A 115343-nucleotide genomic window follows, 5' to 3' on the forward strand; every position below is an offset into this window, starting at 1 on the left:
CATTGTTACTCCTTATTTCGTTGGTGGTATTCTTTTTAGCGAAAATGATGCCAGGAGATGCATTTGCTGGTGAAATTGATCCTTCTAATACGAATCCACAATACATCGAAGAAATGAGAGAAAAATTAGGTTATAACGATCCTATTATCCAGCAATATGGTAGATGGATTGTTAATTTTATGCAAGGGGATTTTGGTAAATCAACTGTTTATAAAAAACCAGCAGTAGAAATTATTGCGCAGCGTATACCTAATACCATATTTTTAGCTCTAACATCGTTAATTTTTACCTACATATTTGCATTTATTATGGGCATGTATGCTGGTAGAAAACCCTATACACTTGGGGACAATTTGATTGCAACGTATAATTATCTAGCTTTAGCCATTCCATCATTTGTTGCGGGAATTGTAGCTATTTACTTTTTCTCGTTCAAGTTAGGTTGGTTCCCATTTAACGGTTCTGTGGGCGTTGGGCTAGAGCCTGGAAATTTGGACTACTATATAAGTAGATTTCACCATGTTTTACTACCTGCGCTTATATTAGGATTAATGGGAACAGCATCCTATACACAATTTTTGCGAAATGACATTATTGAAAATAGTAGAAAAGATTTTGTAAGAACTGCAAGAGCAAAGGGAACAAAAGAATCGAAAATTTATAACAAACATATTTTACGAAATTCTATTATTCCTCTTATTACATTCCTTGGGTTTGATATTGCGACATTAATTAGTGGTGCGGTAATAACAGAAACAATCTTTACTTATCCTGGAATAGGTGCTCTCTTCCTTGAATCTGTTGGAAGAAGGGATTATGCAGTCATGATGTCGATCACAATGTTACTTTCGTTTTTAACACTTTTTGGGAATTTAGTAGCGGATTTATTATATGGTGTAGTAGATCCACGTATTAGATTGGATTAAGGAGGGGGAAATATGACATTGGTAACAGATCAAGAAGTTTTAACGCCAAAATCGCCAAAGAAAAGCCCCTCGCCATGGGTAATTGCGAGACGAAAGTTCTTTAAAAATAAACTAGCCTTGATTAGCCTTATATTTCTACTGTTCGTTATTATCTTATCGTTTTTAGCACCATATATTACAACGAAAGATATTGTTCGAGTTGATTTTACCCAAATAAGTAAACCACCATCTAGTGAAAACTGGTTAGGAACAGATACAAATGGTCGAGATGTGTTTACAAGAATGCTCTATGCTGGTCGATCGTCCTTAACAGTAGGATTAAGCTGTATGTTCTTTATTGTTTTAATTGGAACTACAGTCGGTGCCATTTCAGGGTACTTTGGCGGAAAAATAGATCAAATACTCATGAGATTTACAGATTTTATCTTAATGTTTCCATTTATGATTTTTGTCATTGTTTTAAATCAAATTCTAATTGGAAAAGTATCTGGTCTATGGACTTTGATTTTTGTTATCTCGCTGTTAATGTGGGGATCTGTTGCAAGGATTGTACGAAGTAGGGTGCTTGCTGAAAAGGAAAATGAGTATATATTAGCAGCTCAATCAATTGGCTGTAAATCATCAAAGATCATTATCAGGCATTTACTACCTAATGTTGCTTCGACGATTATTGTACAAGCAACGTTGCTGATGGCTGTAACAATCGTTGCTGAATCGGGTTTAAGCTTTTTAGGGTTGGGTGTACCAGCAGATACACCAAGTTGGGGAAATATGCTGTCCGAAGCTAGAAACTCAGAGGTATTAAAGGAGAAGCTTTGGATGTGGGTGCCTCCTGCGACAGCTATTACACTAGTAATTTTGTCCATTAATTTTATCGGAGAAGGATTAAAGGATGCATTAAATCCAAAATCTAGAAGGTAATCATAAAATGGATATCTAATATGTAACAAGAAAATAGGGCACCTTTAAATGTAAAAGTAATCACATTTAAAGGTGCCGAATTTTATAAAGGATAATCGTTTAATACATAGTAATATTGATTGTCATTACAAAATAGAGACTTGAAAAGAATGTTTTGAGAGCAACTATTATGGTCTAATCACACAAGGCTTTGGACTGTGGCATGGACCTGGATAGGCAGATGCTGTAGAAGAACCAACACTAATTAATAAGATTGTAAAACAACATGTAGCAAGAAGAAGTTTCATACTTTTTTTCATTGGAATACACTCCTTTATTTGTGTTAACTCAATCATAATATATTCCCTAAATTATTTAAACTAATTTTACAAAAATGGTATTTATTAACTATATTTGAAAGAGTGAGGGGAATTATAGTCGTAAGTTTAGTTAGGTTTACACTGATGGGGATATTGGGTAATAAAGAAGTAAATTAAAAAACTCCCATCACAGTAGTTATACTGTCGACAGGAGTTATAGGCTTTATCGATTAGCAACCCAAGTTTTTACTAGATCAGCAGTACCATAAACATAATGCTGGTCACCAACTTCATGGTAAGTTGCACTTTCGTCAACCTCTGTATGCTTGTACTGAATACGTTGACGGCGCTTCTCTGACATTGGATCAGGAAGTGGGATAGCTGATAGTAAAGATTTTGTATACGGATGAACAGGGTGATTGTAGATATCATCTGCCTTACCGATTTCCATGATTTTACCACGGTACATTACAGCAATACGGTCACTGATGTATTTTACCATAGATAAGTCATGGGCAATGAAAAGATAGGTTAAGCCACGTTCTTTTTGTAGTTGTTTTAGTAAGTTAACAACTTGGGCTTGAATGGATACGTCTAGCGCAGAGATTGGCTCATCGGCAATGATAAACTTAGGATCTAAGCTTAATGCACGGGCAATCCCAATACGTTGACGTTGACCACCTGAGAATTCGTGTGCGTAACGATTCGCGTGCTCTTTGTTTAAACCAACAGCTTCAAGTAACTCTTGGATTTTCGCACGACGTTCCTTTTTATCCTTGTATAGGCCATGAATATCAAAGGCTTCACCAATGATCTCCCCAGCTGTCATACGAGGGTTTAAAGAAGCATAAGGATCTTGGAAAATCATTTGCATTTGACGGTTAAATTTCTTTAACTCATTTTTTGATTTTTTTCCATGGACATTTTCACCATCGAAAACAATCTCACCGCCTGTAATATCATATAATCGAATGATTGAACGACCAGTTGTTGACTTACCACAACCAGATTCACCCACAAGACCAAGTGTTTCACCTTCGTAAACATCGAAGCTGATACCATCTACAGCTTTGATAGGATTACTTGGCGAACCAAAATGCTGCTTTAAATTTTTGATTTCAAGAATTTTTTTCGCACCAGTTTTAGTCATTTTCTTGTGCCTCCTTTGCTAAATACCCTTCAATACGTTTAGCAACCGCATCTGGAAGAGGAATCTTTGGTGCATCAGGATGCAACAACCAAGTCTTTGCAAAATGAGTTTCACTTACTTGGAACATTGGTGGCTCTTGTTCATAATCAATCGCCATAGCATACTCGTTACGAGCTGCAAATGCATCACCCTTAGGTGGATTCGTAAGATCCGGCGGTGAGCCTGGAATCGTACGTAATAGCTCATCAGTATCATTATCTAAATCAGGCATTGAACCAAGTAGACCCCATGTGTAAGGATGCTTTGGATTATAGAAAATATCATTTACAGTACCGTATTCTACGATTTGGCCAGCGTACATTACTGCTACACGGTCAGCGATATTCGCCACTACACCTAAATCGTGTGTAATGAAAATGATAGATGTTTTCGAGTTTTTCTGAATTTCTTTCATTAATTCTAAAATTTGCGCTTGAATTGTTACGTCTAGAGCTGTTGTTGGCTCATCGGCAATTAGTAGCTTAGGATCAGCTGCAAGGGCAATGGCAATAACAACACGTTGACGCATACCACCTGAAAACTCATGTGGGTATTGGTTATAGCGTTTTTCAGGGAAGGGGATACCTACCTGTGTTAAAAGCTCAATCGCACGTTTTTTTGCTTCGTCTTTAGAAACTTTTTTGTGTTGCAAAATTACTTCAGTTATTTGACGTCCGACCTTCATCGTTGGATTCAAACTTGTCATTGGATCTTGGAAAATCATAGCAATTTCATTTCCGCGTACTTTAGACATTTCTTTATCAGTTAATGGAACTAAATCACGGCCATTGAATAAAATTTGTCCTGACTCATAAATACCAGGTGGCTGGGGAATTAGTTTCATTAGCGCATTACTCGTAACACTTTTACCAGAACCAGATTCACCTACTATAGCGAGTGTTTCACCCTCCTTTAAATCAAAGTTAACACCACGTACAGCACGGACAAGCCCTGCATAAGTTTTAAAATTAATTCTTAAATCTTTTACTTCTAGAATTTTTTTACTCATTTCGGCCACCTCCTTATTTACGTAGTTTTGGATCTAGAGCATCACGTAAGCCGTCACCAACTGCGTTAAACGCAAAGATTGTTAGTGAAATAAATACTGCTGGGAAAATCAAACGCCATGGAGCATTGGCAATGGCTTTATTTCCTTCAGAGGCCATTGTACCCCAAGAAGCTGTTGGAGCAGGAACCCCAAGACCTAGGTAACTTAGGAATGATTCAGTGAAAATAGCAGATGGAATTGTTAACGTCATCGTTACTAAAATTGCACCAAGAGCATTCGGAACTAAATGTTTAATGATTAAATGGCCTGTACTAGCACCTAATGTACGAGCAGCAAGAACATATTCTTGGTTTTTAATAGATAATACTTCCCCACGAACGATACGTGCCATGTTTATCCATCCAGTGATAGAAAGGGCAATAATCATTGGGATTAAACCAGGTTGCATAACAACTAATAGTACGATTACAACTAATAGATAAGGTACTGCTGTTAAAACGTCTGCAATACGCATCATGATGTTATCGACACGACCACCTGCTAAACCAGAAATACTTCCCCAAATAACACCGATAATTAAGTCAATAATCGCTGCAGCAATTCCGATAAATAGGGAAATACGAGCGCCTTCCCAAATACGAACGAAAATATCACGACCAAGATCATCCGTTCCAAACCAAAATTGAGCAGATGGTGGTGCATTGTAAACACCTAGCTGATCACTTGCTTTGTATTGAGAAAAAATTGGTACAAACGTAGCCATTAAAATAACAATGATTAAAATAATTATCCCAATGATGGCCATTTTGTTATGAGAGAAACGGAGAAATACTTCTTTCCAAAAGGAGACTGATTTATCAGCTAATTTTTCCGTTGCTTCATGATTTCCACCAACAATTTTAAACTTATCTTTTTCAATTTGTTGCTGTGTCATTATTTTTTCGCTCCTTTCAGTTTAATACGCGGATCAATCACACTATAAAGAATATCAACGATTAATACCGCAAATAAAAGGATGATAGAGTAGAACACTGTCGTACCCATAATGACTGTATAGTCACGGTTTGTAATACTTTGAACGAAGTGTTTACCAAGTCCAGGAATAGCGAAAATTTGCTCAACAATGAAACTACCTGTTACAACACCAGCTGTTAATGGACCAAGGTATGTTACGACTGGTAGAAGGGCATTTCGTAAAGTATGTCGGAATACGATCGTCCATTTTCCTATCCCTTTTGCACGAGCCATTTTTACATAGTCACTATTGTTTTGCTCAAGCATACTTGAACGTGTTAACTTTGCGATAAAGCCCATGTGTGAGAAAGCGATTGCAAAGGCAGGTAATATACTATAAACAAAGCCTTTCCATCCACTAATTGGGAACCAACCTAACTTATAGGCTAAGAAATACTGCATTAAACCAGCTAAGATAAATGAAGGTACTGATATAAATAGCACCGCAAAGGACGTTGCCAAATAATCCGGGAACTTATTATGATATAGCGCGGAAACTACGCCAATTAAAATACCCAATCCAACTGCAAGTAGCATAGCCTCAATCCCTAATGTTAAAGAAACAGGGAAACTTTCAGAAATCATATCATTTGTAGAACGCGCTTTATATTTCATTGACTCACCGAAATTGAAAGTGGCCGTATCGATTAAATAATCTTTATATTGTATATACCAAGGGTTATTTAATCCATACGTTTCGTTTAACTTCTCCTCGATTTGAGGTGGGAAATTACGTTCACTCGCGAAAGGACTACCAGGAGCGAGACGCATTAAGAAAAACGTAACCGTTACGATGACGAAAAGCGCGAGAAGTATATACATCAGCCTTTTCAAAATATATTTAATCACATAAAACTCCTCCTTCTATTTGTCAATTTTCAGACAAATAAATGCCTTCGTATTTTAAAAAGAGCTGACTCGCGCCGTAGTGGCTACGAGGCAGCTCTTGCTGTAGAGCTAAAAAAGCAAGATAAAATAATATAAATAATTATTTTTCTTCTACTACAACCTCTTTAAGTGGAATGTTACCAAGAACATCTGCATGCATGTTTTTCACGTTATCTTGTACTACAGAAAGGTTAGTGTAGTAGTAGATAGGTGCAACAGGTAAATCAGTCATGATAACTGACTCTGCTTGTTTTAAAAGCTCAAGACGTTTAGCAGGATCAGTTTCTAGGTTAGATTGATCTAATAACTTTTTATATTCTGGGTTTTCCCAACCAGTATCGTTGTTACCGTTTGCAGCAGTATCATAGATTTCTAAGAATGTATAAGCATCATTATAGTCACCAGTCCAGCCTAGACGTCCAGCTTGGTAGTCTAATTGATTAAGTTTCTCTAGGTAAACTTGCCATTCAGAGTTATCAAGACCTACCTTAATACCAAGGTTTTTCGTCCAGCCCTCTTGAATAAATTGAGCGATAGCAGCATGTGCTTCACTAGTATTGAATGAAATGTTTACAGTGATTTCAGATGGATCTTTAATACCAAGTTCTTTCATACCAGCTTCAAGTGCAGCTTTTGCACCTTCAATATCGTTATCTTTGAAGTAACCACGGTCTTCTTCAAAACCACTAACTGCGATTGGCACCATACCTAATGCAGGTTTTTGCTCACCTTTAGTAATATTGTCAATTAAACCTTGACGATCGATTGCTAGAGTTAACGCTTTACGAATGTTAGCGTTTCCAGTAAATTTATCTTTTGTATTTAGTTTATAGACATATACAGAAGCTTGGTCAGCAATATTTAATGAACCATCAGCTTTAAATCCTTCAATTGAATCAAGTGCAACAGATTGGTATGGAGCACCAAGATAGTCAATTTCGCCAGCTTTAAACATTGTAGCAGCAGTTGTTTCAGATTCAACCATACCGATATTAATTGTCTCTAAAGAAACTTTATCTGCATCCCAGTATTCTGGGTTTTTCTTTAATACGATTGCGTCGTTGTGTCTCCATTCATTTAAAGTGAATGGTCCGTTTGTTACATAGTCATCACCAGCATCAGTGTACCACTCATCATTACCTTCAATTGCTTTTTGATTTAACGGAGCATATGTTTTGAATGCTGTTAATTCTAAGAAGTAAGGTGTTGGGTTTTCTAACGTTACGACTAATGTTTTGTCATCTTCTGCTTTAACACCTACGTCATCAGCAGAACCTTCACCGTTGTTATACGCTGCAGCACCTTTAATTGGGTAAAAAATAGAAGCATACTCTGAAAGATTATCTGGGTTTAGTGCCCATTTCCATGCATATTCAAAGTCCTTTGCCGTTACTGGATCTCCATTTGACCATTTATTATCACGGATTGTGAATGTGTAAGTTTTTTGGTCTTCGCTAATTGTCCAGTCAGAAGCAGCAGCAGCAACTGGTTTTGAATCTGCATCTAGCGTTGTTAAATTTTCAAATATGTTTGTAAGAATAGCACTAGAAGTTGTATCAGTTGCTAATCCTGGATGTAATGATGGTGGCTCAGAAGTTACTACTAAGTTTAGTTCACCACCTGATGAAGCAGTTTCAGATGAACCTGAATCTTTTCCATCGTCTTTTGATTTTTCAGACGAATCTCCGCCGAAGCCACATGCAGCAAGTACTAAAGAAAATACTGCAAGGACAGTTAGTAATAAAAACTTTTTGTTTTTATTCATGTGAATCCCCCTTATACAATTTTTAAGCCTTTTGTGAAGCTCCTATTTAATATACCAAAAAAATCATTGTGTACAAAATAAAAAAGATTCGAATTTATATAGTATTATCTGACATTTAGGAGAATAATAAATTTTTCCGATTTATCACACTAAAGAGGCAAAGTGTATATATAATAAGAATTTGATATTTACTTATTCTGAATATCAAAAATAAAGTAAAAATAAAAAAATGATTTACTATACGGAAAATTCCTATTTTTTTGATAATATTATCGATATTTGAAAAATGAATCTAAAGTCATAGATGTAATACCTTGAGGAATTTGTATAGATTTGTAGAAAATCTATGTAAAACTCAGTGAATTAGTTTCTTTTACAGGTAATTTCTTGTAATTTATGATCGCGAAACATGAATATTTTTATCTATTAATGATATATAAGAAACTTGTTTTGTATTTTTCTAAGATTATCCATTTGTAGGGAAGAAAAAGAAAAAAATGAGCATTTGTATGAAAAAAGGTACCCATACTAAGAAAAAAATGGATTTAGTGAGAAGCTAGTTTACGAGATTAAGTTTTATTGAAATAATTTTTGACCTAGATGTGTATACATGCATATATGCAGCTAGTCACTGTTTTATTCATCAGTCAAAAAATAAACGGAATGCTTCGTTTTGTCCTGTATTCTTCCAAAGAGAACCGTTTTAATAATATTGTTTTTTTGAGGATGTCATTTGTCTTACTGAAGAGGATTGATAATGCAAATAATTACTAAAAATCTGTTTATTCATCAAATGAAACCGTTATCAATAGCTATTCAGAAGGAAATTCTTCCACTATTCAAATGTGTTACATGAAAAAATATAAAAAAACAGTGCATCCACATGTGAACTGAACCCCGAATAGTGGACACTTAAAAAAAGTGGACCTATTCGGGGTTTTTCTATTTTCATCACCGAAAAATCCCGTTATACTGACCATACGATTGAAGAACAGGAGAACATCATGAGTAAAATTATTTTTAATGACCATCAACGTAGACAAATTGAAGAGAATCCAAACGTGGCGTCTGTTTCGGATCGCTCTATTCAATATACAGCGGACTTTAAATTAAAGGCTGTTCAAGAAAATCTAGCTGGAAAAGGTCCTGTCCAAATTTTTCAGGAGGCGGGTTTTGATTTAGAAATGATCGGAATTAAAAAAGCTCAAAGTTCATTGGGGCGTTGGAAGGCTACCTATAAAACACAAGGTGAACAAGGATTTCTAGAAGAGCGTCGAGGGAAAGGCAGCACAGGTCGCCCTCGTGCCGAAAAATTAGCAGCGGACAAAAAATTAGAGAAAGCCGAAGCACGTATTCGACTACTAGAAGCAGAATTAACGCTCCTAAAAAAGCTCGACGAAATGGAAAGGCAGGCGAAGAAGAAACGTTTCTAAAACCTCGAGAAAAATACCAAGCAATCAACGAAACGATTCGTATGTATCAACTCAAAAACATGACACGCTATTTATGTCAAGTAGCGAATGTCAGCCCAAGTGGTTACTATAAATGGCTTCAAAATACGCAAAAGGATGCACTACGTGAAGAATCGGATTATCAAGATTACTTACTATTAAAATCGATTTATGATCAAGCGAAAGGAAAGATTGGCTATCGTGGATTTTATATGGCGTTAGTGGATATATTAGACCAACCAATAAATCACAAAAAGATTCTTCGTCTGATGCGTAAATTCAATTTATACGCTAAAATTCGCCGTGCGAACCCATATCGCCACTTAGAAAAAGCAACAGAGGCACACCGCCGTATTCCGAATCATTTAAACCGTGAGTTCAACCAAGATGAGCCAGGAAAAGTATTCTTAACCGATATTACGTACTTACAATATAGAGGTGGTCAAACGGCCTATTTATCCTGTGTAAAAGATGTCGCGACACGAGAAATCGTTGCCTATGTGTTATCAACAACCCTTAAGATGTCCATTGTTTATGAGACGCTTGAACAATTAAACATTCATTTAGATGGAAACCTCCATCCAGAAGCCATCATTCATTCAGATCAAGGTTTCCATTATACACATCCGGAATTTCAGCAACTTGTGAAAGAAATGGGGCTGAAACAGTCGATGTCACGTCGTGGGAACTGCCTCGATAATGCGCCAATGGAATCGTTCTTTGGGCATTTTAAGGATGAGGTAGATTACAAGGAGGCAGAAAGTTTTGCGGAATTACATACACTTGTCGTAGACTATATGAATCATTACAACCATACAAGAAAGCAATGGACATTAAAAAAGATGACTCCGGCAAATTACCGAAGTCATCTGATCGCAGCTTAAGAACAACTAAATCCCTTTTTATTAAACTGTCTACAAAATAGGGTTCAGTTCAATGTATAAAATGCACTGTTTTTTATTTAAAGTTTAAATTGATTGATTTGATTCTGTAAATCTAAGGACTTTTCGCTTAGATCTGCGGCAACTTGGTTTACTTGCTGTACTGTTATAGACTGTTCTCTTGTTGCTGAAGCTACAATTTTTGTATTATCCGCGCTAGTTGAAGCACCATGAGCAATTTCTGCAACGGAGGCTGCAACCTGTTCAGCGCTAGCTGAAATTTCTTCAGAGGTAGCTGATATATCCTCTATCTGATCTGTCATCGTATTAATTGCTTTCACAATACCTTCAAAGGCTTGTCCTGCATGTCCGATGATTTTGACGCCTTCTGTGACAGAATGAAGTCCATCAAAGACAGCTTTTTCTACATTATGTGTATCCTGTTGAATATCTAGCGTTAAGGCAACGATTTGGTTGGCTGATTGTTTGGATTCCTCGGCTAACTTACGAACTTCATCTGCTACAACCGCAAATCCTTTACCATGCTCTCCAGCTCTAGCTGCTTCAATTGCTGCATTGAGTGCCAATAAATTCGTTTGATCGGTAATGGCAGTAATAACAGCAGTGATCTGACTTATCTCATCCGATTGCTTACTCAATTTTTGAACAAGATTATTAATCATTTGTGTTGATTCATGGATGACATTCATTTGTTGCTGAGCTTCTTCTACAGTCTCATTTCCATTTGTCGCTAATTCAGAAGTTGTTATAGCATTCTGATGGAGTTGTTGAGTTGCTTCAGCTATTCGTTGAACACCTACAGCCGTTTCATCCATTGCGTGTGCGCTTTCGTTAGCTGCTACTGTAGCTGTCACTGCAGCATCAGCTGTTTCATTAATCCGTATTGTTATTTCATCAGCAGTGGCAGTAATTTCTTCAGTTGAGGCAGAAAGTTCCTCTACTGAAGCTGTTAAATGCTCTGCATTGTCCTGTATATGCGTTAATAAACTTTTCAGATTTCCCTTCATGGCATTAAAAGCTACTGAAAGCTGACCAATTTCATCTTTTGATTGATGGGTAATATCTGGATGAATTAATTCACCATTAGCTACATGGTTTGCTGCCAGAACGATAAACTTTAAAGGGCGTGAGATTGTCCGTTGTATATAGAAAATAAGGAAAATACCTAGAGCGATACCAATGATGATTGCGATAATGGAAATAATTTGGGAATTAAATACAGCCTGTTTAGATTCTTTTGTCACAATATTTAGTTGTTCCTTTTGATAGCTTCCAATTTTATCGGATACCTCTTGTATACCTTTATTTGCTTGCTGTACTTCACCATTTACCTTTTGCAAAGCACCTTCTAGATTACCAGCTTCAAATAGAGCTATTGCTTCTGTTGCTGCCTTATTAAAAGTATCATTATAGGATTTTAATGTCTGTGCATATGTTTCCATTTCAGCTGAATTCGATTTTTCAATGATTTCTTCTACATGTGTGTCGAGCATACTTGCATATTTTGAGTAACTCTCTTTGTTAGCAGGTTTGTCTTCGATGATGATGGCACGAATGAAAAGACCTTGCATGGCCATTTCAAATTGAATATTATCTGCTAATTCTACAAGAGCAACATGTCCTTCTAATGCACTTTCAATCTTTTTTTCAATGTTAGAAAATAGCAGGAACATAATGAACAAGGAAATGATTAATGTGAGAATAATTGCAAAGAAACCAAAGCTTAATTTTTTACCTACAGACATATTGATACGCCCTTTCCTAAATGCTCTACAAAAATTTTTATACTTTAATTTAGCTTTTTAGAGTAGTAGAAGTCAATATTCGCTGAAGGAAACAGTGCAGATTATTCATATGTTTTTATAATGTTATTATAATAAGGAAGATTGTCTGTAATAATCAATCAAGATTAGGCTATTTTCATCGTTTTATAGTACGGATTACGTGTTCCCGTTATAAAAAAGAAGAAACCGATACAATTTGTATCGGTTTCTTCCTTTATGACTGTTTCTTTAACTGTAAAATGACTGCCTCATCAGGGTCAATATACAGTGTCTTTTGTTCAAAATAGATGACGAAACCTGGTTTGGCACCATTTGGTTTTTTGACCTGTCGTATTTCAGTATAATCTACTGGCACAGAAGAGGATTCTCGAGCCTTAGAAAAATAGGCGGCTAGTGTGGCAGCTTCTCGCAATGTCGTTTCATCTGGCTCACTTGAATGAATGACAACATGTGATCCAGGAATATCCTTTGTGTGTAACCAAATATCAGTCCGTTTTGCTAGTTTAAATGTTAGCATATCATTTTGTTTATTGTTTTTTCCAACAGAAATTGTTACTCCAGTTGAAGAAACATAGCGCTCAGGTTCAGGTTTTACTTGTTTTTTCTTTTTCTTTGCGTGACGTAGTTTTAGGTAACCTTGCTCTGCTAGCTCTTCACGAATTTCCTCAATATCCCCAGGAGAAGCCTGCTGAACTTGCTGTGCTAGCATTTCGAAGTAAGAAATTTCTTCAGTCGTTTTTTCTAGCTGCTCTTGAACCATAACCAATGCATTTTTTGCTTTTGTATATTTTGTATAATAGCTTTGGGCATTTTCAATCGGTGTTTTACGTTCACTTACTGGAATCGTTATTTCTTCGCCAGTTTCACTATAGTAATTTGTGACGGTAACTTCCTTGACTCCTTTTTCAAAGGCATAGATATTGGCCATTAATAGTTCACCATATAGTTGGAATTGATCGAGCTTAGAGGCACGTTCATAATCTTTTTTTAGCTTTTTGGTTTTTAAAGCTAGTTTGTCAATTTCATTTTGTAGCCAACGCTCTAAATCTCCAGCTTGCTGTTTCACACGATCTCGCTCCGCCCGTGCAAAGAATACACGATCAAGAAGCTCATGGACATTAGGATAATTTGTTATATCCCCATCATGCAAGTGCGTTAATTCGATAGGGGAGAAGTAAGTTTTATGATTGAAGAGTACGTACATAGGCTTCATTCCACCGTTTGCAAAGGATGTCATAAAATCCTTGAAGCATGCCAGGGGATTTGGTGCTGTTGTCATACGATATATTAATTCTTCCGCGTGAAGAGGTGAAAAACCAGCTAATTGTTGCACGATCTCTTTAGAGGTTTTGGCTTCAGCGAAAAATGCTGTTAGCTCTTCATCTGTCACTGTTAAAGGATTCCATTTGTTTTGTGTGGGTGGCACAATATATGGTTGACCTGGTAGCACAGTACGGAAGCTATTGACTGAAGGAGGCAAATGTTTTAGGCTGTCAATAATTTTACCCTGCTCTTGATCAATCAATAGTAGATTACTATGTCTACCCATAATTTCCGCATGTATTTCCCTTACGATAGGATCTCCAATTTCATTTTTACTTTCAATTTCTACTATTATAATGCGATCAAAATCACGCTGTTTTATAGAAGCAATAAAACCACCCTCTAAATGTTTACGCAAAAGCATGCAAAACATTGGGGGCTCTGCTGGATTTTCAATCGTGTGCTCAGTAAGGTGAACACGTGCATAAGAAGAGTGGATTGAAAACAGTAATTTATGATTCTTTCCGTTTGCACGCACATGTAAAATAACCTCTTGTGCATTAGGTTGATGTATTTTTGTAATCCGACCAGTGACCAGCTGTTGTAGGTCGGCAGTTATTGAATAAGTAAATAAGCCATCAAATGCCATATGAATTCCTCTTTCCAACGATATCAAGCATCTTGGTACTTTCGTATTTTTTCTTGTTGCATTTGCATTCACTCTTTTTTAGCTTCAGCTAATACACTTTCTGTATGTTTATCATAGCATTTTTTAGGTGAATATTAAAATATAGCTTCAATTGTGGTAGAATAAGCTTTTACTTTATCCAAATTTTTTTGGAGAGTCGTCATAATCGACAAAGCTTATGTTATAATAATCCCAGTATGCAAAGAAAGGTGTGACGAACCTTGGTGCGTAGTATGACTGGTTTTGGCAGAGGTGTCACAACAACTAGAGACTTTCAATTAACCGTGGAAATGCGCTCGGTCAACCATCGTTTTTTAGAAATTAACGCAAAATTTCCGAAAGAATGGCTTGAAGCAGAAATTTTTGCAAAGAAATTAATTTCTCAAGCTTTGTCACGCGGCAAAATTGATGTGATGGTATATGTGAAGGACTTAGAGAACGTAGAGCAATCTATCGAGATTAATTGGTCATTAATTGAAGCGTATCGTAAGGCAAAAGAGCAATTAGCAAGTAAAGTACCACTTGAAGAAAAATGGACGATGCAAGAGCTTTTATCGTTAGAGCAGGCACTTGTGCAGCAAAAGCCTCAGCTTACACCAGAGGATTTACTCAGCGCTGTTGAACAAGCAATTTCACAAGCGATTGAACAGCTCGTACAAATGCGTGAGCGTGAAGGGCAAGAATTGCAAGAGGTTGTTGTACAATATAAAGAACAGTTAATGGAGCAAGTCAATCAGATTCGTTTGTGTTCTTCTCTTGCTGTTGAAAAATATCGTACACGATTAATAGAGCGAATTACTGAAGTTGCAAATGGCACATTGCTAGAAGATCGTTTACTAGCGGAAGTAGCGATTTTTGCAGAGCGAGTAGACATCTCCGAAGAATTAGACAGATTAGATAGTCACTTCAACCAACTGGAGGAAACATTACTTGAAACAATTTCAGTTGGACGTAAATTGGACTTTTTAATGCAGGAAATACATCGCGAGATTAATACGATTGGTTCAAAAAATCAATCTACAGAAGCAGCGGTTGCTGTTGTTCAGGCGAAAACAATTTTAGAAAAGATGCGTGAGCAAGTGCAAAATATCGAATAACTTGCACGTGTCTGTTATAAATTAAGGGAGATATAGAGAATAAATGATAAAAGAACGTGGATTATTAATTGTTCTGTCTGGCCCCTCTGGTGTAGGTAAAGGGACAGTGCGAAAAGAATTATTTTCTCAGCCGAATACGAATTATGAGTATTCCATCTCGATGACAACACGAAATCCTCGCGAAGGTGAAGTAGATGGTGTAGACTATTTTTTCAAGACACGTCATGAATTTGAAGTGTTAATTGAACAAGGTGGCTTATTAGAGCATGCTGAATTTGTCGGTAACTATTATGGAACACCATTAGCATATGTCAATGAAACACTAGATGCGGGTCGTGATGTATTTTTAGAAATCGAAGTGCAGGGTGCAGCACAAATTCGTAAAAAAGCACCAGATGCCTTATTTATTTTCTTAGCCCCTCCAAGTTTAACGGAATTAAAAGATCGTTTAGTTGGACGTGGGACAGAAACAGAGGATATCATTGCCAAACGAATCGCTACTGCAAGTGAAGAGCTTGAAATGATGAGCTTGTATGATTATGTTGTGGAAAATGATGAAGTGACGAATGCCTGTGATCGTATAAATGCGATTATCAAAGCCGAGCATTGTCGCAGAGAACGTGTTGAAAAAAGATACTTGTCAATGTTGAGAGGAGAATAAAACAATGCTATACCCATCAGTAGACGCTTTAAAAAAAGAAATCGATTCAAAATATTCATTAGTGAGCCTTGCTTCTAAACGTGCTCGCCAAATGCAAGAAGAGCAAGACACGGAACGCTTGCACAAGTATGTTTCCCATAAATATGTAGGGAAAGCGCTTGAAGAAGTAGCGGCAGGTGTACTTACGAAAGTATCACAGGATGAGTCAACTGTGTATGAGGACGAAATCTAACATCATGTAAAGTGCTTTACTCTGTTTACATGCATGCTAGTCTAGTTAGCAGTAGATTTTGATTATACAGAATGCCGAAAGCTCCCAGGGAATCCTTCTTTGGGAGCTTATCATTTGAAAGGACGACACCTAGCATGAATAAAAATATTTTACTATGTGTTTCAGGCGGGATTGCCGTATATAAGGCTGTAGCACTCGTAAGCAAGCTCTCACAAGCAGGAGCTAATGTGAAAGTCATCATGACAGCCTCTGCTAGACGGTTTGTAAATCCATTAAGTTTTCAAGTGATGTCCAAAAATGATGTTTATTTTGACACATTTGATGAAAAAGATTCAAGTGTGATTGCTCATATAGACTTAGCAGACTGGGCTGATTTAATTTTAGTAGCGCCCGCTACGGCAAATATGATAGGCAAAATGGCCAATGGTATAGCAGATGATATGGTCTCAACAACCCTGCTTGCTACAACAGCACCTGTATGGATTGCACCAGCTATGAATGTACACATGTACGACCATCCAGCGGTAAAACGTAATTTGGATAGGCTATCAGCTGATGGCTATAAATTTATTGAGCCTTCAGAGGGATTTTTAGCATGTGGCTATATTGGGAAGGGACGTCTAGAGGAGCCAGAAAAAATCACTGCACTTGTTCAAGATTTTTTTTCGGGAAAAACAAAACGATTAACAGGAAAAACAGTCATAGTGACAGCAGGTGCTTTGCATGTACCGTTGGATGAGCAGCATGTAATTAGCCCAAAGGCGAATGGAGCCATAGGACAAGCTTTAGCACATGAAGCAAGAAAACTAGGCGCACATGTAATTCAAATAGAAAATAGTAATTTGTTTGATGTTATTCAGCAACTTGAAGCTTATAAAATTCAATATCCTGAGGCAATATTGATCCATGCAGCAAATGTACCGACTATGGAGGAAACACCGCTTATTTCGGTAGAAGGAATAAAAGCAATCACTTTTGGACAAAAAGTGCAAGGTACACCAATGCTTAACATACTTTCTGAGAGATGGATTGAATTTAGTGAAAAAGCGGAGCTTAATGGACAGTTTTTGGCTACCATTAACCCACAGTTTTTTGCTCAGACATTATGGTCTTATATTATAAAGGGTGAAGAGCAATGAGCTTTTTGATAGCAGAGGTCATTGTAGATGTCTCTACTTACCATGTAGACCGTCCATTTGACTATCGAGTACCTGGAGAATGGATGAATGTTATCGAATTAGGATGTCGTGTTAAAGTGCCATTTGGTCCAAGAAATGTCTTGGGTTTTGTCGTTGGATTAAAGGAAGAAACAGATGTCCCGTTGAATAAACTAAAGGCAATCACTCAAATTCTAGATATGGAGCCAGTCCTGACAGAAGAGATGCTACAAATGGCGAAGTGGTTGAAGAACGATACGATTTGCTATGAAATAGATGCCTTGCAAGTGATGTTACCATCTGCACTTCGAGCCAAGTATGAAAAAACGATTAAGTTACAACAAGGTCAACAATTGCCACTAGAGGCACAGGCTATATTCGGAAAGCGTCAACGAGCAAGTTTTAAAGAATTTGAGCGAGCTGGCTTACTACCCTTATTAAAGCAATTGGTTGCAGAAAACATTGTTACTATCGAAAATGTTGTGAAGCAGCAGGGGAATGTGAAGGAAATTCGAATGGTTCAAATAACAGCGGACCCACAACTTATTGAACGTGCTTCAGAGCAGTCATCCAGAGCAGTTAAACAACGGCTATTACTACAATGGATGTGCCAACACTTAGGAGAGGTTTTTTCTCCACAACAAATTTGTGACGAGGCAGGGGTCTCTATATCAGTATTAGAGGCAGTGATTGACAAAGGAGCTGCTCAATTTATTCAAGAGGAAGTCTTTCGTGATCCATTTACGAAGGAAGTTTCACGTACACAAGCCTTACAATTAACAGATGAGCAGCAGGTTGCGCTTCAAGCGATTACTACTGCTATGGACCAGCAAATAGCGCAAACCTTTTTATTACATGGTGTAACAGGAAGTGGCAAAACAGAGGTTTATTTGCAGGCCATTCAAAAGGTACTAGAAGAAGGAAAAGAAGCCATTATGCTCGTACCTGAAATCTCTTTAACTCCACAAATGACCGAACGATTCCGCAGTCGCTTTGGTGAGATGGTTGCTGTGATGCATAGTGGATTATCTGTAGGGGAGAAGTATGATGAATGGCGTAAAATCCAACAGGGTAAAGTGAAGGTCGTAGTTGGCGCTCGTTCAGCTATTTTTGCTCCCTTTACGAATATAGGGCTTATCATTTTGGATGAGGAACACGAATCAACTTATAAGCAAGAAGATTCACCGCGTTATCATGCAAGAGATGTAGCCATCTGGCGTAGTGAATATTATAAATGTCCTATTATTTTAGGAAGTGCGACACCAGCATTAGAGTCATTTGCAAGAGCTAAAAAGGGAGTGTATACGCTACTCTCATTAAAACACCGTGCTTTACATCAGGCTTTGCCGACTGTCTTTATTGCAGATATGCGTGAAGAGCTGAGACAAGGTAATCGTTCAATGTTTTCTCAAACACTGATTGAGGCAATCCGTACAAGACTTGAGAAAAATGAGCAAATGGTGCTGTTTTTAAATCGTCGTGGCTATTCTTCGTTTGTACTCTGTCGAGATTGTGGTACAGTCGTTCAATGTCCAAATTGTGATATTTCCTTAACCTATCATCGAACAACTGAAAAATTGAAATGTCATTATTGTGGATACGAGGAACATGTTCCTCAAATATGTCCGCAATGTCAAAGTGATCATATTCGTTATTTTGGTACTGGTACACAAAAGGTGGAAGAGGAACTGTATAAATTGTTTCCTGAGGCAAGAGTAATACGTATGGATGTAGATACTACGAAGCATAAAGGGGCCCACGAAGAAATATTGGAGACTTTTGGGGCAGGGCGAGCGGATATTTTGCTGGGTACTCAAATGATCGCAAAGGGCTTGGATTTTCCAAATATAACACTAGTCGGTGTACTTAGTGCCGATACATCCCTACATTTACCTGATTACCGTGCAGCAGAGCGGACCTTTCAGCTATTAACACAGGTAAGTGGCAGGGCTGGGAGACATGACAAGCCAGGGGAAGTCATCATTCAAACGTATACACCTGAGCATTACGCAATTGAATTAGCTAAAACTCAGGATTATGAGCCATTTTATGAACGAGAAATGTTTTTACGTCGCCGATCCAACTATCCACCTTATTATTTTGTAGCTCTTATTCAATTATCCCATGAAGATGTCATGATGGCTGCTGAATATGCTGGTCGAGTGGCTGATTGGTTACGAGGAAACTTATCGAATCAAGTAGCAATTATAGGACCAACAACTGCGAGTATTGCTCGTCTCCAAAATAGATATCGTTATCAATGTTTGATAAAATATAAAATTGAACCAAATCTAATTCCAGTGTTACAACGTCTACTTGCCATGTATAGAGCAGAGTGGGTTAAACAAGGAATATTAATGACCGTAGATTTAGATCCGTCTACTATATAGTTAGCGTGTAATAATAGCACGATTATTAATAAAAGTATCAATTAGCTAGTGCACTAGCTTTAAAGCAGAAATGAGGAAATCATAATGGCAATAAAAAAAGTAATTGAAAACCCTGCAAAAGTACTATCAACACCGTGTGCTGAAGTGACAGAAATCAATGATGAAATTATTACATTACTTGATGATTTATATGACACAATGGTGGAATATGATGGCGTTGGAATTGCGGCACCACAAATAGACGTAGGGTTACGCGTAGCAATTGTTGAACTAGGTGAAGAACGTGATATTTTAGAAATGATTAATCCAACTGTCGTTGAAACAGACGGAGCAGAAGTAGATATTGAAGGATGCTTGAGCTTTCCAGGATTATATGGAGAAGTGGAACGTCCTAGTTATGTCAAAATTGAAGCATGTGATCGTGAAGGACGTGTTTATGAATTAGAGGCAGGTGGCTTTGATGCTCGTGCGATCTTACATGAAATTGATCATTTAGATGGCGTGCTTTTCGATTCAAAAATCAAGCGTATTGTTACTGCAGAAGAGCTAGAAGAAATGTACGCAGAAGAGGAGGAATAAAATGACATCTATCATTTTTATGGGGACACCTGACTTCTCCGCACCTATTTTGCGTATGCTACATGATGAAGGATATGCTATTAAGGCAGTTGTAACACAACCAGATCGTCCAGTTGGGCGTAAGCGTGTACTAACACCGCCTCCTGTAAAGGCAACGGCATTGGAACTTGGCATACCGATTATACAGCCCGAAAAATTGCGTGGCTCTGAGGAATTACAGCAGATTCTTGCTTTACAGCCCGATTTAGTAATAACTGCTGCGTTTGGTCAAATATTACCAAAAGAGCTATTGGATGCACCATCTCTTGGTTGTATTAATGTCCATGCCTCACTATTACCAAAATATCGTGGAGGTGCTCCAATTCACCAAGCCGTCATGGATGGTGAAAAAGAAACTGGGGTAACAATCATGTATATGGCAGAAAAGCTTGATGCGGGAGATATTATCTCTCAAAAAGCAATCCCTATTGAGGAAGATGATCATACTGGTGGCCTTTTTGATAAGCTAAGTAAGGTTGGGTGTGAATTACTTAAGGAAACACTTCCTTCTATTATAAATGGTACAAATAACCGTACAGTTCAAGATGAAGCACAAGTTACCTTTGCAAGTAATATTTCAAGGGAGCAGGAACGCATCGATTGGACAAACGATGCTGCTACTCTGTACAATCAAGTGCGCGGTCTTCATCCGTGGCCTGTTGCTTATACGACTTTTGAGGATGGGAATTTTAAAGTATGGTGGGCAACGATTGGCAAAAGTAAACATGAGGCTAATCCAGGTACAGTGGTTGCCATTGACAAAGATCATTTTGAGGTAGCAGCTGGCAACGGAACAACTTTAGCATTATATGATGTGCAACCAGCTGGTAAAAAGCGCATGACCGCAGAGGAATATTTACGTGGGACAGGTTCTAAATTACAGATTGGGGACCAATTTAAATGAGTAAAAAAAGTGTAGTGATTTGGGATGGCAATGTACGAGATGCCGCATTGTCAATTCTATTAGCAGTTGATAAAAATCAGGCCTATAGCAACTTATTGCTAAATGAAACAATTAAACGACATAAAATTGAAGCAAAAGATCGTGCTTTATTGACTGAAATAACGTATGGAACTTTACAGCATAAAATGACACTTGATTATTACTTAGAGCCATTTATTCGCGGTTCAATTGATCATTGGGTTCGCTGGCTATTAAGAATCTCATTGTATCAAATCCATTATTTAACACGTATTCCTCCACATGCTGCGGTAAATGAAGCAGTAGAAATTGCCAAGCGTCGAGGACATCGTGGAATCGCCTCTATGGTCAATGGCATATTAAGATCCGTGTTACGCAGTGGAGTCCCTTCAACAGATGACATAGCAGATCCAATTGAGCGTCTTTCTATAGAAACAAGTCATCCAGTGTGGTTAGTTCAACGATTTGTTGATAACTATGGTCTGGCAGTAGCGACTGAGATGTTACATGAAAATAATAGACCGCCTGTGCAGACTGTTCGTGTTAATAAAACAAAAGCAACCGTTGAACAGGCTATTGCCGAGTTAAATTCAGAGGGTTTAACTGCTAAGCAAAGCGATGTTATACCAGAGTGCTTACACATTACAAACGGCCAACCAGCTCGTACGAAAGCCTTTAAAGAAGGTATGATTACTATTCAGGATGAAAGTTCAATGATACCTGCTAATGTGCTAAATCCATCTCCAGGTATGCGTGTCTTGGATATGTGCGCGGCACCTGGTGGAAAAACAACGCATATAGCCGAAATAATGAAAAATGAAGGTTCCATTTTAGCAACAGACCTTCATCCACATAAATTAGATTTAATCGACCATAATACAGAGCGTCTAGGGCTTGATATTGTTGAAACAGCCCCGATTGATGGAAGGAAAGCGCCTGAATTTTTACAAGCAGCGTCTTTTGATGCTATCTTAGTGGATGCACCATGTAGTGGACTAGGGGTTATGCGACGTAAGCCAGATATTAAATATACAAAGCGTGAGGAAGATTTAGAAAGTCTTCAAAAAATCCAATTAGCTTTACTCGATGCAGCCACAAAAGTATTGAAAACTGATGGCAAGCTTGTATACAGTACGTGTACAGTAGACATACAAGAAAACGAAGGTACAGTGCAAGCCTTTTTAACAGCACATCCAGAAATGGAAGCTATACAACTAGAGTCTTTACCAACAAAATTAGCGGAAAAGCAAGCTAATGGCATGCTTCAAGTCTTTCCACAAGACTTTGGCAGTGACGGTTTCTTTGTCGCCGCCTTTCGTAAAAAAGGAGAATCCAACTAATGGTGGATCAAGAGAAATTTAATGAACGTATTAACGATTTAGTCGAAGAAGCAGAAGAAAAGCCCGTTCGACGTGTAAAAAAAGAAAAGCCAAATTTAAAAGAATCCATTTATTCTTTACAACCTCATCAATTAGAAGAATGGCTAAAGGAAAATGGTGAAAAGCCTTTCCGCGCTGCTCAAATTTTTGACTGGTTGTATAATAAACGTGTAAAGACATTTGAAGAAATGTCAAACCTTTCAAAGGGATTACGCGAAAAGCTAACAGCAAATTTTGCATTATCCACACTCTCAACCATTATTAAACAGGAATCTAAAGATGGTACCATTAAATTTTTATTTCAATTACAAGATGGGTATTCAATAGAAACGGTATTAATGCGCCATGAGTATGGAAATTCTGTTTGTGTAACAACACAAGTAGGCTGCCGAATTGGCTGTACGTTTTGCGCATCCACTCTAGGTGGTTTGAAGCGACATTTATTAGCAGGAGAAATCGTTGAGCAAGTTGTCAAAGTGCAGCAAACTTTAGATGAATTAGGTGAGCGAGTATCACATATTGTCATTATGGGTATTGGCGAACCTTTTGATAACTATGATGCAATGATGAACTTCTTAAAAGTGATCAACCATGAAAAAGGTTTAAATATCGGTGCACGTCATATTACAGTATCAACATCTGGTATTGTTCCGAAAATTTATCAATTTGCAGATGAACAATTACAAATTAACTTTGCTGTTTCTCTGCATGCGCCAAACCAGGAAGCACGTCAAAAGCTAATGCCAATTGCTCGTGCTTATAAATTAGAAGAATTAATGGAAGCTGTACGATACTATACTAAAAAAACAGGTCGACGAGTGAGTTTTGAGTATGGATTAATGTCTGGCGAAAATGATTCAGTAGAAATAGCAGAGGAGCTATCTGCATTAATTAAAGGAATTAAATGTCATGTCAACCTAATTCCTGTAAACTATGTACCAGAACGTGATTATGTTCGTACATCTCGTAGTCAAATTTTTGCTTTTGAAAAAACATTAAAGAAAAATGGTATTAACGTAACGATCCGCCGAGAGCAAGGTGCAGATATCGCTGCTGCGTGTGGTCAATTACGTGCACAAGAGAGATCTGAAGAAACGAGGTGACCAGTATTGGAATACACAGTCGAAAGTGATATTGGTTTAAAACGATCCATTAATGAGGACCGTGCTGCATTCTTTAAACGTCCAGATGGGCTTGCACTAGCACTTGTTGCGGATGGCATGGGTGGTCATAATGCTGGTGATGTAGCAAGTGATATGGCAATCCAACAGATGGAATCCTTTTTTTTACAGGCAGACACACATCATTTTGTATCCACAACATCAAAAAAAGAATGGTTATTACAAACAGTTCAGCAATTGAATAAAACAATATATGACTATTCTTTATCACATGAAGACTGTAAAGGAATGGGCACGACATTTATTGCGGTGTTAATCGAAGAACAACATTGCTTCATTGCACATGTGGGGGACAGTCGTGTGTATTATTTCTTTGAAGATGGTGCACAACAAATAACAAGAGATCATTCATATGTGAACGTCTTGGTTGAAAATGGTGAGATAAGCGAAGAAGAGGCTTTGACACATCCAAAGAAAAATTTCATCTTAAAAGCGGTTGGGACAGAGGAAACAATCGAACCAGACTTTTATGAAGTAGATTTAGCATCAGAATCGTATTTACTCATTTGTTCAGATGGACTAAGCAATAAACTAACAGTTTATGAAATGGCATCGATAATTACGTATCCAGATTCTATTGAGGAGAAGGGACGTAAACTTGTGGAATTAGCAAATGCCAGCGGGGGAGAAGATAATATCTCCCTCGTGCTATTAACAAAAAAGGATGAGGAGGTGTAAGAATGCTTGTAGGTAAAAGAATTAGTGACCGTTATAAAATTATAGAACTCATTGGTGGCGGAGGTATGTCCAATGTTTATTTAGCACACGATATGATCTTAAATCGTGATGTAGCCATTAAAATATTACGCTATGATTTTTCCAATGAGGATGAATTACATCGACGTTTTCAACGTGAGGCACTGTCTGCTACAAGTCTTACACATCCGAATATTGTTAGTGTTTATGATGTAGGTGACGATGGGGATCTACATTATATTGTGATGGAATATGTTCAAGGAAAAACATTAAAGCAGTACATACAAGAATTTGCACCAATTTCTCCTGCTAGAAGTGTGCATATTATGAAGCAATTAACGTCTGCCATAGCTAATGCCCATGAAAACCATATTATCCACCGTGATATTAAACCGCAAAATATTTTAATGGATGCAGAAGGTAATGTGAAAATTACGGATTTCGGTATTGCCATGACGTTAAGTGCTACATCGTTTACTCAAACAAACTCTGTGCTTGGTACAGTGCATTATTTATCACCAGAGCAAGCGCGCGGCGGTACAGCTACAAACAAATCAGATATTTACGCACTCGGTATTGTGTTATACGAATTATTAACAGGCGAACTTCCATTTTCTGGAGAATCAGCTGTTTCAATTGCACTTAAGCATTTACAAGCCGAAACGCCTTCTGTCCGTGCTTTTGATGCAACGATTCCTCAAAGCTTGGAAAATGTAGTTTTAAAGGCTACTGCCAAAGATTCATCCCATCGTTATACTACAGTGGAAGAAATGTATGAGGATTTGGAAACCGTACTATCACCGTCTCGAATCAACGATCCCAAATTTGTCATCCCTGTGGATAATGATGTGACGAAGGCTATTCCCATCATTAAAGAGCAGATGCATAAAAAAGACGAAGATTTAACCAAAACAAGAGTTATTGAACCGATTATGGAAGCTAAAGCTCCTTCTCAACCACAGCCTAAAAAGCCTGTAGAAAAGCCAGTTCCCGTTAAGGCAAAGAAGAAAAATTGGCCAAAGTATGTTGCGGGACTATTTATTGCAGCGATTGTCATTTTCCTATTCTTTATTTTTGCAAAAGATTTATTTAGCCCGAAAAAAGTGGCTATACCAGATGTAGCAAATTTAACAATAGAGGAAGCGACAAAAAAATTAGAGGCAGATGGATTTGTTGTTGGTGAAGAGCATCAGGAGCGAAATCACGAGGAAATTGAAAAGGGGAAGGTTATTGAAACAGACCCTGCAAAAAATGCATTACGTGAAAAAGGCTCAGAGGTAGACTTAATCGTTAGTTTAGGTGTAGAGATGACGACTGTTGATAATTATGTAGGACAAAATTATAGTCAAGTTGAAGCTTTAATAAAAGGTAAGTATAAGGATGTCATAAAAGAGGATGTTCCTTCTCGTGAACCAGAAGGAAGAATCATTGAGCAAAGCATACCGCCAAATTCTGAGGTAGTAGCGAAAGAAGAAACAATCACGTTTAAAGTTAGCCAAGGAGTTAGGATGGTAAGGGTTGAAAACGTTGTAAATTATACGAAAGCGGATATGGATGACTATGTGAAAAGAGTAGGTCTCAATTGGCGTATCTCTCGTGAAGAACATCATGAGACCATCCCAGCTGGCAGTGTAATTTCGCAATTGACAAAAGCGGGTACTATGGTAGAGGAAGGTTCTATGATATCTGTTGTCATAAGTAAAGGACCAGCGAAACAGCCTGATAAACTACGTCTCATACCTGTAGTCATTGAGTATAAACCTACAGAAGAGGGAATAGCCCAAAACATTCGAGTTGAAATTCAAGATAAAAATCATACATTGTCTGAACCAGTGGAAGTATTTGAAATTTTAAGTGATACGCCATACAACATTCAGCTTACAATTGAAGATGGCAAAGATGCGAGTTATAGAATAATCCGTGACTCAGAAATAATTTTAGAAGGCAAAGTTAATTATAATGATGTCGATTAAGGAGGAATTGGATGGCGCAAGGCCAAATAAGAAAAGCATTAAGCGGTTATTATTATGTATTTGATGGACATCAACTGATTCAATGTCGAGGACGTGGGGTATTTCGTAACCGTGGCGAATCCCCACTTGTTGGCGATATTGTAGAGTATACAATGGAAACAGAAGGCTCCGATGGGACTATACAAAAGATTTTAGAGCGTCAAAATGAATTGGTACGTCCGCCAATTGCTAATATTGATCAAGGTATTTTGGTATTTTCCGTAAAGGAGCCAAATTTCAATACCATTTTACTGGATCGTTTTTTAGTTGTGTTAGAATCCTTCCATGTACATCCTATTATTTGTTTAACAAAAATGGATCTGCTAGAAAAAGATGAACGTGAGGAATTACAAAATTATATAGCAGATTATGAAAGCATGGGCTATACAGTTTTGCAAACATATAAAGATGAAGAAGAATTAGTTGAACGATTACGTCCTATTTTAAAGGGAAAAACCACTGTTTTAGCTGGCCAATCGGGTGTTGGGAAGTCAACTTTGCTTAATACACTAATTCCAGAGTTGAACTTAAAAACGGGTATTATCTCCCAAAGTTTAGGACGGGGTAAACATACCACTCGTCATGTTGAACTGATAGAGGTCTGTGATGGTTTATTGGCAGATACACCTGGATTTAGTTCCTTTGATTTTGACGAAATTGAGAAAGAAGAATTAGGTGTATGTTTTCCTGAAATGGCTAGAGTGGCGGATGATTGTAAATTCAGAGGTTGCTTACACTTGAAAGAGCCTAAATGTGCAGTAAAGGCAGCAGTCGAATCAGGAGAAATTCGAGACTACCGCTACAAGCATTATGAACAATTTATGCAAGAAATTATGGATCGAAAGCCGAGGTATTAATGATGATACAAATAGCACCATCAATATTAGCAGCGAATTTTGCAAAGTTAGGTGAAGAAGTAAAGGAAGTAGAGCAAGCAGGTGCACAACTTATTCATATTGATGTAATGGATGGTCACTTTGTACCGAATATCTCATTTGGTTCCATTGTATTGGACGCAATCCGTCCTTTAACAAAGTTACCATTAGATGTGCATTTAATGATCGAAAATCCAGATCAGTATATTGAACAGTTCGCAAAAGCTGGAGCAGATTATATTACGGTACATGTAGAAGCATGCCGTCATTTGCATCGCACAATTCAATTAATCCGTTCCTTTGGTGTAAAAGCTGGTGTCGTATTAAATCCACATACACCGATAGAATCAATTCAACACATTTTAGAAGATATTGATATGGTATTATTAATGACTGTTAATCCTGGATTCGGTGGACAAAAGTTTATCCATTCTGTTGTACCTAAAATTGAAGCATTATCAACAATGATTAAGGAGCGAGGCTTAGATATTGCCATTGAAATTGATGGTGGTATTACTGCTGAAACAATTGTGCCATGTGCACAGGCTGGAGCGACAATTTTTGTAGCTGGGTCAGCCATCTATAGTAAAGAAGATCGAACAGCTGCTCTTCAAGAGATTTTACTTGCTGGCGAGGCAGCGATTAAAGGATGACGACAGTCGTTGTTTGTGCAGGTGGTCCAAAAAATGAGCTTTGTTCATTTTCATCGTTTCAGCAGCAACAGGATGTTGTGTTTATCGGGGCAGATCGTGGCGCATTATATTTAATTGAGCAGGGAATTACTCCCCATGCCATTGTTGGTGATTTTGATTCTTTAACAGATGAAGAATATCGACAGGTGATGGCACAAACCAATGATCAACAACGTTTTCAAGAAGAGAAAAATGAAACAGACACGGATTTAGCTTTGCTTAAAGCCTATACGTTTGCACCAAAAGAAATTGTTTTGACAGGTGTGACGGGTGGGCGTTTAGATCATTATGAGGCAGCTGTTCGTTCTATTTATCGGTTACAAAAAGAGCATCCTCAAATTGAACTTAAGATAATCAATCATACTAATATGTTGCAATTTTTACTGCCAGGCACACATACAATTTATGCAGATAATCGATACCGATACTTGTCTTTTTTTGCTCACGAGGAGCCTATTCAAGGTGTAACATTACGACAAGTAAAATATGAAACAACGAATGAGGAAATTTCTTTAGGAACATCTCGATTTACAAGTAATGAAATAATAGGAACTTCAGGGTCTATATCTTTCTCGCAAGGCATATGTTTAATGATAAGAAGCATAGATTAGCGTAAGGGGGAGAGAGTCCTGAAAGTATATACGTTCCAATTGCCGAAATTCGTGAGTAGTATCACGCGTACGTGTATTAACCTATTTAAGAAAGATAAGAAAGTAAAAAAATCCGACTAATGTTAGTCGGATTTTTTACTTTCTTATAGAATACTAATCAAGAAAAAAATCGATTGCGCTCAATGCGAAATCGATTTTTTAGAAGCAGCGATTAAACGCGCTCGATTTTACCTGATTTTAATGCACGAGCAGAAACCCATACACGTTTTGGTTTACCGTCAACTAAGATACGAACTTTTTGAAGGTTAGCACCCCAAGTACGTTTGTTAGCGTTCATAGCGTGGGAACGGTTGTTACCAGTACGAGCTTTACGTCCAGTGATTACACATTGTTTTGGCATGTTGTATTCCCTCCTTACTGTTGATGCTGAAAGATTATTATTTCAGTTCGGTATTTCACATACCATAATAATTTAACATACGATGGCGTTCAGTGCAACAGTTTTCACATAACCTTTCAAGAAAAAAACCTTTACAGACATAAAACGTTTATGAAAAGTAGAGAAGTTATTGGGGAATAGTTCTCCTATCCTTTTCCTCGATAACCAAGTTTCAGCGATACACGTCTACCAGTATCAACTAATCGCTCAATTAATGTATTAATATGATCTTGAGAGACATTAAAGTTTACAAAACCAATACTGACTGCTCCTATCACTTCACCAAAACCATCTAAAACAGAGACGGCAATGGAGGAAGTACCTGCAGTTCGTTCTCCGTGACTTATTGCATAGCCTTGTTGTCGAATTTGGTGAAGCTGTTCCTCTAATTCGGCCATTTCATCTTTAGTTACTAGTTGCTCTAGTATTTCTTTTGATTGTATCGCTGACATTGAGGCAAGTATGGCTTTATTGGCCGCACCAATATGCATAGGTATGCGAATCCCTAGCTGATCATAAATACGAATCGGATTTGCTGCACTGTCTATCCGTTCTATAATAATCGTATCTAATCCAGCTGGTTTACTTAAATAGACGCTTTCTTCAACCTCTCTGGCTAATCGTTCTAACTCAGGTCTAATTTTGCTAATATAATCCATCGTATCATACACCTGTAAGCCAAGTTCCATCCATATGGTTCCAAGCCGATAATGTTTAGTCTGCTCATCTTGCTCAATCATCCCTTGTTTAATCATGGCTTTTAAAATTCTATGTAAAGTACTTAGCGGTAAATCGCATTTTGTAGAAAGCTCTGAAATGGACAAGCTACTGTCGTTTGCATCGGCAGCTAAAACCTTGGCAATGGTCATTGCCCGCTCTAATAATTGCATTTGTCCCACCTCCCTTCATCCTATTTTATTTTTATTCTCCATCTACGTCTAGTTCCAATATTCCCGAACGAATCTGTAGCCTAAACAAAGACTGTATTTTAATTCAAGAAAGCTTCAAAGGGATTCTTTTAATGAATGCGAATACAGCTCTTTTTCCAAGAGTGAATGCAATTTAGATTAAAAGAAAAATAAAAGTTTTCTAAATATATTGACAGTATAGCATAAAACGAATATATTCTTCATATAAACTTTCCTCTTAACGGAAACGTTTTCCACTAAACGGAAATGAGGTGAAAGGAATGCATTATTGTTCATCAATGTATGCACCTTTGAAACACGTTATTGTAAAAGATCCAAAAGATGCTTTTCGAAGCCAAACACATCTTAGTGAGGAATGGAAAACATTTAACTACTTATCAGAGCCTAATTATGAAGAAGCTCTAAGCGAATACGCTGAATTTATTGGGATTCTTGAAAAGTATGTTGAAACCATTGATTATCTGCCAATAGCAGAAGAAGTAGGATTAGATTCTCTCTACGCACATGATCCAGTTAAATTCACACCAAATGGTGCCATTATACTGAAATCGGGCAAAAAATTAAGACAGCCAGAAGCAGGAGTATACAAGGATTTTTTACAGCAAAAGGGTATTCCCGTAATCGGTGAACTAACAGGAGAGGCAGTTTCGGACGGTGGAGATATTGTTTGGCTAGATGATCGAACGCTCGTTGTGGGCAGAGGTTATCGAACAAATGATGAAGCCATTCGTCAGTTAAAGGATATGACAGCCGATTTGGTAGATGAATTTATAGTTGTACAGCTACCACATGATCTTGGTGAAGCTGAGTGTTTACATTTAATGTCTTTCATAAGTATGGTAGACCAAGATTTAGCTGTTGTGCATTCGCGCTTAATGCCAGTATTTTTCAGACAACTGCTAATTGAGCGTGGCATCCAGCTAGTAGAAGTACCTAAAGATGAATACGATTCGTTAGGCTGTAATGTGTTAGCGCTTGCACCAAGGGTCTGTGTAATTCCTCAAGGCAACAAAGAAACAAAGCAACAGCTACTTGATGCTGGAGCAACTGTGTACGAATATAAAGGCGATGAAATTACTGTTAAAGGAACAGGTGGGCCGACTTGCCTAACTTGCCCAGTAGTAAGAGGATAAAGGAGAAGATGAATATGTTTAAAAATGTTATTGTTAAAAATCCAGGAAATAGTTTTGTAAACGGTTTAACGACTAGTGATTTAGGAAAGCCCATTTTAGAAAAATTATTTGAACAACATGAACACTATGTAGAGGCTTTAAAAAAATGTGGTGTTGAAGTAACACAATTACCAGCAAATGAAGCATTTCCAGATTCAACATTTGTAGAGGATACAGCTGTATTAACGGCTGAATTTGCTATTATATCGAATCCTGGAGCAGCGGCTCGTAACCGCGAAATTGAAGAAATCGAACCAGCTGTAAAACAATTCTATGAAAAAATTTACTATATTAAAGGTTCTGGAACACTTGATGGTGGAGATGTATTACAAGCAGAGAAAAAGTTTTACGTAGGGATCTCAGAACGCACAAATGAAGAAGGCGCTCAGCAATTTAAAGAGATTGTTGAACAAGAAGGTTATGAAGCAACTATTATCCCATTAAAAGAATTCTTCCATTTAAAAACTGGAATTGCCTATGTTGGGAACAATCGTATGGTGCTAGCTGGTGAATTTGTCGATCATCCTGCATTTGAATCTTACGAAAAAATCGTGATTCCTAAAGAGGATGAATATTCAGCTAACTGTATTCAAGTAAATGATTATATTATTATTCCAGCTGGCTATCCAGAAACAAATCGTAAATTACTAGACCTGGGCTATCAAACTATTGAACTTGATATGTCTGAATTTAGAAAACACGATGGTGGTTTAAGCTGTTTATCATTACGTTTTTAAGTAAATCTAACAATACCCAATCAATTTAAAAGAGAAAATTGATTGGGTACTTTCATTCTTAAAATATCAGAATATTTAATATTTTTACATTATATGGGAAGTAGGGATGGATGTTGAATAAAGGGGATCAGCTTCACAATAATCAATTAAAGCGTTCGATGAAAAGTCGTCACTTGTTAATGCTTTCACTTGGGGGTGTTATTGGAACAGGCTTATTTTTAAATGTAGGCTATACCATTAACCAGGCAGGACCCGGCGGTGCACTGATTGGTTACTTATTTGGTGGCTTAATTTTGTTTATGGTCATGAATTGTCTTGGGGAATTGGCTGTTTACATGCCTGTTACAGGTTCTTTCCAAACTTATGCAACACGTTTCATTAGTCCTTCAGCCGGTTTTTCATTAGGTTGGATGTATTTTGTCGGATCTGCTGCCACAGCAGGCGTTGAATTTACGGCTGCAGGTATTTTAATGCAGCATTGGTTTCCAAGTGTACCAATTTGGATATGGTGTGCTGTGTTTATGGTTCTTTTATTTGTCTTAAATGCTTTAACAACGAAGGGCTTTGCTGAAGCAGAGTTCTGGTTTGCTAGTATAAAAGTTGTTGCAGTGATTGCATTTATCATTATTGGTGGAGCAGCAATCTTTGGTTTAATTCCATTAGCAGATCGTCCTACTCCACATCTCACAAATTTAGCACCTTCTGGTTTATTCCCAGCAGGTATTACGATTATTTTTGTCACAATGATGAATGTAATTTTTTCTTATCAGGGATCAGAGCTGGTGGGTATTGCAGCAGGGGAGACCGAGAACCCTGAAAAAAATATTCCTAGAGCGATTCGTACAATTCTATTTAGAATCATCGTTTTCTATATTGCTTCCATTATTGTATTATCGGCAATATTCCCAGCATCAGAGCTTGGGCTTATGGAAAGTCCATTTGTCACGTTAATGAATTTAGCTGGTGTACCATATGCAGCTGGTATCATGAACTTTGTTATTTTGACAGCTATTTTATCAGTCGGTAATTCATGTTTATATGCATCAACACGTTTATTATTTTCCATGTCACAAGAGGGGATGGCGCCCAAGTTATTTGGTCGATTAACGAAAAATAAAGTACCTTTAAATGCGCTTATTTTTACGATGGTATTCTCACTCTTATCTTTATTAACTAGTGTAATGGAAGCTGATGCTGTATTTGTATTACTAATGTCGGTAGCAGGTATATCTGTCACAATTTCATGGATGGGGATATGTGCTTCTCAGTTAATGTTCCGTTATCGCTATGTGAAGTCGGGAGGAAATGTGGCTGATCTAAAATTTAAAACACCACTATTCCCGTTGATTCCAGTATTTTGTATAATCTTTTGTGTTTTAATTTTAGTATTTTTAGCGTTTGATCCAACGCAAAGGATTGGTTTACTATACGGGATTGGCTTCTTTATTGCCTGTATGATTTTTTATCAATTTAAATTAAAGAAAGCGGCGACTGCTGCTACAGATAGCAAAAGTGAAGAAACACTAGAAGTTCGTTAATCGTACCTCTAACGAATGGGAGTAAAAGGAGAAAAAATCATGAATACTTTTATGTGGGATACACCCGAAAAACTACGTGCCCTATTATGTGAACTTGTGAGCTGGGAAAGCCGTACATTAACGGAGGGTGAAAATAAATTTGCCTTTCGACTAAAAGATAAATTGTTAACGCTTCCATATTTTGAGAAGCACCCAGACTTGATTGAATTACATGATGCAGGACTTGGCAGAAATGCAGTGACAGCCTTCTATAAGCATCCAACGGCAACAGAAACCGTTGTGTTAATCAGTCACTTTGATACGGTGCATACGGAGGAATATGGTGAACTAGAGCCGTTAGCCTTTTCTCCAGAAGAACTAACGAAAAAGCTCCTAGAACCTAAATACCTAAAAGACTTACCAGAGGCAGCTCGCATTGACCTGGAGTCAGGGAATTACTTATTTGGACGCGGCACAATGGATATGAAAATGGGTCTTGCCTTACACATGCAGCTGATCGAAAAGGCAAGCTTTGAGCAATGGCCGATTAATTTGATTTTAACGACGGTTCCTGATGAGGAAGTCAACTCTGCTGGTATGAGAGCGGCTGTTGTGGAACTGGTGAGACTGCGGGAACAGCATGGCTTAACCTATAAATTATTTTTAAATAGTGAGCCATCGTTTTCACAAGGGCCTTCGGATACGAATGAATATATTTATTCAGGTACAATTGGTAAAATCATGCCTGCTGCTTTGTTCTACGGAAAAGAGACACATGTTGGTGAGCCATTAAAAGGGATGACGGCCCCCTTTATCGCTTCCTATATGACACAGCATATGGAGTGGAATCCCCTTTTCCGTGAAACAGATTTAGGCGAAAGCACACCACTACCCGTCTCTCTACAATTAAAAGATTTAAAAATGGAGTATTCTACACAAACACCATACCGTGCGGCGGCACTTTACAATGTCTTTTTATTAAAACGGACAGCGGCAGAGGTGATGGCTATTTTTGAGGAAGTTGCGTTACAGGCTATGGCTGCTTGCAATGCACACTATCAGGCCATTTGTACACGAGAAAATGTGCAGGGGGTGGGCAAGGTAAAGGTTTTACGCTATGAGGCCTTATTGGAGCATGCGATCCATAAGTTAGGAGCTGAGGAAGTACAAGCGATTAAGCACCAGGTTCAGCAGCATCGTGCATGGGATGATCGTGAAAAATCCATTCGTATTGTGGATCAGCTCATGATTCGCTGTCAGGAATTAGCACCTGCCACAGTTCTGTTATATGCACCACCTTACTATCCAGCCATTAATTCATCCAACCATCCATTAGTGAAACAGTCGATTGAATTAATGAAGCAAACAGCTCAAACATTTGATATTGAGGTGGAGCAGATCCACTACTTTAACGGAATCTGTGATTTAAGCTATGTCAACTATTCAGATGCATCCAATGAGTGGCTAGCATTTGAACGAAACACACCAGTATGGGGCGATACGTATCATATTCCATTCAAAGAAATGACGGCATTACAAGGTCCTGTCTTAAATGTCGGTCCATTTGGGAAGGATGCCCACCAAAAAACAGAACGATTGCATGTGGATAGTGCGTTTAAAGAGATGCCTGTTATGATTGATACGCTTATTAAAAGTCTATTTTAGCTAGATAAATTTTTTGATATTTAATTGAATACAATGTAAAAAGTTGATGCTATAAAGGTATCAACTTTTTTATTTATCAAAAAAATTTAGATTGACTTGTATTTTTCATTATCATGACGATACATATAGGACATTATAATTATTTGAAAGTGGGCATGAGGAGCGAGCATGATGGAAAATCAAGAAAAAATAGCTTTTTTTATTCGCGAAGAAATGGTTCAGTCGAATTTAAAAGGGATGAGAATAGTTGCTTGGACACTCATGTATGTATCAGTCATTATTTCGGTAATACATTATGGAGAGGTATTTTTTGTGAAGGCGGAAAGAGCCATGGTTCCCGTCTATATTGCCATTCATATCGCCATGTTTTATATAGATGTTGCAGTATTATTGTTTATCAGAGAAAAGCGAATTCATATTACTCCTTTAAATATACAGAAGTATGAACGGTTGGTTGTTGTTTATATTTACACAATAATGCTATTGATTACTGCGATATCGGTATTGGATGTTTACTTTTTCCGTCATGCAGCATTGTATGAGGTTATTTTAATCATTATTTGTACAGTATTCGCATTACCTTTACGAAAAATTGTCTGGATTATTTTGCTTTCTGCATCAGCCATTATTGTGAGTGCATATATGAGTGCTGGAATATCGAGTGAAAATATAAAAATTATATTACCCATGTCATTATTAATACCTATTGGTGTAATGATTCAATATCAGACCTATAAGGTTCGTAAACAAATCCATATCCAGCATATTTTATTGAATGAGGAAATGACCAAAACGAAGCGACTATCAGAATTGTTGGCTATTAAAAATAATGAATTAGCAGAGCAAGCATTAAAAGATTCTTTAACGAATCTACCTAATCGACGTGCATTTAATCAAAAATTGAATAAGATAGCACAGCAACTTCATCAAACGCAACCTTTAACAGTCATAATGATTGATATTGATTGCTTTAAAAAATTTAATGATTACTATGGACATTTACAAGGCGATGCAGCAATTGTCAAAGTCGCCTCTCTATTGGAAGAAATTGCAGGGAAGTATGATGCATTTGTTGCCCGTTGGGGAGGCGAGGAATTTGTTATGATAAGCCAGCAGATTCACAAGTTTGCCGAACCTGTGTGTGAAGAAATTTTAGAAGGAATTCGACAACTTCATATTCCACATATACAATCTACTATTGCCCAACAAGTTACGGTCAGTATTGGCATGTGTCAGGCTAAAATCGCAAAAAATGAGCATGTACAAACATGTTGTGAATTAGCTGACCAAGCGTTGTATTTGGCAAAGCAAAACGGACGAAATAACTATTATTGTAAAATGGCCATATTTGATGAAGAAGCAAATGCGTCTATTTAAAGTCAGAAAACGTTGCTATGAAGCCTTTCAATACCCCCTTAGGTTGCTTAAATTATAACGGAAGTGTTACAATATAGTTTAGTCAAAAAGAGCCAAGGGGGCATTTCTATGTCAATTGAATTAAACAATGAATTCGGCCAAATTGATATTTCAACAGATGTACTTGCACAAATTGCTGGTGGAGCTGCTGTAGAATGCTACGGTATTGTTGGCATGGCATCTAAACATCAAATTCGTGATGGTCTAACTGATATTTTACGTAAAGAAAACTTCGCAAAAGGTGTTGTAATTCGACAACAGGACGACGATTTACATATAGATATGTACATTATTGTTAGTTACGGGACAAAAATTTCGGAAGTGGCTTATCAAGTACAATCGAAAGTGAAATATACAGTAGATAAAACATTAGGTATGAGCGTAAAATCTGTCAATATCTTTGTACAGGGCGTTCGTGTAGCGAATTAAGAGGAGGAAGTAAATCGAATGCAGTCTTTAGACGGTATAAAGTTTGCTGAAATGGTACAAATGGGTGCGCATCACCTTTACCAAAATGCAAATTATGTAGATTCATTAAATGTTTTCCCAGTTCCAGATGGTGATACAGGTACAAATATGAACTTATCGATGACATCTGGTGCAAAAGAAACAGAGCATGCTGCTTCAGAGCATATTGGTAAAACAGCACAGGCATTATCAAAGGGCTTGTTAATGGGAGCGCGCGGAAATTCAGGCGTTATTCTATCTCAATTATTCCGTGGCTTTGGGAAGTTTATTGAAAAAGAGTCAACGATTGATGCAAAGAGCTTTGCTGGAGCCTTCCAAGCAGGTGTCGATACGGCATATAAAGCTGTTATGAAACCAGTAGAAGGAACGATATTAACAGTAGCACGTGAAGCTGCGAAAAAAGGTGTAGAAGTAGCAGAAACTGAAAACGATATCATTGCCGTAATGGAAGCTTTTACAGCAGAGGCAAAGGCATCGTTGGATCGTACACCTGACCTACTACCTGTTTTAAAAGAAGTCGGTGTGGTAGATAGTGGTGGTCAAGGCTTATTATTTGTGTATGAAGGATTTTTAGCTTCCTTGAAAGGTGAGGCTCTTCCTGAGAAAAATGATGCGACACTTGATGATTTAATCAATGCAGAACATCATAGAGCGCAAGATTTCATGAACACTGCCGATATTGAATTTGGCTACTGTACAGAAATCATGGTACGCTTAGAAGATGGAAAAGAACCTTTTAATGAGGAACAATTCCGTAATGAGCTAAATCCTTTAGGTGATTCTTTACTTGTGATTTCAGATGAGGAAATTGCGAAGGTTCATATCCATTCCGAGCAACCGGGTTCTGTCCTATCGATTGGACAAAAATACGGTAGTCTTATAAAAATTAAAGTCGATAATATGCGTGAGCAGCATTCAGCAATCGTGGGTGAAGAACATAAAGCGCCAACGCCTACCAAAAAAGTAGAAAAGCATCCGTATGCTATTGTCACGATTGCTATGGGTGAGGGTGTAGCAGATTTATTGCGCTCTATCGGTGCTTCCTATGTCATTGAAGGTGGTCAAACAATGAATCCTTCAACTGAAGATATCGTGAAAGCTGTACAAGAAATCGGGGCAGAAAAAGTATTAATCTTACCGAATAATAAAAATATAGTGATGGCAGCAGAGCAAGCGGTTGAACTATTAGAAATTGATGCAGCAGTTGTTCCTACTAAGACGATTCCTCAAGGAATGGCAGCGATTTTAGCGTTTAATCCAGAGGCGGCTGTTGATGTAAATAAAAAAACAATGTCAGACGCATTTGCAAATGTGAAGACAGGTCAAGTTACCTATGCAGTGCGTGATACATCTATTGATGGTGTTGAAATTCGCAAAGATGATTTTATGGCATTGGCAGAAGGTAAAATTGTCCTTTCTACACCAGCACTAAAGGATGCAGCTGAAAAAGTAATCAAGGATTTAGTCGATGAAGATGCTGAGATTGTTACAGTCATTTATGGTGAAGATACAACTGAACAAGCTGCATCTGAGTTGGTAGCTTTCATAGAAGAGAATTATCCAGATGTAGAAGTTGAATTATTTGATGGCAAACAAGGGTTATATCCATATATTATTTCAGTAGAATAATTACATGCTACTTTGCTATTCCGTAAAGAAAGCAGTGCACAAAACGTGTACTGCTTTTGTTTATGCTACAAAGAGAATGTTGGATTAAATTTATTAAAAACGTACTAAATATGAATAATTCAATGTACGTACCCACAGGATATAAAATTTGGAAATATTGGAATGTCAACGCTTTTATAGTTGTGTATATATGGTGCGGACAATAAAGAAGCATAAATATTTACTATAAATTATAGTAGTGGTAATTTTCTGAAAGTTGATAAATTAAATGCTTTACTTTTATAGTAACTATCAAGCATGATATAAATAAAAATAAATATTATTATACGAATAGAATAGAGGGGTGTTTGTATGAAGTTTACTTCAGTATTTGATATTATTGGACCAGTCATGATTGGGCCTTCCTCCTCTCATACGGCAGGAGCAGCTCGCATCGGGCGTGTTGCAAGGGATTTATTTGGTAGACAACCTAAATGGGCGAAAATTCATTTATATGGATCATTTGCAGAAACGTATAGAGGGCATGGTACAGATGTTGCGATTGTAGGAGGCTTATTAAATTACGATACATTTGATGATCGTATTAAAACGGCATTTGAAGATGCCAAAAAAGCAGGATTAACATACGAATTTATTCCTGAAACAGCTAATACGGAGCATCCAAATACGGCTCGACTTGTCATTGGAGACGATGAAGGGGAAATGTCAGTAGTCGGTATTTCGATTGGTGGCGGAAAAATTGAAGTTAGTGAAGTCAATGGCTTTAAGTTACGTTTAACTGGTGGCATGCCAGCTATTCTTGTTGTTCATGATGATCGTGCAGGCTGTATTGCCAATGTAGCCAATTGCTTGGCAATGCATGAAGTCAACATTGGGCATATGGAGGTTTCACGTATCGAACGTGGTTTAACTGCTTTAATGGTCATTGAAGTTGATCAAAACATTGAGGATAAGGTGCTACAGCAAATATCTTTAATTCCATATATTACAAAGGTCTCAAAAATTAATAACTAAGGAGGTGTCCCGTGATGGACGTTTTATTTCATAATGTTCGTGAACTTGTTGAACGAGCAGAGAAAGAAGAAAAATTAATATCAGAAATTATGATTGAACAGGAAATATTGATCACAGGTAGAACGCGTGAAGAAATCATCCAGCAAATGGATCGAAATCTGACGGTAATGGAAGAAGCAATTGAACGTGGATTACAAGGTGTGCAATCAGTAACAGGTCTAACTGGTGGGGATGCCGTATTGCTTCAAAATTATATTGCGCAAGGAAAGTCACTTTCAGGTGACTTATTATTAGATGCAGTAAGTAAAGCGGTTGCAACTAATGAAGTAAATGCGGCAATGGGCACAATCTGTGCAACACCAACAGCAGGTTCGGCGGGTGTAGTACCAGGAACACTATTTGCTGTAAAAAACAAACTAAATCCAACACGTGAGCAAATGATTCGTTATTTATTTACGTCAGGAGCATTTGGATTTGTGGTAGCCAATAACGCTTCCATTTCTGGAGCTGCTGGCGGATGTCAGGCAGAGGTTGGGTCAGCTGCAGGTATGGCTGCTGCTGCTATTGTCGAAATGGCTGGAGGTACGCCACAGCAATGTTCAGAAGCATTTGCCATTACACTAAAAAACATGCTAGGTCTTGTCTGTGATCCCGTAGCTGGCTTGGTTGAAGTACCTTGTGTTAAACGTAATGCAATGGGTGCATCTAATTCTCTTGTAGCAGCGGATATGGCACTTGCTGGTGTAACAAGTCGTATTCCATGTGATGAAGTAATTGGTGCTATGTATCGCATCGGACAATCTATGAGTCCTAATCTTAAAGAGACGGCACGAGGCGGTCTAGCAGCAACTCCAACAGGTAAGGCGATCAGTAAAGCCATTCTTGAAAATGGTGGCTTACAGAGTATTAAAGCCCTTCAATAAAAACAAGAAACATGCTATCTAAATAGGTAGCATGTTTTTATGTTGATTTCGTTAAGAAAGATTTTAGTATAATGAAATAAGTACAAGGAATAGTAGTGGCAAGTCATCTGCATAGGACCTCAGGGGAATTTTTCTTATGTAGAGCGTTAAAGGAAAATAAAAGGAGTTTTTTTAGTGGAAATAGATTTGCAATATTTAGCAAAACAAGCAATAGAAGATCGACGTTATCTTCATCAATATCCAGAGCTTTCTGGTCAGGAATTTGAAACAAGTCAATTTATTCGCAAAAGATTAGAACATCTTCAAATAGAAATATTAGCGTATGATTCCCCAAACGTAGTAGCTATGGTTCAAGGGACAAAAGGTACAAAGACGATTGCTTTACGGGCCGATATAGATGCATTACCGATAGTTGAAGAAGGTGATAAGCCATATATCTCCCAAAAGCCAGGAGTGGCTCATATGTGTGGACATGATGGTCATACAGCCATCTTATTAGCAGTTGCAGAATGGATAGCTAGAAATAAGAAAGAAATTGAGCCAAATATAATGCTTATTTTTCAATCAGCTGAGGAAATTACACCAAGTGGAGCAGATTACTTAATTCAAAACGGCGTGCTAGAAGGTGTCGATGCTATTTTTGGTATCCATTTATGGCAGGGTTTAAAGAAGGGGAAAATTGGATTAACACATGGACCAATGATGGCTTCTGTTGATGATTTTGAAATTGAGATTCAAGGTCATGGTGGACATGGCTCAATGCCTCATGAAACGATTGATCCAATCTATATTGCAAGCCATTTAATGCAAGCATTTCAAAGTATCATTAGTCGAACTATTAATCCTCTAGATGCTGGCGTTATAACAGTAGGCAATATCCAAGCAGGAACAACGTATAACATTATTCCAGACACAGCAAAATTAATAGGAACGATTAGGGCATTAACACCAGAAACCGTAGCTACGATTCAAACGAAGATGGTGAGTTTAACAGAAGGGATTTGCCGTTCGTTTGGAGCGGAGGGGAAAATCGACTTTATTATAGGGACACCTCCACTTATCAATGATCCTCGGCAATCTCGCTTTGTGGAATCTATCATTTGTGAAGAATTTGGGAAGGATGTATTTGAGCTTGTCGATCCAGTTATGGGTGGTGAGGATTTTTCCTATTATCTAAAGCATAAACCTGGTGCATTTATATTTGTCGGAATGGGCGGTGAGAAAAGCCAATATCCTCATCATCATCCAAGGTTTGATTTAGATGAAGATGTTTTCCCTGATGCCATAAAGCTCTTTATTGATATTATTAGGAAATATAAATGATGTAGTTTAACCCTATCAATCATTGGTAGGGTTTTTGCTTATGTGTAGGGTTAGGGAAATAATTTATGGTACATTAGATAGAGAGGTAATAAACACTACATAAACAATCAATGAAGGGAGTTGTGGGATAAGGTGACTGAATTATATGGACCCGTCAATGAATTAAAAGGCGTCGGGAAAGAAACAGCAGCCCATCTTGAATCACTAGGAATCAATACAATAGCTGATTTATTATGGACGTTCCCACATCGACATGAAGATTTTCGTTTAAAAGATTTAACGCAAACGCCACATAACGAACGGGTTACAGTTGAGTGTAAGGTGGAGCGGGAGCCTACGATTTTATTTTTAGGCCGCAATAAGTCAAGACTCCAAGTAACTGTTTTAGCAGGAAGACATTTAGTGAAAGTCGTATTTTTCAATCAGGGCTATTTAAAGCAAAAGCTTGTACCTGGTTCTATTATTACGGTGACTGGTAAATGGGATCGTGGTAGACAAGTTATCAATGGCACTTCAGTTACATTTGGTCCTAAAACGGATCAAGTTGACTTTGAGCCTGTCTATAGTCTGAAAGGTTTGATCCCCCAAAAAAGATTTCGTAAATATATGCGACAAGTGTTAGATGACTGTGGGGCCATGTTGCCAGATACCATTCCACAATATTTACAAGAGTCGTATAAGCTCGTTTCAATAAGAGAGGGCTTGGAGGGTATTCATTTTCCGTTGGATGCTGGACATGCTAAACAAGCAAGAAGACGTTTTGCCTATGAGGAGCTATTAAACTTTCAATTGCGTATTCAAGCTTTGCGGAAAATTAGGAAGGATAGTGAACACGGTACAGTTATTCAATTTGATGTGCATAAATTACGGGATTTTATCGCTTCATTACCCTATGAATTAACGAATGCCCAAAAACGTGTGGTGAATGAAATTTGTAAGGATTTGAAGGAACCACACCGAATGAATCGCTTGCTACAAGGGGATGTAGGTTCAGGTAAAACGGTCGTAGCAGCAATAGGGCTATATGCGGCCGTAACAGCAGGTTTTCAAGGAGCCTTAATGGCACCGACTGAAATATTAGCAGAACAACACTTAGAGAACTTGCAAGAATGGTTCCAACCATTTGGCGTTCGTGTTGCACTGTTATCTGGGTCCACTAAAACAAAGGAGCGACGTGTCCTATTAGCTGATTTGGCAAATGGAGAGCTTGATATTGTTATTGGTACACATGCGTTAATCCAACCAGATGTTGTTTTTCATAAGCTAGGCTTTGTCATCACGGATGAACAGCACCGTTTTGGTGTGGAGCAACGACGTATTTTGCGTGATAAAGGGGAGAATCCCGATGTGCTTTTTATGACAGCTACTCCGATACCACGAACATTAGCTATTACTGCATTTGGGGAAATGGATGTATCGATGATTGATGAAATGCCGGCAGGGCGTAAACAGATTGAAACGCATTGGATGAAGAAAGAGCAATTCGGCTCCGTTTTATCTAAACTAGAATTAGAATTAGCGGCTGGAAGACAAGCCTATGCGATTTGTCCACTTATCGAGGAATCCGATAAGCTTGATGTTCAAAATGCTGTGGAAATTTATGAGCAGCTAGCGACTTATTTTAAAGATCGTTACCATGTCGGTTTAATGCATGGGCGTTTATCAGCTGATGAAAAAGATGCGGTTATGCGTGCTTTTAGTGAAGGGACTATTCAGGTTTTAGTTTCTACAACCGTTGTAGAGGTAGGTGTAAATGTACCGAATGCTACCTTTATGATAGTCTATGATGCTGAACGCTTTGGCTTAGCACAATTGCATCAGCTTCGAGGCCGTGTTGGACGTGGTGAGCATCAATCATACTGTATTTTACTTGCTGACCCTAAGTCTGATGAGGGAAAAGAACGTATGCAATCAATGACGGAAACAAATGATGGTTTCCGTTTAGCTGAAAAAGATCTTGAATTAAGGGGACCAGGAGACTTTTTTGGTAGAAAGCAAAGTGGTTTACCAGATTTTAAAGTAGCTGATTTAGTACATGATTATCGTATTCTGGAGACTGCTAGAAAAGATGCTGCAGAGATGCTTGAAACAAAAGCGTTTTGGCAGGATGACGACTATCAATACTTGCGTAAAATGCTAGAAGATACTGGCGTTTTACAAGGAGAGCGCTTCGATTAATGTGTGAAGCTTATTAGCAAAGAAAGAATGTAAGTACTTGATTTCAAAACAAGTCTTGCATTCTTTTTTTATACTCTATATACTGATATTAGTACCAAGTGCTAATAACAACTCAAAAGGTGGCGGATGAAGTTGAGACGAACGAAAAAAGAGCGACAGCGACTACTATCTGAAACGATAGCTGAAAATCCATTCGTCACAGATGAACAGCTAGCAACACAGTTTCAGGTAAGTGTCCAAACAATTCGTTTAGACCGTATGGAATTATCAATACCAGAATTACGCGAGCGAATTAAAGATGTTGCTTCAAAAAGCTATGAAAATGAAGTAAAATCTCTCCCGATTGATGAGGTCATTGGTGAGATTGTAGATATTGAATTAGATCATCGAGCACTCTCGATTTTTGATGTACAAGAAGAGCATGTGTTTCAGCGTAATGGCATCGCACGTGGTCATCATTTGTTTGCGCAAGCAAATTCATTAGCGGTTGCAGTAATTGATGACGAACTAGCATTAACCGTACATTCCAATATTACGTTTGTGAAACCTGTACGAGCTGGAAATCGTGTTATTACAAAAGCGATTGTTATCGGACGAGATGAACAAAAACATCGTACAAAAGTCGAGGTAACATCTACTGTTAATGGTGAAACCGTTTTTGTTGGTGAATTTGATATGTACCGCACGAAAGGTAAAGGTGAGTAACAATGAAATTAGCGCTTGATGGAATGGGTGGAGACAACGCACCAAAATCAGTTGTTGAAGGTGCATTTTTAGCATTAGAGCAAATTCCAAACTTAGAAATCCAATTATATGGTCATCAAGATAAGCTGGAACCATTTTTAAAACAACACGATCGATTAAAGGTTATACATTGTGAGGAAGTAGTAGAAGGAACTGATGATCCTGCCCGTGCTGTTCGTAGAAAAAAGGATTCTTCAATGGCGCGTATGATGGATGCAGTAGAAGAGGGTAAAGCAGATGCTTGCCTTTCTGCAGGGAACACAGGGGCCTTAATGGCGGGTGGCCTATTTAAAGTAGGTCGCATTGAGGGAATAGCCCGACCAGCATTAGCTACAACGCTACCAACGCTAGATGGTAAAGGGTTTTTAATGCTTGATTTAGGGGCAAATGCAGATGCTCGACCAGAGCATTTAGTGCAATATGCCATTATGGGTGATATTTATGCTAAAAAGGTTGGAGGTATACAAAAACCACGTATTGGCTTATTAAATATCGGTACCGAGGATAAAAAAGGGAATGAATTAACAAAAGCTGCCTTCGAATTATTGAAGGAAGCAGATTTGAATTTTATTGGAAATGTAGAAGCACGTGATTTACTTGAAGGCGTAGCTGATGTTGTTGTAACGGATGGCTTTACAGGAAATATGGTATTGAAGTCTATTGAAGGGACGGCGGGTGCTTTATTTTCTATGTTAAAAGATGCCTTTATGTCTTCAACGAAAACGAAAATTTCAGCAGCGCTCATGAAAAATAATTTACGTGACTTGAAAAATAAAATGGATTATACAGAGTATGGTGGCGCAGGATTGTTTGGCTTACAAGCACCTGTTATTAAGGCACATGGATCATCAAATGCAAAAGCGATTTTCAGTGCCATTCGACAAGCCAATACGATGGTAGAGCATACCGTTATTTCGACGATTACGGAGACAGTACGTCACATAGAAATTGATTAAGCAAAGGGGATTATTCAAATGACGAAAATAGCATTTATTTTTCCAGGACAGGGATCGCAGGTAGTTGGAATGGGTCGAGAGTTTGTTGAAAATGCTGTAGAAAGTAAAGCGTTTTATGATCGTGCAGATCAAGCTCTTCAGTTTGAATTATCTAAATTAATGTTAGAGGGTCCAGCAGAAGAGCTAACACTGACATATCATGCACAGCCAGCGCTACTTACTACTGGTGTAATGGTGGCTGAAAAGTTACGCGCAGCAGGTATTCAACCACACTACGCAGCGGGTCATTCACTTGGAGAATATGGTGCATTGGTGTTAGCAGGCGTTATGTCATTTGATGATGCTGTGTCAATCGTGCATAAACGAGGTCTTTATATGAATGAAGCTGTGCCAGCAGGTCAAGGCGCAATGGCGGCAATTTTAGGAATGGAACTAGAGGCATTGAACGAGGTAACAGAGCAGGTGTCGGCATCGGGTGACTCTGTTCAGGTGGCTAATGTGAATTGTCCAGGACAAATTGTTATTTCGGGTACGAAAGAAGGTGTAGATAAAGCAAGCATTGCTGCTAAAGAAGCTGGTGCAAAACGAGCAATACCTTTAGTTGTAAGTGGTCCCTTCCACTCTGATTTGATGCGACCATCTTCAGAGAAACTGCAAGCAGCATTGGCAGAAATTCCTTTTTCCGCACCTGAAATACCTGTGATTGGCAATGTGATGGCGAAGGAATTAAAAGATGTAGCAGCAATACAACAAGAGCTAGTTGAACAAGTATATAGTGCTGTACAATGGGAAGCTTCTATGCGCGAAATGCTTGCGCAAGGTGTTGACGTCTTTATCGAATGTGGACCAGGTAAAGTATTAAGCGGTCTCTTGAAAAAAATTGATCGCTCTGTTGCAGCCTATTGTGTTTATGATGAAGCTTCGTTAGAAGCAGTTTTAGAAGCGTCGAAGGAGTGGTCAATTAATGCGTAAATTAGAAGGAAAAGTAGCCGTTGTAACGGGAGCTTCAAGAGGAATCGGACGCGCTATTGCTTTAAAGCTTGCAGAAGAAGGTGCTAAGGTTGTTGTGAACTATAGTGGCTCACAGGCAAAAGCAGAAGAAGTAGTGGCGATGATTCAAGAAAACGGTGGCGAAGCAATTGCTGTGCAAGCTAGTGTTTCAAAGACCGAAGAAGTTACAGCTTTAATGGATGCTGCAGTGAAAACATACGGTTCCCTTGATATTTTAGTTAATAATGCTGGTATTACAAGAGATAACTTGATCATGCGTATGAAAGAAGACGAATGGGACGATGTATTAAATACCAACCTTAAAGGTGTTTTCCTTTGTACGAAAGCGGTCACACGTCAAATGATGAAGCAACGTGCAGGGCGCATCATTAATATTTCTTCTATCGTTGGTGTAGCGGGTAATGCTGGTCAAGCCAACTATGTTGCGGCGAAAGCAGGTGTTATTGGATTAACAAAAACGACGGCAAAGGAATTAGCTTCTCGTAATATTTTAGTTAATGCTATTGCACCAGGTTTTATCGAAACAGAAATGACAGAACAATTGCCAGAGGATATCAAACAAGGTATGCTAACACAAATTCCTCTTGCGAAACTTGGTCAGCCAGAGGATATCGCAAAAGCAGTAGCTTTCCTAGCATCGGATGACGCTAATTATATGACTGGGCAAACACTTCATATTGATGGCGGTATGGTCATGTAATTTCAATTAGGCATATACGCTGATTTTTTGTATAATCATTTGAGGGGAGGTGAATCATTTGTCTACAGTATTAGAACGCGTAACAAAAGTAATCGTGGACCGTTTAGGTGTGGAAGAAAGCGAAGTAACGCTTGAAGCTTCTTTCCGTGATGATTTAGGTGCTGACTCATTAGACGTAGTTGAGCTTGTAATGGAGCTTGAAGACGAATTCGATATGGAAATTTCTGATGAAGATGCTGAAAAAATCTCAACAGTAGGTACTGCAATCTCATACATCGAAAGTAAATTAAACTAATTTCGTTAAAACTTTATTTAGTGAAAATAGATCACCTCTAATGGTGTAATGGTCATCGTAATCATACAATGGTTTTATGGTAGCTTGAATAAAGTAGAAATTACTTTTTCTGCATTCCTTGTTAGAAGGAGCAGATTCAATGAATGAAGATGTATTTAAAGGGGACGAAATGGATCGGTTTTCGATCTATTCACGTCCCTTTTTTATGTTAAAAATCTAATGACAAGTCGGCTTCAAAATTCTCTCTAATGGGAGATGTATGCTGAATCAAGAGGAATTTCCGGAAAAATTTCCAAAACATTGTGTTTAAGCCGAAATACTTTTGCATAAACGCCCTGAAAAAGGTACACTAAAACGGTAGAAACTATTAGGAAGGCAGATTTGTTCAATGGCTATGAAAAGAAAAGGAACTATGCAGAAATCTGGCGTACTTCCTGAAAAAGTACGCAACCAATTTGAGCTGTTACAGCATGAATTAAATATCACATTTATTAATAAAAATTTATTGTATCAAGCATTCACGCATTCATCTTATGTGAATGAGCATCGCCGTAAATTATTTACGGATAATGAGCGTCTTGAATTTTTAGGAGATGCAGTACTTGAACTGTCTGTTTCTAAATATCTTTTTGAGAAATACCCAAATATGAGCGAGGGTGAGCTAACAAAGTTAAGAGCTTCCATTGTATGTGAGCCATCACTAGTGATTTTTGCTAACGAGCTAGGCTTTGGACGCTTTGTATTGCTTGGAAAAGGTGAGGAATTAACAGGTGGTCGGGAACGTCCAGCGCTACTTGCAGATGTATTTGAGTCATTTGTAGGTGCACTTTATTTAGATCAAGATTTACAAACGGTCGTGTCATTTTTAGAACGAATCGTGTTCCCAAAAGTAGAAGTCGGTGCTTTTTCGCATGTGATGGATTTTAAAAGTCAATTGCAAGAAATGGTACAGCAAACGAATAATGGACTTCTTCATTATGAGATTATCGATGAAAAAGGCCCTGCACATAATCGTACCTTTGTATCAAGCGTATTATTAAATGGACAAGAGCTTGGTATTGGTCGTGGAAAATCAAAAAAAGAAGCCGAGCAGCAAGCTGCACAATGTGCAATGCGAATGATGCGTGAAGAAGCTGCAAAAGAGGAGGCTTAATAGATGTTCCTAAAACGACTAGAAGTGATTGGCTTTAAATCTTTTGCGGAACGCATTGGAATTGATTTTGTACCTGGTGTTACAGCCGTTGTTGGACCAAATGGCAGTGGAAAAAGTAATGTCACAGATGCGATTCGTTGGGTACTTGGGGAGCAATCGGCAAAGTCGTTACGTGGAGCAAAGATGGAAGATGTTATTTTCGCTGGGAGTGACTCTCGTAAGCCACTCAACTTTGCAGAGGTAACACTTATTTTAGATAATACTGACGAGCAACTTGCTTTTTCTTATACAGAAGTCAGTGTAACAAGACGCGTATACCGTTCAGGTGATAGTGAATATTTATTAAATAACCAACAGTGTCGCCTGAAGGATATTACGGACTTGTTTATGGATTCAGGACTTGGAAAAGAGGCATTTTCAATCATCTCTCAAGGCCGTGTCGATGAAATTTTAAATAGCCGACCTGATGATCGTCGTTCTATTTTTGAAGAGGCAGCTGGCGTTTTAAAGTATAAAATAAGAAAGAAAAAAGCTGAGCATAAGCTTGTTGAGACAGATGAAAATTTGTATCGCGTATTAGACATTCTCCATGAATTAGACAACCGATTAGAGCCGCTTGAAATGCAGGCATCTAGTGCAAGAGATTATGTACAAATGTCTTCTGAGCTAAAGGATTTTGATATTGCAATTCTTGTGCATGATTTTAAAAATTGTGCACAATCTTTGCATGCGCTAAAAGAGGAATTTACGAAGCTTTCTGCAACAGAGCTAGAACAAGCTCAAAATATTTCCATGATTGAGAAACGGACCGCCAATATACGGAAGCTATTAAAAGATCTAGATGATTATTTGGATGTTTCGCAGGCTGAGCTTGTCAATGCCACTATGGAGGTAGAGCGTTGGGATGGTCGTAAGGCATTGATGGCTGAAAAACGCCAAAATGCATCGAATCAACTACTACAGCTGAATACGACATTACAAGAGGCTAAGGCGGAAGTAGAATTACTCCTGGTTCAAGAACAGGAGAAAAAAGAAGTATTCTCCGAGAAGCAACAAGCCGTATCCGTGTTAAAGCAGAGCATCAAGCAGTTAGAACAATCATTAAATCGATCTGTGACAGAAATCGAGGAAGAAATAGAAGACTATAAAAATCGATATATCGATTCATTAAATGAAGAGGCAACAGTCAAGAATGAATTGAAAAATATCGATCAGCAATTAGCGCAACAAAAAGCAATGGCGGCAAAAATGTCCAATCAAACAGATGAAATTGGACAAGAGCTTATGCAAATCATTGCTGAAAAAGAAAAGCTAGTGGCTGAACATTCCTTAACAACCAATGATTTGCAGAAAAAACTAGAGCAACATGAAACATTACAAATACAGTTGAAAAATGTCAACATATCCTTTACAGAAAAGCAGGATATGTTGTACAAAGCCTATCAGCATCAACAACAACTAAAGGCTAGAAAAGATACATTAGCTGAACTTGAAGCTGATTTTTCTGGGTTCTTCCAAGGTGTTAAAGAAGTTTTACTTGCGCGAGATAAAGGCGAACTACAAGGAATTGAAGGTGCAGTAGCAGAGTTAATCCAAGTTGAAGGAAAGTATTCACAAGCGATCGAAACAGCGTTAGGCGCAGCCTCTCAACATATTGTCACAACCAATGAACGCCACGCACAGCAGGCCATTCATTGGTTAAAACAAAAACGTGCTGGACGTGCTACTTTTTTACCAAAAACAGTCATGAAATCACGCAAAATTAATCCAGGCACTATTCAGCTAGCAACTGAACACCCTGCCTTTGTTCAAATGGCAGATGCACTCGTCACTTTTAATGAAGACAATCGAACAATTGTTGAAAATCTATTAGGGAATGTCATAGTGGCAGCAAATTTAGAAGGCGCAAGTCAAATTGCCCGATTATGTGGTTTCCGATACCGAGTTGTCACACTTGAAGGAGATATTGTTAATGCAGGGGGTTCCTTAACAGGTGGTGCACTGAAACAGCAATCCTCACTCTTTACAAGAAAAGCTGAGCTAGATGATTTAATCATTAAGCTAGAATCGTTACAAGCTTCTATTTATAGTGCTGAACAGGCTGTTGCAGCCGAAAAAGAGAAGCTTGCGGAATTGCGAGATCAAGTAGAGCAACTAAAGCTTGAAGGAGAGCAATTAAGAAAAGATGAGATGCAACAGTCTAGTCGTATTCGTGAGCTAGAGGTCGTTGAAAAAAGCTTATCGGCAAGAGTAACCTTTGCTTCAACTGAAACAAAGGATGTAAAAACTCGTGAGGAAGCATTATTGATACAAAAACAAGCAGCAGAAGAGCGTTTAAATACTCTTGCTATAGTCCTTGTCGAAATCAATGAAACTGTCGAACAATTAAGTAAGGTAAAGTTACAAGGTGAGACAGAGAAAGATGTATTACGAGAACAGCTTGCTGAAAAACGTTCACAGTTAGCGGTTATGCAGGAACAACTGTCGCAAGTTCAAATTACGACTGCTGAACTAGCACTACAATTAAACAAAGCGCACCAAAAAGTCAAAAATATTTCTCAGGAAATAGTGTGGCTTCAATCTGATGAATCGACAAATCACTTAAGTGATGAAGAGGTTGAGGAACAGGTTATGACATGGAAAGCAAGAAGAGATGCCCTACAAGAGACTATTGCTGAAAAGAAAGAGCAGAAATTAGGACAGCAACAAGAACTTTCTACATTAGAAGAACAACTCAAGGAACTGCAACGTATTCATAAAGGATATCTTGAAGCAATACGTGCCAATGAGTTAAAACGTAATCGTGTAGAATTTGAAATGGATAATTTTATCGAACAACTCGAAGAAAATTATCAGTTAACATTCGAAGAGGCTGAAAAAGAAGCTCTGGCAATAGAAGATGAAGAGTTTGTGCGAAGACGTGTTAAATTGTTAAAAAGATCCATTGAAGAGCTAGGCCCCGTTAATTTAGGTGCGATTGAGGAATATGATAGAGTGCTAGAACGTCATACATTCTTAACTGAACAACGAGAGGACTTGCTTGCTGCACAGGAAACATTACATGAAGCAATCAAAGAAATGGATGAAGAAATGACGTTGCGCTTTAGTGAAACGTTTTATGCTATTAGAGAGCAATTTAAACGTGTTTTCCGTGAATTGTTTGGCGGGGGTCAAGCTGATTTGGTTTTAATTGACCCACAAAACTTATTGGAAACAGGTATTGAAATTGTGGCACAGCCTCCAGGGAAAAAATTGCAAAATTTAAGTTTGCTTTCTGGTGGTGAGCGTGCACTTACGGCGATTGCTTTACTATTCTCCATTCTAAATATTCGACCTGTGCCATTTTGTATTCTTGATGAGGTAGAGGCGGCTTTAGATGAGGCGAATGTTGTGCGTTATAGCCAATATTTGAAAAAGTTTAGTCTCGACACACAATTCATTGTGATTACTCATCGTAAAGGTACAATGGAGGGGGCTGATGTCTTGTATGGTATAACAATGCAAGAATCAGGTGTATCGAAACTTGTATCAGTAAAACTAGAAGATGAACCCGTACTTGCGGAGCAAAGGAGCGAACAAGCATGAGTTTTTTTAAGCGTTTAAAAGATAAATTAATGGGTAATCCAGAAGAGGAAGAGAAACTAGACACAGCTGACAAAGAACAGGAATCTGACCATTCGGAGCCGGAGCTTGAGGAATTAAACAAGCCTGCTGCCATTGAGCCTGCTGATCTAAAAGTACCTGAACAAGGTGAAGAAGCATCAGAAATGACGATTGTGAAAGAAATTGAAGTGCAAGCAGACCCCTCAGCTGAAATAGAAGAAGGACAGCCGGATGTTCAGGAGCTAGCAGTAGTAGAGGCCGAACCACTGGAAGAGAAAAAGCCTTCTGCGTGGTCAATAACACAAAAATTCAAGGCTGGCCTTGAAAAAACACGTAATTCCTTTACTTCAAAAGTGAATGACCTTGTTGCACGTTATCGTAAAGTGGATGAAGATTTCTTTGAAGAATTAGAGGACTTACTATTACAGGCTGATGTTGGATTTGAAACAGTCATGGAACTCATGGATAAACTACGTTATGAAGTGCAACGTAAAAATATTAAAGATACAAATGGCATCCAAGCAGTGATTTCTGAAAAGCTTGTAGAAATTTATGAGCAAGGTGAAGAAGATTTAATTGAGCTAAATATGCAGCCAGATGGTGAACTAACTGTTATTCTATTTGTTGGCGTAAATGGTGTTGGGAAAACAACGACGATAGGTAAGCTAGCGCACCGTTTAAAATCTCAAGGGAAATCAGTTGTATTAGCTGCGGGTGATACGTTCCGTGCTGGTGCTATTGATCAATTACAAGTATGGGGAGATCGTGTCGGCTGTGAGGTTATTAAACAATCAGAGGGCTCTGACCCAGCAGCAGTGATGTACGATGCGATTCGTGCAGCAAAAAATAGAAAAGCAGATGTGTTGATTTGTGATACAGCTGGACGCTTGCAGAACAAAGTGAACCTAATGAATGAGCTTGAAAAAGTTCATCGTGTGATTTCACGTGAAATTCCAAATGCTCCACATGAAGTATTATTAGCATTAGATGCAACAACTGGCCAAAATGCGCTTGTTCAAGCACAAACATTTAAAGAAGCAACGAATGTAACAGGGATTGTTTTAACAAAACTTGATGGTACAGCTAAAGGTGGTATAGTCCTTGCTATTCGAAACAAGTTACACATTCCTGTAAAATTTGTGGGTCTTGGTGAGAAAATGGATGATTTACAGCCATTTGATGCAGAACGATATGTTTATGGACTTTTTGCCGATGGTTTGGATAAGGAACTAGAAAATAATGAAGAGTAACAGTTAACTGTAGCTAAATAATTTTATCTTGCTTGGCATTTATCTCTTTTGGGGAAGCTTGATGCTTAGTTTGCTTCAGTTTTTGAACAAAAATGGATAAAATGACGCTGACACGTATAGGATAAAAACGCTCGACTGTGTATAGGTGAATTGACTTGTTTAAAAGAGTAATACTAGCCAAAGGCAAGAAATGCCTGAAAGCAGCAATTTAAGCTTTTAGACAAGGAGATTACCTTGACACAGACGGGCGCTTTTCGTTATGATACAAATGACTAATAGCGGGAGGAGAAACATTCGATGCTACTTGAAAAAACAACACGCATGAACTTTCTCTTCGACTTTTATCAAGCATTATTAACTGATAAACAAAGAAGTTATATGGAGCTATACTATTTAGATGATAACTCTCTAGGAGAAATTGCTGAATCGTATGGTGTTTCACGCCAAGCTGTTTATGATAATATTCGTCGTACAGAAGCGATGCTTGAGGAATATGAAGAAAAATTATGTTTACTTGAAAAATTTCAACAACGTACCCAAATGCTGTCACAGCTAACAATGGGGATTACAGAAAAGAGTATGACAGCTGAAGAGCAGCTAGCACTTATTGAACAGCTGAAAGAATGGGATTAGGAGGCGAAAGCAATGGCTTTTGAAGGATTAGCGGAACGACTCCAAGGAACGATCCAAAAGATTAAAGGCAAAGGGAAAGTATCAGAGCAAGACGTTAAGGAAATGATGCGAGAAGTCCGATTTGCTTTAATCGAGGCGGATGTTAACTTAAAAGTAGTCAAAGAATTCGTAAAAAAGGTAAGTGAACGTGCTGTCGGTGTTGATGTTATGCAAAGTCTAACGCCAGGTCAGCAAGTTATTAAAATTGTACAAGATGAACTAACAGAATTAATGGGGGGCGAACAAAGTCCCATTAAGTTTAATACGAAGCCACCCACTGTTATTATGATGGTTGGTCTACAAGGTGCGGGTAAAACGACAACTACAGGTAAATTGGCAAATGTTCTACGAAAAAAATATAATCGTAAACCATTACTAGTTGCCGCTGACGTTTATCGTCCAGCAGCTGTCCAACAATTGCAGACATTAGGAAAACAGTTATCACTACCTGTTTTTGCGTTAGGTACCGAGGTATCTCCTGTAGAAATTGCACGTCAGGCAATTGAATTGGCAAAGGAAGAGCATCATGATGTGGTAATTATCGATACAGCTGGTCGACTTCATATTGATGAAGACCTAATGCAAGAGTTAAAGGATATTCGTGCATTAAAAGAGCCAGATGAGGTTTTCCTAGTTGTTGATGCCATGACGGGTCAAGATGCAGTCAATGTAGCAGAAAGCTTTAATGAAGCAATAGGTATTACTGGGGTGGTTTTAACAAAACTTGACGGTGATACGCGTGGTGGTGCTGCATTATCTATCCGATCTGTGACACAAAAGCCAATTAAATTTGTCGGGATGGGCGAAAAAATGGATGCGCTTGAACCATTCCATCCAGAGCGTATGGCATCTCGTATATTAGGTATGGGCGATGTTCTGTCACTTATCGAGAAAGCTCAGGCAAATGTAGATGAAGCTAAGGCAAAAGAATTAGAAGAAAAGTTTAAATCTCAAACATTCACTTTTGATGATTTTGTCGAGCAATTACAGCAAGTCAAGAAAATGGGCCCTCTTGATGAAATTTTAAAAATGCTACCAGGTGCTAACAAAATCAAAGGCTTAGATAATGTAAAAGTTGATGATAAGCAAATGGGGCGTGTAGAGGCCATTATTTACTCGATGACGCCTGCTGAAAAGACCAACCCAGAAATTATGAATGGTAGCCGTAAAAAGCGTATTGCGAAAGGCTCTGGGACATCTATTCAAGAGGTGAATCGTCTCATTAAGCAATTCGATGAAATGAAAAAAATGATGAAGCAAATGACTGGAATGGCAAGTGGTAAAGGGAAGAAAAAAATGAAATTACCAGGCTTTGATTCATTGTTTAAATAATAATTTTTAGGTGTTAAGAAAAAACACTTTACAAACAACCTAAACATTGATAATATACTATCTTGTGTGAAACTTATTCGGAGGTGCTATTAAAATGGCAGTTAAAATTCGCTTAAAACGTATGGGAGCTAAAAAATCTCCTTTCTATCGTATCGTAGTTGCAGACGCTCGTTCACCACGTGACGGTCGTCAAATCGAAACAGTTGGTACTTACAACCCACTAACTCAACCAGCTACTGTAAACATTGATGAAGAGAAAGCTCTTAAATGGTTAGCTGACGGTGCAAAACCATCAGATACAGTACGTAACCTGTTCTCAGAACAAGGTATCATGGAAAAATTCCATAACCAAAAATTCAGTAAATAATCGGGGGCGACGTCTTTGAAGCAGCTGATTGAAGCAATCGTTTTACCGTTAGTCGATTATCCAGAAGAAGTTCGTATAGAGACGGATGAAAATGCAAATCGAATTGTTTATAAACTTTTTGTTCATCCAGAGGATAGAGGGAAAGTCATAGGCAAGCAAGGGCGAGTAGCAAAAGCGATTCGTACAATTGTTTATTCAGCGGCAGGTAGTCACCATCAAAAGAAGACCTACGTCGATATATTGGATTAATAGAAAAGATTTTCACGCTCTTGCAACAAGTACTAGTGAGTCCTGATAGGTGTGTTTACATGTCGCTTAGGAGTTCGAAGTGGCCTTTTAGTATGAAGCGTAAAATCTGGACGAAAAAGGAGGGAGCTTGTAGGTTCCTTCCTTTTTTTATCTTTTTTTAACATCAGCATATCGCTATGACTTCTATTTAAGTGGAAATTAAAGCTTGAATAAGGAGTATAGCTAAAGGATATTGCTTATATTATTCTTAACAAGACAAATGAGTCTTAGCTAAAACAACATTCTTCCAAAGCGCATTTGCAAGAACGGAACCTTTTTTGGATAAGCGAGATGCATTGTGGAGATAAGCATGTTTTTTACGAGGTGAAAGTAGAATGGAATGGTTTAATGTAGGTCGAATTGTCAATACGCACGGTATTCGTGGTGAGGTACGTGTATTATCGACAACAGACTTTGAAGAAGAGCGTTTTGCGGTAGGAAATAAGCTTGCTGCCTTTAAAAAAGACGATAAGAAGCCAACCTGGGTAACGATTGAGTCTATGCGTCGTCATAAAAACATTATTTTATTAACTTTTGAAGGCATGAACAATATCAACTTGGTTGAGCCATTTAAAGAAGGCATGCTGAAAGTGACTAAAGATCAAATGACTGATGATCTTCTTGAAGAAAATGAGTTCTTTTTCCATGAAATAATAGGCTGCACAGTTATTTCTGAAGAGGGCGAAACAATCGGTGTTGTGACAGAGATCCTGCAAACAGGGGCAAACGATGTTTGGGTAGTAAAAGGCTCTAAGAAAGAACACTATATCCCTTATATAGAAGATATCGTGAAAGATATTGATGTTATGGACAAAAAAATAGTCATTCATGTTATGGAAGGCTTATTATGATGAATATTCATGTATTGAGCCTGTTCCCGGATATGTTTTCAGGCGTTTTTGGTGCATCTATTTTAAAGAAGGCACAAGAAAAGGGTGCTGTAAAGTTAGAGGTAACGGATATTCGTACATTTTCAGGGAACAAGCATAATCAGGTTGACGACTATCCATATGGTGGTGGTGCAGGTATGGTATTAAAGCCTGAACCGATGTTTAGTGCAGTAGAGGCTATAACGGCAGATAAACAGCCACGTATCATATTAATGTGTCCTCAGGGTGAACGCTTTACGCAGAAAAAAGCAGAAGAGCTAGCGCAGGAAACAGAGTTGGTGTTCTTATGTGGTCATTATGAAGGCTATGATGAGCGTATACGTCAGCACCTCGTGACAGACGAAATTTCCATTGGCGATTTTGTCTTAACAGGTGGGGAATTAGGGGCTATGACTGTTATTGATAGTGTAGTTAGATTGTTACCTGGTGTCTTAGGGCAAGAGGATTCACATATCCAGGATTCTTTTTCAACGGGTCTACTTGAGCATCCACATTATACACGACCTGCTGAGTTCCGTGGCATGAAGGTACCTGATGTTTTATTATCGGGGAATCATGCTAAAATCGAGCAATGGCGAGAGGAACAGTCACTGAAAAGAACTTTTGAGCGCCGTCCAGACTTACTGGAGCAATATCCATTAACAGACAAGCAAAAATTGTATCTAGAAAAACTAAAAAACAATCATCTAGATGCTTGATTGCCGACCCTATTTATGATAACATCTAATCTGTACTTCTATGTGAAGTACTGAATTACGGTGTTCCGCTGTGGCATAGATTGCGTGCAAGAGCATCTGTCTAAGGAGAGAAAACAATGTCAAACATTATTGCAGAAATTACAAAATCTCAGCTTCGCTCTGATCTACCAACTTTCCGTCCTGGTGATACTGTTAAGGTACACGTGAAAGTAGTAGAGGGTACTCGTGAACGTATCCAAATTTTCGAAGGTGTAGTAATTAAACGTCGTGGTGGCGGAATTAGCGAAACTTTCACAGTTCGTAAAATTTCTTACGGTGTAGGTGTTGAGCGTACATTCCCTGTACACACACCAAAAATCGCTAACTTAGAAGTTGTACGTCGCGGTAAAGTACGTCGTGCTAAACTTTACTACCTACGTAACCTACGTGGTAAAGCTGCTCGTATTAAAGAAATTCGATAATTATGACTTAAAAGTGAGGGGCTTGTGTTCAAGCCTCTTTTCTTTTTGCTTGTCATCTTTATTCACTATCATCTAAAATGGTGTTAGACAAGGGGGCAATTCTCAATGGAAAAACAAGTGAAAGAAAAAAATGAATTATGGGAATGGACAAAAGCACTATTAATTGCATTTGCGATTGCTGCAGTTATTCGATATTTTTTATTTACACCCATTGCAGTTGATGGAGAGTCCATGATGCCAACCCTTGAAGATGGCGATCGAATGATTGTGAATAAAATTGGTTATAAAATAGGGGAGCCAAAACGCTTTGACATTGTTGTATTTCATGCACCTGAACAAAAAAATTACATAAAGCGTGTAATTGGATTGCCAGGAGATACACTAGAGTATAAGGATGATCAATTGTATATAAATGGTGAGCCAATTGATGAACCCTATTTAGATGCCTATAAAGCGCAAATTACTGAGGGGACCTTAACAGAAGATTTCACCTTAAATGACATTGATGTTTCCTTGGATAGCAATACCATTCCTGAGGGGTATATCTTTGTTATGGGGGATAATCGTCGATATAGTAAAGACAGTCGACATATTGGCCTTGTTGACCAGAAAGAAATTATTGGTAATACCAGTCTGATTTTCTGGCCGTTTAGTGACATAAAAATTGTAAAGTAATGCATGAAAGGGAGAGCAAAATTACTCCCTTTTCTTTTAGTTTAGGAGGTATAGCTGTGACGATACAATGGTTTCCAGGGCATATGGCTAAAGCCCGACGTGAAGTAACTGAAAAATTAAAGCTTGTCGATATTATATTTGAATTAATAGATGCACGTTTACCGCTATCCTCACGTAATCCGATGATTGACGAAGTCATTAACCAAAAACCTCGTCTTTTAATCTTAAATAAAGCGGATATGGCAGATGAACAAGAAACACGGAAATGGGTAGAGTATTTTGCAAAGCGTGGTCATAAAGCAGTAGCCATTAACTCACTTGAGGGCAAGGGCTTACAGCAAGTCACGAAAGCGGCACAAGAAATTTTAAAAGAAAAATTTGATCGCATGAAAGCAAGAGGAATGAAACCTAGAGCTATTCGTGCCATGATTGTGGGCATTCCGAACGTGGGCAAATCCACATTGATTAATCGCTTAGCGAAAAAAAATATCGCTAAAACGGGCAATACACCAGGTGTGACAAAAGCACAACAATGGATCAAAGTAGGTAAAGAGCTTGAACTATTGGATACACCAGGTATTTTATGGCCAAAGTTTGAGGATCAAGAAGTAGGCTTTAAATTAGCTTTAACTGGAGCTATTAAGGATACTATTACAAATATGGAAGACCTAGCTGTCTATGGGTTACGATTCTTATCTAATCATTATCCAAAGCGTATGGAGGAGCGTTACGGTCTCGAGTTTATCCATGAGGAGTTAGTGGATACTTTTGACCATATTGGTAAGCTACGTCGTGTATTTGGTCCTGGTGGAGAAATAGATTATGATCAAGTGGCCCAACTAATTGTTCGAGATATCCGTGGATTACAATTAGGTAAACTTACCTTTGATTTTGTGGACGAGCAGTTAGAAAAAGAAACAACTGAACAACTATAAGGATTTGAAACTGTCACACATTCTTTTGTGGCAGTTTTTCTTTTAGGAATACATTTTTTAACCGATAATGATGATAGAGAGGAAAATAGTTTTCGAGTTAAAGAGACTACATAAGAACCGAACATGATATAGTTTGATTGAATAGAAGTAAGAAGGAGTACACAATGAAAACCATTAAGGAAATTACAAGTGCATTGAAGGCTGCTGAGGAATGGCAAGATTGGATGAAAGAAATTGCAGCGGATGAAAGAGCAGGTGTACAAAAGGCATGGCTAACTTGGCAAAAGAGACAGGATAAAAAACGTCAATTACTGCAAGAGCACCAAAAAAAAGTTGCATTCGATTTAAGCTATGGGGGAACTGATGCATTTATTGCGGGTGTAGATGAAGCAGGACGGGGACCACTAGCAGGACCAGTCGTGACGGCAGCTGTAATTTTACCGACAAATTGTGAGGCACTTGTTGGTCTGAATGACTCAAAGCAATTATCGAAAGATAAACGAAACGGCTTTGCAACATTAATTAAAGAGCATGCCATAAGCTATTCAATTCATTTTCAACCTGCCGAACAAATTGATGAACTGAATATATATGAGGCAACAAAACAATCTATGAAGGCAAGTGTTGAATCATTATCGACCAAGCCTGATGTTGTTTTAATCGATGCTATGACATTACCTATTACAATTCCTCAAGATTCGATTATAAAAGGAGATGCTAAGAGCTTAGCGATAGCAGCTGCATCCATTTTAGCTAAAACAGCACGGGATGAGTATATGGAGCAATTAGACGAGGAATTTCCGATGTATGGCTTTGGGCAACATGCAGGGTATGGGACAAAGCAGCATTTAAAAGCGTTAGAAGAGTTTGGACCGACTATTCACCATCGTAAATCATTTGAACCAATAAAATCTATGTTTTCATAAAGTTAAAATACGGTAGACAATTACACGAAGGAGTAATTGATGAAAGGAGTATGTATATGACAGCCACATCATTTAATCCGATTCAACTGCAGCAAAATGCAATAACTTCGACAAATCAACCACTTGCTTTAAAACAAGGACAAATATTTCACGGAACAATTAAGCAATTATATCCAGATCAAATGGCAGAAATACAAGTAGGTAATCAAAAATTTATAGCTAAACTCGAAGTGCCGTTAAAAGCTGGGGATGCCCATTTCTTTCAGGTAACAGGAACAAATCCACAAACGGAATTGAAAATAGTGACTGGACCAATGGCACAGGCAGCTACCCCTAGTCAGCAAATTAATCAGTTATTAGAATCCATGAATTTGCCTAAATCAGCAGAGATGCAGCAATTATTAGGGCATTTTATGAAAGCGCAGCTACCCATTTCGAAAGAACAAATGTTGCAAGCTGAAATGTGGTTAAAGGCATTACCAGAGGGTATATCAAAAGTAGATGCTCTGCAAACCATTCAAAAAATGATAGAGCTTAAAATGCCTATGACAAATGATGTGTTTCAAGCATTGATGAGTGGTCAAAAGACTTCTGGTATGACCACTATCATGGATAACTTTGCTCAGCTTTTAGCGAAGGATACAGCTCTATCTGAGTCATTGAGGCAAAATTTAATGCAACAAATACAAGCGATTGCAAAGCCCTTTGAAGTAGAAACAGGTAGTGTTGTGCTTGCTAGGGTTTTACAAAGTTTAACCAATAGCGCTGCGACAATGAGTGAAAAAATGCAAGCTTTATCAATTTTAAAAGAGTCGGGGATTCTGCCTCAGCAAGCTACATTGCAAAACTGGTCAAATATGAATGAAGCAAAAGCCTTTCAGCCAATGCAGCAAGCTGGTCAAGTGATTCAAACCATACTTGCTACAAGGCCAGAAAATGCTAGTCAACTAGTGGAGCAACTTAAATCCTGGACTGGAAGTCAAAATTTATTAACCAATGAGCAAAAACAGCAAATCAATCAACTGGTGGATCGTTTTAATCAGTTACCAGTAACAAAACAAACGTTAGAGGTTTTTGCTAAACAAATGCAGGATCAGTTATTAAAAGCATTTACTCAAAATACAGCTGATCGTTTATTTACACAGGATGCCCATGCACTTTCGGTGAAAGATCATTTGTTATCCCTATTTAGGCAAGAGGCCAATTCTCCTTCACAGAATGAGGCATTCATGCGCAATCTTGTAAAAAATAGTATTGATTCTTCGCAACCATTCATACAACAAGTTGTAACGCAAGCAGATGCACTAGTGCAAAATTCAATGGATAGTAAAGCAATGGAACATGCTCTTAAAACGGTGTTGAAAAATTTGGGAATTAGCTATGAGGCAACACTAGGGAACAAGTCTGCTGATTTACACATGATTGCACATCAGCTAAAACCACAGCTCCATACATTATTGCAGGAAACTAATATAACCCCTCAAATGAAGGAAGCGGCAGAGATGCTTATGACGCGTATGAATGGAATGCAGCTATCTTCAGGAGAAAATGGTCATCAACATCAGCTCATCATGCAAGTCCCACTTGAATTTTTTGGTAAGAAGATGGATGCAACCTTACAGTGGAATGGTCGCATGAAAGATAATGGCAAAATTGATGCTAACTATGCACGCGTTTTGTTTTATTTACAAATGGCTTCCATGCAAGAAACAGTGATTGATATGCAGGTTCAAAATAGAGTTGTCACAGTAACGGTCTTTAATGAAAATTCGGAAATTCAATCACTTGCCGAGCCGTTAAAGGCTGCCTTAAAAATTGGATTGGCAGAAAAAAATTATCAACTTTCAGGTGTGTTTATTAAACAATTTGACAAAGGGCAAACAGAAAAAATAAGTCCTGTAGTAGAACAGCGAGAGGAGCAGAGTGGGGTGGATATCCGCGTATGAGCGAAGAAAAATTTACCCGAAAAGAGGCAATTGCGCTTACCTATAAGCTTGGTCAATTTGATAGTCCCACTGTTGTAGCAAAGGGAAAAGGGAAAATTGCAGAAAATATTTTAGCCCGCGCAAATGAGCATAATGTGCCGATTTATGAGGATCCTAACCTTGTGCAGTTGCTTAGTCAATTAGATTTAAACGAGTCTATTCCTGAAGAATTATATCAGGCTGTAGCTGAAGTTTTCGCATTTATTTATCGTTTGGATCAACAACATGCACGAAAATATAGAAAAAATGAATTATTCTGATTATTTTTGCAAGCTGTTTTAGTACACAAAATAGAAAAAAGCGTCATAATAAGAGAGAAAATTCGAACTAAAGACAAAGTGTAGACTTTATCAGAATCTTTCGTTAGAATAGTCTATGTTAGTAAAACAATTCTATGCAAATGTTTGATGGGAGGATGTATTATGAATATCCATGAATATCAAGGGAAAGAGATTCTGAGAAAATATGGTGTAGCTGTACCAAACGGAAAAGTTGCTTTTTCCCCTGATGAAGCAGTAAAAGTAGCGAAGGAACTTGGCTCAAACGTAACAGTAGTCAAGGCGCAAATCCATGCAGGTGGACGCGGTAAAGCAGGCGGTGTCAAAATCGCTAAAAACCTTGACGAGGTGCGCACATACGCAAAAGAGTTATTAGGAAAAATTTTAGTGACTCATCAAACAGGTCCAGAAGGAAAAGAAGTAAAACGTTTGTATATTGAAGAGGGTTCTGATATCCAAAAAGAATACTATTTAAGTCTAGTATTAGACCGTGCCACATCTCGTGTTACAGTAATGGGATCTGAAGAAGGCGGTATGGATATTGAAGAAGTAGCGGAAACGAATCCGGAGAAAATCTTCAAAGAAGTAGTAGATCCTGTAGTTGGATTAACAAGCTTCCAAGCACGTCGTATGGCGTTTAATATGAATATTCCAGCAAACCTTGTAGGGAAAGCTGTTAAATTAATGTTAGGCTTATATCAAGCATTTATCGACAAAGATGCATCAATTGTAGAAATTAATCCTCTTGTTGTAACTGGGCAAGGCGAGGTTGTAGCACTAGATGCTAAATTCAATTTTGATGCTAATGCATTATATCGACATAAGGATATTGTCGAATTACGCGATTTCGACGAAGAAGATGCAAAAGAAATCGAAGCATCAAAATATGACCTAAGCTATATTTCATTAGATGGAAATATTGGCTGTATGGTAAACGGTGCTGGTCTTGCGATGGCAACGATGGATACAATTAGTTATTATGGCGGAAGCCCTGCTAACTTCCTAGATGTAGGGGGCGGTGCAACAGCTGAAAAAGTAACAGAGGCTTTCAAAATTATCCTTTCTGATCCAAACGTAAAAGGCATTTTCGTTAACATCTTTGGTGGAATTATGAAGTGTAACATTATCGCTGAGGGTGTAGTAACGGCTGCTAAAGAGATTGGTTTAGCTGTGCCATTAGTTGTACGCTTAGAAGGTACAAATGTTGAACTTGGAAAAGAAATTTTAAATGCGTCTGGTTTAAACATCGTTGCAGCGGATTCAATGGCTGACGGTGCACAAAAAATTGTGGGACTAGTAGGCTAAGGAAGGCAGGGAGAACAATGGCTGTATTTATTAACAAAGATACGAAGGTAATTGTACAAGGGATTACGGGCGAAACAGCTCTTTTCCATACGAAGCAAATGCTTGAGTATGGTACTAAAATCGTAGCAGGTGTAACACCAGGTAAAGGTGGACTTGAAATCGAGGGAGTTCCTGTTTTCAATACAGTAGCAGAAGCTGTAGCTGCAACAGGTGCTACAACTTCAGTTATCTATGTACCTGCACCATTTGCGGCAGATGCAATTTTAGAAGCTGTTGATGCTGAATTAGAATTAACAATCTGTATCACAGAGCATATTCCTGTCCTTGATATGGTTAAGGTTAAACGTTATATGGAAGGCAAAAACACTCGCCTAGTAGGTCCAAACTGTCCAGGTGTTATTACAGCTGATGAATGTAAAATTGGTATCATGCCTGGCTATATTCATACAAAAGGCCATGTAGGAGTTGTTTCTCGTTCCGGTACATTAACATATGAAGCAGTACATCAATTAACACAAGCTGGAATTGGTCAAACAACTGCAGTAGGTATTGGTGGAGACCCTGTCAACGGTACAAACTTCATTGATGTACTTGAAGCCTTTAATAATGATCCAGAAACTTACGCAGTGGTTATGATTGGTGAAATCGGTGGTACAGCTGAGGAAGAAGCAGCTGCATGGATTAAAGCAAATATGACAAAACCTGTTGTAGGCTTTATTGGTGGACAAACTGCACCTCCAGGAAAACGTATGGGTCACGCTGGTGCTATCATTTCTGGCGGTAAAGGAACAGCAGCGGAGAAAATTAAAGCAATGAACGAAGCTGGTATTGAAGTTGCAGAAACACCTTCTGTAATTGGTGAAACATTGATTAAAGTAATTAAAGAAAAAGGGCTATACGAAAAGTGTAAAACCCATTAAAATGGAAGATGTAGCCATTACGGCTACATCTTTTTCATTATTTATACACTGTTTATCATACTTCATTCAACAATTACCTACTTACTTATGAAGAAATCAACAATTTTGTGGCAGATGTTATAAATAATAATGAAATGTTGTGTTGAAAATTATCATGCGGTCATTTAATTTCTTCTATTATAAAAGGAGGTTTATTGAATGATCCTAGCAGTAGATACGCAGAGATTACTAGCCTTACATTATGTATACCCATTACCACTTCAGAAACTTCAGAAATTGTTGTCTCCTGTGAATTTTTTAAGCACTTTTGAAGACATTCATTATGACGACATCGCAAAGGTTTTACAAATATCGGCACATAAAGCATATCAACTTTCTCAGCGCTTTCGACAAATTATGACAACACCACTTGAAGAGGCCTATGAACGGGCTCATATTTTCCCCATCCCGTTTTATCATCCCTATTTCCCAGCGCAATTATTTGAAATATCAAGTCCACCTACTGTATTGTATGTGAAAGGTCAATATTCCCTGTTAACAAACAAAAAACAGATAGCTATTATAGGCTCTAGGAAGGCGACAGCGTATTCGAAAAGAGCGATAGACTTAATTGTCCCACCTCTTGTTCAACGTGATTATACGGTTGTTAGTGGGCTTGCAAGAGGTGCAGATACAATGGCACATAGGGCAACAATGGATATGGGCGGTCATACAATAGCAGTGCTTGGACATGGTTTTAATTATCTCTATCCAGCAGAAAATCGCATTCTTGCTACACAAATGGCAGAGCACCAGTTATTAATGACAGAATATCCTCCTTATATGAAGCCTGAAAAATGGCATTTCCCAATGCGTAACCGAATCATTAGTGGTTTATCGCAAGCATTAGTTGTGACAGAAGCGGCATTAAAAAGTGGCACACTCATTACGACAGAGCTTGCATTGGAGCAAGGAAAAGATGTATTTGTGGTGCCAGGTCCTATAGACGCAACTCAATCGAAGGGGACAAATCAATTGCTTTTAGAAGGAGCAATTCCGATAGTGAATGGTCATCAAATCATTGAAACAATGGACCTCTTTTCTAACAAAAATTGAAAAAAAGTTGCATTATCTTAAAATCTGTTATACATTTTGCAACAGGTAACTTAAAAAATTAGTAATAGACCTCGCTAAGGGGGAGACATAGATGGCGGATTATTTAGTGATTGTAGAATCACCAGCAAAAGCAAAAACAATTGAACGGTATTTAGGAAAGAAATATAAAGTGAAAGCGTCGGTTGGACACGTACGAGATCTTCCACGTAGTCAGATGGGCGTTAGCGCTGAAAATAATTTCGAGCCTAAATATATTACGATACGTGGTAAAGGACCTGTGTTACAGGAATTAAAGTCTGCAGCTAAAAAAGTAAAGAAAGTTTATCTAGCGGCCGATCCAGACCGCGAGGGAGAAGCAATTGCTTGGCACCTTGCGACTGCATTAAATATTGATATTCACTCAGATTGTCGTGTTGTATTTAATGAAATAACTAAAGATGCGATTATAGAGTCTTTTAAAAATCCACGTCCAATTAACATGGATTTAGTAGATGCGCAGCAAACAAGACGTATATTGGACCGACTTGTTGGCTATAACATTAGTCCGATTTTATGGAAAAAGGTGAAAAAAGGTTTATCAGCGGGTCGGGTACAATCTGTAGCGCTACGCATGATCATTGATCGTGAAAATGAAATTAAAAACTTCCAACCAGAAGAATATTGGACAATTGAAGGAACGTTTGAAAAAGGAAAAAAATCATTTGATGCTCTTTACTATGGAAATGGTAAAGACAAAATAAAATTAACAAATGAAGCACAAGTAAAGGCAATCTTAAAAGATGTTAAAGGAACAAACTTTGATGTTGTCAATGTAACGAAAAAGGAACGTAAACGTAATGCAGCACCAGCCTTTACAACATCATCGTTACAGCAAGAAGCAGCACGAAAATTAAATTTCCGAGCTAAGAAGACCATGATGCTAGCACAGCAATTATACGAAGGTATTGATATTGGAAAAAAAGAGGGAACAGTCGGGTTAATCACTTATATGCGTACCGATTCCACACGTATTTCTGATACGGCAAAAGCAGAAGCGGTTACCTATATTGAGGGGAAATATGGCAAAGAATACATTGCAACAGAGATAAAGCAAACCAAGAAAGCTTCAAATGCACAGGATGCTCATGAAGCGATACGTCCAACAAGTACAATGCGGACACCAGATGAATTAAAGGCAGTACTTAGCCGTGATCAGTTACGCTTATATCGCTTAATTTGGGAGCGCTTTATTGCAAGTCAAATGGCACCAGCAGTACTTGATACGGTAGCTGTAGATCTTCAAAATGGTGATGTTTTATTCCGTGCAAACGGCTCACAAGTTAAATTCGCAGGCTTTATGAAACTATATATTGAAGGTACTGATGATCAAACAGAAGAGACAACAAAACTTTTACCTGAGATGGAAATTGGTGATCAAGTAAAATCGCTTGAAATTGAGCCTAAACAACATTTTACACAGCCACCACCACGATATTCTGAGGCGCGACTTGTTAAAACAATGGAAGAACTAGGAATTGGGCGCCCGTCCACATATGCACCGACCCTCGATACAATTCAGCGCCGTGGCTATGTTGTATTAGATGCTAAACGCTTTATGCCAACAGAGCTGGGCGAGATCGTACACCAACTCGTACTAGAATTTTTCCCAGATATCATAAACATCGAATTCACAGCACAGATGGAACAAGATTTAGATGATATTGAAGAAGGTAATCGACAATGGAAAAAAGTTGTGGAAGAATTTTATAAGGACTTTGAAGTCCATGTAAAACATGCGGATGAGGCTATGGAAAAGGTTGTCATTAAAGATGAGCCTGCAGGTGAAGACTGTGAACTTTGCGGATCTCCAATGGTCTTTAAGCTCGGACGATATGGCAAATTTATGGCTTGTTCTAATTTCCCGGATTGTAGAAATACAAAAGCGATTATGAAGCCTATTGGTGTGAAATGTCCTTCCTGTGAAACGGGCGAAATTGTGGAGCGAAAAAGTAAAACAAAGCGTCTATTCTATGGTTGCAATCAGTATCCTGAATGTGAATTTGTTTCATGGGACAAGCCAATTAATAGACCATGTCCAAAATGTAGTGCATTATTAGTAGAGAAAAAGATAAAAAAAGGTGTGCAAATTCAATGTACGAAATGTGACTATGAAGAAGCACCAACTCAATGATAGGAAGATGGTAAGAAACATGACTGAACAAGTAGTAAATGTAATAGGAGCAGGACTTGCAGGTAGCGAGGCAGCTTGGCAAATTGCTAAGCGTGGTATAAAAGTTAAACTTTATGAAATGCGTCCTGTAAAGCAGACTCCAGCCCACCATACTGATAAATTTGCGGAACTTGTTTGTTCTAACTCATTGCGTGCAAACGGGTTAACGAATGCTGTAGGCGTTATAAAAGAAGAAATGCGTATGTTAGATTCTGTTATCTTAAAGGCAGCAGATCAATGTTCAGTACCTGCTGGAGGCGCTCTAGCAGTAGACCGTCACGAATTTGCAGGGTATGTAACTGATGCTGTGAAAAACCATCCACTTGTGGAGGTTATTCATGAAGAAGTCACAGAAATTCCAGAAGGTATTACAGTTATTGCAACAGGACCATTAACTTCAAAAGCTTTGGCTGAAAAAATTCAAGGTTTAACTGGCTTAGACTATTTATACTTTTACGATGCAGCAGCACCCATTATCGAAAAAGATAGTATAGATATGAATAAAGTTTATTTAAAATCTCGTTATGATAAAGGGGAAGCGGCTTATTTAAACTGTCCTATGACAAAGGAAGAATTCGATCGTTTCCGCCAAGCACTAATCGAAGCGGAAGTTGTGCCATTAAAGGAATTTGAAAAAGAAATTTACTTTGAAGGTTGTATGCCAATTGAAGTAATGGCAGCTCGTGGAGAGAAAACGATGTTATTTGGTCCGATGAAGCCAGTTGGTCTTGAGGATCCAAAAACAGGAAAACGTCCTTACGCAGTTGTTCAACTTCGTCAAGACGATGCAGCAGGCACGCTTTACAACATTGTTGGCTTCCAAACGCATTTAAAATGGGGTCCGCAAAAAGAAGTACTACAGCTCATTCCTGGGTTAGAGAATGTAGAAATTGTGCGTTATGGCGTCATGCACAGAAATACCTTCATTAATTCACCGAAAGTTTTAGAAAAAACATATCAACTTCGTGAGCAAAAGAATATTTTCTTTGCAGGTCAGATGACAGGTGTAGAAGGCTATGTTGAATCAGCAGGTAGTGGATTAATTGCAGGAATTAATGCAGCTCGTTTAGCATTAGGACAAGAGCCAATTATTTTCCCATTCGAAACGGCATTAGGAAGCATGGCGCGTTATATAACAGAAGCACAGTCGAAAAACTTCCAGCCTATGAATGTAAACTTCGGCATCTTCCCGGACTTACCACCTGGTCGTCGTTCTAAACCAGAGCGTGCGGAAATGCATGCAACACGCGCAATAAGCACAATTCGAAATTTTGTGAATTCACAAACAATTTAATTGCCAAAAGCCTCTAAAAGTTGATATACTCTTAGAGGCTTTTTCTTTTTGTAGACAAAATGCTTAATTAGACGTATTTTATTATTTTGTATGGAGTTTTTCTCATAATATAACTATTTACACTTGCTATATTATGAAGATAGGTTTAGTGTCAATATGTATGTTTATTAATGATAAGAAAAACGATACAAACTTGTAAGAGATGACAAAGAATTGTATATCCGTTATATTACAAGTGTCAGTCATTTGAGAAAATTATTAATAAATTATTGGTGGTGAATCTTCCGTGTTAGTTTCGTCCCAAGATGCACTCGAACAGTTCATGCTTTACATCCAAGTTGAAAAGAACTTCTCTGTTCATACAGTGCGAGAATATGAATCAGACCTGCTAGATTTTTTAACCTTTTTACAAACGGAGGGAATCCATGATTTAGCAAGTGTTGAATATATACATGCACGTCTTTATGTAACAAAGTTGTACGATGAGAAAAGGGCGAGGGCTTCTATTTCTAGGAAAATTTCCTCGATCCGCTCCTTTTTTCGCTTTCTAAATAGACAGTACGGATTAGATGACGGAGCATTTCGTTCGCTCTATCATCCGAAAAAAGAATCACGCTTACCCAATTTTTTCTACGAAGAAGAATTAAAACAGTTATTTGATGCGAATACTGGTGATGATTTGAAATCATTAAGAAATATAGCTATATTAGAGCTGTTATATGCAACAGGTATTCGTGTGAGTGAACTGACTTCAATTCATGTAGAGGATGTGGATTTTCATTATTCGATCATTCGAGTAATGGGCAAAGGTCGAAAAGAACGAATCATTCCATTTGGTCAATTTGCGAGTTTAGCAATGCAGGACTACATAGAGCAAGCTCGTCCACGATTGATGAAAAAAACGAATCATCAGCAGTTGTTTGTCAATATGCGTGGTGGGGAACTTACTCCTAGAGGGGTACGTCATATTTTAAACGAAATGATTGACAAGGCCTCACTCCATACGAAAATTTACCCACACATGCTTCGCCATACTTTTGCCACCCATTTATTGAATAATGGCGCAGATTTGCGGACTGTGCAGGAGTTATTAGGTCACTCACATTTATCTTCTACACAAGTTTACACACATGTAACAAAAGAGCATCTTCGTCAAACATATATGAATGCTCATCCAAGGGCATAATAGAGCTAAGGAGGAAGGCAGATGGGACAAATTCATGCAACAACGATATTTGCGGTTCATCATAACGGAGGCTGTGCCATGGCTGGTGATGGTCAAGTAACATTGGGAAATGCAGTTGTGATGAAGGGTACAGCAAGGAAGGTCAGACGTCTGTTTAATGGGCAGGTCCTCGCTGGTTTTGCAGGTTCAGTTGCTGATGCCTTTACACTTTTTGAAATGTTTGAAGGCAAATTAAATGAGTATAACGGTAATTTGCAGCGTGCAGCCGTTGAGGTCGCAAAGCAATGGCGTGGTGATAAAATGCTGCGCCAGCTAGAAGCAATGCTACTAGTAATGGATAAAACGACTTTATTACTCGTTTCAGGTACAGGAGAAGTGATTGAACCTGATGATGGCATTTTGGCCATTGGTTCTGGTGGCAATTATGCATTGTCTGCAGGTAGAGCATTAAAAAAATATGCAGGTGAAACAATGACTGCTCGTGAAATTGCTGAAGCGGCATTAGAAACAGCTGCTGAAATCTGTGTATTTACGAATCATAATATTATCGTGGAGGCGCTGAACTAATGACACAAAAAAATTTAACGCCAAGACAAATTACTGAGCATTTAGATCGTTACATTGTTGGGCAGAATGAAGCTAAGCGAGCTGTAGCTATTGCGTTACGAAACCGCTATCGTCGTTCGTTGTTAAATGAAGATATGAAGGCTGAAGTTATTCCGAAAAATATTTTGATGATTGGGCCAACTGGTGTCGGTAAAACAGAAATAGCCAGACGGATTGCAAAGCTTACTAATGCTCCTTTTGTAAAAGTTGAAGCGACAAAGTTTACCGAAGTAGGTTATGTGGGTAGAGATGTTGAATCAATGGTACGTGACTTGGTAGAAGCTTCTCATCGTCTTGTTAAAGAAGAAATGATGGAGTCTGTCAAAGAACAAGCAGAAGAATTAGCAAATGAAGCAATCGTGAAACTTTTGGTGCCTTCTTTACGTAAAAAACAGGCGATGCAAAATCCGTTTGAAATGCTATTCGGTGGGAAAGAACAACCAACAAATGATGATTCATCAGCAGATGATGGAGAAGTTCGCTCGAAGCGTGCTCAAATTGCGATTGATTTACGCAATGGTAAGTTAGAAAATGAGTGGGTTACTGTAGAGGTAACAGAACAAAATCCATCCATTTTTGATGCGTTACAAGGAACTGGGATGGATATGTCTGCGAATAGTGGTATGCAGGATATGCTATCTAGTTTAATGCCTAAAAAACAGAAAAAGCGCCGTGTGCAAGTAAAAGACGCACGTCGTATTTTAACAATAGAAGAAGCAAATAAGCTGATAGATGCAGATGAAGTAGCACAGGAAGCCATTAATAGGGCTGAGCAATCGGGTATCATTTTTATTGACGAAATCGATAAAATTGCTAGTAAAGAAGGAAATACTTCGGCGAATGTCTCCCGTGAAGGGGTTCAACGTGACATTTTACCAATTGTAGAAGGTTCTACTGTTACTACCAAGTATGGTGCAGTGAAAACGGATTATATGTTGTTTGTTGCTGCTGGGGCATTTCATATGTCAAAACCATCAGATCTAATTCCCGAGTTGCAAGGCCGTTTCCCAATTCGGGTAGAGCTAGAAAAATTAACAAAACAGGATTTTGTGCGTATTTTACAAGAACCAGATCAATCATTAATTTTGCAATATAAAGCACTTTTAGAGACAGAAGGCGTAGAAATTCATTTCACGACAGATGCTATTGAACGAATAGCTGAGATAGCAACCGAAGTGAATCAGGAAACAGATAATATCGGAGCCCGTCGTTTACACACGATATTAGAACGTTTACTGGAAGAACTATCGTTTGAGGCATCTGAAATTGCACCAGCAAGTATCCCGATCAATGCGGCGTATGTGGATCAAAAACTTGCGGGTATAGTAAAAAACAAAGATTTGTCACAGTTTATACTGTAAGATAAAGCTGATTAGTATCATTCAATAATAAAAACCTTTAGAATATTTAGTAAATACTCTTCGGATTATTTATAGGAGGAACATATAATGAATTTATTAGAAAAAACACGTAAAATTAACTCGATGCTTCAAGCTTCTGCTGGTAAGCCGGTAAACTTTAAGGAAATGGCCGATACATTAGGCGATATTATCGATAGTAATGTCTATATTTTAAGTCGTAAAGGTAAATTATTGGGTATTTCAATTCACCAACAAATTGAAAATGAGCGTATGAAAAAAATGTTCGAAGAGAGACAATTCCCAGAAGAATACACACATAGCTTATTTACGATCTCTGAAACATCCTCAAATTTAGACATTAATAATGAACATACTGCTTTCCCAGTAGAAAATAAAGATTTATTCCAAAACGCTTTAACAACAATTGTACCAATCGTTGGTGGTGGTGAACGTTTAGGCACATTAATCCTTGCTCGTTTATCTTCACAATTTGAAGATGATGATCTAATTTTAGCTGAATATGGTGCAACAGTAGTTGGTATGGAAATTTTACGTGAAAAGTCTGAAGAAATTGAAGAAGAAGCTCGTAGCAAAGCTGTCGTGCAAATGGCTATTAATTCACTTTCATACAGTGAGTTAGAAGCAATTGAACACATTTTCGAAGAACTTGATGGTAATGAAGGTTTACTAGTTGCTTCTAAGATTGCTGACCGAGTGGGTATTACACGTTCAGTGATCGTAAACGCATTACGTAAACTTGAATCAGCAGGTGTCATTGAATCTCGCTCTTTAGGTATGAAAGGTACTTATATTAAAGTACTAAACGATAAATTCTTAAATGCTTTAGCAGAAATTAAAATGAAATAAATGCTTCTTATAAGAAGCTAACGAAAGCGTCTATGGCAAACATAGACGCTTTTATTGTTGTTGAAAAAGAGAATGATGTACATGACCTTTTGGAAAGGAGAAGGGCTGATTTTCGTTCTGCCAGCATACAGGGGAGTGATTAATTCACTAGGAATGCAGCTAGCTATCAGGATACAAAAATGCCTTTTCATAATAGCAGTAGAAAATATAAAACGTATTATGTCTATTTTCAATGTGAAAAGGTGAATAGTCACAACAAAGCGTGATAAAGCAACCTTCGCTAAAAAGAGAGTACACCTTTAAGGATTAGAGTGGAAAGCCTATAGATTTCTGCGTGAGATAGTGAGAAAGATGAGACCTTAAACAGAGTGGTAGTTTTATAAGATGAAAGGTTAGCAACACGAGTATAAGAAGTTTAGAACAGAGTGAGAGAAGCAAACGCTAACGCGTTTCACCTTTCTTAAAAAGTTTATTAATTGTATTGTTTTTCAAAATTATGAAAGTGTCTATGGTAAATATAGACGCTTTTTTGCGTATTTTCGAAATTTTATAGCTCTTCTTTTTTAGAGATTTAATACAAAAACATGGATTTCGTTGCTTTTAGCCTAAGAATGTTCGATAATTTGTCACTACCATTAGCATATAAAAATTCCATATATGTTACTTTGGAAGAATGGTGAATAAACGTATAGTATCTCTATATAAAATACTCTACTATTGATCGAACTAGTAAAAAGGGACCTTTCTTAATTAAGATTAAAAAAGGCGATTAACCTCATAAAAAGGCATATTTCACAATAAAATCGTAAACACTGTCGAAATGGTGTAAAATAACTAGATGATTAATAATCTTTACTGAAGCTTAGAGGCACAAAGGATGGGGAAGTTTTGTCATGGTTGAGAGGGAGAAAAAATAGGGCGTATAGACTATTAAAAAGTGACAAAAGACAATAGACACTAGGTATCATCTTAATTACAATTGTATTATTGGATAAATTAACAAGTACATAGATTGAAATAAAATGAGGTGAACAGTTTTGAATATATTTGGAGGAACTATTAGTAGCCTGGAAAAAGGACTTTCCTATGCCACTTTAAATCATAAAACAATCGCAAATAATATCGCCAATGTCGATACACCTAATTATAAGGCGAAAAATGTTAGTTTTAAGGATATGCTGAAAGAGCAGAAGAGCATAGCTATTTCTGCATATCGTACTGATAATAGACATTATGATTTCACGTTTCGACAATCTACACCAGGTGTCAATATTGTGGAGAACTTGCGATATAGAAACAATGGGAATGCTGTAGATATGGATGCCGAGCAAGCAAAATTAGCAGAGAATCAAATTTATTATAATGCGCTAATCGATCGTGTTAATGGGAAATTAAACACATTGAATACCGTTATTAAAGGAGGTAAGTAATAGATGTCTATATTTCATGGGATGAATACCACTGCCTCCGCTTTAACAGCGCAACGTTTACGTATGGATGTTATTTCTTCTAATATGGCTAACATGGATACAACTCGCGCTCGTCAAGTGAATGGGGAATGGGAACCATATCGACGTAAGTCAGTGACGCTAGCAGCACAAGAAGGACAATTCTCAAATTTTTTGAATATAGCACTAGGTAAAAATGCAAAAAGTGGTGTTGGTAATGGTGTAAAAGTTACTCGAATTTCAGAAGATCAAGAAACACCTTTCAAACTTGTATATGACCCAACTCATCCAGATGCAAATGCAGATGGTTATGTAAATATGCCCAATGTCGATCCGTTGAAAGAAATGGTTGATTTAATGTCGGCTACTCGTTCTTATGAGGCTAATATAACTGTATTTAATGCAAATAAATCCATGCTTACGAAGGCTCTAGAGATTGGTAAATAAATTTAAGTAGAAAGGAAGATACATACATGGCCATTTCGTCCATTTCGCTAATGACACCCACTCAGGTTGTAAATAACACGAATAAACTTAATGCAACACCTTATGAAGCGCAACAAAGCTTCGCGAACTCGCTAAAAGAAGCAATTGCAAAAGTAAATGATCAACAAATAACTTCTGATAAGTTTACTCAGAAGCTAATTAAAGGTGAAGATGTGGAGTTGCATGAAGTGATGATTGCTTCGCAAAAGGCAAGCATTACCCTAAACGCAACAATTGAAGTTCGCAATAAGGTGATTGAAGCTTACCAAGAAATAATGCGCATGAGTGTTTAATTTTATTGTAAAGATAAGAAACCTCTTTTCAATATAGATTAACAACCACAATTTAAAGTGGCTCATTATGTTCGCAAATTATTGATGGCTAGGTTATTCACTATAACCGGAGGATTCATAATGAATGAACGATTGACAAAAATAAAAAACGACACCAGTCAATTTTGGACAAGTCGAAGTAAAAAGCAAAAAATAGTTATGATTGGCTCCGTGGTAGTTGTAATCGCACTAGCAGCAATTGTGACATTTTTTGCTTCCAAAACTACATATGTTCCACTTTATAAAGATTTATCAACACGGGAAATTGGACAAGTAAAGGAAGCGCTAGATTCCCAAGGTGTGACCTATCAAATTGCTCCAGGTGGAACATCTATTTTAGTGCCAGAAGAGCAAGTAGACTCCTTATTAGTGCAGTTAGCTTCAGAGGGATATCCACAAACAGGATCAATTGATTACTCATTTGCTAATAGTTCAGGATTTGGTATGACTGATAATGAATTTAACCTATTAAAAAAAGCAGCAACTGAAACTGAAATTGCTAAACTTTTCAAAAACTTGGAAGGTGTAAAAGATGCAAAAGTGATGATTACTGTTCCTGAGGAAGGGGTATTCGTCACAGATGTTCAAGGAGAGGCAACAGCATCTATCGTTTTAAATACAGACCCTGGCTATAAATTTACGGAACAGCAAATTACTACTATGTACAATTTAGTGTCAAAAAGTATTCCAAATTTAAAGACTGAAAATATCGTGATCTCTAACCAATTCTCAGAGTACTTTGATCTGAATGCAGCAACAGCTGATGGTACTTCCACAACAACAGCTGAAGGCCAATTGCAAATGAAGAAATTGGTAGAAAGAGATTTACAACGCCAAGTGCAAAATATGCTTGGAACGTTGATGGGACAAGATAAAGTAATGGTTTCTGTCACAACGGATATTGATTTCAAGAAAGAAAACCGTGAAGAAAATCTTGTGACACCTGTTGATGAAGAAAATATGGAAGGTATTGCTATTAGTGCTCAGCGTATTACAGAGCAATATTCTGGTACAGGAGCTGCAGCAGCAGCAGGAACACCTGAGGCTGAAACAACTACCGATAACTTCACAACATATAATGAAGGTACAGCAGGAAATGGTGATTATGAGCGTACGGAAGAGACGATTAATAATGATGTGAACCGTATACGTAAGGATATTCAAGAAGCTCCTTATAAAATTCAGGATATTGGGATTCAAGTAATTGTTGAACCACCGACAGCAACTGACGCAGCGTCATTACCAGACGGTGTTCGTGAAGATATTGAGAAAATTTTAAGTACAATTGTACGTACAACAATTTCCAAAGACGTAGCAGCAGAACTTACTCAAGAGCAAATCGATGAAAAAGTGGCGGTATCTGTACAACCATTATACGGTAAAGCAACAGAGGTAGCTGATGAAAAACCAATCATTCCATGGTGGGTTTGGGTTATCGGGGGTATCTTGTTAGCTGTTATCTTATTACTAGCATTCTTCATTATCCGTTCACGTAAGCGTGCGAAAGAAGAAGAAGAACTAAGTATCCTAGAGGAACAAGAAGAATTAATGGTTGATGATATTAATGAAGAAATTGAAACGGAAGCTACAATGCGTCGTAAGCAGCTAGAAAAAATGGCCAAAGAAAAGCCAGACGATTTTGCAAAGTTACTGCGTAGTTGGATTGCTGAAGACTAACTAGGAGGTTCGGCTGTGTCCAAGAAAGATAAAGAATTAACCGGAAAACAAAAGGCCGCTCTCTTGTTAATTTCATTAGGGCCTGAGGTTTCAGCTTCTGTCTATAAACACTTAACAGAGGAAGAAATTGAACGTTTAACATTAGAAATTTCAAGTGTTAAAAAAGTAGAATCAAATGTAAAAGAAGAGATCATTGAAGAATTTCACAATATTGCACTCGCGCAGGACTATATCACACAAGGTGGTATTGGCTATGCAAAAACAGTATTAGAAAAAGCACTTGGTGTAGAACAAGCACAAACGATCATTAATAGACTAACATCTTCTTTACAAGTGCGTCCGTTTGATTTTGCTAGAAGAGCTGATCCAGCGCAAATATTTAACTTTATCCAAAATGAGCATCCTCAAACAATTGCCCTGATACTCTCTTATTTAGAGGCAGGGCAAGCAGGGGTTATTTTATCTTCTTTACCACAGGAAGTACAAGCTGACATTGCTAAACGTATAGCGGTCATGGAATCGACTTCTCCAGAAGTGATCAGCGAAATTGAATCTGTGTTAGAGCGTAAATTATCATCAACTGTTACGCAGGATTATACAGAAACGGGCGGTATTGATGCAGTCGTTGAAGTTTTAAATGGAGTAGATCGACAAACAGAAAAAACAATACTCGATGCACTGGAAATACAAGACCCAGAACTTGCAGAGGAAATCAAAAAACGTATGTTTGTGTTCGAGGATATTGTTACACTCGACAATCGTTCCATTCAGCGTGTTATTCGTGATTGTGAAAACGAAGACTTACTGCTTTCAATGAAGGTATCAAGTGAAGAGGTAAAAGATATTATATTCCGCAACATGTCACAACGTATGGCTGAAACATTTAAAGAAGAAATGGAAATCATGGGACCTGTACGCTTACGTGACGTAGAGGAGGCACAATCTCGAATTGTTGCTGTTATTCGTCGTCTAGAGGATGCTGGAGAGATTATTATAGCTCGTGGTGGAGGAGATGACGTCATTGTCTAGAATCATCCGTTCTATTTACACACAGTCTGATAGCGATAATGTAAAAGAAATACAGATCCGTGATATGTTTGAACCGATGGAAGAATACCAAGACGAAGCCCTTCCTCAGCATCAATTAACGTTAGATGAAATCATGGCAGAGCGAGATCGTTTACTTGCTGAAGCAAGAACTGCTTTGCAAGCGGAACGAGAGATGTTTGAACAGGAAAAACATCTGCACTTTCAAGAGATTGAACATTTAAAGCTAAGTTGGGAGGAAGAGAGGCCCAATCGTGTTCAAGAAGCTTATGATGAGGGATTTGGACAAGGCTATGAAGATGGATTAAATAAAGCCACTGAAGCAATGGCTCAGTCACTTCAAACAGCGAATGAAACAATGATGCTAGCGAAAGAAAATGCTCAAAAATATATTGAGGATCAAGAAGCGGTAATTTTAGAGCTAGGTTTAACGGCTGCAGAACGAATTATTGGCACTTCTTTAGAACAGGATAACGAATTATTTGTATCGATTGTGCGCAGAGGGCTGAAAGAAGCGAGAGAAATGAAAGAAATTAAAATTTATGTTTCGCCAGCTTATTATGCTTTAATTACGGCAAATCGAGATGAATTAGCAGAAATGTTCCCAATAGACGTACCATTTATGATTTTTGTTAATGAAGATTTGGACAATGAGACAGATTGCTATATTGAAACAAATCATGGGCGAATTATGGTTAGCATCGATGAGCAATTAAATGCACTCAGATTAAAGTTACATGAAATATTAGAGAGTAAGGAATGATCTTGATGAAAGCGGCTCAATTAATTGAACAAATTCCGCATATCCCAACTTTTAAAAAGTTCGGTAGGGTTACTAGAGTTGTTGGCTTAATGATTGAGTCGCAAGGTCCAGATAGTTCTATAGGTGATGTCTGTAAAATTCATGTGGAAACTGTAAATCATGGTCACCAAATTATTTTAGCAGAGGTCGTTGGTTTTAAAGATGAAATAGTCGTCTTGATGCCTTTTACCTCCTTACGTGAAATATCTATTGGCTGCCTTGTCGAAGGGACGGGTGCTCCACTGGAAGTAAAAGTGGGTCCTGAGTTGATCGGCAAAGTATTGGATTCTATGGGGAATCCAATTGATGGCACACTATTACCTAAAGGTCTCATGACAGTCCCTACAGAGCAAGATCCACCAAACCCACTAACTCGTCCACCGATTAATGAAAGGCTTGAAGTGGGAGTCAAGGCTATTGACGGTATGCTAACGGTTGGAAATGGACAACGTGTTGGTATTTTCGCCGGTTCAGGTGTAGGTAAAAGTACATTACTTGGTATGATCGCAAGAAATACACAAGCTGATTTGAATGTCATTGCGCTAATAGGAGAGCGTGGTCGTGAGGTTCGAGAATTCATCGAACGTGATTTAGGTGCTGAAGGCTTAAGTCGGTCTATTGTTGTTGCAGCCACTTCCGATCAACCAGCATTAATGCGGATTAAAGGGGCATTTACAGCTACAGCAATCGCTGAATATTTTAGAAATCGAGGCTTAAATGTCATGTTGATGATGGACTCCGTTACACGTGTGGCTATGGCACAACGTGAAATTGGACTTGCCACAGGAGAACCACCAGCACAAAAAGGCTATACACCTTCTGTTTTTGCGATTTTACCTAAATTACTAGAACGTACAGGCACTAATGAAAAGGGCTCTATAACAGCATTCTATACGGTTTTAGTAGATGGGGACGATATGAATGAACCGATTGCGGATACTGTCCGTGGGATATTAGATGGTCATATTGTATTGGATCGAAATCTTGCCAACAAAGGGCAATATCCAGCAATAAACGTCTTGAAAAGTGTGAGTCGTCTGATGAATCACGTTGCAGAGCCAACTCATAAAAAAGCTGCTGAACGATTAAGAGAGCTCTATTATACATATGACAAATCAGAGGATTTGATTAATATTGGTGCTTATAAAAGAGGAACCTCTAAAGAAATTGATGAAGCAATTTATTATGAACCGCTCATTACTGCTTATCTTAAACAGGGTTACTTAGATAAAGTGACCCTAGAAGAAAGTGTCAATGAGTTAATAACATTATCGAACGGTGGTGCGAAATAGATGGTCAGTTATGTGTATCGTTTTGAAAAAGTGTTAACTATTCGCGAACAGGAAAAAAACGAAACCGAAATGGCTTATAAGGAATCTGTCCGTTCTTTTGAAGAAATAGCAACGAAATTATATGATTTGCTAAAAAAGAAAGAAGATTTAATTGCATTTCAGCAGGATCGTTTAATGGTCGGCTCATCCATAGATGAAATTCATCATTATAGTCGTTTTATTGATAGTCTCGAGAAGACAATTGCAGATGTGCAACAAAAAGTGATACAAGCCCGTGCAAAGATGAATTGGCATGAGGAAAAACTATTAGAAAAAAATTTGGAAGTACGTAAATTTGAAAAAATGAGAGAAAAGGATTTTAAGCATTTCCAACAAGAGCAAGATCGTATAGAAAGCCTTTTTTTAGATGAAATTTCATTACAAACGTATAACAAGAAAGAAATCAGGTGATTTCATGGCAAAGAAAGACAATCGAATAGCAACAGAATTAGCAGAAGAGCAACCGAAGAAAAAATCTGGGGGCTTTCTAAGGTTTTTTACTTGGATTGTACTGCCGATTATGTTTGTAGTAGCGGTTTTGCTTGTTGTGGCAACCTTAATGAATACAAATGTCTTTGATTTAGGAAAAAAGGCAATTGGTAGTTTACCTTTTATCCCGTCAGAGGAACAACAAGCAAAGGATGCTGTCGTTAATAATGACTCTAAAATAGTAGGTTTACAGGCAGAGATACAAGAAAAAGAAGCAGAAATTACACAGCTTCAGAAAAAACTAGATACAACTATAACTGAAAAAGAGAAGCTGCTGACTGAAAAGGAACAACTTCAATTTGAAATTGAAAAATTAAATCGTGAACAAGATGATGTAAAGCGTGATTTTAACGATATTTTATCAACATTTGATAAGATGTCACCAAAAGCCGCAGCACCTGTGTTAATCAATATGAGTGATACAGAAGCACTGCGAATTTTAACGAATTTAAAGCCTGATAAATTAGCAGCCATCTTAGAGAAAATGGATGCAAAAGATGCAGCAAAATATACGGAACTTATGGCTAAACAATAGGATAATTGAAAGGAGGTGAAAAAATAGTGGATGTAGCGATGATGCAAATGATTAATAAAACAGTACCTACAAAAACTGCAGCAACAAAGTCAACAACAGTTGGAAACGCTGATGGAAAAATAGACAGCACACCGAAGAAAGATAATTTATCAAATTTTGGTTCTGTTTTTGGGCAAGTATTAACTTCTTCAACTCAAACAACCCAGTCATCACAAACGACTTCAACAAATGAACTCGAGGATTTACAAGCGGTATTAAATGCTGACTCAATGGAGGAAGTACTAGATTTACTGGGGATTTCTCACGATGATGGCTTATTAATGCTTCAACTTGGAGAAGACGGTAAGGCAGTGGCAATGGATGAAATGCTTCATTTAGAAAATATTTTAAATGCTTTAGGGATTGATGAAGAGCAGCTTCAAAAAATCGTCCAACAGTTACTAGGAGAAGAAAAGGAAGCAAGTGATGTTTGGGAGCTCTTAACATTAGTAGATGCCCAAGCACCAGTACTACAGGCGAATATAAGCACTGCGTTACAAGGTGAAGGTCAAGTGACACCAAAAGAGGCATCACAACTTCTTCAAGTGTTGAAATTAGCGCAATTAGTAGGGCAGAAGACCGACTTAACAGCACCTCAAGAAGACCTGTTAACGACGGTGAAAAGCCTATTAACGACTTTACAAACGCAAGTAGGAACGTTGCAGGTAACAACAACTAAAACAACTGTTACATTGCCATTACAAGGCTTCCAGCAAGTTGTTCAGCAAGTCCAAGTGACGAAACAAAGTGAAACAAATACAAATGACATGGTGACGCCACAAACTGTACAAACGAAACCAGACACATTCCATGTAACGTTACCGACGGCTAAGCCTGCTCAATCCGAAGCTTTACTAAAAGAAATGCAAGCCATTATCAATCGAGCACAGATTTCGAATGCTCAAGGTATTACACGTTTAACCATAAAATTGTATCCAGAAAATCTAGGGACGGTTCGTATTGAACTTGTACAAAATGATGGAGTTCTTACAGCCCGTATACTTGCTTCTACAGCCCATGGACGTGAATTGCTTGATAACCAAGCACATCAGCTAAAACAGGCTTTTGCTCAGCAAAATATACAAGTAGATCGCCTTGATATTGCACAATCATTACAAGATGCTGATCGTCAACAACGTGATCAAAGCTTCTTCAATAATTTCTTTAAACAACAGCAGGACGAAGAACAGGATCAAAAAAGTGATGATGAAGGTGAAGGAATGTCCTTTAGTGACTATTTAATAAGTGAGGAGGTGTAACAATGGCAGATACAACTACGAAAGTGACAAATCCGGCTATAACTGATGATCTGTATTACTCTAATTATCAAAAGCCAGTGAAGCAAACAGGCAATAGTGAGCTTGGCAAAGATGCCTTTCTGCAATTGTTAATTACACAATTACAGCATCAGGACCCAACGAATCCAATGGATGATCGAGAATTTATTTCTCAAATGGCGCAGTTCTCTTCTTTAGAGCAAATGCAAAATATGACAAAGGCAATGGAATCTTTACTAGCATCTCAGCAACAAACACAGATGATGAGTTATACAACCTTTATTGGCAAAGAAGTCAAATGGCATGAAATAACGGAAGAAAAAGATGCAAAAGGAAACCCAGTGATAAATGAAGGAACAGGCGTCATAGAATCCCTTAAATTTGTAGATGGAAATGTTGTGTTCAAATTAGCTGATGGGAAAGAGATTGCTCCTGGTAATATATCTGGTATTTTAGGTGGAGCTAGCGACTCTAGCTCAAATGGCAATAATAGTGTACCTGAATCTCCATTAGTGAAAGCTAGCCAATTGATTGGTAAAAATGTAACGTATAAAGACGGTGACCAAGAACTTAAAGGGCGAATCGTCTCTGTTTCCAATAAAGATGGGGTCATTAATTATGTGCTAGATAATGATAAAAGACTAACAGATAAAGATTTTACAGTGATTAGCGAATAAAGGTGGAGAATAGTGATGGATAAGTTTTCAATTCATCGTGTACCCATGCATCCATCTATTCGTACAGTACAACCTAAGCCAATCAATACACAACAATCGTTTAAAGCGCATTTACAGGAAGCTTCTAAACATGAGCTAAAGGTGAGCAAGCATGCGAATGAACGTATTATTGAGCGTAAAATTAATATCTCTGAACAAGAATGGCAGGTTGTATCGGATAAGGTATTTGAAGCACACTCAAAAGGTGTCAAACAACCATTAGTCTTGATGGATCAAGCAGCTTTAATTGTCAGTGCTAAAAACGCTACTGTCATTACAGCAATGGATCGCACGGAAGCAAAACAACAATTATTTACAAATATTGACGGTACGATTGTACTTTAAAGGCTGGACCTTCTTACGTAAGGAAGCCTTGGTGAGCTGACTGATAGAGGCTCACCCTATATAAAACGAAGGGAGAACGAAAACTTATGTTACGTTCTATGTATTCAGGTATTTCAGGTCTTAAAAACTTCCAAACAAAGCTAGATGTGATTGGTAATAATATCGCCAACGTGAACACTTATGGCTTTAAAAAAGGGCGAGTAATTTTCAAAGATTTAATGTCGCAAACACAGGCAGGTGCCTCTGGTCCGAGTTTGACAGCAGGTGGTACGAATCCTCAACAGGTAGGATTAGGTTCAAGCTTAGCAACAATTGATACTATTCATGGATCTGGATCACGCCAAACTACTGGTCGTGTTTTGGATATTGCTGTTGAGGGTGAAGGATTCTTTATGGTTGCGAAGTACAATCCAGATGGAGACGGGGAATCAGTTGCGGGAGAAAACTTTGACAGTGTCGCTTACACACGCGCTGGAAACTTCTATATGGATGAGCAAGGTTTCTTAGTAGATGCATCGGGGAACTATGTAGTTGGTATCCAAGGTTGGGAAGGAACAGCTGAAGACGATGTGGATTTACCCCTTGTTGAAGATGCTGGCACGGCATTAGAATACGATTCGGAAGATTGGGACGAATTGCAAACTGAAGTAACTGGGACCCGAATCCGAATCCCGACAGATGCACAATCAATGTCTATAAGTTCTGATGGTAAAGTTACATTCGTAGATAGTGAAGGGCTTAAATTTGCAGGTCAAATTGTAATGGCTAAATTCCCTAATGCAGAAGGTTTAACAAAAGAAGGGAATAACTACTTCCAAGAAAGTGCAAACTCTGGAGCAGTTCAAATAGGTGTAGGTAATACATTTGGTATCGGTAAAGCTGTTTCAGGTGCTCTTGAAATGTCCAACGTAGACCTGTCTGAAGAGTTTACTGAGATGATTGTAGCGCAACGTGGTTTCCAAGCAAATACGCGTATCATCACAACATCTGATGAAATATTACAGGAACTAGTAAACTTAAAACGATAATAATATAGTCCTTTCATAACGGACATTTTTACAAACATATTTTTCATATGAGGGAGGGTCGGGCCGGCTCTCATGCTAGACCCGGCCCTAATTCATGATTGAACTAACACGTCTAAATGGCAAAGCATTTACCTTAAATGCTTTATACATAGAAACAGTCGAATCATTTCCAGATACGACTATTACATTAACAACTGGAACAAAATTAATTGTTTTAGAGAGTGAAGAAGAGGTGCGACAAAAGGTAACTGCCTTTTATAACAATATACAAATACTATCCAACCCGCATCTACGAGGTGAAGAAGATGAAGAATAATAAAATGCTAACAATGATTATTATTTTACTAGTAGCAGTCATTCTGATTGGGGTTATTTTGTTTGTATTGCTCACGCAATTTAATAAACCAACAGGTGCTGTTGAGCCGTCCATTGATGAGATTGTAGAGGCTACAGTGGAGGTACCAGAGATCACGACAAATCTAGCAGATAATAGAGTTGTACGCCTGTCATTAAAAATCCAAACGACAAGCAAGGAAGCTGGTGCAGAGTTAACAAAGCGCGTTTTCCAAGTGCAAAACATTGCCATTCAAGAGCTTTCTGAAATGGAGAAAAAGGACTTAGAAGGTAAGCAAGGGAAACAAATTTTCCAAAAATCATTAAAAACACGATTAAATGAGTTAATGCAAGAAGGAGAAGTCCAGGAAGTATATTTTACCTCCTTCATTACTCAATAAAACAGAAACTGCTTGAATTGGAGGTGGGCAAATGGCAGGAGATGTGTTATCTCAATCCGAGATAGATGCGCTGCTTTCCGCTATATCGACAGGGGAAATGTCAGCGGATGACATAAAAAAAGAGGACGAGGGACGAAAGGTTAAAGTCTATGATTTTAAACGAGCACTTCGCTTCTCAAAAGATCAAATCCGAAGTTTGACCCGAATACATGAAAATTTCGCACGACTATTGACAACCTTTTTCTCAGCACAGCTTAGAAGCTATGTACAAATTACAGTTGCATCAGTAGACCAAATACCATTTGAAGAGTTTGTCCGTTCCATTCCAAATATGACACTCATTAATGTATTTGAAGTGCCACCATTAGATGGTAATATATTGATGGAAATCAATCCGAATATTGCCTATTCAATGTTAGATCGCCTAATGGGCGGTAGTGGGGCGAGTCATAGTAATGTAGATAACCTAACGGAAATTGAAACAAAAATTATGACAAACCTTTTTGAACGCTCATTCGACAATTTACGCGAAGCATGGGAAAATGTTGCGGAAATTGATCCAATATTAGTGGAACTTGAAGTAAATCCACAATTTTTACAAATGATTTCACCTAATGAAACGGTTGTTGTAATTTCGTTAAATACGATTATTGGTGAGACAAGCGGTATGATTAATATTTGTATTCCACATGTTGTGTTGGAGCCAATTGTTCCAAATCTTTCAGTTCGTTATTGGATGCAAACCAATACGAAGGAGATGTCACCAGAGCAAACAAAAATGCTTGAAACACGTGTGAAACAAGCCCAATTGCCACTCTCAGTTGAATTAGGTTTGACAGACATCACCATTGAAGATTTCCTAACAATGCAAGTTGGAGATGTTATACAGTTAGATCAAAAAATCGAAGCACCATTACTATTAAAAGTAGGAACATTGCCGAAATTTACAGTTCAACCAGGTAAAAAAGGTAAAAAATTAGCAATCCAGATTATCGACCCTTTGAAAGGAGGAGACGAAGATGAGTGATGAAATGCTCTCCCAAGAAGAAATTGAAGCGCTATTAAGGGGCGAGACGTTGGGAGATAAAAACAACGACACTGATGCTTCAACAAATGAAGAAATAAATGAGATACGAGTGGAGGATTACCTTGATTCGTTTGCACAAGATGCATTAGGAGAGGTAGGCAATATATCCTTTGGTAGCTCTGCCACTGCTCTTTCAGCGTTATTGGGTCAAAAAGTAGATATTACTACACCAAGTATTTCGATGATTAATCGCAATAAATTAGAAGAGGAATTTCCTCATCCATATGTAGCTGTACAAGTTGAATATACAATTGGTTTGACAGGTATGAATTTACTTGTTATTAAACAATCCGATGCAGCAATTATCGCAGATTTAATGTTAGGTGGCGATGGGTTAAATCCGAAGCCAGACTTAGGTGAAATTCAGCTAAGTGCTGTTCAAGAAGCTATGAATCAAATGATGGGCTCAGCTGCTACATCGATGTCGACGGTCTTCAACAAAAAAGTAGATATTTCTCCACCGACAATTGATTTAATGAACATCTCGCAAGATGAAGGTCGAGAAAATATTCCAGAAGACGATTTGCTGGTGAAAGTTTCATTTAGATTAAGAATTGGTAATTTAATTGATTCAAATTTAATGCAATTATTACCGCTTAAATTTAGTCAAAATATTGTAAAATCATTATTAGGTGAAACAGGAGTATTTGAGGAACCTGTGGCAGCAACGATTGCACCTGAAGCACCACCAGTTGCACCACCACCTGTACAACAGCATGTGCCTGTAGCCCCACCATCTGAACAACCAGTTTATCAGCAGCAATCAGCACCGATGCAGCAACCGATTTATCAGGAGCAACAACAATTTGCACAACCAGCAAGACCGGCACAGCCTGTCAATGTGCAACAAGCGCAGTTTGCTAGCTTCGATACAAATGTAATCTCTCAATCTGAAGCTAGAAATTTAAATATGCTACTTGATATTCCATTGCAAGTTACTGTAGAGTTAGGACGTACGAAACGTTCTGTTAAAGAGATTTTAGAACTCTCAAGTGGTTCAATTATTGAACTGGATAAATTAGCGGGGGAACCGGTTGATATTTTAGTCAATAGTCGTTTAATTGCTAAAGGGGAAGTCGTTGTTATTGACGAAAACTTTGGTGTCCGTATTACAGATGTTTTAAGTCAAGCAGAGCGTTTAAATAATTTAAGATAGTTTCAATTGGAGGAGTTAACCATGTCTAAAAGAATTTTGATTGTAGACGACGCTGCATTTATGCGCATGATGATCAAGGATATTTTATCAAAAAATGGATTTGAAGTTGTTGGAGAGGCAGCAGATGGTTTACAAGCTGTCGAAAAGTACAATGAACTAAAACCAGATTTAGTAACAATGGATATCACAATGCCAGAGATGGACGGTATTGCAGCTCTTAAAGCAATTAAGGGAACAGATCCAAGTGCAACTGTAATCATGTGTTCAGCAATGGGGCAACAAGCAATGGTAATCGATGCGATTCAAGCTGGTGCGAAAGACTTTATCGTAAAACCTTTCCAAGCAGATCGTGTAATTGAAGCGATTCAAAAAGCGCTAGGATGATTGCATGAAAATGTTAAAATCATTTCGTTTCACGATGATTTTCGCATTTCTTGTATCCTTCCTGTTTTTGTACCCGACACCAACTTCTGTCTATGCAGATGCTGACACAAATAGTGTCACGGATTGCATTAAAGACCCAGAAGCTTGTAATGGAGATACGACTGATCCAGCTGCTAAGCAAGAACCAACTGTAACAGCAGCTGGAGATATATCTGCATGGGAATACATAAAAATGGTTTTGGCGCTTATTTTTGTTGTAGCTTTATTTTATGGATTGATGAAGTTTTTAAATAAACGAAATTTAAACTTCCAACGTAATCAAATGGTACAAAATTTAGGCGGTTTATCGTTAGGTGCGCAAAAGTCAGTTCAGCTTTTACAGGTAGGTAAAACATTGTATTTAGTTGGGGTCGGAGAAGATGTTCAGCTTTTACGAGAAATTACAGATCCTGAAGAAGTTGAAGCTCTTTTAGCACTTTATAACGAAAGGCAAGAATTTGCAGCAACATCACCGTATATTGCAGAAGTACTTTCTAAGTTTAAGAGAAAAGATAGCATAAATATGCAAAATGAGCAGCAAAAGCAAGATTCATTTGGCAATCTATTTGAAAAAAAGCTATCCGAAATAAAACAGGAGCGTAGTGATGAGATAGAGAGATGGAAGCAGAAGGAGAAGGATGGTAAATGAATGATTTAATCAATATTTTTTCCAACAGCGATCCAACGAACGTCTCGACATCTGTAAAGCTCTTACTTTTACTAACAGTTTTATCACTTGCACCAAGTATTTTAATTTTAATGACATCCTTTGCTCGTATAGTCATTGTCTTATCCTTTGTGCGTACAGCATTGGCAACACAGCAAATGCCACCAAATCAAGTAATCGTTGGGCTGGCACTATTTTTAACGTTTTTTATCATGGCACCAACCTTTCAAGAGGTTAATAAAGAGGCATTACAGCCATTGTTTGCTGAAGAAATTGGTATAGAAGAAGCCTATGATCGTGCTAGTGTGCCATTTAAAGAGTTTATGAGTAAGCATACTAGGCAAAAAGATCTAGATTTATTTTTAACATATAATCAAGCAGAAAAACCAGCATCAGTGGAGGAAATCCCACTGACTATGCTTGTACCTGCCTTTGCTTTAAGTGAAATTAAAACTGCATTTCAAATTGGATTTATGATTTTTATTCCATTCCTAGTGATCGATATGATTGTCGCAAGTACATTAATGTCGATGGGGATGATGATGTTACCGCCAGTAATGATTTCATTGCCATTTAAAATATTATTATTTGTACTGGTTGATGGCTGGTATCTCGTTATGAAATCGTTACTACAAAGTTTTTAGGGGATGATACATTATGACAGGTGAGTTGGTTATTTCCATTGCAGAGCGTGCTATTATGATTATCCTTCTAACAAGCGGTCCGCTACTATTAGTTGCTTTAATCTCTGGTTTAGCGGTAAGTATCTTTCAAGCCACAACTTCGATACAAGAGCAAACGTTAGCATTTGTACCAAAAATTATTGCTGTCTTAGTGGCCATCGTATTCTTCGGTCCTTGGATGCTATCTCAAGTTACAAGCTATGCGAGAGACATATTCGAGAATTTAACGCGTTATATAGGGTGAGTACATGAATGAATTAATTCCGCATTTAACGGTTTTCTTATTAGTACTTGTGCGCATCTCAGCCTTTTTTGTTACTGTTCCTTTTTTTTCATATAGAACCATTCCACCGCAAGTCAAAATTACTCTCGCACTGGTTTTAGCTTGGATGATGTACTATACAATTGATGTTGAGCCATTTGCATTCAATGATGATTACATATTATTAGTGATGAAAGAAGCACTAGTTGGACTATTACTCGGTCTAATGGGCTATATCATCATGTCCGCAATTCAAATTGCAGGAAGCTTTATCGATTTTCAAATGGGTTTTGCTATTGCCAATATAATTGACCCGCAAACAGGTGCTCAAAGTCCATTAATTGGTCAGTTTTTTAATATGCTAGCACTGCTTTTATTGTTAGCGATTGATGGCCATCATATGATTCTTAATGGAATCTACTACAGCTATCAATTTTTCCCGATGGATCAATTTCCAAATTTTATGAGCGAAAACTTTCCTCAAGTTGTTATCAAAACTTTCACAGCAGTTTTTGCCATAGCATTCCAGATGGCTGCTCCTGTTGTAGCGACCTTATTTTTGGTCGATTTAGCTTTAGGGATCACTGCAAAAACAGTACCACAATTAAATATATTTGTTGTCGGTTTTCCTATTAAAATTGGTGTTAGTTTTTTAGTGTTATTTACAATGATGGCCGTTATGATTCAAGTTATTCAAAAGCTTATTACGATAATGATTTATGGGATGCGTGATTTAATGGCCATTTTAGGTGGTGGATAATATGAGACTACTACTGAATTTAGAGCTACAATTTTTTGCGGGTGAAAAAACAGAAAAGGCAACACCGAAAAAACGACAGGATGCTCGAAAAAAGGGGCAAGTTGTCAAGAGTCAAGATATTTCTAGTGCCATTGTAATGTTAATGGTATTTATCTTTTTGTTTTTCTTTGCAGGCTCTTTGCGTGATGAGCTATTAGCCTTTTTCAGGCAAACCTTTATTCATAACATACGCATTGAATCACTAACGATTGATAGTGTGATGCGCTTATTTACAGAAACTTTGATTCAAATGGCTTTTATCATTGTGCCAATTATGGCGATTGCATTTGTCGGAGCACTTGCAGGTAACTTTTTGCAATTTGGCTTTCTCTTTACGTTAGAGCCAATGAAGTTTGATTTAAAAAAGATGGACCCTATTAAAGGGTTAAAAAAGATATTTTCCGTGAAAGCCATTGTGGAGTTAATAAAGTCTGTTTTAAAGATTGGTTTTATCGGAAGTGTCACAACAATTATTATTTGGTCCAACTTACCGGAAGTTTTGGCATTATCATTTAAAAGTCCATGGATGACACTCATTACGGTAGGGAAGCTTGTTGGTATTATGGGTATAGCGGCTTCTTTAGTATTACTTTGTGTATCCGTTTTAGACTGGATGTATCAAAAACATGAGTATGAAAAAAATCTTAAAATGTCTAAGCAAGATATTAAAGATGAATATAAAAATAGTGAAGGTGACCCTCTAATCAAATCAAAAATCAAACAACGCCAACGTGAGATGGCGATGAGACGTATGATGTCAGAGGTTCCTAGTGCGGATGTAGTTATTACCAACCCTACTCACTATGCAATTGCCCTCAAATATAATGAGGACAGTATGGATGCCCCTCGTGTTATTGCGAAGGGGACAGACTTTATTGCTCAAAAAATCAAATTGATTGCCAAAGAACATGATGTAATAATGGTTGAAAATCGACCTTTAGCACGTGCTATGTATGATCAAGTAGAAATAGGCGATCAGGTACCAGAGGAATTTTTCAAAGCAGTAGCAGAAATACTCGCTTATGTTTACCGTATTAAGCGAAAAATTTAAGGCTTTTTGTAGGAGGGACACAAATGAAAGTTCGCGATATTGGGGTTTTAGGTGCGGTTATTTTAATCGTTGCGATGCTCATCATCCCTCTTCCTCCGTGGATGTTAAGTTTTTTAATTGTCATTAATATTACATTAGGATTAATTGTATTGCTTACAGCAATGAGTATGAAAGAAGCATTGGATTTTTCCATTTTTCCTTCGGTGATTTTACTATTAACTTTGTTCCGATTAGGACTAAGTGTTTCCACAACTCGTGCAATTTTAGCTAATGGAGATGCAGGTTCGGTCGTTGAAACCTTTGGTGATTTCGTAGTTGGAGGAAATATCCTTGTTGGTTTAGTCGTCTTCTTAATTTTAGTGTTAATTCAGTTTATTGTCATTACAAAAGGTGCAGAACGAGTAGCAGAAGTAGCAGCGCGTTTCACACTTGATGCGATGCCAGGTAAACAAATGAGTATTGATGCTGATTTAAATGCGGGGATTATTTCCGAAAAGGAAGCACGCGAACGACGTGAAAAAGTTGCGGGGGAAGCGGACTTTTACGGTGCAATGGATGGTGCTACAAAATTTGTAAAAGGGGATGCCATTGCTTCGATGGTAATGGTTATTATCAACCTATTATTTGGTATCATCATTGGCGTCGTACAAATGGGGCTTCCCTTTGCAGAAGCGGCAACTCATTTTTCGAAACTAACTGTCGGGGATGGTATTGTATCCCAAATTCCCGCCTTGCTTATTTCAACTGCTACAGGGATTGTCGTAACAAGAGCCTCTTCTAAAGGTAGTCTTGGTCAAGACATTACAGGGCAATTATTTGCTCAAGCAAAGCTGCTTTATGTAGCAGGAGGTACGATTGTATTACTAGGGCTATTTACGCCAATTCCAAACTGGGTAACACTTCCAATAGGTCTCTCGTTAATTGCGGGTGCTTATATGATGGAGCGTAAGAAGCCAGAGGATGAAGAAGAATTACAGGAGATTGAGGAAGAAGTGGCTACTGACGGCATGAAGAGCCCTGAAAATGTTGTGAATTTATTAAATGTGGACCCAATTGAATTTGAATTTGGTTATGGATTAATTCCCTTAGTAGATGCCGCTCAAGGTGGAGATTTGTTAGACCGTGTTATCATGATTCGTCGACAGCTTGCTTTGGAGTTAGGTATCGTTATCCCAGTAGTTCGTATTCGTGATAATATTCAGCTTCAACCAAATGAATATCGAATTAAAATAAAGGGGAACGAAATGGCACGAGGTGAACTTTTACTAGATCATTATTTAGCGATGAGCCCAGGCGACGATGATTCTATTGAAGGTATTGATACTGTGGAGCCATCATTTGGATTACCAGCTAAATGGATTACAGAGCAAGTAAAAGAGGATGCAGAAATGTATGGTTACACGGTTGTAGACCCACCAAGTGTGGTGTCAACACATTTAACAGAAATTATTCGAGCAAATGCTCATGAGTTATTGGGCCGTCAAGAGACAAAGCAGTTAATCGATCACTTACGGGAATCCCATCCAATTTTAGTAGAAGAATTAACACCTGCACCTTTATCTACTGGGGAAATCCAAAAGGTACTGGGTAAGCTTCTTCGAGAAAATGTATCTGTGCGTAACTTACCAATTATTTTTGAGACACTTGCAGACTATGCTAAATTAACGAGTGATACAGATATCTTAGCTGAGTATGTGCGTCAAGCATTGGCACGCCAAATTACAGCGCAGTATGTTGGGGATAGTTCGGTATTAAAGGTGATTACGGTTTCAGGTAAAGTAGAGAAAATGATTGCGGATAGTATCCAACAAACGGATCACGGAAATTACTTAGCGATGGACCCACAAGATTCTCAAACAGTATTAGAAACTATTGCAGCGGAAGTAGAGCGTGTTTCCTTTATGGAGCAATCAGCTATTATATTATGCTCTCCAGCAGTTCGGATGTATTTACGACAATTAACGGAGCGTTATTTCCCACAAATCCCGGTTCTATCCTATAATGAATTGGATGCTTCGGTTGAAATTCAAAGTGTTGGGGTGGTGAATGTTCAATGAAAATGAAAAAATATTATGCATCATCCATACCAGAGGCGATGAAGCAGGTGCGAGCAGAATTAGGTGAGGACGCAGTCATTTTAAATTCAAAAGTCGTCATTACAAAGAAATTTTTTGGCATGATAAAAAAGAAGAGTTTTGAAGTGGTTGCAGGTGTTGATGCAATGGAGCCACGTCAAGTGGCTTCAGTACCAACACCTGCTGTTCTGCCTGTAGCAAAAAAGGAAAATGCAAGGTTACAAGAGATTACAAATGCTATTCAAGCAAAAATACATCAGGAACCACCCCAGGATGTAGCAGTACATGAGGACGCTAGCATTTCAGAAGAATTGAGAAAAGAAATTGCTGATTTAAAATCATTAATGCAATCAATGCATAAAAAGACTACCCAAGCTCAATATCCCGATGAACTCTTACCCTTCATTGAATACTTAAGACAGCAAGAGCTAAGTGAAGAGCTCATCACAACGATAGGTGATGAGCTTTTTATGCATTTCAAAGAAGCATCTGAAATAAATTTTTCGCAATGTAAATTGATAACAAAAAATTTACTACGTAAGAAGCTAGAAGTACTTCCAGTCGGAGGATTGTCCTACGAAAGAAAATATATAAATATTTTAGGGCCAACAGGTGTTGGGAAGACTACAACTATTGCCAAAATGGCTGCTAGAGCTGTGTTAGAAAAAAAGAAAAAGATTGGCTTTATTACGACAGATACTTATCGGATTGCGGCAATAGAGCAGCTTAAAACATATGCTGGTCTTTTACAAGCTCCTGTTGAGATTGCTTACAATGCAACAGATTTTGAACAAGCGATCCAGAGATTATCACATTTAGATTTGGTATTTATTGATACAGCTGGTCGAAATTACAAAGAAGTCAAATACGTTGATGATCTCCAACGTCTCATAAAATTCGATGATCAAGCAGAATCTTATTTAGTCCTTGCAATGACAACGAAAGAAAGAGATATGGAGAATATTGTAGATCAATTTAAGCAATTACCAATTGAAAAATTCATTTTTACAAAAATTGATGAAACAAATTCTATTGGCACAATGATCAATTTAATGATTAAATATAATAAAGGACTTGCTTACTATACGAATGGTCAAGAAGTACCAGAAGATATTGAAGAAGCTGATTTAGAAGCAGTACTTAATTTGTTTTTTCAAGGTGAAGAAAAATGAGAGACCAAGCTGAAGCATTACGCTTAAAAATGATGAAACAGCAAGGCGAACTAGGTAGAGCGATTGCAGTTGTAAGTGGCAAAGGTGGAGTAGGTAAAAGTAACTTCACAATGAACTTTGCCATGACTTTAGCCCAAAAGGGAAAAAAAGTTGTCATTGTAGACATGGATATTGGGATGGGAAATATCCATGTCTTAATTGGGAAAAATGCTTCTTATAGTTTAAAAGATTACTTGGAAGGAAATAAGTTACTAGATGAGGTAATATTTGAAGGGCCTTACGATTTAAGGTATATTTCAGGTGGGTCAGGTATGACGAGTGTGCTTGATTGGTCTCATAGTATGTTCGAACGGCTTATTCAAGCATTTGAAGAACTTCAAAAAAACTATGATTATATTTTATTTGATATGGGGGCTGGTGCGACAAATTGGTCGCTAGATTTACTCACATCCATCGATGAAATTATCGTGATTTCAACAGCGGAACCTACTTCTATTACAGATGCGTACTCTATGATGAAATATATTCATGTTCGAGATCCAGATAAGCAGTTTTATATTCTCTGTAACCGTGCTTTCAGTAAAGAAGAAGGAATAGAAACGAATGAACGTTTACAGTTAACAATGAAACGTTTTTTAGATAAAGAAACGATCATTCTTGGCTCATTACCTGAAGACCCAGTTGTGCGTAAGGCAGTGCGCGAGCAAGTGCCATTCTCTCTTGCTTATCCAGACGCATTAATATCAAAGACATTGCAACTTATTGTCGTTCGTTTTATGGAGCAACGTGCGGGGGAAATACACGCACATGATCAAACAACGAAAAAATTTTTAACGAAACTTAGAAGTATTTTCTCGAAAGGGCGTGATTAATTGGACTTTTTGCATAAAAGCAAGCTTTTAGTTGTGGATGATTCTGCTTTTATGAGAAAGCTAATTAGTGACTTTTTTGTTGGCAACTCGAAGGTGGAAGTAGTTGGAACAGCTCGAAATGGTAAAGATGCGATCAAAAAGATACAATCGTTGAAGCCAAACGTTGTGACAATGGATATTGAGATGCCTGAAATGAATGGGCTCGACGCTTTAAAAGAAATTATGATACAATGTCCAGTTCCTGTAGTAATGCTCTCAAGTACCACGCAACGTGGGACAGAAAATGCAATTGCAGCGATTGAGGGCGGGGCAGTCGATTTTGTTGCCAAGCCGAGCGGGACCATTTCCCTTGATTTACATAAAATTCAAAATGAACTTGTGCACAAAGTGGAACAAGCTGCAACGGTGCCAATTTCCAAATTGAAAAAACCTTCTGGTAGTAAACGACAACAAGAACAAGTGACAAGGGTGAGTACCGTAATAAAGGAACCACAACAACATGGACGAACAAATACGTCTACTAATGTTGTTTCTACTAAGGTAGCCGTAACTAAACCAATGGTAGAATGGAGTAAGGTAGGCAAGAAGATTGTGTTAATTGGTACTTCAACAGGAGGACCTCGCGCACTTCAAGAGGTTGTTACTAAAATTCCTAAGTCTATCCAAGCTCCTATATTAATTGTTCAGCATATGCCTGCTGGATTTACTAAATCGCTTGCGACTCGACTTGATCAGCTAAGTGAAATTTCTGTTAAAGAAGCTGAACAGGGTGATATTTTGCAAAATGGAGTGGCTTATATTGCACCAGGTGGATATCATTTAAAGCTTAGAAAAGTAGGGACGACTTTTGGCATTGTTCTTGATAATCAAGAAGCACCAAGATCTGGCCATCGACCTTCTGTAGATGTTATGTTCGAAGATGTTAGTCAATATAAAGATTTTGATAAAGTAGCAGTGATTATGACAGGTATGGGCCATGATGGCTCTAATGGTTTAAAAGCATTAAAAAATACTGGCAATGTCATTGCTATTGCAGAATCAGCAGAAACTTGCATTGTATATGGTATGCCGAAAGCAGCAGTAGAAACGCAACTTGTTGATGAAGTTGCAGATGTAGATGATATTGCACAAACAATAATGAAATATTTGCCTTAAAAGGGGTGTCCTCTTATGGAAGTCAATCAATATTTAGAGATGTTTATTGAAGAAAGTAAAGAGCATTTACAAGCGTGTAGTGAACATTTATTAGAATTAGAAAAAAATCCAGATGATTTGGCAATTGTTGGGGAAATATTCCGCTCTGCACACACTTTAAAAGGTATGTCTGCCACAATGGGCTTTGAAGATTTAGCAGATTTAACACATAAAATGGAGAATGTTTTAGATGCCATCCGTAATGAAAAGATTCATGTTACACCCGAAATTTTAGATGTTGTATTTGAATCTGTTGATCATTTAGAGGAAATGGTGATGGATATTGCTAACGGTGGGGATGGTAAGCGTGATGTTTCCTCAACTGTTGCACAGCTAAAACGAATAGAACTAGGCGAGGAAGCAATCCCAGAGGTGGTAGCAACGATTGCTGCACCGGTTGTTGAAAGTGTATTAGAATATGATTCGTTTGAACAAACAGTCATTACACAATCGGCTGAACAAGGCTTTAATGCTTTTGAAATTTCAGTAACATTACGCGAGGATTGCCTTCTTAAGGCAGCACGTGTATTTATGGTGTTTGAGATTTTAGAAAAAGATGGAGATGTCATTAAATCAAGTCCATCTGTTGAAAAGCTAGAAGACGAGCAGTTTGACCAACAGTTTTATGTGGCTTTTGTCACAAAAACATCAGCTGAGGATATGCAGAAAAAGCTAATGAAAGTTTCTGAAGTTGATGAAGTAATTGTGACAGTAATTGACCAAAGGAAATTTAGTGAAAAAGAATTTGAAGCTCATCAAGAGGTAGCAGCAACTGTAACAGCAGTGGCTGAAGTAGCTGCTATTCCAACTGATACGCCTACTGCTAAAGCTGAGCCTGTTGCAAAACCAGTCAAAGAAGCTACACCTGCAAAGACTGATAAAAATCATGCACCTGTAGGTAATAAAACAATTCGTGTAAATATAGAACGGCTAGATATTTTAATGAACTTGTTTGAAGAGCTTGTCATTGATCGTGGTCGACTGCAATCTATCTCTACTGAAGTCAATCATGGCGAGCTAAATGAAACAGTAGAGCGTATGAGTCGTGTGATGGGCGATTTGCAAACTATTATTTTAACAATGCGAATGGTACCAGTAGAAACAGTTTTCAATCGTTTCCCGAAAATGATTCGTCAGCTATCACGTGATTTAAATAAGAAAATCAACCTTGAAATTATTGGTGCTGAAACAGAACTAGATCGTACAGTAATCGATGAAATTGGAGATCCGCTTGTTCACTTGATCCGAAATTCTGTGGATCATGGCATTGAGAATCCAACTGCTCGTCGTGCAAAAGGTAAGCCTGAAGAAGGAACGGTCGTATTGCGTGCCTATCATAGCGGAAACTACGTCTTTATTGAAATTGAAGACGATGGAGCGGGCATAAATCGAGAAAAAGTATTAGCGAAAGCTATTTCAAAAGGTATTGTTACACAAGAACAATCTTATTCAATGTCTGATAAACAAATAAATGAGCTTATCCTAGCCTCAGGCTTCTCAACTGCAGATGTCATTTCGGATGTATCTGGTCGTGGAGTAGGTTTAGATGTTGTAAAAACAACGATCGAATCACTAGGTGGCAATATTTCAATTGAATCAACACAAGATGTTGGATCCATCTTCTCGATTCAATTACCACTGACATTATCGATTATTTCAGTTATGCTTGTGGAGATTGAAAAGGAAATTTATGCAATTCCACTATCTTCTATTATTGAAACATCTATTATCCGTTCATCAGAGATTATGAATGCGCATAATCAAAAAGTAATCGACTTCCGTGGCAAAGTTGTACCATTGGTATTCTTAGAGGAAATCTTTGAGGTACCTCGTCAAGAGCATCAAGATGAAGAATTCCACTCAGTAGTGATCGTCCGTAAGGGTGAAAAACTTGCTGGTTTAGTGGTGGATTCATTCATTGGCCAACAAGAAATTGTCTTGAAGTCTTTAGGAAATTACTTAACAAATATCTTTGCCATTTCAGGAGCAACAATCTTAGGCAATGGTAAAGTAGCCTTAATTGTAGATTGCAACGCACTAATTAAATAAGGTGAATGAATAAGAGAGGTGTAAAGTATGACAAATGCAGTGGAGCAAGAAAGTATTAAAGTAATAGTTTTTCAGTTAGCAGATAAAGAATATGCAATTCCTGTGTCCCATGTTCAAGGTATCGAGAAATTAATGCATATCACACGTGTACCGAAAACAGCGAAATACGTAAAAGGTGTAATCAATCTACGAGGTGTTGTCACACCGATTGTGGATTTACGTGAACGTTTTGAATTACCTATTTCTGAACATGAGGAAACAACACGCATTATCATTATTTCATTAGAAGATATGGAAGTAGGCTTTGTAGTGGATTCCGCTAACGACGTTATCGATATTCCTGCAAGTGCTATTGAACCGCAACCTGAAGTCGTTGGCTCACTTGAAGAAGAATTTATTTCAGGCGTTGCTAAAGTAGAGAAGCGATTATTAATCTTATTACATTTAGAAAAAGTATTAAATCCACTAAAGTAGGGATCGATAATGACATTTAATCAAAAAATTACATCACTACATTTAGATGTATTAAAGGAAATTGGAAACATTGGTGCTGCGCATGCCGCGACAGCACTTTCCAATTTACTTGGGAAAAAAATTGATATGCGCGTTCCAAAGGTAGAAATGGTGTCCTTTAACGATATGATGGAGTTGGCTGGTGGATCAGAAAACGTTGTTGTTGGCATTTTCCTTCGTATTGAAGGTGATGCTGAAGGAAGTATGTTCTTTATTTTACCTATCGAACAAGCAAACCGCTTTATACGTCGACTCATTTTCGACGATTCTTTTGACTTTGAAAAACGACCTGTTTCAGAGTTAGGTTTATCAGCTATGCAAGAAATGGGAAATATTTTATCGGGCTCTTATTTATCTGCCTTATCGGATTTTACTAATTTAAAAATTTATCCGACTGTGCCAGGTCTAAGTGTTGATATGTTTGGAGCTATAATAAGCATTGGTTTAATAGAATTATCTCATGTCAGTGATAATGTTATTGTTATAAATACATCCATTTTTGAAGAAGGTGTGGAAGACCATGAAACGGTGAGGGGCCATTTCTTCCTACTACCAGATCCTGACTCATTTGATGCGATTTTTAAAGCATTAGGGGTTTCGTGATATGTTAACCAATAGTAGTGGACAAGTGATTAAAGTGGGAATTGCACAAATGGATGTAGTAAAGCTACCTAACACGATTCGAACTTCTGGTCTTGGTTCATGTGTCGGTGTTATTTTGTATGATGAGTCAAAAAAAATTGCTGGTTTAATCCATGTGATGTTACCAGATTCCAGTTTAGGAAGAGCTGAGTCAATCAATGTCGCGAAATTTGCAGATTCAGGGATTGCTGCAATGATTGATTTATTAAAGTTAGAGGGCGTTCAAAAATTTAAGCTCAAGGCAAAAATTGCAGGGGGTGCGCAGATGTTCCAATTTACTTCTGACAAAGATACAATGCGTATTGGTCCCCGCAATGTAGAAGCTGTCAAAAATGAATTAAAGAGACAGGGCATCCCTTTAGTGGCAGAGGATACTGGTGGAAATAGTGGTAGAACGATTGAATTTAATCCTGCAACGTCGATATTACATATCCGAACAGTTAACCAGGGAGTGAGTGAAATCTAATGTTTGGTTCTATATTTTACAACCTATGGGGAGCATTAATTGCCTTTTCGATTTATTTTTTTAGTACATTTCAAAAACCATTTACGCCTCTGCGAATCCTAATTAGCTCTTTTATTGTAGCAACCATCGCATTTTTTGTAATGTTCATTGTACGTTTTCTAATTGCTTACATCTTGTTTACACCAGAAGTAGATGAGGAAGCGGTTGAAGGTGAATTAGAAGAAAAGGAACTTGATTCTACAGAAGGCGTAAACCATGAAGTGCCAACAGCTAATTCTACGGTTGAATTTCAAGATGAGAATACCGAGGAAATTGCACAAGTAGTAAGAACGATGATGAATCGAGAAGAAGATCAACAAGTGAATGCATAAAAAAAGAGTCGTGAGTAACGACTCTTTTTTTATTTGGCTTGAAGTTTGTATTATACGAAAAACTTAAGTAAAATTTATTTTTTTTATATTATTCATATATACAGTCCTCATGTTAGCATATTTGTACAAAGGTAAAAGCTATTAATCAGAAAACCACAAGTTATAAAAATGTAGCTTGTTCTGTCAATCAATCAACAGAAAAAATGTTGATTATGGATAATTTCAATTGTTGAAAAGGAAAGAGAAATTTGCAATTTCTAGGAGAGGGAACTGTATGAAATCTTATGACTTTATGAAAAAAGCACTTGAGCTAGCTAAGGAAAATGAAAGAACAAAACATGGTGCTCCTTTTGGTGCAATTGTGGTCAAAAATGGACAAATTATTGGCTCTGGTGTAAATGAGGTTACCATCACCAATGATGTAACGAATCATGCAGAGATTCAAGCAATCCGTCAAGCTTGTCATGCACTGAAAACGACCAATTTAGAAGGTTGCGAAATGTATGCAAGCACGAAGCCATGTCCTATGTGTTTGAGCGCCATTTATTATTCTAAAATTTCTACAGTTTATTATTTTAATGCTAGTAATTCTAGTCAAGATTATGTCTATCATCAACTTTCTTTACCACATCAAGAGAGGGCCATTCAAATGGTTCATCTAGCTATTAATCTTCAATAAAATTCGGGGAGGACCAATCAATGATACCAACAGCATACTGGCTAACAAATGTACGATTAGAAACGGGTTATGGTTACGATAATGGGGCTGTTATAGAAACAAAAACAGCTCTTTTTAATGTACAGGTCGAAAATGGTAAAATAACTCAAATTATAAGTGCAGATCAGCCTTTAGAGACTAATTTGCCTAAACGAAATGCACATAGTTATTTAATGCTCCCTTCTTTTAGAGATATGCATATTCATATTGATAAAACCTATTTTGGTGGACCATGGAAGGCTCCTTCGATTCCCACAGAAGGTCTTATTACAAGATTAAAAGAAGAAGAGATTCTACTGCCAAGCTTATTGCCTGTTGCAGAGGGAAGAGCAAAAAAGTTACTAGATTTGCTATTACATGCAGGATCAACACATATTCGCACGCATTGTAATATTGATCCGTTTATCGGATTGAAAAATTTAGAAGCAGTCTTAAGAGCTAAAGAGGCTTACAAAGATAAAGTTGATTTGGAGATTGTCGCTTTCCCACAACATGGCCTCTTACGTAGTGAATCTATTTCTTTAGTAAGGGAAGCTTTGCGAAGTGGAGCGTCTCTAGTAGGCGGTGTAGACCCAGCATCGATTGATGAAAATATAGAAAAATCCTTACAAACGGTGATGGAATTAGCAGTAGAAGCTAATGCAAATGTTGATCTGCATATCCATGATCCTGGTCATCTTGGTATTTTTACCTTTAAACGATTAGCTGCATTAACAGAGGAAGCAGGTTGGCACGGCCGAGTGACAATTAGTCATGCCATGGCCTTAGCTGATGTTTCTACTAATGAAGCAAGTGAAGTGGCAGCGTTACTAGCTCATCACGGTATTGACATTACTTCGTCTGTTCCTTTGGATCATACCATCCCTATTCCGTTATTAGATCAAAAAGGTGTTCATATCTCGTTAGGTGATGATAGTATTACAGATCACTGGTCGCCGTTTGGTATAGGTGACAGCCTAGAAAAAGTAGGCACGCTAGCTGAACGCTTTGGCTTAAGTGATGAACGTTCACTTGGTCAAAGTCTAAAGTATATTACTGGAGGCATAACACCTTTAAACAAGGATGGACAGCTACAATGGCCGAAAATTGGAGATATAGCCAATGTCGTGTTTGTAGAAGCAACTTGCTCAGCAGAAGCAGTCGCAAGGAGAGCAAGGAGAGTGGCAGTGCTTTTTAAAGGAAATATAGTTGTAGGCAAGCTTTAATTATTGAAGAAGAAAGGATAAATCTAAAATGAACTCTACTTTCTGGTTAACAAATGTACGTCTTGAAACAGATTATCACTTTGTAAATGGCACGATAACTAAAACGAATACGGCTTGTGCTCATCTAATCATTAAAGATGGAACCATTGCAGAAATAGTTGCTGCTGATAGCCTATTAAATGATGATTATCCAAAAAAAGATATGAAACAGCTATTAGCACTACCTTCTTTTATAGAAAAACATTGTCATTTGGATAAAACTCTCTTGAGCGACAAATGGCGGGCAGTTACACCTGTGAATAATATTTTTGAACGCTGTGAGATTGAAAAAGAGGTACTGCCAACATTGCATACAACTATACAACAACGCGCTGAGGAATTACTTAGTCGTTATGTGCAGTTAGGGGTTACACATGTACGTACGCATGTGGATTTATATCCTGAGGTAGGTTTGAAAAATTTAGAGGAGGTTCAAAAAGCTTTCCAAACTTTTGAAGGGAAATTGTCTTATGAAATCGTTGCCTTTCCACAACATGGTCTATTACGAACAAAGGCAACCAGTTTAATAAGAGAGGCTTTACGTTCTGGGGCTGGATTTGTAGGAGGTGTCGATCCAGCTACAGTGGATGGTGATATTGAGGCTTCTCTACAACAAATGGTGGAACTCGCTGTTGAAGGAAACGCAGGGATTGATTTGCATTTGCATGACCCAGACCAATTAGGTACTTTCACAATGAAGAGATTAGCCCAATTAACAAAGGAAGCGGGTTTACAGGGGAAAGTAGCCATTAGCCATGCCTTTGGGCTAGGAGATGTTTCACGCTCTGAGGCAGAAGAAATGGCAGACATCTTACGTGATGCAGGCATTACCATTGTGACGAGTGTCCCCCTACGTAGAAAGTTCCCGCCTGTTGGTTTGTTAAACAGTAAAGGCGTACCCGTTGCAATTGGTTGTGACAATATCTTTGATGTTTGGTCGCCGTTTGGTAATGGAGATTTATTAGAACGAGCTGGGCGTTTGGCAAAAAGTTCAGGTTGGGGGGATGAACGCTCATTAGCTCAAACCCTTCAATTTATTACAGGTGGAAAAACCCCACTTAATCAAGCAGGTGAGCAAACATGGCCAAAAGTGGGAGATAGTGCAAATATGGTGTTCTTGGAGGCCTCTTGCTCTGCTGAAGCAATTGCTCGAAGATCTCAACGCAAGGCAACCATGTTCAAGGGGAACTTTGTCTCTAGTTCGATTTAAAGCATAATTTATTACTAAAGAGTTGGTTCCATATTTTAGGTATTATTGTTCTTTTGTTCAATTTGTTTGTTGTTCTACAGTATTGCTAAAACTATATGAAAGAATTCAATAGCTTCATAAACTAAAAGCTTCATTATATCCAACTGTATCCGCGTGTCATTACACAATCAGGATACAGTTTTTCTATGTCTTTAAAAAACAAAGGAATATATTAGAGACTAAGAGAAACAAATGAAATTATAGTCGATTCTTGTTATAATATAGGAAAGATGGCAACTGCTTATCGGGCTTTAACTATTCAGGGCTCACGTCTAAATTAGCTTACATGTGGATTTTTATAAAAATAGCTGAGAAATCCTGTTGAATGATAAATTTTAAGAGCGCAGGTAGTCGTTGGCACATGAGCGTGAAAAAGCGTTTTTTAGAGAGGTGGATTTCATGACACAACCAATTCTGAACGATGAGCAAAAACTATGGAATCGATGGATACATGAGCGTGATCCAGATGCTGGTGATTTACTTATAAAAAAATACATTTCTTTAGTATCTTATCATGTCCAACGTATTGGTGCAGGTCTGCCAAAAAGCGTATCACGAGACGATTTAACGAGTTTAGGGATGGTAGGACTTTTTGATGCATTAAATAAATTTGACATTAACAGAGATTTAAAATTTGATACATATGCTTCGTTTAGAGTAAGAGGAGCCATCATTGATGGTCTACGAAAAGAAGACTGGTTACCACGGTCAGCGCGTGAAAAAGCCAAAAAATTAGATGCGCAGATTGAACAACTAGAGCAGAAATATATGCGTCATGTAACGCCTGAGGAACTTGCGGAGCATATGGAAGTATCTGTTGAAGATGTTTATCAAACTGTGCAAGAGCATTTTTTTTCAAATGTTCTTTCTATTAATGAACAACAAGATCAAGAAGAAACAGATGGCAAGTCATTTGTCATACGCGACGATACAACAAAAACACCTGAGCAAGCAATCATTAAATCAGAGTTATTAGATGATCTAGCGGAAAATATACAGAAACTCAATGAAAAAGAACAGCTTGTCCTTAGTTTATTTTACACGGAGGAGTTAACTTTGACTGAAATTGGTGAAATGCTTGAACTATCAACTTCCCGTATTTCACAAATTCATTCAAAAGCGCTATTAAAGCTACGAAAGCTATTATCTAGTGAAATGATTAATGCGTAAATATCCTTGAGGGAGAGATTCCAATGAGTTTAAAAGGTGTCGAGTTACAGATTGCTATACCAAAAACATTTGAAGCAGGGAAAATGGCGGATCAGGCACAGCAACAAGTATTAGCTCAGCAAGCACATGCAAATGAAGCATTAAAAAAAGAAGTAGAGCGCAAACAAAAAATTGTCAACACATCAGAAGGTATGGATGAAATTAGTGAGGATGAAGATGCAGGTGGTGAGTATTTAACAGGTTTTCATAAAAAGAAAAAAAAGGATCAACAAGAAAAACAGGCACAACATCCGTTTAAAGGGAATTTCGTGGATTTTAGTGGATAGGAGTTTACAATGACAACCATTCTAATAGCGGTGCTATTCTTTTTACAGCTAATATCTTTTTACTTTCTTATCATTTTAAATACAAAGTTAGCAAAGTTTAAAGATTTGGAAAAGAAGCAAGAACGATTAATGCGGGAAATGGATGATACCATTAGTGTGTATTTAACAGAAATGAAAGATGAAAATGATCGTCTTATTAAAGAGTTACAAAATGTCTCACAGTCGGAAATAGCGGCTAGTAGCATGCAGCACACGGAACAATATATGTCACCTCAGGAGGAGCCGCCTTTGCCAGTAGTACAGGAGGTGAAAAGTGATAGTTCTCTATCTTTAGAGAAAGATGCTCGTATCTATGTACCTAAGAATATTGTCGCAAATGCTTATTCACGTCAGCAACATACAGGTTCCAAAATGGTGAAAACAGCTTCACCTCTAAAAGTGGAGGAGCAAAAAGAACCAGATAAAGTACTGACAGTGGAACAACAGGCTCTAGAATTAGCAAAGCAGGGAAAATCACCAGAAGAAATAGCGAAACAACTGCAAAAGGGTAAAACAGAAATCGAGCTTTTACTGAAATTCCATCACTAAATTGTTGCGAATCGTTCAAAGCTATGATATAGTTGCAAATGGTGTTATTACTACACACGTATTTTGATACAGTAAGTGGTGCTCTAAGCTTAGGGTAGCTTGTTGTAGATGATAAATGCGGAGGATAAAAACCAAACATATAGGAGGAAATTCACATGTCAGTAATTTCTATGAAACAATTACTTGAAGCTGGTGTACATTTCGGTCACCAAACTCGTCGTTGGAACCCAAAAATGAAGAAATATATCTTCGTTGAACGTAACGGGATCTACATCATCGACTTACAAAAAACTGTTAAAAAATTAGAGGAAGCTTATGACTTCATGCGTCAAGTTGGTCAAGACGGTGGTAAAGTTCTTTTCGTTGGTACGAAAAAACAAGCACAAGAAGCGATCAAAGATGAAGCTGAACGTTCAGGCAACTACTACATCAACCAACGTTGGTTAGGTGGTACTCTTACAAACTTCGGTACAATTCAAAAACGTGTTGCACGTATGAAACAAATCGAAAAAATGGAAGAAGAAGGAACTTTTGAAGTTCTTCCTAAAAAAGAAGTAATCCAACTTAAAAAAGAACACGAACGTCTAATCAAATTCTTAGGCGGTATCCGTGATATGCACGATCTTCCAGACGTAATGTTCGTGGTTGACCCACGTAAAGAACGTATTGCGGTTGCAGAAGCTCGTAAATTAAACATCCCTCTAGTAGGTATTGTTGATACTAACTGTGATCCAGATGAAATCGACTACGTAATCCCTGCTAACGATGATGCTATTCGCGCTGTTAAACTTTTAACTGCTAAAATGGCTGACGCTTTAATCGAGTCAAAACAAGGTGAAGAAGAAGCTCCAGCTGTAGAAGCTGCTGCTGAGTAATTCACGTTTACAAAAAGGTGATAAGTGGCTCAAAACCCTTATCACCTTTTTTAGAACCTATCATTAAATTATGTTCAACCAATTTGAGGAGGAAACACTAAATGGCAAACATTACTGCACAATTAGTAAAAGAATTACGCGAAAAAACTGGCGCTGGAATGATGGATTGTAAAAAAGCGTTAGTACAAACTGATGGCGACTTAGAAGCTGCAATCGATTTCCTACGTGAAAAAGGTCTTTCTTCAGCTGCTAAAAAAGCTGACCGTATCGCTGCAGAGGGTACAACTTACATTTTAGAACAAGGTAACGAAGCAATCATCCTTGAAGTAAACGCTGAAACTGACTTTGTTGCGAAAAACGATAAATTCCAAGTATTAGTTGCATCTTTAGCTGAGCAATTACTTGCTGCTAAACCTGCATCAGTTGAAGCTGCTTTAGAGCTTGCAAATGCTGAAGGCGTAAAAATTGTAGATCAAATCTCAACTGCTATTGCAACAATTGGAGAAAAAATTACACTTCGTCGCTTCGAAATTAAAACAAAATCTGATGCAGATGCATTCGGTTCATACTTACACATGGGTGGCCGTATCGGTGTATTAGTAACTTTAGAAGGTTCTACTGATGCAGCAGCTGCTAAAGATGTTGCTATGCACATTGCAGCAATCAACCCAACTTATGTTTCTCGTGATGAAGTTTCTGCTGAAGAAGTTGAACGTGAGCGTAAAGTATTAACTGAACAAGCTCTTAACGAAGGTAAACCAGAAAACATCGTTGCAAAAATGGTTGAAGGCCGTCTTGGTAAATACTTCGAAGATGTTTGCTTACTTGACCAAACTTTCGTTAAAAACTCAGATCAAAAAGTACGTGATTTTGTAGCTTCAACTGGTGGTTCTGTAAACGGCTTTGTACGTTACGCTGTTGGTGAAGGTATCGAAAAACGTGAAGATAACTTTGCAGAAGAAGTAATGAGCCAAGTTAAAGGTAACTAATTTAGCTTGCATTTGATTCTAATCAAATAATATCTAGATTATCTAGACAAAAAAATGGGGAACACAACATAGCGTGTTCCCTATTTTTCCGAAGTGAATGAAAAATTGAAGAATTTTCTATTATGCCTTATTCACAACTAGCAATTATTGTTAGATATACTATAATGGAAAAGGGAATAGGGATGTTTTAAATAAAGTCTTACGGAGGTTTACAATGAGTGTACCGCAATATAAACGAGTAGTTATTAAACTAAGTGGTGAAGCGTTAGCTGGAGAAGCGGGCTTCGGTTTATCACCAAAAATAATCAAGTCTGTTGCAGAAGAAGTAAAAGAAGTAGTAGATCTTGATGTAGAAGTTGCTGTTGTTGTAGGTGGCGGTAATATATGGCGTGGGAAAATAGGTAGTGAAATGGGAATGGATCGTGCTGCTGCGGACTATATGGGCATGCTGGCAACCGTAATGAACTCCCTAGCTTTACAAGATGCACTTGAAAAATTAGGCATTGAAACACGTGTTCAATCTTCTATTGTGATGACTCAAGTAGCGGAGCCATACATTCGTCGTAAAGCAGTTAGACATCTTGAGAAAAAGCGTGTCGTTATCTTTGCAGCAGGGACAGGTAATCCGTTCTTCTCTACTGATACGACTGCCGCATTACGAGCAGCAGAAATTGACGCTGATGCAATTTTAATGGCTAAAAACAATGTCGATGGCGTTTATTCAGCGGATCCTAAAGTGGATGAGACAGCCATTAAATATGATACACTCACATACTTAGACGTTATCCAACAAGGCTTACAAGTAATGGATTCAACGGCTTCTACTTTATGTATGGATAACGATATCCCGCTAATTGTTTTCTCAATTACGGAGCCGGGTAACATTAAACGTGCTGTACAAGGCGAGAAAATCGGAACAGTTGTTAGGAGGAATGTATAATGGCTAAACAAGTATTAGAACAAGCAAAAGAAAAAATGAACAAAACAATCGCAGCTTTCTCACGCGAACTAGCATCTATTCGTGCGGGTCGTGCGAATGCATCTCTATTAGATCGTATTTCGGTTGATTACTATGGAGCGCCAACACCAATTAACCAACTTGCGGGTGTTTCTATACCTGAAGCTCGTTTATTAGTAATCACACCTTACGATAAATCAATTTTAGGTGATATTGAAAAAGCAATTATGAAATCAGATATTGGTATCACACCAACAAATGATGGTTCTGTCATCCGTCTTATGATTCCCGCTTTAACAGAAGAGCGTCGTAAGGATCTAGTAAAACAAGTGAAAAAAGAAGCGGAAGACGCAAAAATTGCTGTCCGTAATGTTCGTCGTGATGCAAATGATGATTTGAAAAAACTTGAAAAAGCTGGCGAAATCACAGAAGACGATCTACGTGGCTATGGTGAAGATATTCAAAAATTAACAGATGAATTCATTGTAAAAGTAGATCAAGTAGCGAAAGATAAAGAAAAAGAAATTTTAGAGGTGTAAACAAACCTTTTACACGTCTATGATGGAACTTTTTGAGGAGATGAAGGCGTCCTATACTTAACAGGACGTCTTTTCTCTTTATTATTCATAGCCAAATTGCTGACTCAAGTAGAGAGCATGTATGAATGTGAAAAGGTCATTAATAATACAATCATCATTTTTTAACAAACTCATTCTTTAATATGTGTATAGTTCTAAAATAAGCTAGTACATACATAGTCAATTTAGAGGGAAAAAAAAGACAAAAGGCGCTTTTGTTTGATATGATAGGTTAGTATACGTCCGATTAGTTGTAGTGGGGGAGTTAGCATGTTTAAAAAGCTATTAGGTAAACAAATAAATATGGATACACTATCATTGGAGGAGCGTGTGGCCCTAGCTAAAAGCGAGCCGATTCCTGCCCATGTAGCGATTATTATGGACGGAAATGGACGTTGGGCGAAGAAACGAGCTATGCCACGTGTGGCTGGTCATCATGAAGGAATGAAGACGGTGCGTAAGGTGACGAGATTTGCGTCAGATTTGGGTATTAAAGTCTTAACTGTCTATGCATTTTCCACTGAAAATTGGAAGCGACCAAAACCTGAGGTTGATTTTCTTATGAGGCTACCTGTTGAGTTTTTAGGTTCCTTTTTACCAGAAATGATGGAGCGTAATGTACGTGTCGAAATGATTGGAGACCCCTCTTTATTACCTGCCCATACACAAAAAGCGTTGTATGAGGCAATGGAAGAAACGAAGCATAATACAGGGCTTATTTTAAATTTTGCGCTAAATTATGGTAGTCGTTCTGAAATGGTCAATGCCATGAAAATAATGCTTCAAAAAGTGCAGGACGGTCAATTAACGATGCAAGACATAACAGAAGATTGCTTAACATCTCATTTAATGACGGCCCATTTACCTGAGCCAGATCTTTTAATTCGTACAAGTGGTGAAGTGCGATTAAGTAACTTTATGTTATGGCAGCTCGCCTATACAGAATTTTGGTTTACAGATACATTGTGGCCAGATTTTAGTGAGGAAAACTTACTGGAAGCGGTGGAAAACTATCAGAAACGTAATCGCCGTTACGGTGGGTTGAAGGGAGAAGAAACAACTTGAAACAACGAATTATCACGGCAATAATTGCAGCAGCACTTTTTATTCCGTTCGTTATTTATGGCAAAGTACCGTTTACCATACTTGTGCTCGCAATGGCTATTGTCGGTTTTTATGAAATACTTAAGATGAAAGGTATTTCCATCTTTTCTGTGCCTGGCTTCTTAGGGCTAGTCACTTTAATATTACTGGTTATCCCGAAGGACTGGAGTGAAAAGGTTGTAGAATTAATAGGCTATTCATCTAATCTAATGGTAGTCTATGGTCTAATGATGCTACTTCTTATTTACGTAGTATTAGTAAAAAATAAAATAACCTTTGATGAAGTTGGCTTTATTTTATTAGGCGCATTTTATGTGGGCTTAGGATTCCATTATTTAATTGAAACTAGAAATGTTGGATTAGAGTATGTTGTCTATTGCTTATTAGTTGTTTGGACAACAGATTCTGGTGCTTATTTTGTAGGTAGAAAATTAGGGAAAAATAAGTTATGGCCAGAAATTTCACCTAAGAAAACGATCGAAGGCTTTATAGGTGGAATCGTCATTGCTGTTATTTTTGCAGTTGGTATGCAACTCATTTACCCATTCGCAAATGGTTATATATCACTTGTTTTAGTAACGATTTTTGCCTCAATCATTGGTCAAATGGGGGATTTGGTAGAGTCTGCTATTAAACGCCACTTTGATGTAAAAGATTCAGGCAATATTTTACCAGGGCATGGGGGAATATTAGATCGCTTTGATAGTCTATTATTTGTCGTGCCTCTACTCCATTTTTTACATTTATTTAGTAATTAATTGTATAGGGAAAGACTCTTGCTAAATCATTTGCTTAGATAGAAAAAGGGGACAATTTGTTGTGAAAAAAATTAGTTTATTAGGTGCAACTGGTTCAATTGGTTGGCAAACCTACGACATCTTAAAAGAACAACGTGATGCTTTTCAATTAGTAGCTTTTTCATCAGGAAAGAACTTAGAGAAAACGCGAGAAATGATTGAAACATTAAAGCCCGAATTAGTTTCAGTACAATTAGAAGAAGATGCACTTACGCTTGCTAATGAGTTTCCAAATATCCAATTTACATTTGGGGCAAAAGGACTTGTAGAGGTCGCAACACATCCAGATTCGACTGTTCTTGTCAATGCTGTGCTTGGAAGTGTAGGGCTTGAATCAACATTAGCAGCCATTCGTATGGGCAAAACGATTGCTATTGCTAATAAAGAAACGCTTGTAACTGCTGGTCATTTAGTGATGGCAGAGGCCAAAAAATACAAAGCAACCATCTTGCCTGTAGATAGTGAGCACTCTGCCATCTTCCAATCAATGAATGGTGAGAATCCGAAAAATATTGAACGTTTGATTATTACCGCTTCTGGTGGTAGCTTCCGTGATAAAACGCGAGAGCAATTAAAACAAGTGACGGTCGCAGATGCACTTAATCATCCAAACTGGTCTATGGGTGCAAAAATTACGATAGATTCCGCTACAATGATGAACAAGGGATTAGAAGTCATAGAAGCACATGTTTTATTTGATATGCCATATGATAAAATAGATGTACTTTTGCATAGAGAAAGTATTATTCACTCTCTAGTTGAGTATCATGATACTAGTGTTATTGCTCAGCTAGGTACACCAGATATGCGTGTGCCAATCCAATATGCTTTAAGCTACCCAGACCGTATCCCATTACAAAATGGTCAGCGACTAAATTTAGCGCAAATTGGTCAACTACATTTTCAAGAGATGGACTTTGAGCGATACCCTGCCTTGCGTTTAGCGTATGAGGCTGGTCGTATGGGTGGTACGATTCTGACAGCAATGAATGCAGCAAACGAAGCGGCAGTTTCAGCCTTTTTACAAGGAAAAATCACATTCCTTGAAATTGATGAAACGATTGAACGTGTGATGCAAGCACACCAAAACATTGCAATACCAGATTTACAAACCATATTACATGTGGATAGTGAGACAAGAAAAATAGTGTTAGACATGGTAAAATAACGAAAGCACTGTAACGTTAACTAATCGCTATTAAAGGTGGGGTAATATGCAAACAGCCATTGCATTTATATTAATATTTGGTATGCTCGTCTTCTTCCATGAACTTGGACATTTCTTATTTGCCAAACGTGCAGGTATCTTAGTACGTGAATTTGCGATCGGAATGGGTCCCAAAATTTATGGAAAAACGCATGGCGAAACAATGTATACTATTCGATTATTACCAATCGGGGGATACGTACGTATGGCCGGCGAGGATATGGATGGCACTGAATTACAGCCAGGCTACCGAATAGGGCTTATTGTGAATGAGGATAATGTTGTAAAAAAAATTATTTTCAATCAAAACAATAAGCAGTTACCAGATTTATTATTTTTAGAAGTTGAACGCGCTGATTTAGAGAAAGAGTTATTTGTAGAGGGCTATGATGAAGAAGAACGTTTAGTTCGTTATCAAGTAGCTAGAGACTGTGTGCTAGTGGAAAATGGTCGTGAACTAGTCATTGCGCCACAGGATCGTCAATTTAATGCAAAAACAGTCGGCCAACGAGCGATGACGATCTTTGCAGGTCCTTTGTTTAACTTTATTCTTGCGTTTGTGATTTATTTAGTGATTGGTTTGATCCACGGTGTACCAACATACGAGCCAATCATCACGGAAGTAGTAGAGAATGATCCAGCTGCACAGGCAGGGATGCTGGCAGGAGATAGAGTAACAGCTATTAACGGACAAGCAGTTGAAAAATGGCAAGATTTAGCTGCTATCGTTCAAGATCATCCAAACGAAGATATTGCTGTGACAGTTGAACGAGATGGACAATCAGTGAACTTAAATATGACCGTCAAGGAAATCCAACAGGATGGCGAAAAATATGGTCAAATAGGTGTGCGCTATGAAAGCCCAAGAGAATTTAACCCATTAAAAGCAGTTGTCTATGGAGCACAAGAAACCTATAATATGACTGTGAAAATATTTGAACTATTAGGTATGCTGATTACTGGTAAGTTCACAATAGATGCACTTTCTGGTCCTGTAGGTATTTATAAAGCAACAGAGCAAGTTGCCCAGTATGGTATTATGAACTTAATGAATTGGGCAGCAATGCTAAGTATTAACTTAGGAATTATGAACCTACTTCCATTACCAGCACTTGACGGAGGCCGTTTATTATTCTTTGGTTTTGAAGCTCTACGTGGTAAACCAATTGACCGTCAAAAAGAAGGTATTGTACATTTTGTAGGAATCGTCCTACTGATGATTCTAATGGTGGTTGTTACATGGAACGATATACAACGATTTTTCTTTTAATTCATTTACAGTTAAATGAAATTTGATTTCCTAGCTTTGAGCGCAATTTCGATGAAACATTGCGCTCAAAGCTAAATTTGTTTATGCTATTGAGAGTATAAACTTATCTATTGAAAAAGGTGGAACACTGAATGAAGCAAAGTAAAACATTTATCCCAACGTTACGTGAAGTACCTGCTGATGCTGAGGTAAAATCACATAAGCAATTACTACGTGCAGGGTTTATTCGTCAAAATACAAGTGGGGTATACTCGTATTTACCGCTTGCAAAACGTGTGCTAACAAAAATTGAAACAATTATCCGAGAAGAAATGGAAGCTATCAACTCCATTGAGCTTCTAATGCCATCTCTACAATCTGCTGAGCTGTGGCAGGAATCAGGTCGCTGGGAAAAATACGGTCCAGAAT

Annotated in this window: 115 protein-coding genes (2 of these 115 running past the window's edge); 106 read left to right on the forward strand and 9 right to left on the reverse strand. The window is 37.9% G+C overall.

Annotated elements, in window-relative coordinates; all coding sequences use genetic code 11:
• Window positions 1-926 carry the 3' portion of an oligopeptide ABC transporter permease gene (gene opp4B, locus MKZ14_RS04665; RefSeq protein ID WP_036077167.1) on the forward strand. Its footprint begins 40 nt before the window's first position, so only the last 926 of its 966 coding nucleotides appear in the window; its start codon lies beyond the left edge, outside the window; the stop codon is at window positions 924-926.
• Window positions 927-938: 12 nt separating this feature from the next.
• Window positions 939-1847, forward strand: a complete 909-nt coding sequence (gene opp4C, locus MKZ14_RS04670; RefSeq protein WP_036077169.1) for an oligopeptide ABC transporter permease — start codon at window positions 939-941, stop codon at window positions 1845-1847.
• Window positions 1848-2369: 522 nt separating this feature from the next.
• Here opp4C and MKZ14_RS04675 read toward each other — a convergent pair.
• The 5 genes from MKZ14_RS04675 to MKZ14_RS04695 all read right to left on the reverse strand — a co-directional run bounded on the left by MKZ14_RS04675 (window position 2370) and on the right by MKZ14_RS04695 (window position 8011).
• Complete coding sequence (locus MKZ14_RS04675) at window positions 2370-3296, reverse strand: ATP-binding cassette domain-containing protein (RefSeq protein WP_016994275.1); 927 nt, start codon at window positions 3294-3296, stop codon at window positions 2370-2372.
• The gene (locus tag MKZ14_RS04680; protein WP_036077171.1) at window positions 3289-4344 is read right to left on the reverse strand and encodes an ABC transporter ATP-binding protein; all 1056 of its coding nucleotides are present in this window, start codon (window positions 4342-4344) and stop codon (window positions 3289-3291) included. The genes MKZ14_RS04675 and MKZ14_RS04680 overlap by 8 nt, the downstream gene beginning before the upstream one ends.
• A 13-nt stretch (window positions 4345-4357) precedes the next feature.
• Window positions 4358-5278 carry an ABC transporter permease gene (locus MKZ14_RS04685; RefSeq protein WP_016994277.1) on the reverse strand — a complete coding sequence of 307 codons (921 nt, stop codon included), beginning with the start codon at window positions 5276-5278 and terminating at the stop codon, window positions 4358-4360.
• Window positions 5278-6207, reverse strand: coding sequence for an ABC transporter permease (locus MKZ14_RS04690; protein WP_016994279.1), 930 nt, complete (start codon window positions 6205-6207; stop codon window positions 5278-5280). The genes MKZ14_RS04685 and MKZ14_RS04690 overlap by 1 nt, the downstream gene beginning before the upstream one ends.
• Before the next feature lie 139 nt (window positions 6208-6346).
• On the reverse strand, window positions 6347-8011 hold the full coding sequence (locus tag MKZ14_RS04695; RefSeq protein WP_016994281.1) for a peptide ABC transporter substrate-binding protein: 1665 nt from the start codon (window positions 8009-8011) through the stop codon (window positions 6347-6349).
• A 1004-nt stretch (window positions 8012-9015) separates the two neighbouring features.
• Here MKZ14_RS04695 and MKZ14_RS04700 point away from each other — a divergent pair.
• Together MKZ14_RS04700 and MKZ14_RS04705 are read left to right on the forward strand one after the other, a co-directional pair.
• A complete protein-coding gene (locus MKZ14_RS04700; RefSeq protein WP_333007006.1) occupies window positions 9016-9444 on the forward strand; it encodes a hypothetical protein in 429 nt (142 codons plus the stop codon).
• Complete coding sequence (locus MKZ14_RS04705) at window positions 9384-10346, forward strand: IS3 family transposase (protein ID WP_339281000.1); 963 nt, start codon at window positions 9384-9386, stop codon at window positions 10344-10346. The genes MKZ14_RS04700 and MKZ14_RS04705 overlap by 61 nt, the downstream gene beginning before the upstream one ends.
• A 77-nt stretch (window positions 10347-10423) precedes the next feature.
• Here MKZ14_RS04705 and MKZ14_RS04710 read toward each other — a convergent pair whose 3' ends face one another.
• Together MKZ14_RS04710 and MKZ14_RS04715 are read right to left on the reverse strand one after the other, a co-directional pair.
• Window positions 10424-12109, reverse strand: coding sequence for a HAMP domain-containing methyl-accepting chemotaxis protein (locus MKZ14_RS04710; RefSeq protein WP_016994284.1), 1686 nt, complete (start codon window positions 12107-12109; stop codon window positions 10424-10426).
• A gap of 253 nt (window positions 12110-12362) precedes the next feature.
• A complete protein-coding gene (locus tag MKZ14_RS04715) occupies window positions 12363-14060 on the reverse strand; it encodes an NFACT RNA binding domain-containing protein (RefSeq protein ID WP_333006749.1) in 1698 nt (565 codons plus the stop codon).
• A 260-nt stretch (window positions 14061-14320) separates the two neighbouring features.
• Between MKZ14_RS04715 and MKZ14_RS04720 the strand changes: the two genes are divergently transcribed.
• The 15 genes from MKZ14_RS04720 to spoVM all read left to right on the forward strand — a co-directional run bounded on the left by MKZ14_RS04720 (window position 14321) and on the right by spoVM (window position 28742).
• Window positions 14321-15196 (forward strand): YicC/YloC family endoribonuclease, encoded by an 876-nt coding sequence (locus MKZ14_RS04720; protein ID WP_016993580.1) that lies wholly within the window; start codon window positions 14321-14323, stop codon window positions 15194-15196.
• A gap of 43 nt (window positions 15197-15239) precedes the next feature.
• Window positions 15240-15857 carry a guanylate kinase gene (gene gmk / locus MKZ14_RS04725; protein ID WP_004227379.1) on the forward strand — a complete coding sequence of 206 codons (618 nt, stop codon included), beginning with the start codon at window positions 15240-15242 and terminating at the stop codon, window positions 15855-15857.
• A 4-nt stretch (window positions 15858-15861) separates the two neighbouring features.
• Window positions 15862-16089 (forward strand): DNA-directed RNA polymerase subunit omega, encoded by a 228-nt coding sequence (rpoZ, locus tag MKZ14_RS04730; RefSeq protein WP_004227380.1) that lies wholly within the window; start codon window positions 15862-15864, stop codon window positions 16087-16089.
• A gap of 134 nt (window positions 16090-16223) precedes the next feature.
• Window positions 16224-17228 (forward strand): bifunctional phosphopantothenoylcysteine decarboxylase/phosphopantothenate--cysteine ligase CoaBC, encoded by a 1005-nt coding sequence (gene coaBC / locus MKZ14_RS04735; protein ID WP_333006750.1) that lies wholly within the window; start codon window positions 16224-16226, stop codon window positions 17226-17228.
• The gene (priA, locus tag MKZ14_RS04740) at window positions 17225-19636 is read left to right on the forward strand and encodes a primosomal protein N' (protein ID WP_333006751.1); all 2412 of its coding nucleotides are present in this window, start codon (window positions 17225-17227) and stop codon (window positions 19634-19636) included. The genes coaBC and priA overlap by 4 nt, the downstream gene beginning before the upstream one ends.
• An 84-nt stretch (window positions 19637-19720) precedes the next feature.
• Complete coding sequence (def, locus tag MKZ14_RS04745) at window positions 19721-20215, forward strand: peptide deformylase (protein ID WP_004227388.1); 495 nt, start codon at window positions 19721-19723, stop codon at window positions 20213-20215.
• Window position 20216: 1 nt separating this feature from the next.
• Window positions 20217-21158 carry a methionyl-tRNA formyltransferase gene (fmt, locus tag MKZ14_RS04750; RefSeq protein ID WP_258859578.1) on the forward strand — a complete coding sequence of 314 codons (942 nt, stop codon included), beginning with the start codon at window positions 20217-20219 and terminating at the stop codon, window positions 21156-21158.
• The gene (rsmB, locus tag MKZ14_RS04755; protein WP_036077179.1) at window positions 21155-22516 is read left to right on the forward strand and encodes a 16S rRNA (cytosine(967)-C(5))-methyltransferase RsmB; all 1362 of its coding nucleotides are present in this window, start codon (window positions 21155-21157) and stop codon (window positions 22514-22516) included. The genes fmt and rsmB overlap by 4 nt, the downstream gene beginning before the upstream one ends.
• Window positions 22516-23658: a 23S rRNA (adenine(2503)-C(2))-methyltransferase RlmN gene (gene rlmN / locus MKZ14_RS04760; RefSeq protein ID WP_016993573.1), complete on the forward strand. Its 1143-nt coding sequence runs from the start codon at window positions 22516-22518 to the stop codon at window positions 23656-23658. The genes rsmB and rlmN overlap by 1 nt, the downstream gene beginning before the upstream one ends.
• 6 nt (window positions 23659-23664) lie before the next feature.
• Window positions 23665-24414, forward strand: coding sequence for a Stp1/IreP family PP2C-type Ser/Thr phosphatase (locus tag MKZ14_RS04765; protein ID WP_036077180.1), 750 nt, complete (start codon window positions 23665-23667; stop codon window positions 24412-24414).
• 2 nt (window positions 24415-24416) lie between these two features.
• Window positions 24417-26405: a Stk1 family PASTA domain-containing Ser/Thr kinase gene (gene pknB / locus MKZ14_RS04770; protein ID WP_258859576.1), complete on the forward strand. Its 1989-nt coding sequence runs from the start codon at window positions 24417-24419 to the stop codon at window positions 26403-26405.
• Window positions 26406-26416: 11 nt separating this feature from the next.
• Entirely contained in the window at window positions 26417-27301 is an 885-nt protein-coding gene (rsgA, locus tag MKZ14_RS04775) for a ribosome small subunit-dependent GTPase A (protein WP_016993571.1), read from the forward strand.
• Window positions 27302-27303: 2 nt separating this feature from the next.
• Window positions 27304-27972 (forward strand): ribulose-phosphate 3-epimerase, encoded by a 669-nt coding sequence (gene rpe / locus MKZ14_RS04780; RefSeq protein WP_026023442.1) that lies wholly within the window; start codon window positions 27304-27306, stop codon window positions 27970-27972.
• Window positions 27969-28622 (forward strand): thiamine diphosphokinase, encoded by a 654-nt coding sequence (locus MKZ14_RS04785; RefSeq protein WP_016993569.1) that lies wholly within the window; start codon window positions 27969-27971, stop codon window positions 28620-28622. Before rpe ends, MKZ14_RS04785 begins: the two co-directional genes overlap by 4 nt.
• A gap of 18 nt (window positions 28623-28640) precedes the next feature.
• Entirely contained in the window at window positions 28641-28742 is a 102-nt protein-coding gene (gene spoVM, locus MKZ14_RS04790; protein WP_099805045.1) for a stage V sporulation protein SpoVM, read from the forward strand.
• A gap of 91 nt (window positions 28743-28833) precedes the next feature.
• On the opposite strand, the gene rpmB is transcribed toward spoVM, so the two are convergent.
• Window positions 28834-29022, reverse strand: coding sequence for a 50S ribosomal protein L28 (rpmB, locus tag MKZ14_RS04795; RefSeq protein ID WP_004227417.1), 189 nt, complete (start codon window positions 29020-29022; stop codon window positions 28834-28836).
• A gap of 185 nt (window positions 29023-29207) precedes the next feature.
• Complete coding sequence (locus MKZ14_RS04800; protein ID WP_016993568.1) at window positions 29208-29951, reverse strand: IclR family transcriptional regulator; 744 nt, start codon at window positions 29949-29951, stop codon at window positions 29208-29210.
• A gap of 299 nt (window positions 29952-30250) precedes the next feature.
• Here MKZ14_RS04800 and MKZ14_RS04805 point away from each other — a divergent pair, with 299 nt between their 5' ends.
• From MKZ14_RS04805 to MKZ14_RS05235, 87 genes are all read left to right on the forward strand, one after another.
• Complete coding sequence (locus MKZ14_RS04805; RefSeq protein ID WP_333006754.1) at window positions 30251-31123, forward strand: arginine deiminase family protein; 873 nt, start codon at window positions 30251-30253, stop codon at window positions 31121-31123.
• Window positions 31124-31137: 14 nt separating this feature from the next.
• Entirely contained in the window at window positions 31138-31899 is a 762-nt protein-coding gene (locus MKZ14_RS04810; protein WP_333006755.1) for an arginine deiminase family protein, read from the forward strand.
• Between the two features lie 110 nt (window positions 31900-32009).
• Window positions 32010-33437, forward strand: coding sequence for an amino acid permease (locus MKZ14_RS04815; RefSeq protein WP_115673205.1), 1428 nt, complete (start codon window positions 32010-32012; stop codon window positions 33435-33437).
• A gap of 39 nt (window positions 33438-33476) precedes the next feature.
• On the forward strand, window positions 33477-35081 hold the full coding sequence (locus MKZ14_RS04820; protein ID WP_339280644.1) for a M20/M25/M40 family metallo-hydrolase: 1605 nt from the start codon (window positions 33477-33479) through the stop codon (window positions 35079-35081).
• Window positions 35082-35252: 171 nt separating this feature from the next.
• On the forward strand, window positions 35253-36458 hold the full coding sequence (locus tag MKZ14_RS04825) for a diguanylate cyclase (RefSeq protein WP_312124006.1): 1206 nt from the start codon (window positions 35253-35255) through the stop codon (window positions 36456-36458).
• A 108-nt stretch (window positions 36459-36566) separates the two neighbouring features.
• Window positions 36567-36926, forward strand: coding sequence for an Asp23/Gls24 family envelope stress response protein (locus tag MKZ14_RS04830; RefSeq protein WP_004269431.1), 360 nt, complete (start codon window positions 36567-36569; stop codon window positions 36924-36926).
• Window positions 36927-36944: 18 nt separating this feature from the next.
• Window positions 36945-38594, forward strand: coding sequence for a DAK2 domain-containing protein (locus MKZ14_RS04835; RefSeq protein ID WP_036080531.1), 1650 nt, complete (start codon window positions 36945-36947; stop codon window positions 38592-38594).
• Between the two features lie 351 nt (window positions 38595-38945).
• Window positions 38946-39608, forward strand: coding sequence for an L-serine ammonia-lyase, iron-sulfur-dependent subunit beta (sdaAB, locus tag MKZ14_RS04840; protein ID WP_036080529.1), 663 nt, complete (start codon window positions 38946-38948; stop codon window positions 39606-39608).
• A gap of 14 nt (window positions 39609-39622) precedes the next feature.
• A complete protein-coding gene (sdaAA, locus tag MKZ14_RS04845) occupies window positions 39623-40531 on the forward strand; it encodes an L-serine ammonia-lyase, iron-sulfur-dependent, subunit alpha (protein ID WP_036080527.1) in 909 nt (302 codons plus the stop codon).
• Window positions 40532-40705: 174 nt separating this feature from the next.
• The gene (locus MKZ14_RS04850) at window positions 40706-41854 is read left to right on the forward strand and encodes an amidohydrolase (protein WP_333005794.1); all 1149 of its coding nucleotides are present in this window, start codon (window positions 40706-40708) and stop codon (window positions 41852-41854) included.
• A 132-nt stretch (window positions 41855-41986) separates the two neighbouring features.
• Window positions 41987-44032: an ATP-dependent DNA helicase RecG gene (gene recG, locus MKZ14_RS04855; RefSeq protein WP_016994906.1), complete on the forward strand. Its 2046-nt coding sequence runs from the start codon at window positions 41987-41989 to the stop codon at window positions 44030-44032.
• Between the two features lie 132 nt (window positions 44033-44164).
• Window positions 44165-44737, forward strand: a complete 573-nt coding sequence (gene fapR, locus MKZ14_RS04860; RefSeq protein ID WP_016994907.1) for a transcription factor FapR — start codon at window positions 44165-44167, stop codon at window positions 44735-44737.
• Window positions 44738-44739: 2 nt separating this feature from the next.
• Window positions 44740-45732 carry a phosphate acyltransferase PlsX gene (gene plsX, locus MKZ14_RS04865; RefSeq protein ID WP_036080522.1) on the forward strand — a complete coding sequence of 331 codons (993 nt, stop codon included), beginning with the start codon at window positions 44740-44742 and terminating at the stop codon, window positions 45730-45732.
• Window positions 45733-45750: 18 nt separating this feature from the next.
• Complete coding sequence (gene fabD, locus MKZ14_RS04870; RefSeq protein ID WP_016994909.1) at window positions 45751-46704, forward strand: ACP S-malonyltransferase; 954 nt, start codon at window positions 45751-45753, stop codon at window positions 46702-46704.
• Entirely contained in the window at window positions 46697-47443 is a 747-nt protein-coding gene (gene fabG / locus MKZ14_RS04875) for a 3-oxoacyl-[acyl-carrier-protein] reductase (RefSeq protein ID WP_016994910.1), read from the forward strand. The genes fabD and fabG overlap by 8 nt, the downstream gene beginning before the upstream one ends.
• A 58-nt stretch (window positions 47444-47501) precedes the next feature.
• Complete coding sequence (gene acpP, locus MKZ14_RS04880) at window positions 47502-47738, forward strand: acyl carrier protein (protein ID WP_009371143.1); 237 nt, start codon at window positions 47502-47504, stop codon at window positions 47736-47738.
• Between the two features lie 388 nt (window positions 47739-48126).
• Window positions 48127-48891, forward strand: a complete 765-nt coding sequence (gene rnc, locus MKZ14_RS04885) for a ribonuclease III (protein ID WP_012293239.1) — start codon at window positions 48127-48129, stop codon at window positions 48889-48891.
• Between the two features lie 3 nt (window positions 48892-48894).
• Entirely contained in the window at window positions 48895-52476 is a 3582-nt protein-coding gene (smc, locus tag MKZ14_RS04890) for a chromosome segregation protein SMC (protein WP_333005792.1), read from the forward strand.
• Window positions 52473-53744, forward strand: coding sequence for a signal recognition particle-docking protein FtsY (gene ftsY, locus MKZ14_RS04895; RefSeq protein WP_333005791.1), 1272 nt, complete (start codon window positions 52473-52475; stop codon window positions 53742-53744). Before smc ends, ftsY begins: the two co-directional genes overlap by 4 nt.
• A gap of 297 nt (window positions 53745-54041) precedes the next feature.
• Window positions 54042-54377: a putative DNA-binding protein gene (locus tag MKZ14_RS04900; RefSeq protein WP_016994912.1), complete on the forward strand. Its 336-nt coding sequence runs from the start codon at window positions 54042-54044 to the stop codon at window positions 54375-54377.
• 12 nt (window positions 54378-54389) lie between these two features.
• Complete coding sequence (gene ffh / locus MKZ14_RS04905) at window positions 54390-55748, forward strand: signal recognition particle protein (protein WP_205441925.1); 1359 nt, start codon at window positions 54390-54392, stop codon at window positions 55746-55748.
• A gap of 94 nt (window positions 55749-55842) precedes the next feature.
• Complete coding sequence (gene rpsP, locus MKZ14_RS04910; RefSeq protein WP_004269411.1) at window positions 55843-56115, forward strand: 30S ribosomal protein S16; 273 nt, start codon at window positions 55843-55845, stop codon at window positions 56113-56115.
• Between the two features lie 15 nt (window positions 56116-56130).
• Window positions 56131-56364 (forward strand): KH domain-containing protein, encoded by a 234-nt coding sequence (locus MKZ14_RS04915; RefSeq protein ID WP_004269410.1) that lies wholly within the window; start codon window positions 56131-56133, stop codon window positions 56362-56364.
• A gap of 374 nt (window positions 56365-56738) precedes the next feature.
• On the forward strand, window positions 56739-57254 hold the full coding sequence (rimM, locus tag MKZ14_RS04920; RefSeq protein ID WP_333005790.1) for a ribosome maturation factor RimM: 516 nt from the start codon (window positions 56739-56741) through the stop codon (window positions 57252-57254).
• Entirely contained in the window at window positions 57254-57991 is a 738-nt protein-coding gene (gene trmD, locus MKZ14_RS04925; protein ID WP_026023516.1) for a tRNA (guanosine(37)-N1)-methyltransferase TrmD, read from the forward strand. Before rimM ends, trmD begins: the two co-directional genes overlap by 1 nt.
• A gap of 116 nt (window positions 57992-58107) precedes the next feature.
• Complete coding sequence (gene rplS / locus MKZ14_RS04930) at window positions 58108-58452, forward strand: 50S ribosomal protein L19 (protein WP_004269407.1); 345 nt, start codon at window positions 58108-58110, stop codon at window positions 58450-58452.
• Between the two features lie 105 nt (window positions 58453-58557).
• Window positions 58558-59127: a signal peptidase I gene (gene lepB, locus MKZ14_RS04935; protein ID WP_036080510.1), complete on the forward strand. Its 570-nt coding sequence runs from the start codon at window positions 58558-58560 to the stop codon at window positions 59125-59127.
• A gap of 56 nt (window positions 59128-59183) precedes the next feature.
• The gene (gene ylqF / locus MKZ14_RS04940; RefSeq protein ID WP_258859565.1) at window positions 59184-60062 is read left to right on the forward strand and encodes a ribosome biogenesis GTPase YlqF; all 879 of its coding nucleotides are present in this window, start codon (window positions 59184-59186) and stop codon (window positions 60060-60062) included.
• Window positions 60063-60226: 164 nt separating this feature from the next.
• Window positions 60227-60988, forward strand: coding sequence for a ribonuclease HII (locus tag MKZ14_RS04945; RefSeq protein WP_258859564.1), 762 nt, complete (start codon window positions 60227-60229; stop codon window positions 60986-60988).
• 56 nt (window positions 60989-61044) lie between these two features.
• Window positions 61045-62934: a hypothetical protein gene (locus MKZ14_RS04950; RefSeq protein ID WP_312124001.1), complete on the forward strand. Its 1890-nt coding sequence runs from the start codon at window positions 61045-61047 to the stop codon at window positions 62932-62934.
• Window positions 62931-63233 (forward strand): EscU/YscU/HrcU family type III secretion system export apparatus switch protein, encoded by a 303-nt coding sequence (locus MKZ14_RS04955; RefSeq protein ID WP_312124000.1) that lies wholly within the window; start codon window positions 62931-62933, stop codon window positions 63231-63233. Before MKZ14_RS04950 ends, MKZ14_RS04955 begins: the two co-directional genes overlap by 4 nt.
• A 162-nt stretch (window positions 63234-63395) precedes the next feature.
• Complete coding sequence (gene sucC / locus MKZ14_RS04960) at window positions 63396-64556, forward strand: ADP-forming succinate--CoA ligase subunit beta (RefSeq protein ID WP_036080495.1); 1161 nt, start codon at window positions 63396-63398, stop codon at window positions 64554-64556.
• A 17-nt stretch (window positions 64557-64573) separates the two neighbouring features.
• On the forward strand, window positions 64574-65476 hold the full coding sequence (gene sucD / locus MKZ14_RS04965) for a succinate--CoA ligase subunit alpha (RefSeq protein WP_004229280.1): 903 nt from the start codon (window positions 64574-64576) through the stop codon (window positions 65474-65476).
• 198 nt (window positions 65477-65674) lie between these two features.
• On the forward strand, window positions 65675-66571 hold the full coding sequence (dprA, locus tag MKZ14_RS04970; RefSeq protein WP_258859562.1) for a DNA-processing protein DprA: 897 nt from the start codon (window positions 65675-65677) through the stop codon (window positions 66569-66571).
• A gap of 91 nt (window positions 66572-66662) precedes the next feature.
• Entirely contained in the window at window positions 66663-68741 is a 2079-nt protein-coding gene (gene topA / locus MKZ14_RS04975; protein ID WP_016994084.1) for a type I DNA topoisomerase, read from the forward strand.
• Between the two features lie 19 nt (window positions 68742-68760).
• Window positions 68761-70074 (forward strand): FADH(2)-oxidizing methylenetetrahydrofolate--tRNA-(uracil(54)-C(5))-methyltransferase TrmFO, encoded by a 1314-nt coding sequence (gene trmFO, locus MKZ14_RS04980; protein WP_036080490.1) that lies wholly within the window; start codon window positions 68761-68763, stop codon window positions 70072-70074.
• 286 nt (window positions 70075-70360) lie between these two features.
• A complete protein-coding gene (gene xerC, locus MKZ14_RS04985) occupies window positions 70361-71260 on the forward strand; it encodes a tyrosine recombinase XerC (RefSeq protein WP_036080487.1) in 900 nt (299 codons plus the stop codon).
• A gap of 21 nt (window positions 71261-71281) precedes the next feature.
• Window positions 71282-71827 (forward strand): ATP-dependent protease subunit HslV, encoded by a 546-nt coding sequence (gene hslV, locus MKZ14_RS04990; protein WP_004229270.1) that lies wholly within the window; start codon window positions 71282-71284, stop codon window positions 71825-71827.
• A complete protein-coding gene (hslU, locus tag MKZ14_RS04995) occupies window positions 71827-73227 on the forward strand; it encodes an ATP-dependent protease ATPase subunit HslU (RefSeq protein WP_036080485.1) in 1401 nt (466 codons plus the stop codon). Before hslV ends, hslU begins: the two co-directional genes overlap by 1 nt.
• A gap of 87 nt (window positions 73228-73314) precedes the next feature.
• Entirely contained in the window at window positions 73315-74094 is a 780-nt protein-coding gene (gene codY, locus MKZ14_RS05000) for a GTP-sensing pleiotropic transcriptional regulator CodY (protein ID WP_004229266.1), read from the forward strand.
• 1037 nt (window positions 74095-75131) lie between these two features.
• Complete coding sequence (gene flgB / locus MKZ14_RS05005; RefSeq protein WP_333005789.1) at window positions 75132-75524, forward strand: flagellar basal body rod protein FlgB; 393 nt, start codon at window positions 75132-75134, stop codon at window positions 75522-75524.
• Between the two features lie 3 nt (window positions 75525-75527).
• Complete coding sequence (gene flgC, locus MKZ14_RS05010; RefSeq protein WP_312123998.1) at window positions 75528-75989, forward strand: flagellar basal body rod protein FlgC; 462 nt, start codon at window positions 75528-75530, stop codon at window positions 75987-75989.
• 26 nt (window positions 75990-76015) lie between these two features.
• The gene (gene fliE / locus MKZ14_RS05015) at window positions 76016-76321 is read left to right on the forward strand and encodes a flagellar hook-basal body complex protein FliE (protein ID WP_004269303.1); all 306 of its coding nucleotides are present in this window, start codon (window positions 76016-76018) and stop codon (window positions 76319-76321) included.
• Between the two features lie 120 nt (window positions 76322-76441).
• On the forward strand, window positions 76442-78037 hold the full coding sequence (gene fliF / locus MKZ14_RS05020) for a flagellar basal-body MS-ring/collar protein FliF (protein WP_016994578.1): 1596 nt from the start codon (window positions 76442-76444) through the stop codon (window positions 78035-78037).
• A 15-nt stretch (window positions 78038-78052) separates the two neighbouring features.
• A complete protein-coding gene (gene fliG, locus MKZ14_RS05025) occupies window positions 78053-79066 on the forward strand; it encodes a flagellar motor switch protein FliG (RefSeq protein WP_008180783.1) in 1014 nt (337 codons plus the stop codon).
• Complete coding sequence (gene fliH / locus MKZ14_RS05030; protein ID WP_036080480.1) at window positions 79059-79847, forward strand: flagellar assembly protein FliH; 789 nt, start codon at window positions 79059-79061, stop codon at window positions 79845-79847. The genes fliG and fliH overlap by 8 nt, the downstream gene beginning before the upstream one ends.
• Before the next feature lie 5 nt (window positions 79848-79852).
• Window positions 79853-81178: a flagellar protein export ATPase FliI gene (gene fliI / locus MKZ14_RS05035; protein ID WP_036080569.1), complete on the forward strand. Its 1326-nt coding sequence runs from the start codon at window positions 79853-79855 to the stop codon at window positions 81176-81178.
• Window positions 81179-81628, forward strand: coding sequence for a flagellar export protein FliJ (gene fliJ, locus MKZ14_RS05040; protein WP_036080477.1), 450 nt, complete (start codon window positions 81179-81181; stop codon window positions 81626-81628).
• A gap of 4 nt (window positions 81629-81632) precedes the next feature.
• The gene (locus MKZ14_RS05045; protein WP_016994575.1) at window positions 81633-82241 is read left to right on the forward strand and encodes a hypothetical protein; all 609 of its coding nucleotides are present in this window, start codon (window positions 81633-81635) and stop codon (window positions 82239-82241) included.
• 26 nt (window positions 82242-82267) lie between these two features.
• Complete coding sequence (locus MKZ14_RS05050) at window positions 82268-83539, forward strand: flagellar hook-length control protein FliK (protein ID WP_333005788.1); 1272 nt, start codon at window positions 82268-82270, stop codon at window positions 83537-83539.
• Between the two features lie 2 nt (window positions 83540-83541).
• The gene (gene flgD / locus MKZ14_RS05055) at window positions 83542-84234 is read left to right on the forward strand and encodes a flagellar hook assembly protein FlgD (protein WP_333005787.1); all 693 of its coding nucleotides are present in this window, start codon (window positions 83542-83544) and stop codon (window positions 84232-84234) included.
• Window positions 84235-84249: 15 nt separating this feature from the next.
• Window positions 84250-84618 carry a TIGR02530 family flagellar biosynthesis protein gene (locus MKZ14_RS05060; RefSeq protein ID WP_333005786.1) on the forward strand — a complete coding sequence of 123 codons (369 nt, stop codon included), beginning with the start codon at window positions 84250-84252 and terminating at the stop codon, window positions 84616-84618.
• An 86-nt stretch (window positions 84619-84704) separates the two neighbouring features.
• Window positions 84705-85646: a flagellar basal body rod protein FlgG gene (flgG, locus tag MKZ14_RS05065; RefSeq protein WP_036080465.1), complete on the forward strand. Its 942-nt coding sequence runs from the start codon at window positions 84705-84707 to the stop codon at window positions 85644-85646.
• A 94-nt stretch (window positions 85647-85740) separates the two neighbouring features.
• A complete protein-coding gene (locus tag MKZ14_RS05070) occupies window positions 85741-85962 on the forward strand; it encodes a flagellar FlbD family protein (RefSeq protein WP_016994570.1) in 222 nt (73 codons plus the stop codon).
• The gene (gene fliL, locus MKZ14_RS05075; protein ID WP_016994569.1) at window positions 85952-86380 is read left to right on the forward strand and encodes a flagellar basal body-associated protein FliL; all 429 of its coding nucleotides are present in this window, start codon (window positions 85952-85954) and stop codon (window positions 86378-86380) included. The genes MKZ14_RS05070 and fliL overlap by 11 nt, the downstream gene beginning before the upstream one ends.
• A 31-nt stretch (window positions 86381-86411) precedes the next feature.
• Window positions 86412-87407, forward strand: coding sequence for a flagellar motor switch protein FliM (fliM, locus tag MKZ14_RS05080; RefSeq protein WP_004269290.1), 996 nt, complete (start codon window positions 86412-86414; stop codon window positions 87405-87407).
• Entirely contained in the window at window positions 87400-88623 is a 1224-nt protein-coding gene (gene fliY / locus MKZ14_RS05085) for a flagellar motor switch phosphatase FliY (RefSeq protein ID WP_016994568.1), read from the forward strand. The genes fliM and fliY overlap by 8 nt, the downstream gene beginning before the upstream one ends.
• Window positions 88624-88644: 21 nt before the next feature.
• Complete coding sequence (locus MKZ14_RS05090; protein ID WP_004269288.1) at window positions 88645-89007, forward strand: response regulator; 363 nt, start codon at window positions 88645-88647, stop codon at window positions 89005-89007.
• 4 nt (window positions 89008-89011) lie between these two features.
• Window positions 89012-89695: a flagellar biosynthetic protein FliO gene (locus tag MKZ14_RS05095; protein ID WP_036080460.1), complete on the forward strand. Its 684-nt coding sequence runs from the start codon at window positions 89012-89014 to the stop codon at window positions 89693-89695.
• Window positions 89692-90357 carry a flagellar type III secretion system pore protein FliP gene (gene fliP / locus MKZ14_RS05100; RefSeq protein ID WP_016994566.1) on the forward strand — a complete coding sequence of 222 codons (666 nt, stop codon included), beginning with the start codon at window positions 89692-89694 and terminating at the stop codon, window positions 90355-90357. Before MKZ14_RS05095 ends, fliP begins: the two co-directional genes overlap by 4 nt.
• A gap of 13 nt (window positions 90358-90370) precedes the next feature.
• Complete coding sequence (gene fliQ, locus MKZ14_RS05105) at window positions 90371-90640, forward strand: flagellar biosynthesis protein FliQ (RefSeq protein ID WP_004269285.1); 270 nt, start codon at window positions 90371-90373, stop codon at window positions 90638-90640.
• A gap of 4 nt (window positions 90641-90644) precedes the next feature.
• Entirely contained in the window at window positions 90645-91418 is a 774-nt protein-coding gene (gene fliR / locus MKZ14_RS05110; protein WP_016994565.1) for a flagellar biosynthetic protein FliR, read from the forward strand.
• A 1-nt stretch (window position 91419) separates the two neighbouring features.
• A complete protein-coding gene (flhB, locus tag MKZ14_RS05115) occupies window positions 91420-92508 on the forward strand; it encodes a flagellar biosynthesis protein FlhB (RefSeq protein ID WP_036080455.1) in 1089 nt (362 codons plus the stop codon).
• A 23-nt stretch (window positions 92509-92531) separates the two neighbouring features.
• Entirely contained in the window at window positions 92532-94565 is a 2034-nt protein-coding gene (flhA, locus tag MKZ14_RS05120) for a flagellar biosynthesis protein FlhA (protein ID WP_036080453.1), read from the forward strand.
• Window positions 94562-95755, forward strand: a complete 1194-nt coding sequence (gene flhF, locus MKZ14_RS05125; protein WP_258859553.1) for a flagellar biosynthesis protein FlhF — start codon at window positions 94562-94564, stop codon at window positions 95753-95755. Before flhA ends, flhF begins: the two co-directional genes overlap by 4 nt.
• Window positions 95752-96627, forward strand: coding sequence for a MinD/ParA family protein (locus tag MKZ14_RS05130; RefSeq protein WP_016994563.1), 876 nt, complete (start codon window positions 95752-95754; stop codon window positions 96625-96627). The genes flhF and MKZ14_RS05130 overlap by 4 nt, the downstream gene beginning before the upstream one ends.
• On the forward strand, window positions 96628-97782 hold the full coding sequence (locus MKZ14_RS05135; RefSeq protein ID WP_016994562.1) for a chemotaxis response regulator protein-glutamate methylesterase: 1155 nt from the start codon (window positions 96628-96630) through the stop codon (window positions 97780-97782).
• A gap of 15 nt (window positions 97783-97797) precedes the next feature.
• Window positions 97798-99870: a chemotaxis protein CheA gene (locus MKZ14_RS05140; RefSeq protein WP_036080449.1), complete on the forward strand. Its 2073-nt coding sequence runs from the start codon at window positions 97798-97800 to the stop codon at window positions 99868-99870.
• 27 nt (window positions 99871-99897) lie between these two features.
• Window positions 99898-100344: a chemotaxis protein CheW gene (locus MKZ14_RS05145; protein ID WP_004269272.1), complete on the forward strand. Its 447-nt coding sequence runs from the start codon at window positions 99898-99900 to the stop codon at window positions 100342-100344.
• A 9-nt stretch (window positions 100345-100353) separates the two neighbouring features.
• Window positions 100354-100986, forward strand: a complete 633-nt coding sequence (locus tag MKZ14_RS05150; RefSeq protein ID WP_016994561.1) for a chemotaxis protein CheC — start codon at window positions 100354-100356, stop codon at window positions 100984-100986.
• A gap of 1 nt (window position 100987) precedes the next feature.
• The gene (locus MKZ14_RS05155; RefSeq protein ID WP_004269269.1) at window positions 100988-101491 is read left to right on the forward strand and encodes a chemotaxis protein CheD; all 504 of its coding nucleotides are present in this window, start codon (window positions 100988-100990) and stop codon (window positions 101489-101491) included.
• The gene (locus tag MKZ14_RS05160) at window positions 101491-101862 is read left to right on the forward strand and encodes a hypothetical protein (RefSeq protein WP_036080446.1); all 372 of its coding nucleotides are present in this window, start codon (window positions 101491-101493) and stop codon (window positions 101860-101862) included. Before MKZ14_RS05155 ends, MKZ14_RS05160 begins: the two co-directional genes overlap by 1 nt.
• Before the next feature lie 274 nt (window positions 101863-102136).
• Window positions 102137-102541, forward strand: coding sequence for a nucleoside deaminase (locus tag MKZ14_RS05165; protein WP_339280645.1), 405 nt, complete (start codon window positions 102137-102139; stop codon window positions 102539-102541).
• A gap of 20 nt (window positions 102542-102561) precedes the next feature.
• Window positions 102562-103785, forward strand: coding sequence for an amidohydrolase (locus MKZ14_RS05170; RefSeq protein ID WP_339280646.1), 1224 nt, complete (start codon window positions 102562-102564; stop codon window positions 103783-103785).
• Between the two features lie 28 nt (window positions 103786-103813).
• Complete coding sequence (locus tag MKZ14_RS05175) at window positions 103814-105034, forward strand: amidohydrolase (protein WP_339280647.1); 1221 nt, start codon at window positions 103814-103816, stop codon at window positions 105032-105034.
• A gap of 438 nt (window positions 105035-105472) precedes the next feature.
• Window positions 105473-106243 carry a FliA/WhiG family RNA polymerase sigma factor gene (locus MKZ14_RS05180; RefSeq protein WP_036080567.1) on the forward strand — a complete coding sequence of 257 codons (771 nt, stop codon included), beginning with the start codon at window positions 105473-105475 and terminating at the stop codon, window positions 106241-106243.
• Between the two features lie 23 nt (window positions 106244-106266).
• The gene (locus MKZ14_RS05185) at window positions 106267-106569 is read left to right on the forward strand and encodes an RNA polymerase sigma factor (RefSeq protein ID WP_036080436.1); all 303 of its coding nucleotides are present in this window, start codon (window positions 106267-106269) and stop codon (window positions 106567-106569) included.
• A gap of 9 nt (window positions 106570-106578) precedes the next feature.
• Window positions 106579-107157: a hypothetical protein gene (locus MKZ14_RS05190; protein ID WP_036080433.1), complete on the forward strand. Its 579-nt coding sequence runs from the start codon at window positions 106579-106581 to the stop codon at window positions 107155-107157.
• Between the two features lie 155 nt (window positions 107158-107312).
• Window positions 107313-108032, forward strand: coding sequence for a 30S ribosomal protein S2 (rpsB, locus tag MKZ14_RS05195; RefSeq protein WP_004269262.1), 720 nt, complete (start codon window positions 107313-107315; stop codon window positions 108030-108032).
• A 101-nt stretch (window positions 108033-108133) separates the two neighbouring features.
• Entirely contained in the window at window positions 108134-109021 is an 888-nt protein-coding gene (gene tsf / locus MKZ14_RS05200; protein ID WP_016994555.1) for a translation elongation factor Ts, read from the forward strand.
• Between the two features lie 214 nt (window positions 109022-109235).
• Window positions 109236-109961: a UMP kinase gene (gene pyrH / locus MKZ14_RS05205; protein ID WP_004269260.1), complete on the forward strand. Its 726-nt coding sequence runs from the start codon at window positions 109236-109238 to the stop codon at window positions 109959-109961.
• A complete protein-coding gene (gene frr, locus MKZ14_RS05210) occupies window positions 109961-110518 on the forward strand; it encodes a ribosome recycling factor (RefSeq protein WP_016994554.1) in 558 nt (185 codons plus the stop codon). Before pyrH ends, frr begins: the two co-directional genes overlap by 1 nt.
• A 309-nt stretch (window positions 110519-110827) precedes the next feature.
• Complete coding sequence (locus MKZ14_RS05215; RefSeq protein WP_333005784.1) at window positions 110828-111622, forward strand: isoprenyl transferase; 795 nt, start codon at window positions 110828-110830, stop codon at window positions 111620-111622.
• Window positions 111619-112419 carry a phosphatidate cytidylyltransferase gene (locus MKZ14_RS05220; protein WP_016994553.1) on the forward strand — a complete coding sequence of 267 codons (801 nt, stop codon included), beginning with the start codon at window positions 111619-111621 and terminating at the stop codon, window positions 112417-112419. The genes MKZ14_RS05215 and MKZ14_RS05220 overlap by 4 nt, the downstream gene beginning before the upstream one ends.
• A gap of 61 nt (window positions 112420-112480) precedes the next feature.
• A complete protein-coding gene (gene dxr / locus MKZ14_RS05225) occupies window positions 112481-113626 on the forward strand; it encodes a 1-deoxy-D-xylulose-5-phosphate reductoisomerase (RefSeq protein ID WP_036080428.1) in 1146 nt (381 codons plus the stop codon).
• A 46-nt stretch (window positions 113627-113672) separates the two neighbouring features.
• Entirely contained in the window at window positions 113673-114935 is a 1263-nt protein-coding gene (rseP, locus tag MKZ14_RS05230; protein ID WP_016994551.1) for an RIP metalloprotease RseP, read from the forward strand.
• A gap of 131 nt (window positions 114936-115066) precedes the next feature.
• Window positions 115067-115343 carry the 5' portion of a proline--tRNA ligase gene (locus MKZ14_RS05235; protein WP_339280648.1) on the forward strand. 1430 nt of this gene lie beyond the right edge of the window, so 277 of the gene's 1707 nt are visible here — the first part of the coding sequence; the start codon lies at window positions 115067-115069; the stop codon falls past the right edge of the window.

This window comes from Lysinibacillus sp. FSL P2-0066, assembly GCF_037969495.1.
Taxonomy (GTDB): domain Bacteria; phylum Bacillota; class Bacilli; order Bacillales_A; family Planococcaceae; genus Lysinibacillus; species Lysinibacillus boronitolerans.

What these genes read in the sequence shown, in the direction of transcription:
- priA (WP_333006751.1), top strand. Translation starts at nt 17,225, where the DNA reads ATGAGCTTTTTGATAGCAGAGGTCATTGTAGATGTCTCTACTTACCAT.
- pknB (WP_258859576.1), top strand. Translation starts at nt 24,417, where the DNA reads ATGCTTGTAGGTAAAAGAATTAGTGACCGTTATAAAATTATAGAACTC.
- MKZ14_RS05175 (WP_339280647.1), top strand. Translation starts at nt 103,814, where the DNA reads ATGAACTCTACTTTCTGGTTAACAAATGTACGTCTTGAAACAGATTAT.
- MKZ14_RS05060 (WP_333005786.1), top strand. Translation starts at nt 84,250, where the DNA reads ATGGATAAGTTTTCAATTCATCGTGTACCCATGCATCCATCTATTCGT.
- hslV (WP_004229270.1), top strand. Translation starts at nt 71,282, where the DNA reads ATGGGACAAATTCATGCAACAACGATATTTGCGGTTCATCATAACGGA.
- MKZ14_RS04820 (WP_339280644.1), top strand. Translation starts at nt 33,477, where the DNA reads ATGAATACTTTTATGTGGGATACACCCGAAAAACTACGTGCCCTATTA.
- MKZ14_RS05045 (WP_016994575.1), top strand. Translation starts at nt 81,633, where the DNA reads ATGGCAAAGAAAGACAATCGAATAGCAACAGAATTAGCAGAAGAGCAA.
- trmFO (WP_036080490.1), top strand. Translation starts at nt 68,761, where the DNA reads ATGACTGAACAAGTAGTAAATGTAATAGGAGCAGGACTTGCAGGTAGC.
- flhB (WP_036080455.1), top strand. Translation starts at nt 91,420, where the DNA reads ATGAGACTACTACTGAATTTAGAGCTACAATTTTTTGCGGGTGAAAAA.
- ftsY (WP_333005791.1), top strand. Translation starts at nt 52,473, where the DNA reads ATGAGTTTTTTTAAGCGTTTAAAAGATAAATTAATGGGTAATCCAGAA.
- plsX (WP_036080522.1), top strand. Translation starts at nt 44,740, where the DNA reads ATGAAATTAGCGCTTGATGGAATGGGTGGAGACAACGCACCAAAATCA.
- gmk (WP_004227379.1), top strand. Translation starts at nt 15,240, where the DNA reads ATGATAAAAGAACGTGGATTATTAATTGTTCTGTCTGGCCCCTCTGGT.
- MKZ14_RS04825 (WP_312124006.1), top strand. Translation starts at nt 35,253, where the DNA reads ATGGAAAATCAAGAAAAAATAGCTTTTTTTATTCGCGAAGAAATGGTT.
- flhF (WP_258859553.1), top strand. Translation starts at nt 94,562, where the DNA reads ATGAAAATGAAAAAATATTATGCATCATCCATACCAGAGGCGATGAAG.
- MKZ14_RS05190 (WP_036080433.1), top strand. Translation starts at nt 106,579, where the DNA reads ATGACAACCATTCTAATAGCGGTGCTATTCTTTTTACAGCTAATATCT.
- fliF (WP_016994578.1), top strand. Translation starts at nt 76,442, where the DNA reads ATGAATGAACGATTGACAAAAATAAAAAACGACACCAGTCAATTTTGG.
- trmD (WP_026023516.1), top strand. Translation starts at nt 57,254, where the DNA reads ATGAATATTCATGTATTGAGCCTGTTCCCGGATATGTTTTCAGGCGTT.
- MKZ14_RS04800 (WP_016993568.1), bottom strand. Translation starts at nt 29,951, where the DNA reads ATGCAATTATTAGAGCGGGCAATGACCATTGCCAAGGTTTTAGCTGCC.
- hslU (WP_036080485.1), top strand. Translation starts at nt 71,827, where the DNA reads ATGACACAAAAAAATTTAACGCCAAGACAAATTACTGAGCATTTAGAT.
- MKZ14_RS04955 (WP_312124000.1), top strand. Translation starts at nt 62,931, where the DNA reads ATGAGCGAAGAAAAATTTACCCGAAAAGAGGCAATTGCGCTTACCTAT.
- MKZ14_RS04815 (WP_115673205.1), top strand. Translation starts at nt 32,010, where the DNA reads ATGTTGAATAAAGGGGATCAGCTTCACAATAATCAATTAAAGCGTTCG.
- MKZ14_RS04785 (WP_016993569.1), top strand. Translation starts at nt 27,969, where the DNA reads ATGACGACAGTCGTTGTTTGTGCAGGTGGTCCAAAAAATGAGCTTTGT.
- MKZ14_RS05155 (WP_004269269.1), top strand. Translation starts at nt 100,988, where the DNA reads ATGTTAACCAATAGTAGTGGACAAGTGATTAAAGTGGGAATTGCACAA.
- fliL (WP_016994569.1), top strand. Translation starts at nt 85,952, where the DNA reads ATGAAGAATAATAAAATGCTAACAATGATTATTATTTTACTAGTAGCA.
- sucC (WP_036080495.1), top strand. Translation starts at nt 63,396, where the DNA reads ATGAATATCCATGAATATCAAGGGAAAGAGATTCTGAGAAAATATGGT.
- codY (WP_004229266.1), top strand. Translation starts at nt 73,315, where the DNA reads ATGAATTTATTAGAAAAAACACGTAAAATTAACTCGATGCTTCAAGCT.
- fabG (WP_016994910.1), top strand. Translation starts at nt 46,697, where the DNA reads ATGCGTAAATTAGAAGGAAAAGTAGCCGTTGTAACGGGAGCTTCAAGA.
- fliR (WP_016994565.1), top strand. Translation starts at nt 90,645, where the DNA reads ATGAATGAATTAATTCCGCATTTAACGGTTTTCTTATTAGTACTTGTG.
- rpsP (WP_004269411.1), top strand. Translation starts at nt 55,843, where the DNA reads ATGGCAGTTAAAATTCGCTTAAAACGTATGGGAGCTAAAAAATCTCCT.
- MKZ14_RS04695 (WP_016994281.1), bottom strand. Translation starts at nt 8,011, where the DNA reads ATGAATAAAAACAAAAAGTTTTTATTACTAACTGTCCTTGCAGTATTT.
- fabD (WP_016994909.1), top strand. Translation starts at nt 45,751, where the DNA reads ATGACGAAAATAGCATTTATTTTTCCAGGACAGGGATCGCAGGTAGTT.
- MKZ14_RS05145 (WP_004269272.1), top strand. Translation starts at nt 99,898, where the DNA reads ATGACAAATGCAGTGGAGCAAGAAAGTATTAAAGTAATAGTTTTTCAG.
- rpmB (WP_004227417.1), bottom strand. Translation starts at nt 29,022, where the DNA reads ATGCCAAAACAATGTGTAATCACTGGACGTAAAGCTCGTACTGGTAAC.
- rpoZ (WP_004227380.1), top strand. Translation starts at nt 15,862, where the DNA reads ATGCTATACCCATCAGTAGACGCTTTAAAAAAAGAAATCGATTCAAAA.
- opp4C (WP_036077169.1), top strand. Translation starts at nt 939, where the DNA reads ATGACATTGGTAACAGATCAAGAAGTTTTAACGCCAAAATCGCCAAAG.
- MKZ14_RS04835 (WP_036080531.1), top strand. Translation starts at nt 36,945, where the DNA reads ATGCAGTCTTTAGACGGTATAAAGTTTGCTGAAATGGTACAAATGGGT.
- MKZ14_RS04950 (WP_312124001.1), top strand. Translation starts at nt 61,045, where the DNA reads ATGACAGCCACATCATTTAATCCGATTCAACTGCAGCAAAATGCAATA.
- rplS (WP_004269407.1), top strand. Translation starts at nt 58,108, where the DNA reads ATGTCAAACATTATTGCAGAAATTACAAAATCTCAGCTTCGCTCTGAT.
- MKZ14_RS05130 (WP_016994563.1), top strand. Translation starts at nt 95,752, where the DNA reads ATGAGAGACCAAGCTGAAGCATTACGCTTAAAAATGATGAAACAGCAA.
- flgC (WP_312123998.1), top strand. Translation starts at nt 75,528, where the DNA reads ATGTCTATATTTCATGGGATGAATACCACTGCCTCCGCTTTAACAGCG.
- ffh (WP_205441925.1), top strand. Translation starts at nt 54,390, where the DNA reads ATGGCTTTTGAAGGATTAGCGGAACGACTCCAAGGAACGATCCAAAAG.
- flgG (WP_036080465.1), top strand. Translation starts at nt 84,705, where the DNA reads ATGTTACGTTCTATGTATTCAGGTATTTCAGGTCTTAAAAACTTCCAA.
- lepB (WP_036080510.1), top strand. Translation starts at nt 58,558, where the DNA reads ATGGAAAAACAAGTGAAAGAAAAAAATGAATTATGGGAATGGACAAAA.
- fliE (WP_004269303.1), top strand. Translation starts at nt 76,016, where the DNA reads ATGGCCATTTCGTCCATTTCGCTAATGACACCCACTCAGGTTGTAAAT.
- rseP (WP_016994551.1), top strand. Translation starts at nt 113,673, where the DNA reads ATGCAAACAGCCATTGCATTTATATTAATATTTGGTATGCTCGTCTTC.
- MKZ14_RS05215 (WP_333005784.1), top strand. Translation starts at nt 110,828, where the DNA reads ATGTTTAAAAAGCTATTAGGTAAACAAATAAATATGGATACACTATCA.
- tsf (WP_016994555.1), top strand. Translation starts at nt 108,134, where the DNA reads ATGGCAAACATTACTGCACAATTAGTAAAAGAATTACGCGAAAAAACT.
- MKZ14_RS04830 (WP_004269431.1), top strand. Translation starts at nt 36,567, where the DNA reads ATGTCAATTGAATTAAACAATGAATTCGGCCAAATTGATATTTCAACA.
- MKZ14_RS05150 (WP_016994561.1), top strand. Translation starts at nt 100,354, where the DNA reads ATGACATTTAATCAAAAAATTACATCACTACATTTAGATGTATTAAAG.
- MKZ14_RS05170 (WP_339280646.1), top strand. Translation starts at nt 102,562, where the DNA reads ATGATACCAACAGCATACTGGCTAACAAATGTACGATTAGAAACGGGT.
- MKZ14_RS04685 (WP_016994277.1), bottom strand. Translation starts at nt 5,278, where the DNA reads ATGACACAGCAACAAATTGAAAAAGATAAGTTTAAAATTGTTGGTGGA.
- fliM (WP_004269290.1), top strand. Translation starts at nt 86,412, where the DNA reads ATGGCAGGAGATGTGTTATCTCAATCCGAGATAGATGCGCTGCTTTCC.
- fmt (WP_258859578.1), top strand. Translation starts at nt 20,217, where the DNA reads ATGACATCTATCATTTTTATGGGGACACCTGACTTCTCCGCACCTATT.
- def (WP_004227388.1), top strand. Translation starts at nt 19,721, where the DNA reads ATGGCAATAAAAAAAGTAATTGAAAACCCTGCAAAAGTACTATCAACA.
- MKZ14_RS05160 (WP_036080446.1), top strand. Translation starts at nt 101,491, where the DNA reads ATGTTTGGTTCTATATTTTACAACCTATGGGGAGCATTAATTGCCTTT.
- rpsB (WP_004269262.1), top strand. Translation starts at nt 107,313, where the DNA reads ATGTCAGTAATTTCTATGAAACAATTACTTGAAGCTGGTGTACATTTC.
- MKZ14_RS04805 (WP_333006754.1), top strand. Translation starts at nt 30,251, where the DNA reads ATGCATTATTGTTCATCAATGTATGCACCTTTGAAACACGTTATTGTA.
- dprA (WP_258859562.1), top strand. Translation starts at nt 65,675, where the DNA reads ATGATCCTAGCAGTAGATACGCAGAGATTACTAGCCTTACATTATGTA.
- topA (WP_016994084.1), top strand. Translation starts at nt 66,663, where the DNA reads ATGGCGGATTATTTAGTGATTGTAGAATCACCAGCAAAAGCAAAAACA.
- MKZ14_RS04945 (WP_258859564.1), top strand. Translation starts at nt 60,227, where the DNA reads ATGAAAACCATTAAGGAAATTACAAGTGCATTGAAGGCTGCTGAGGAA.
- sucD (WP_004229280.1), top strand. Translation starts at nt 64,574, where the DNA reads ATGGCTGTATTTATTAACAAAGATACGAAGGTAATTGTACAAGGGATT.
- fliY (WP_016994568.1), top strand. Translation starts at nt 87,400, where the DNA reads ATGAGTGATGAAATGCTCTCCCAAGAAGAAATTGAAGCGCTATTAAGG.
- MKZ14_RS04810 (WP_333006755.1), top strand. Translation starts at nt 31,138, where the DNA reads ATGTTTAAAAATGTTATTGTTAAAAATCCAGGAAATAGTTTTGTAAAC.
- MKZ14_RS05095 (WP_036080460.1), top strand. Translation starts at nt 89,012, where the DNA reads ATGAAAATGTTAAAATCATTTCGTTTCACGATGATTTTCGCATTTCTT.
- MKZ14_RS05090 (WP_004269288.1), top strand. Translation starts at nt 88,645, where the DNA reads ATGTCTAAAAGAATTTTGATTGTAGACGACGCTGCATTTATGCGCATG.
- coaBC (WP_333006750.1), top strand. Translation starts at nt 16,224, where the DNA reads ATGAATAAAAATATTTTACTATGTGTTTCAGGCGGGATTGCCGTATAT.
- MKZ14_RS04675 (WP_016994275.1), bottom strand. Translation starts at nt 3,296, where the DNA reads ATGACTAAAACTGGTGCGAAAAAAATTCTTGAAATCAAAAATTTAAAG.
- frr (WP_016994554.1), top strand. Translation starts at nt 109,961, where the DNA reads ATGGCTAAACAAGTATTAGAACAAGCAAAAGAAAAAATGAACAAAACA.
- rlmN (WP_016993573.1), top strand. Translation starts at nt 22,516, where the DNA reads ATGGTGGATCAAGAGAAATTTAATGAACGTATTAACGATTTAGTCGAA.
- MKZ14_RS04700 (WP_333007006.1), top strand. Translation starts at nt 9,016, where the DNA reads ATGAGTAAAATTATTTTTAATGACCATCAACGTAGACAAATTGAAGAG.
- fliQ (WP_004269285.1), top strand. Translation starts at nt 90,371, where the DNA reads ATGACAGGTGAGTTGGTTATTTCCATTGCAGAGCGTGCTATTATGATT.
- MKZ14_RS04710 (WP_016994284.1), bottom strand. Translation starts at nt 12,109, where the DNA reads ATGTCTGTAGGTAAAAAATTAAGCTTTGGTTTCTTTGCAATTATTCTC.
- rsgA (WP_016993571.1), top strand. Translation starts at nt 26,417, where the DNA reads ATGGCGCAAGGCCAAATAAGAAAAGCATTAAGCGGTTATTATTATGTA.
- rpe (WP_026023442.1), top strand. Translation starts at nt 27,304, where the DNA reads ATGATACAAATAGCACCATCAATATTAGCAGCGAATTTTGCAAAGTTA.
- sdaAA (WP_036080527.1), top strand. Translation starts at nt 39,623, where the DNA reads ATGGACGTTTTATTTCATAATGTTCGTGAACTTGTTGAACGAGCAGAG.
- MKZ14_RS05180 (WP_036080567.1), top strand. Translation starts at nt 105,473, where the DNA reads ATGACACAACCAATTCTGAACGATGAGCAAAAACTATGGAATCGATGG.
- MKZ14_RS05185 (WP_036080436.1), top strand. Translation starts at nt 106,267, where the DNA reads ATGAGTTTAAAAGGTGTCGAGTTACAGATTGCTATACCAAAAACATTT.
- flhA (WP_036080453.1), top strand. Translation starts at nt 92,532, where the DNA reads ATGAAAGTTCGCGATATTGGGGTTTTAGGTGCGGTTATTTTAATCGTT.
- MKZ14_RS05140 (WP_036080449.1), top strand. Translation starts at nt 97,798, where the DNA reads ATGGAAGTCAATCAATATTTAGAGATGTTTATTGAAGAAAGTAAAGAG.
- smc (WP_333005792.1), top strand. Translation starts at nt 48,895, where the DNA reads ATGTTCCTAAAACGACTAGAAGTGATTGGCTTTAAATCTTTTGCGGAA.
- rsmB (WP_036077179.1), top strand. Translation starts at nt 21,155, where the DNA reads ATGAGTAAAAAAAGTGTAGTGATTTGGGATGGCAATGTACGAGATGCC.
- sdaAB (WP_036080529.1), top strand. Translation starts at nt 38,946, where the DNA reads ATGAAGTTTACTTCAGTATTTGATATTATTGGACCAGTCATGATTGGG.
- MKZ14_RS05070 (WP_016994570.1), top strand. Translation starts at nt 85,741, where the DNA reads ATGATTGAACTAACACGTCTAAATGGCAAAGCATTTACCTTAAATGCT.
- MKZ14_RS04680 (WP_036077171.1), bottom strand. Translation starts at nt 4,344, where the DNA reads ATGAGTAAAAAAATTCTAGAAGTAAAAGATTTAAGAATTAATTTTAAA.
- fliJ (WP_036080477.1), top strand. Translation starts at nt 81,179, where the DNA reads ATGGTCAGTTATGTGTATCGTTTTGAAAAAGTGTTAACTATTCGCGAA.
- rnc (WP_012293239.1), top strand. Translation starts at nt 48,127, where the DNA reads ATGGCTATGAAAAGAAAAGGAACTATGCAGAAATCTGGCGTACTTCCT.
- fliP (WP_016994566.1), top strand. Translation starts at nt 89,692, where the DNA reads ATGAATGATTTAATCAATATTTTTTCCAACAGCGATCCAACGAACGTC.
- flgD (WP_333005787.1), top strand. Translation starts at nt 83,542, where the DNA reads ATGGCAGATACAACTACGAAAGTGACAAATCCGGCTATAACTGATGAT.
- MKZ14_RS04715 (WP_333006749.1), bottom strand. Translation starts at nt 14,060, where the DNA reads ATGGCATTTGATGGCTTATTTACTTATTCAATAACTGCCGACCTACAA.
- rimM (WP_333005790.1), top strand. Translation starts at nt 56,739, where the DNA reads ATGGAATGGTTTAATGTAGGTCGAATTGTCAATACGCACGGTATTCGT.
- fliI (WP_036080569.1), top strand. Translation starts at nt 79,853, where the DNA reads ATGAAAGCGGCTCAATTAATTGAACAAATTCCGCATATCCCAACTTTT.
- pyrH (WP_004269260.1), top strand. Translation starts at nt 109,236, where the DNA reads ATGAGTGTACCGCAATATAAACGAGTAGTTATTAAACTAAGTGGTGAA.
- MKZ14_RS04900 (WP_016994912.1), top strand. Translation starts at nt 54,042, where the DNA reads ATGCTACTTGAAAAAACAACACGCATGAACTTTCTCTTCGACTTTTAT.
- MKZ14_RS05165 (WP_339280645.1), top strand. Translation starts at nt 102,137, where the DNA reads ATGAAATCTTATGACTTTATGAAAAAAGCACTTGAGCTAGCTAAGGAA.